At 67.4% G+C, this 112887-nt stretch carries 97 protein-coding genes (1 of these 97 cut by a window edge); 40 read left to right on the forward strand and 57 right to left on the reverse strand.

Annotated features, from left to right (window positions below):
• The first annotated feature begins 200 nt into the window (after window positions 1–200).
• Entirely contained in the window at window positions 201–1151 is a 951-nt protein-coding gene (locus tag AC3A6F_RS18210; protein ID WP_487683166.1) for a serine hydrolase, read from the forward strand.
• Between the two features lie 43 nt (window positions 1152–1194).
• Here the strand turns inward: AC3A6F_RS18210 and AC3A6F_RS18215 are convergent, their stop codons facing one another.
• From AC3A6F_RS18215 to AC3A6F_RS18235, 5 genes are all read right to left on the reverse strand, one after another.
• Window positions 1195–1740 carry a hypothetical protein gene (locus tag AC3A6F_RS18215; RefSeq protein WP_487683168.1) on the reverse strand — a complete coding sequence of 182 codons (546 nt, stop codon included), beginning with the start codon at window positions 1738–1740 and terminating at the stop codon, window positions 1195–1197.
• 9 nt (window positions 1741–1749) lie between these two features.
• Window positions 1750–3672: an exodeoxyribonuclease V subunit alpha gene (gene recD, locus AC3A6F_RS18220; RefSeq protein ID WP_487683170.1), complete on the reverse strand. Its 1923-nt coding sequence runs from the start codon at window positions 3670–3672 to the stop codon at window positions 1750–1752.
• Window positions 3659–7336: an exodeoxyribonuclease V subunit beta gene (recB, locus tag AC3A6F_RS18225; protein ID WP_487683172.1), complete on the reverse strand. Its 3678-nt coding sequence runs from the start codon at window positions 7334–7336 to the stop codon at window positions 3659–3661. The genes recD and recB overlap by 14 nt, the downstream gene beginning before the upstream one ends.
• The gene (gene recC, locus AC3A6F_RS18230; protein WP_487683174.1) at window positions 7333–10719 is read right to left on the reverse strand and encodes an exodeoxyribonuclease V subunit gamma; all 3387 of its coding nucleotides are present in this window, start codon (window positions 10717–10719) and stop codon (window positions 7333–7335) included. The genes recB and recC overlap by 4 nt, the downstream gene beginning before the upstream one ends.
• Window positions 10720–10797: 78 nt before the next feature.
• The gene (locus tag AC3A6F_RS18235; protein WP_487683176.1) at window positions 10798–13866 is read right to left on the reverse strand and encodes a CHASE domain-containing protein; all 3069 of its coding nucleotides are present in this window, start codon (window positions 13864–13866) and stop codon (window positions 10798–10800) included.
• Between the two features lie 44 nt (window positions 13867–13910).
• Between AC3A6F_RS18235 and AC3A6F_RS18240 the strand changes: the two genes are divergently transcribed.
• On the forward strand, window positions 13911–15992 hold the full coding sequence (locus AC3A6F_RS18240) for a prolyl oligopeptidase family serine peptidase (protein ID WP_487683408.1): 2082 nt from the start codon (window positions 13911–13913) through the stop codon (window positions 15990–15992).
• Between the two features lie 13 nt (window positions 15993–16005).
• Here AC3A6F_RS18240 and AC3A6F_RS18245 read toward each other — a convergent pair whose 3' ends face one another.
• A complete protein-coding gene (locus AC3A6F_RS18245; protein WP_487683178.1) occupies window positions 16006–16587 on the reverse strand; it encodes an acyl-homoserine-lactone synthase in 582 nt (193 codons plus the stop codon).
• Between the two features lie 186 nt (window positions 16588–16773).
• Between AC3A6F_RS18245 and AC3A6F_RS18250 the strand changes: the two genes are divergently transcribed.
• The gene (locus AC3A6F_RS18250; protein WP_487683180.1) at window positions 16774–17046 is read left to right on the forward strand and encodes a helix-turn-helix domain-containing protein; all 273 of its coding nucleotides are present in this window, start codon (window positions 16774–16776) and stop codon (window positions 17044–17046) included.
• Here AC3A6F_RS18250 and AC3A6F_RS18255 read toward each other — a convergent pair.
• Window positions 17021–17761, reverse strand: coding sequence for an autoinducer binding domain-containing protein (locus AC3A6F_RS18255; protein WP_487683182.1), 741 nt, complete (start codon window positions 17759–17761; stop codon window positions 17021–17023). The two genes, AC3A6F_RS18250 and AC3A6F_RS18255, sit on opposite strands and share 26 nt — an antisense overlap.
• A gap of 338 nt (window positions 17762–18099) precedes the next feature.
• Here AC3A6F_RS18255 and AC3A6F_RS18260 point away from each other — a divergent pair, with 338 nt between their 5' ends.
• Complete coding sequence (locus AC3A6F_RS18260; protein WP_487683184.1) at window positions 18100–23013, forward strand: response regulator; 4914 nt, start codon at window positions 18100–18102, stop codon at window positions 23011–23013.
• 7 nt (window positions 23014–23020) lie between these two features.
• Window positions 23021–23863 carry a protein-glutamate O-methyltransferase CheR gene (locus AC3A6F_RS18265; protein WP_487683186.1) on the forward strand — a complete coding sequence of 281 codons (843 nt, stop codon included), beginning with the start codon at window positions 23021–23023 and terminating at the stop codon, window positions 23861–23863.
• 3 nt (window positions 23864–23866) lie between these two features.
• On the opposite strand, the gene glpD is transcribed toward AC3A6F_RS18265, so the two are convergent.
• Window positions 23867–25408 (reverse strand): glycerol-3-phosphate dehydrogenase, encoded by a 1542-nt coding sequence (gene glpD, locus AC3A6F_RS18270; RefSeq protein ID WP_487683188.1) that lies wholly within the window; start codon window positions 25406–25408, stop codon window positions 23867–23869.
• A gap of 123 nt (window positions 25409–25531) precedes the next feature.
• On the opposite strand from glpD, the gene AC3A6F_RS18275 reads away from it, so the two are divergent.
• Window positions 25532–26170 (forward strand): phosphohydrolase, encoded by a 639-nt coding sequence (locus AC3A6F_RS18275; RefSeq protein ID WP_487683190.1) that lies wholly within the window; start codon window positions 25532–25534, stop codon window positions 26168–26170.
• Window positions 26163–26978 (forward strand): SIR2 family NAD-dependent protein deacylase, encoded by an 816-nt coding sequence (locus AC3A6F_RS18280; RefSeq protein ID WP_487683192.1) that lies wholly within the window; start codon window positions 26163–26165, stop codon window positions 26976–26978. The genes AC3A6F_RS18275 and AC3A6F_RS18280 overlap by 8 nt, the downstream gene beginning before the upstream one ends.
• 267 nt (window positions 26979–27245) lie before the next feature.
• Here AC3A6F_RS18280 and AC3A6F_RS18285 read toward each other — a convergent pair whose 3' ends face one another.
• Window positions 27246–29339 carry an ATP-dependent helicase gene (locus AC3A6F_RS18285; protein WP_487683194.1) on the reverse strand — a complete coding sequence of 698 codons (2094 nt, stop codon included), beginning with the start codon at window positions 29337–29339 and terminating at the stop codon, window positions 27246–27248.
• Between the two features lie 387 nt (window positions 29340–29726).
• Window positions 29727–29945 carry a hypothetical protein gene (locus AC3A6F_RS18290; protein ID WP_487683196.1) on the reverse strand — a complete coding sequence of 73 codons (219 nt, stop codon included), beginning with the start codon at window positions 29943–29945 and terminating at the stop codon, window positions 29727–29729.
• Between the two features lie 196 nt (window positions 29946–30141).
• Between AC3A6F_RS18290 and AC3A6F_RS18295 the strand changes: the two genes are divergently transcribed.
• The 7 genes from AC3A6F_RS18295 (at window position 30142) to AC3A6F_RS18325 (ending at window position 35971) form a co-directional block, all read left to right on the forward strand.
• Window positions 30142–30312, forward strand: a complete 171-nt coding sequence (locus tag AC3A6F_RS18295) for a hypothetical protein (RefSeq protein ID WP_183407374.1) — start codon at window positions 30142–30144, stop codon at window positions 30310–30312.
• Between the two features lie 61 nt (window positions 30313–30373).
• The gene (locus AC3A6F_RS18300; RefSeq protein ID WP_487683198.1) at window positions 30374–31000 is read left to right on the forward strand and encodes a chromate transporter; all 627 of its coding nucleotides are present in this window, start codon (window positions 30374–30376) and stop codon (window positions 30998–31000) included.
• Window positions 30997–31587: a chromate transporter gene (locus AC3A6F_RS18305; RefSeq protein ID WP_487683200.1), complete on the forward strand. Its 591-nt coding sequence runs from the start codon at window positions 30997–30999 to the stop codon at window positions 31585–31587. Before AC3A6F_RS18300 ends, AC3A6F_RS18305 begins: the two co-directional genes overlap by 4 nt.
• Before the next feature lie 63 nt (window positions 31588–31650).
• Window positions 31651–32493 (forward strand): S-formylglutathione hydrolase, encoded by an 843-nt coding sequence (gene fghA, locus AC3A6F_RS18310; RefSeq protein WP_487683202.1) that lies wholly within the window; start codon window positions 31651–31653, stop codon window positions 32491–32493.
• A gap of 97 nt (window positions 32494–32590) precedes the next feature.
• Window positions 32591–33271, forward strand: coding sequence for a phosphoribosyltransferase (locus AC3A6F_RS18315; protein ID WP_487683204.1), 681 nt, complete (start codon window positions 32591–32593; stop codon window positions 33269–33271).
• A gap of 38 nt (window positions 33272–33309) precedes the next feature.
• Window positions 33310–34632 (forward strand): SRPBCC family protein, encoded by a 1323-nt coding sequence (locus tag AC3A6F_RS18320; RefSeq protein ID WP_487683206.1) that lies wholly within the window; start codon window positions 33310–33312, stop codon window positions 34630–34632.
• Window position 34633: 1 nt separating this feature from the next.
• Window positions 34634–35971, forward strand: coding sequence for an erythromycin esterase family protein (locus AC3A6F_RS18325; RefSeq protein WP_487683208.1), 1338 nt, complete (start codon window positions 34634–34636; stop codon window positions 35969–35971).
• A 230-nt stretch (window positions 35972–36201) separates the two neighbouring features.
• Here the strand turns inward: AC3A6F_RS18325 and AC3A6F_RS18330 are convergent, their stop codons facing one another.
• Complete coding sequence (locus AC3A6F_RS18330; RefSeq protein WP_487683210.1) at window positions 36202–38205, reverse strand: diguanylate cyclase domain-containing protein; 2004 nt, start codon at window positions 38203–38205, stop codon at window positions 36202–36204.
• Between the two features lie 181 nt (window positions 38206–38386).
• Between AC3A6F_RS18330 and AC3A6F_RS18335 the strand changes: the two genes are divergently transcribed.
• Together AC3A6F_RS18335 and AC3A6F_RS18340 are read left to right on the forward strand one after the other, a co-directional pair.
• Complete coding sequence (locus tag AC3A6F_RS18335) at window positions 38387–38866, forward strand: (2Fe-2S)-binding protein (protein ID WP_487683212.1); 480 nt, start codon at window positions 38387–38389, stop codon at window positions 38864–38866.
• Window positions 38863–41106, forward strand: coding sequence for a xanthine dehydrogenase family protein molybdopterin-binding subunit (locus tag AC3A6F_RS18340; protein WP_487683214.1), 2244 nt, complete (start codon window positions 38863–38865; stop codon window positions 41104–41106). The genes AC3A6F_RS18335 and AC3A6F_RS18340 overlap by 4 nt, the downstream gene beginning before the upstream one ends.
• Window positions 41107–41248: 142 nt before the next feature.
• Here the strand turns inward: AC3A6F_RS18340 and AC3A6F_RS18345 are convergent, their stop codons facing one another.
• From AC3A6F_RS18345 to AC3A6F_RS18370, 6 genes are read right to left on the reverse strand one after another with little or no spacing between them, the layout of a single operon-like run.
• Window positions 41249–41587 (reverse strand): hypothetical protein, encoded by a 339-nt coding sequence (locus AC3A6F_RS18345; RefSeq protein WP_487683216.1) that lies wholly within the window; start codon window positions 41585–41587, stop codon window positions 41249–41251.
• Window positions 41588–41605: 18 nt separating this feature from the next.
• On the reverse strand, window positions 41606–42031 hold the full coding sequence (locus AC3A6F_RS18350; RefSeq protein ID WP_487683218.1) for a hypothetical protein: 426 nt from the start codon (window positions 42029–42031) through the stop codon (window positions 41606–41608).
• Window positions 42018–42437 carry a RidA family protein gene (locus tag AC3A6F_RS18355; RefSeq protein ID WP_487683220.1) on the reverse strand — a complete coding sequence of 140 codons (420 nt, stop codon included), beginning with the start codon at window positions 42435–42437 and terminating at the stop codon, window positions 42018–42020. Before AC3A6F_RS18355 ends, AC3A6F_RS18350 begins: the two co-directional genes overlap by 14 nt.
• Window positions 42438–42456: 19 nt before the next feature.
• Window positions 42457–43611 carry an acyl-CoA dehydrogenase family protein gene (locus AC3A6F_RS18360; protein WP_487683221.1) on the reverse strand — a complete coding sequence of 385 codons (1155 nt, stop codon included), beginning with the start codon at window positions 43609–43611 and terminating at the stop codon, window positions 42457–42459.
• The gene (locus AC3A6F_RS18365) at window positions 43611–44465 is read right to left on the reverse strand and encodes an enoyl-CoA hydratase family protein (RefSeq protein ID WP_487683223.1); all 855 of its coding nucleotides are present in this window, start codon (window positions 44463–44465) and stop codon (window positions 43611–43613) included. The genes AC3A6F_RS18360 and AC3A6F_RS18365 overlap by 1 nt, the downstream gene beginning before the upstream one ends.
• A gap of 24 nt (window positions 44466–44489) precedes the next feature.
• Window positions 44490–46871, reverse strand: a complete 2382-nt coding sequence (locus AC3A6F_RS18370; protein ID WP_487683225.1) for a bifunctional salicylyl-CoA 5-hydroxylase/oxidoreductase — start codon at window positions 46869–46871, stop codon at window positions 44490–44492.
• Between the two features lie 186 nt (window positions 46872–47057).
• On the opposite strand from AC3A6F_RS18370, the gene AC3A6F_RS18375 reads away from it, so the two are divergent.
• The 8 genes from AC3A6F_RS18375 to AC3A6F_RS18410 all read left to right on the forward strand — a co-directional run bounded on the left by AC3A6F_RS18375 (window position 47058) and on the right by AC3A6F_RS18410 (window position 58390).
• On the forward strand, window positions 47058–48221 hold the full coding sequence (locus AC3A6F_RS18375) for a pyridoxal phosphate-dependent aminotransferase (protein ID WP_487683227.1): 1164 nt from the start codon (window positions 47058–47060) through the stop codon (window positions 48219–48221).
• Complete coding sequence (locus tag AC3A6F_RS18380) at window positions 48218–50467, forward strand: hybrid sensor histidine kinase/response regulator (RefSeq protein WP_487683229.1); 2250 nt, start codon at window positions 48218–48220, stop codon at window positions 50465–50467. Before AC3A6F_RS18375 ends, AC3A6F_RS18380 begins: the two co-directional genes overlap by 4 nt.
• A gap of 182 nt (window positions 50468–50649) precedes the next feature.
• Window positions 50650–52518, forward strand: a complete 1869-nt coding sequence (locus AC3A6F_RS18385; RefSeq protein WP_487683231.1) for a putative bifunctional diguanylate cyclase/phosphodiesterase — start codon at window positions 50650–50652, stop codon at window positions 52516–52518.
• Window positions 52519–52595: 77 nt separating this feature from the next.
• Complete coding sequence (locus AC3A6F_RS18390) at window positions 52596–53093, forward strand: MarR family winged helix-turn-helix transcriptional regulator (RefSeq protein WP_487683233.1); 498 nt, start codon at window positions 52596–52598, stop codon at window positions 53091–53093.
• A gap of 75 nt (window positions 53094–53168) precedes the next feature.
• Complete coding sequence (locus AC3A6F_RS18395) at window positions 53169–54263, forward strand: S41 family peptidase (protein ID WP_487683235.1); 1095 nt, start codon at window positions 53169–53171, stop codon at window positions 54261–54263.
• A 109-nt stretch (window positions 54264–54372) separates the two neighbouring features.
• On the forward strand, window positions 54373–56019 hold the full coding sequence (locus AC3A6F_RS18400) for a Na+/H+ antiporter (RefSeq protein ID WP_487683237.1): 1647 nt from the start codon (window positions 54373–54375) through the stop codon (window positions 56017–56019).
• A 103-nt stretch (window positions 56020–56122) separates the two neighbouring features.
• Window positions 56123–57313: a DNA topoisomerase IB gene (locus AC3A6F_RS18405; RefSeq protein WP_487683239.1), complete on the forward strand. Its 1191-nt coding sequence runs from the start codon at window positions 56123–56125 to the stop codon at window positions 57311–57313.
• Between the two features lie 21 nt (window positions 57314–57334).
• A complete protein-coding gene (locus AC3A6F_RS18410) occupies window positions 57335–58390 on the forward strand; it encodes an L-dopachrome tautomerase-related protein (protein ID WP_487683241.1) in 1056 nt (351 codons plus the stop codon).
• Here the strand turns inward: AC3A6F_RS18410 and AC3A6F_RS18415 are convergent.
• The 16 genes from AC3A6F_RS18415 to AC3A6F_RS18490 all read right to left on the reverse strand — a co-directional run bounded on the left by AC3A6F_RS18415 (window position 58371) and on the right by AC3A6F_RS18490 (window position 72341).
• Window positions 58371–58793 carry a DUF4019 domain-containing protein gene (locus tag AC3A6F_RS18415; protein WP_487683243.1) on the reverse strand — a complete coding sequence of 141 codons (423 nt, stop codon included), beginning with the start codon at window positions 58791–58793 and terminating at the stop codon, window positions 58371–58373. The genes AC3A6F_RS18410 and AC3A6F_RS18415 overlap by 20 nt on opposite strands.
• 91 nt (window positions 58794–58884) lie before the next feature.
• Entirely contained in the window at window positions 58885–60081 is a 1197-nt protein-coding gene (gene pncB, locus AC3A6F_RS18420; protein ID WP_487683245.1) for a nicotinate phosphoribosyltransferase, read from the reverse strand.
• Between the two features lie 48 nt (window positions 60082–60129).
• Window positions 60130–60624, reverse strand: a complete 495-nt coding sequence (locus tag AC3A6F_RS18425) for an SET domain-containing protein (RefSeq protein ID WP_487683410.1) — start codon at window positions 60622–60624, stop codon at window positions 60130–60132.
• A 73-nt stretch (window positions 60625–60697) separates the two neighbouring features.
• Complete coding sequence (locus tag AC3A6F_RS18430; RefSeq protein ID WP_487683247.1) at window positions 60698–61189, reverse strand: VOC family protein; 492 nt, start codon at window positions 61187–61189, stop codon at window positions 60698–60700.
• Between the two features lie 26 nt (window positions 61190–61215).
• Window positions 61216–62895: an AMP-binding protein gene (locus tag AC3A6F_RS18435; RefSeq protein WP_487683248.1), complete on the reverse strand. Its 1680-nt coding sequence runs from the start codon at window positions 62893–62895 to the stop codon at window positions 61216–61218.
• A 99-nt stretch (window positions 62896–62994) separates the two neighbouring features.
• Window positions 62995–64671 carry a 4Fe-4S binding protein gene (locus tag AC3A6F_RS18440; RefSeq protein WP_487683250.1) on the reverse strand — a complete coding sequence of 559 codons (1677 nt, stop codon included), beginning with the start codon at window positions 64669–64671 and terminating at the stop codon, window positions 62995–62997.
• Entirely contained in the window at window positions 64668–65153 is a 486-nt protein-coding gene (locus tag AC3A6F_RS18445; protein WP_487683252.1) for a DUF3306 domain-containing protein, read from the reverse strand. Before AC3A6F_RS18445 ends, AC3A6F_RS18440 begins: the two co-directional genes overlap by 4 nt.
• A complete protein-coding gene (locus AC3A6F_RS18450) occupies window positions 65150–65593 on the reverse strand; it encodes a DUF3305 domain-containing protein (RefSeq protein ID WP_320472556.1) in 444 nt (147 codons plus the stop codon). The genes AC3A6F_RS18445 and AC3A6F_RS18450 overlap by 4 nt, the downstream gene beginning before the upstream one ends.
• Window positions 65594–65603: 10 nt before the next feature.
• A complete protein-coding gene (locus AC3A6F_RS18455; RefSeq protein WP_487683255.1) occupies window positions 65604–66143 on the reverse strand; it encodes a hypothetical protein in 540 nt (179 codons plus the stop codon).
• Complete coding sequence (locus tag AC3A6F_RS18460) at window positions 66140–66580, reverse strand: hypothetical protein (RefSeq protein ID WP_320472558.1); 441 nt, start codon at window positions 66578–66580, stop codon at window positions 66140–66142. Before AC3A6F_RS18460 ends, AC3A6F_RS18455 begins: the two co-directional genes overlap by 4 nt.
• Before the next feature lie 9 nt (window positions 66581–66589).
• On the reverse strand, window positions 66590–67669 hold the full coding sequence (locus AC3A6F_RS18465) for a formate dehydrogenase subunit gamma (RefSeq protein ID WP_487683257.1): 1080 nt from the start codon (window positions 67667–67669) through the stop codon (window positions 66590–66592).
• Between the two features lie 9 nt (window positions 67670–67678).
• Entirely contained in the window at window positions 67679–67897 is a 219-nt protein-coding gene (locus tag AC3A6F_RS18470) for a hypothetical protein (protein ID WP_487683259.1), read from the reverse strand.
• Window positions 67894–68577, reverse strand: coding sequence for a formate dehydrogenase FDH3 subunit beta (fdh3B, locus tag AC3A6F_RS18475; protein WP_487683261.1), 684 nt, complete (start codon window positions 68575–68577; stop codon window positions 67894–67896). Before fdh3B ends, AC3A6F_RS18470 begins: the two co-directional genes overlap by 4 nt.
• 19 nt (window positions 68578–68596) lie before the next feature.
• Complete coding sequence (locus AC3A6F_RS18480; RefSeq protein WP_487683263.1) at window positions 68597–71416, reverse strand: formate dehydrogenase subunit alpha; 2820 nt, start codon at window positions 71414–71416, stop codon at window positions 68597–68599.
• Between the two features lie 18 nt (window positions 71417–71434).
• Entirely contained in the window at window positions 71435–71668 is a 234-nt protein-coding gene (locus AC3A6F_RS18485) for a formate dehydrogenase (protein WP_487683264.1), read from the reverse strand.
• Window positions 71655–72341: a TorD/DmsD family molecular chaperone gene (locus AC3A6F_RS18490; RefSeq protein WP_487683266.1), complete on the reverse strand. Its 687-nt coding sequence runs from the start codon at window positions 72339–72341 to the stop codon at window positions 71655–71657. Before AC3A6F_RS18490 ends, AC3A6F_RS18485 begins: the two co-directional genes overlap by 14 nt.
• Before the next feature lie 241 nt (window positions 72342–72582).
• Between AC3A6F_RS18490 and fnr the strand changes: the two genes are divergently transcribed.
• From fnr to AC3A6F_RS18505, 3 genes are all read left to right on the forward strand, one after another.
• On the forward strand, window positions 72583–73344 hold the full coding sequence (gene fnr, locus AC3A6F_RS18495) for a fumarate/nitrate reduction transcriptional regulator Fnr (protein WP_487683268.1): 762 nt from the start codon (window positions 72583–72585) through the stop codon (window positions 73342–73344).
• A 4-nt stretch (window positions 73345–73348) separates the two neighbouring features.
• Window positions 73349–74107 carry an AraC family transcriptional regulator gene (locus tag AC3A6F_RS18500; RefSeq protein WP_487683270.1) on the forward strand — a complete coding sequence of 253 codons (759 nt, stop codon included), beginning with the start codon at window positions 73349–73351 and terminating at the stop codon, window positions 74105–74107.
• Between the two features lie 62 nt (window positions 74108–74169).
• Window positions 74170–75108 (forward strand): DMT family transporter, encoded by a 939-nt coding sequence (locus AC3A6F_RS18505; protein ID WP_487683272.1) that lies wholly within the window; start codon window positions 74170–74172, stop codon window positions 75106–75108.
• A 2-nt stretch (window positions 75109–75110) separates the two neighbouring features.
• Here AC3A6F_RS18505 and AC3A6F_RS18510 read toward each other — a convergent pair whose 3' ends face one another.
• Window positions 75111–75578, reverse strand: a complete 468-nt coding sequence (locus AC3A6F_RS18510; RefSeq protein ID WP_487683274.1) for a DUF6714 family protein — start codon at window positions 75576–75578, stop codon at window positions 75111–75113.
• 1 nt (window position 75579) lies between these two features.
• Complete coding sequence (pdxR, locus tag AC3A6F_RS18515; protein WP_487683276.1) at window positions 75580–77013, reverse strand: MocR-like pyridoxine biosynthesis transcription factor PdxR; 1434 nt, start codon at window positions 77011–77013, stop codon at window positions 75580–75582.
• Window positions 77014–77148: 135 nt separating this feature from the next.
• Here pdxR and AC3A6F_RS18520 point away from each other — a divergent pair, with 135 nt between their 5' ends.
• Entirely contained in the window at window positions 77149–77583 is a 435-nt protein-coding gene (locus AC3A6F_RS18520) for a carboxymuconolactone decarboxylase family protein (protein ID WP_487683278.1), read from the forward strand.
• The gene (locus tag AC3A6F_RS18525) at window positions 77580–78194 is read left to right on the forward strand and encodes an FMN-dependent NADH-azoreductase (RefSeq protein WP_487683280.1); all 615 of its coding nucleotides are present in this window, start codon (window positions 77580–77582) and stop codon (window positions 78192–78194) included. Before AC3A6F_RS18520 ends, AC3A6F_RS18525 begins: the two co-directional genes overlap by 4 nt.
• Window positions 78195–78223: 29 nt before the next feature.
• Here AC3A6F_RS18525 and AC3A6F_RS18530 read toward each other — a convergent pair whose 3' ends face one another.
• The gene (locus AC3A6F_RS18530) at window positions 78224–79039 is read right to left on the reverse strand and encodes a transporter (protein WP_487683282.1); all 816 of its coding nucleotides are present in this window, start codon (window positions 79037–79039) and stop codon (window positions 78224–78226) included.
• Window positions 79040–79242: 203 nt separating this feature from the next.
• Here AC3A6F_RS18530 and AC3A6F_RS18535 point away from each other — a divergent pair, with 203 nt between their 5' ends.
• Complete coding sequence (locus tag AC3A6F_RS18535; RefSeq protein WP_487683284.1) at window positions 79243–81513, forward strand: penicillin-binding protein 1A; 2271 nt, start codon at window positions 79243–79245, stop codon at window positions 81511–81513.
• A 6-nt stretch (window positions 81514–81519) separates the two neighbouring features.
• Here the strand turns inward: AC3A6F_RS18535 and AC3A6F_RS18540 are convergent, their stop codons facing one another.
• The 3 genes from AC3A6F_RS18540 to AC3A6F_RS18550 all read right to left on the reverse strand — a co-directional run bounded on the left by AC3A6F_RS18540 (window position 81520) and on the right by AC3A6F_RS18550 (window position 86870).
• Window positions 81520–82353: a metallophosphoesterase gene (locus AC3A6F_RS18540; RefSeq protein WP_487683286.1), complete on the reverse strand. Its 834-nt coding sequence runs from the start codon at window positions 82351–82353 to the stop codon at window positions 81520–81522.
• Window positions 82354–82404: 51 nt separating this feature from the next.
• Window positions 82405–84690 (reverse strand): catecholate siderophore receptor Fiu, encoded by a 2286-nt coding sequence (locus AC3A6F_RS18545; protein WP_487683288.1) that lies wholly within the window; start codon window positions 84688–84690, stop codon window positions 82405–82407.
• Window positions 84691–85037: 347 nt separating this feature from the next.
• The gene (locus AC3A6F_RS18550) at window positions 85038–86870 is read right to left on the reverse strand and encodes a DUF885 domain-containing protein (protein ID WP_487683290.1); all 1833 of its coding nucleotides are present in this window, start codon (window positions 86868–86870) and stop codon (window positions 85038–85040) included.
• Between the two features lie 171 nt (window positions 86871–87041).
• Between AC3A6F_RS18550 and AC3A6F_RS18555 the strand changes: the two genes are divergently transcribed.
• Window positions 87042–87275 carry a hypothetical protein gene (locus tag AC3A6F_RS18555; protein WP_487683292.1) on the forward strand — a complete coding sequence of 78 codons (234 nt, stop codon included), beginning with the start codon at window positions 87042–87044 and terminating at the stop codon, window positions 87273–87275.
• An 18-nt stretch (window positions 87276–87293) separates the two neighbouring features.
• Here the strand turns inward: AC3A6F_RS18555 and AC3A6F_RS18560 are convergent, their stop codons facing one another.
• Window positions 87294–87650 (reverse strand): hypothetical protein, encoded by a 357-nt coding sequence (locus tag AC3A6F_RS18560; protein WP_487683294.1) that lies wholly within the window; start codon window positions 87648–87650, stop codon window positions 87294–87296.
• A 144-nt stretch (window positions 87651–87794) separates the two neighbouring features.
• On the opposite strand from AC3A6F_RS18560, the gene AC3A6F_RS18565 reads away from it, so the two are divergent.
• The gene (locus AC3A6F_RS18565; RefSeq protein WP_487683296.1) at window positions 87795–88757 is read left to right on the forward strand and encodes an arsenic resistance protein; all 963 of its coding nucleotides are present in this window, start codon (window positions 87795–87797) and stop codon (window positions 88755–88757) included.
• Here AC3A6F_RS18565 and AC3A6F_RS18570 read toward each other — a convergent pair.
• From AC3A6F_RS18570 to ccoN, 6 genes are read right to left on the reverse strand one after another with little or no spacing between them, the layout of a single operon-like run.
• Window positions 88754–89281: a FixH family protein gene (locus AC3A6F_RS18570; RefSeq protein WP_487683298.1), complete on the reverse strand. Its 528-nt coding sequence runs from the start codon at window positions 89279–89281 to the stop codon at window positions 88754–88756. The genes AC3A6F_RS18565 and AC3A6F_RS18570 overlap by 4 nt on opposite strands.
• Window positions 89282–89309: 28 nt before the next feature.
• On the reverse strand, window positions 89310–90719 hold the full coding sequence (gene ccoG, locus AC3A6F_RS18575; protein ID WP_487683300.1) for a cytochrome c oxidase accessory protein CcoG: 1410 nt from the start codon (window positions 90717–90719) through the stop codon (window positions 89310–89312).
• Window positions 90716–91672, reverse strand: a complete 957-nt coding sequence (gene ccoP / locus AC3A6F_RS18580) for a cytochrome-c oxidase, cbb3-type subunit III (RefSeq protein ID WP_487683302.1) — start codon at window positions 91670–91672, stop codon at window positions 90716–90718. The genes ccoG and ccoP overlap by 4 nt, the downstream gene beginning before the upstream one ends.
• Window position 91673: 1 nt before the next feature.
• On the reverse strand, window positions 91674–91844 hold the full coding sequence (locus AC3A6F_RS18585; protein ID WP_487683304.1) for a cbb3-type cytochrome oxidase subunit 3: 171 nt from the start codon (window positions 91842–91844) through the stop codon (window positions 91674–91676).
• A gap of 1 nt (window position 91845) precedes the next feature.
• Window positions 91846–92460, reverse strand: a complete 615-nt coding sequence (gene ccoO, locus AC3A6F_RS18590; protein WP_487683306.1) for a cytochrome-c oxidase, cbb3-type subunit II — start codon at window positions 92458–92460, stop codon at window positions 91846–91848.
• 18 nt (window positions 92461–92478) lie between these two features.
• Entirely contained in the window at window positions 92479–93939 is a 1461-nt protein-coding gene (gene ccoN / locus AC3A6F_RS18595; protein WP_487683308.1) for a cytochrome-c oxidase, cbb3-type subunit I, read from the reverse strand.
• Window positions 93940–94195: 256 nt separating this feature from the next.
• Here ccoN and AC3A6F_RS18600 point away from each other — a divergent pair, with 256 nt between their 5' ends.
• The gene (locus AC3A6F_RS18600; RefSeq protein WP_487683310.1) at window positions 94196–94594 is read left to right on the forward strand and encodes a TraR/DksA family transcriptional regulator; all 399 of its coding nucleotides are present in this window, start codon (window positions 94196–94198) and stop codon (window positions 94592–94594) included.
• Between the two features lie 45 nt (window positions 94595–94639).
• On the opposite strand, the gene ccoS is transcribed toward AC3A6F_RS18600, so the two are convergent.
• The 5 genes from ccoS to AC3A6F_RS18625 form a co-directional block, all read right to left on the reverse strand.
• Complete coding sequence (gene ccoS / locus AC3A6F_RS18605; protein WP_147934059.1) at window positions 94640–94783, reverse strand: cbb3-type cytochrome oxidase assembly protein CcoS; 144 nt, start codon at window positions 94781–94783, stop codon at window positions 94640–94642.
• Between the two features lie 2 nt (window positions 94784–94785).
• Window positions 94786–97236: a heavy metal translocating P-type ATPase gene (locus AC3A6F_RS18610; protein ID WP_487683312.1), complete on the reverse strand. Its 2451-nt coding sequence runs from the start codon at window positions 97234–97236 to the stop codon at window positions 94786–94788.
• Window positions 97233–98000 (reverse strand): sulfite exporter TauE/SafE family protein, encoded by a 768-nt coding sequence (locus AC3A6F_RS18615; protein ID WP_487683314.1) that lies wholly within the window; start codon window positions 97998–98000, stop codon window positions 97233–97235. The genes AC3A6F_RS18610 and AC3A6F_RS18615 overlap by 4 nt, the downstream gene beginning before the upstream one ends.
• Window positions 98001–98009: 9 nt before the next feature.
• Entirely contained in the window at window positions 98010–99470 is a 1461-nt protein-coding gene (hemN, locus tag AC3A6F_RS18620; RefSeq protein ID WP_487683316.1) for an oxygen-independent coproporphyrinogen III oxidase, read from the reverse strand.
• Window positions 99471–99589: 119 nt separating this feature from the next.
• Window positions 99590–101152: a methyl-accepting chemotaxis protein gene (locus tag AC3A6F_RS18625; RefSeq protein ID WP_487683318.1), complete on the reverse strand. Its 1563-nt coding sequence runs from the start codon at window positions 101150–101152 to the stop codon at window positions 99590–99592.
• A 165-nt stretch (window positions 101153–101317) separates the two neighbouring features.
• On the opposite strand from AC3A6F_RS18625, the gene AC3A6F_RS18630 reads away from it, so the two are divergent.
• Together AC3A6F_RS18630 and AC3A6F_RS18635 are read left to right on the forward strand one after the other, a co-directional pair.
• Complete coding sequence (locus tag AC3A6F_RS18630; RefSeq protein WP_487683320.1) at window positions 101318–102541, forward strand: metal-dependent hydrolase; 1224 nt, start codon at window positions 101318–101320, stop codon at window positions 102539–102541.
• A 98-nt stretch (window positions 102542–102639) separates the two neighbouring features.
• Window positions 102640–103035 carry an MAPEG family protein gene (locus AC3A6F_RS18635; protein WP_487683322.1) on the forward strand — a complete coding sequence of 132 codons (396 nt, stop codon included), beginning with the start codon at window positions 102640–102642 and terminating at the stop codon, window positions 103033–103035.
• On the opposite strand, the gene AC3A6F_RS18640 is transcribed toward AC3A6F_RS18635, so the two are convergent.
• From AC3A6F_RS18640 to AC3A6F_RS18650, 3 genes are read right to left on the reverse strand one after another with little or no spacing between them, the layout of a single operon-like run.
• Window positions 103032–103835, reverse strand: coding sequence for an N-acetylmuramidase domain-containing protein (locus AC3A6F_RS18640; protein ID WP_487683324.1), 804 nt, complete (start codon window positions 103833–103835; stop codon window positions 103032–103034). The genes AC3A6F_RS18635 and AC3A6F_RS18640 overlap by 4 nt on opposite strands.
• Before the next feature lie 17 nt (window positions 103836–103852).
• On the reverse strand, window positions 103853–105202 hold the full coding sequence (locus AC3A6F_RS18645; protein ID WP_487683326.1) for a hypothetical protein: 1350 nt from the start codon (window positions 105200–105202) through the stop codon (window positions 103853–103855).
• Between the two features lie 59 nt (window positions 105203–105261).
• Window positions 105262–106068 carry a ThuA domain-containing protein gene (locus AC3A6F_RS18650; RefSeq protein ID WP_487683328.1) on the reverse strand — a complete coding sequence of 269 codons (807 nt, stop codon included), beginning with the start codon at window positions 106066–106068 and terminating at the stop codon, window positions 105262–105264.
• Between the two features lie 198 nt (window positions 106069–106266).
• On the opposite strand from AC3A6F_RS18650, the gene AC3A6F_RS18655 reads away from it, so the two are divergent.
• Together AC3A6F_RS18655 and AC3A6F_RS18660 are read left to right on the forward strand one after the other, a co-directional pair.
• Entirely contained in the window at window positions 106267–107106 is an 840-nt protein-coding gene (locus tag AC3A6F_RS18655) for a universal stress protein (protein ID WP_487683330.1), read from the forward strand.
• A gap of 33 nt (window positions 107107–107139) precedes the next feature.
• Window positions 107140–107613: a hypothetical protein gene (locus AC3A6F_RS18660; RefSeq protein WP_487683332.1), complete on the forward strand. Its 474-nt coding sequence runs from the start codon at window positions 107140–107142 to the stop codon at window positions 107611–107613.
• Between the two features lie 3 nt (window positions 107614–107616).
• On the opposite strand, the gene AC3A6F_RS18665 is transcribed toward AC3A6F_RS18660, so the two are convergent.
• Window positions 107617–108159 carry a flavin reductase family protein gene (locus AC3A6F_RS18665; RefSeq protein WP_487683334.1) on the reverse strand — a complete coding sequence of 181 codons (543 nt, stop codon included), beginning with the start codon at window positions 108157–108159 and terminating at the stop codon, window positions 107617–107619.
• 175 nt (window positions 108160–108334) lie between these two features.
• Between AC3A6F_RS18665 and AC3A6F_RS18670 the strand changes: the two genes are divergently transcribed.
• Entirely contained in the window at window positions 108335–108787 is a 453-nt protein-coding gene (locus AC3A6F_RS18670) for a winged helix-turn-helix domain-containing protein (RefSeq protein WP_487683336.1), read from the forward strand.
• On the opposite strand, the gene AC3A6F_RS18675 is transcribed toward AC3A6F_RS18670, so the two are convergent.
• Together AC3A6F_RS18675 and AC3A6F_RS18680 are read right to left on the reverse strand one after the other, a co-directional pair.
• Entirely contained in the window at window positions 108673–110880 is a 2208-nt protein-coding gene (locus AC3A6F_RS18675; RefSeq protein WP_487683338.1) for a hybrid sensor histidine kinase/response regulator, read from the reverse strand. The two genes, AC3A6F_RS18670 and AC3A6F_RS18675, sit on opposite strands and share 115 nt — an antisense overlap.
• A 79-nt stretch (window positions 110881–110959) precedes the next feature.
• Window positions 110960–111445 (reverse strand): Lrp/AsnC ligand binding domain-containing protein, encoded by a 486-nt coding sequence (locus AC3A6F_RS18680; RefSeq protein WP_005667188.1) that lies wholly within the window; start codon window positions 111443–111445, stop codon window positions 110960–110962.
• A gap of 108 nt (window positions 111446–111553) precedes the next feature.
• Between AC3A6F_RS18680 and AC3A6F_RS18685 the strand changes: the two genes are divergently transcribed.
• Both AC3A6F_RS18685 and alr read left to right on the forward strand, forming a co-directional pair.
• The gene (locus AC3A6F_RS18685; protein WP_487683340.1) at window positions 111554–112846 is read left to right on the forward strand and encodes a D-amino acid dehydrogenase; all 1293 of its coding nucleotides are present in this window, start codon (window positions 111554–111556) and stop codon (window positions 112844–112846) included.
• Between the two features lie 4 nt (window positions 112847–112850).
• On the forward strand, window positions 112851–112887 hold the start of the coding sequence (alr, locus tag AC3A6F_RS18690; protein WP_487683342.1) for an alanine racemase. Its footprint extends 1082 nt past the window's final position; 37 of the gene's 1119 nt are visible here — the first part of the coding sequence; the start codon lies at window positions 112851–112853; its stop codon lies off the right edge, out of view.

A 112887-nucleotide genomic window follows, 5' to 3' on the forward strand; every position in this document is an offset into this window, starting at 1 on the left:
ATGAGTTGTTAATCTTGCGCATTACCTGCGTCACATTTCCGACAAAAAATGGCTTCCCATAGGGGAATTTGCTTGTGCGCCATAGACATGCAGCTGGGATGGATGATATTGTCCTTACTCTAGTTGCCCTAGAGATAGATGTTGATCCTGCGCCGCCTGGCGCCCCGACGTTCAACTTCAACCCAGATTTCATACAAATAATGATCAAGAAACTGTTCGCAACGGTCCTGATGACCTTTTCGGCTGCGGCATTCGCCGTGCCGTTCGGTTCGCAATCGGTGCTCGTCGTGGAAGACGAGACCGGCAAGATCCTGCTTGAGAAAAATGCCGATGCGGTCGTGCCGATTGCCTCGCTCACCAAGCTGATGACGGCAATGGTCGTGCTCGACGCCAAGCTCGACATGGACGAGATGATCGAGATCGACCGTGAAGACGTCGATCGCGTCAAGTTCAGCAGCTCGCGCGTGCCGGTCGGCGCCAGCATTGCGCGCCGCGACGTGCTGCACCTGGCCCTGATGTCGTCGGATAACCGCGCCGCCGCCGCCCTCGCCCGCACCTTCCCGGGCGGCAAGGAGGGCTTCAAGGCCGCCGTGCGCCGCAAGATCCGCGCGCTGGGCATGAGCCAGACCGAGATCGAAGAGCCGACCGGCCTGTCGCCGCACAACCGCTCGAACGCGGCCGACCTGGTCAAGATGGCGTCGGCCTCGACCCGCTATCCGGAAATCGTGCGCATGACGACCGAGACCCGCGAAATCATCGACATCAACGGCCGCGGCGTCGAATACCGCAATACCAACCGTCTGGTCGGCGCCAAGGGCTGGGACGTCGGCCTGTCCAAGACCGGCTTCACCAACGAAGCCGGCCGCTGCCTGATCATGAACATCACCGCCGCCGGCAAGAAGGCGACGCTGGTGCTGCTCAATGCTAACGCCTCGTCGGCGCGCGTCATGGATGCGCTGAACATCCGCCGCTTCATCACGGGCGACGAGCCGGTGGCCAGGGTGGCGCGCGCCGCGGGTGGCCCGCGCATCAAGGCCAGCGCCGGCAGCTCTAAGGCCAAGGCCCGCGCCAAGTCGAAGGGCTCGAAAGCCAAGGCGACCAAGAAGCGCGCCTCGGCCAAGGTCAAGGCGACGCGCAAGCGCCGCGACTAAGGTTGCATCGTCCCAATGACAAAGAGGCCGCAAGGCCTCTTTGTCATTGGGGTGGCGCCACCTGGGACCCGGGCGGCCAGACGGTCTTCGCCATGCATTCCGTCCTGAAGTTCTTCCTGTCGGGCACACTTGCGGCCCAGTCACGCAAGTCGAACAGCAGCTCCCGGCCGGCCACCAGCGGCCGGCCGTCGCCCGCGTAGCTGTCGACCCAGCCATACACGCGGCCTTGCGCATCGTACTCATCGGTAAAGGTGTAACGCAGCCTGCTGCCGTCGCGCAGCTGCAGGTAGACGAGATTGCGCAGGTGGTTCGGGAAGCCATCGCCCTCAGGACCGTCCGCCAGGCGCCGGTTCAGGATGCCGGCCAGCGCCACGTGCCGGGCGCTATCCCCGGTCGTCGTGAAAGTGCAGCCTTGCCGCGCCAGCCCCGACTCGGTCAGCGGCGCGCGCGGATAGATCCCGGATGGATACAGGACGACCGTCGCGGATACGATCCGCTCGCCATCGAGCGGCGCGCGCGACGACGCCGGCGCGACCGGCGCTCCGACCGATCCGAGGCAGAACAACAGCAAGGATGCGGCAAGGCGCATGGCGTTCTCCTAGGCCACCAGCTCGCGCAAGCCGCTGGTGCGGTGGGTACGGCTGGCGATCGCCTCGCGCAGCACGTCGGCGCTCGGGGTCACCAGCGTAAATTCACGGCTGGCGCGCGTGATGCCGGTGTAGACCAGCTCGCGCGTCAGGATGGCGTTGCTCTCGCGCGGCAGCGCCAGCACCGTGTGGCGGAACTCCGAGCCTTGCGATTTATGCACCGTCATCGCGAACGCCGTCTCCACATTGCGCAGGCGCGTGGCCAGCACGCTGCGCACCTTGTCGCCTTCTAAAAAATAGACCCGCTGCGCACCAGGACGCGCCGGGTCGGCCAGGGTCACGCCGATGTCGCCGTTGAACACGCCGGTCGAATAGTCGTTGCGGGTCACCATCACCGGCCGGCCCGCATACCATTCGGCGCCGCGGCGCAGCAGGCCGCCGGCCTCCAGGCGCTTCTCGATCGCCTCGTTCAGGCCCGACACGCCCCACTCGCCATCGCGCACCGCGCACAGGATGCGGAAGGTCTCGAAGCTCTGCAGCACCTGGCGTACCCAGTCCTCGTCGCCCGCCGTGCCGCCCTTGAGCAATTCGAGGTAAGGGGCGTAGCCGGCATGCGCCAGTTGCAGCAACTGGGACGGTTGCGCGTGCTCGATCCAGCGCACGCCCTCCGGGCTGGAGCGCAGGACTTCCCCGGCGCGCGCCATGTCGCCGGCATTGACGGCCAGCGCCAGCTGGCCGATCGGACCGCCGAAGCGGCGGCTGTGGCGCAGCATCACGGTCTGCTGGGCCAGCGGCCCGCCCTCGCCCGCGTACTCGGCGGGAATCGTCTCGCCGCTGGCCGCCCCCACATAGCCGATGGTGTCCGCGTCGTAGTTGCCGGCCTGCGCGTCGTGGCACAGGTCGCCCAGCACCGCGCCCGCCTCCACCGAGGCCAGCTGGTCCTTGTCCCCCAGCAGGATCAGGGTGGCGCCGGCCGGCAGCGCGTCGAGCAGGCTGGCCATCATCTCCAGGTGCACCATCGAGGCTTCGTCGACGATCAACACATCGACGTCGAGCGGATTGCCGCGGTGGTGGGCAAAGGCGCGGGTGTCGGGCCGCGCCCCGAGGAGGCTGTGCAGGGTGCGCGCGGCGCCCATGCGCGCGGTCAGGTCGCGCAGCGGCAGCTCGGCGCCCACGCGGTCGGCCAGTTCGCCAAGGGCCTTGTCGATCGACTGCTTCAGGCGCGCGGCCGCCTTGCCGGTCGGCGCGGCCAGGGCCACCCGCTGGCGCCCGGCATCCGGCGCGGTCGCGAACAGCAGCGCCAGCAGGCGCGCCACCGTATAGGTCTTGCCGGTGCCAGGGCCGCCCGTGATGATCGCGACCGACCCGCGCAGGGCCACGGCGCAGGCCAGCTTTTGCCAGTCTGGCTGCGCGGCGCCCGGCGCCGCCACGAACAGCTTGTCGAGCCAGGCGCGCACCAGGTTTGTGTCCACCGGGTGGGTCGCCTCGGCGCGTTCGCGCACGGCGCGCGCGACCTGCGTCTCGTCGCGCCAATAGCGGCGCAGGTACAGGCGCTCGCCGTCCAGCACCAGCGGCTGGTCGTAGTCGAATTCCTCGCGCACCCATACCTGCTCACAGCTGGCCAGGAGCTTCCTCCAGCCCGCCACGCCCCGCGGCAGCGGCGCCGCGGCGCTCGCCAGCTGCACCCATTGCTCCTCGCTCCAGCCCAGCAGGGTCGCGGCGCTCGTCGCCAGGTCGGTCAGCTGGACGCAGCTGTGGCCATGGCCTTCGAGCTCGGACAGGATGGCCGCGGCCAGCACCAGCGGTGGCGGCGCAGCCCCCAACTCGGCGATGAAGCGCGCGAAAGCGCTCGACAGGCGGCGCAGCTCGCCCGCCTCGGTCAGCGTGCCGATCTCGTGCCACAAGGCTGCGCTATCGAAGTCAGTCTTGCCCATGCTTTTCCTTGTCCAGCAATTTTTCGAGTCCGTCCAGCAGCTCCAGGTCGGGCGCCAGCACGCAGCAGCCGCGCGTGTCCGGATTGGCGATCCCGCGCAGGAACATGAAGATCGCGCCGCCCAGCTGGTATTCGGGCTCGTAATCCTCGCCCAGGCGCGCGCGCAGCAGGCGGTGCAGCGCCAGCAGGTAGATGCTGCCCTGGATCTCGTAGCGGTGTTCGGCCATGCCGGCCTCCATCGCCGCCTGGCTGTAGGCGGCATCGCCCGTCCCCAGCGCATTGGTCTTGTAGTCGAGCACCCAGTAGCGCCCTTCGTGCTCGAACACCAGGTCGGCGAAGCCCTTGAGCATGCCGTGCAGCTCGCGCTCGGGCAAGACCGGCCGCTCGATACCGTTAAGCAGGTGCGTGCGGCACAACTGGTCCAGCGCGGGCAGTTCGAGGCGCTCGCTGGGGAACCAGAATTCCATCTCGGGCAGCACGCCCTGCAGATCGCGCAGCGCGGCGCCCAGCGGCGGCAGCGGCGTGTCGACGATCGCGCGCAGCCAGGTCAGCGCGTCGTCGAGCCGGTTACCCCAGCCGGCGCGCTCGATGCGCTGCACCAGCCGCGTCTCGCAATGGGGCTGGTCGAGGCAGTCGAAGCCCTCGCGCGCCAGCCATTCGAGTTGTTCGTGCATGAAGTTGCCCGGCACCGAGCCGCGCGGGAAGCGGTGCCAGGCGACGTCTTCGATGCGCGGCGGCTGCGGCACCTGCGGCGCTTCTTCCAGCAAGGTCTGTTCCTGGGCCCGCATCGGCGTCGGCGGCGGTGCCACCGCATGCCGGGTCAATGAGGTGAACGAGCCGATCGACCAGTCCTTCTCGAAGTCGGCGCGGTACACCGGCGCCTCAAGCAGTTCGGGACGCACATCCTGGCGCGCCAGCATGGTGATGCCTTCTTCCGGCTCGAGCTCGTTCAAGACAATGCCGCCGCCAGTGCCGGCGACCGCGGCGAAATGGTCGCGCAATCGGTCGGCCGGGATCGGCGCGCCGCCGGCCAGCAGGTAGCCGAGCGCCGATTCGTGCAGCCGGTTCTCGCCCTTGCGCGTGCCGGCCACCGCCGCCGCGCCCAGCCACAGGAAGTAGCGCGCCCGGGTCAGGGCCACGTACAGCAGGCGCAGGTCTTCCTCGATGCGGGCGCGGTCGACCGCTTCCAGCGCTTCGTCGGACAGCGCCAGGTCGAGGTGGCGGCTGCCTTCGTCGTCCACGTATTCGAAGAAGGCGCGGTTGCGGCGGTTGGTCGCGCGCGCGGTCACCGCGAACGGCAGATACACCAGCGGATACTCGAGGCCTTTCGACTTGTGCACCGTCACCACCTTGACCAGCTCGGCGTCGCTTTCCAGGCGCAGCACGCGCTCGTCGCCACTGGCGCCCAGCCCCTCGATCTGCTCGGCGAACCAGCGGATCAGGGCCTGCTCGCCCTCGAGCTGGGCGCTGGCCTCTTGCAGCAGTTCGGCCAGGTGCAGCAGATTGGTCAGGCGCCGTTCGCCGCCCGCTTCGGCCAAGAGGCGCGCCGGCAACTCGAGTTCGTGGATGAAGGTGCGCAGCATGGCCAGCACGCCGCGGCGCTGCCAGGCGCCGTGCAGGGTTTTCAGTTGCTCTACCCGCCGCTCCCACGCCAGCTCGTCGCTCGACAGCCGGGCCAGTTCGCCCATCGGCAGCCCCGCGGTGCGGGTGGCGAAGGCGGCGCGCGCCAAGGCGCCGTCCAGCGGATTGGCGACCGCGTACAGCCAGCGCAGCACGTCGGCCGCCTCCTCGCTCTCGACGACCGAATCCTTGTCGGACAGGTAGACGCTGGCCACCTTGCGCCGCACCAGCGCCTGGCGCACCGCGGCAGCCTCGCGCCGGTCGCGCACCAGGATCGCGATATCGGCCGGCATCAACCGACGGAAACTGCCGTCTTCCTCATCCTGGAATCCGACCCGCTCGTCGTTCAGCAGGCGCACGATGTGCTCGGCGCAGTGGTGGGCGAAGAAGCTGCGATAGTCCTCGGCATTGAGGTCGTCGCGGCCGGTGGTGCACACGGCCAGCGCCTCGATTTCGCCGTCGCCGTCCGCATCTCCTCCGATTCCGATCAGGCGCTTGCTGTGGCCGCGCGCCCGGACCGCGTCGAACGGCAAGGGATTGTCGTGGCCGCGCCGGAAGCGAAAGGCCGCCGCCGCATGGCCGGGCCGACCGTCGCCGCCCTCGGCGTGCAGGAACAGTGCATTGACCGCCCCCACCAGCGCCGCCGTCGAACGGTAATTGGTGTCGAGCTGGTAGTGACGGCCGCTGGTGGCGCGCCGCGCGGACAGGTAGCTGTGGATGTCGGCGCCACGAAAGCCATAGATCGACTGCTTGGGGTCGCCGATCAGGAACAGCCCTTGCTGCGGATCGTTGTCGCCTACCCGGTACAACTGGTCGAAGATGCGGTACTGGTCGGGCGAGGTGTCCTGGAATTCGTCGACCATGGCCACCGGATACTGACCCACGATGCGTTCGCGCAGCGCCGCGCCGTTTTCGCCTTCCAGCGCCAGCTTGAGGCGCTCGAGCATGTCGGCAAAGCCGAACTGGCGGTTGCGGCGCTTGAGTTCCTGCATGCGCGCGCCGATGTGGCCGGCCCCATGGCGCAGCAGCGCATGGGCGATCGGATCGATCGCCGCCAGCGCCTGTTGCAGCGCGGCGGTGCCGTCGAAGCAGGCCGGGACGTCGGCGCTGAAGTCCTTGCTGAAGGCGTCCACGATGCCGTCCGGGGTCAGGCGCCGCCAGGCGGTGTCGCTCAGGTCGGGCATATGCCGCGCCGGGTCCGCGGCCCAGGCGCGCAGCGCCTCGAACCACTTGACCAGCGAATCGGCGCGCATCTTGTTGCCGTTGAAGCATTTGGGCGCGCGTTCGCGGTGGCCGGCGATCCAGCGCTCCATGGCGTCGGCGCGCTCGATCCAGCCGTGCTTCAGGCGTGCCAGCTCGTCGCGCTGGACCTGGGCCAGGCGCGTCACCAGCTGGCCCAGCGGCGCGCGCTCCACCTCGCCCAAGAGCGGCCCGCGGTGCACCAGCTCGCGCACGCTGGCCTTGAGCGCCTCGACGTCGCTCCAGGTATCCAGCACGACAGCCAGGTTCTGCGCATTGAGCGGATAAACGTGCTGGCGCCAGTAATCGTGGGCGGCGTCCTCGAACAGCATGCGCTCGTCGCTCACCAGTTCTTCGTCGAACAGGCTGCCGCTGTCGAAGGCGTGCTCGCGCAGCATGCGCTGGCACCAGGCGTCGATGGTGAAGATCGCCGCCTCGTCCATCGTCTCGGCGGCCAGCATCAGGCGGTGGGCGGCGACGCTGCGCTCGCTGCCCGGCGCATAGGACTCGGCCAGCTCGTCGAGATAAGGATCGTCGGCGTCAAGCTCGCCACGAAAATAGGCCGCCGCCTGCACCAACCGTTCGCGCACGCGATTGGACAGCTCGCGCGTGGCGGCCCGGGTGAAGGTCATCACCAGGATTTCAGACGGCAATAACGGCCGCACGAAGGCGTCTTGGCCGCCATGGCCCAGCACCAGGCGCACGTAGAGGGCGGCGATGGTCCAGGTCTTGCCGGTGCCGGCCGACGCCTCGATCAGGCGCGAACCGTGCAGCGGGAACCGGATCGCTTCGAGTTTGCTGCTCATGCGGACAACTCCTTGATCGTGACGGCGCCATCCATCCAGCGCGCCAGCGGTCCATACAATTCTTCGGCCAGGTCGGGCCAGCCGCCGGCGGCGCGCAGCGCCTCAAAATCGGGCCACAAGCGCGCCAGGCACAGGTCGTCCACTTCTCCACTGAGCTCGAAGCCGCCGTCATAGGTGGCGCGCGGGTCGCCGTCTGCCAGCTGCGCCAGCGCGGTGCGGCAGGCCACCGGCAGCGGGGCGTTCAGGTTGGCGCGCCACAGGCGCACCAGGTCGCCCAGGATCTGCAGCGACTCCTCCTCGGCCAGCGGCGCCATCTCGAGCACCGCGTCGCGCGCGACCAGGTAGCCGGCCACCGGATGGCCGGCCGCGGCGCTGCCCAACTGGCGCAGCCACGGCGCGATCAGCTTGTCGCCACGTGGGCGCCCGTTGCGGTCCAGCACCTTCGAGGACAGCTGCATCAGCCAGGCGGTGTGTTCGCCATTGCTGTTCTTGCTCCTGAGGCGGTCGATCCAGTCGTCGAGCGGGATGCCGTGCAGTTCCAGGCTGAGCGCCTGCTTGGGCGCCGTCTCGGGAAAGCGCGCACCCAGGCGCAGCCACTCGGTGCGCACCGGCGCCAGGCTCTCGACCAGCTGCTCCTGCCACATGCGGCCCATCAGCCCGATCGGCAGCACGCCCTCTCGCGCCAGCCGCCCGGCGCGCGTGGCCAGCGTGGCGCGCACCTCGTGCAGCTCCTCGGGCTCGCCGCTGTCGTCGAGCAGGTGGTCCTCGATCTGGTAGCGCTCGAGCGCGTCGAGCGCGAACGGTTCCTCGTCTTCTCCGACCTGGGCAGCGTCGGCGAATACCACGCCCAGGCGGCGGCGGAAGAAGTAGCGCGCGGGCTGGCGCAAGAAGCTGGCCAGCTCGCCCAGCTTGAGCACGAAGTCGGACTCCAGCTCGTAGGCCGGCAAGGCGTCGCCCGCTTCCAGCCGCTCGGCGCCGTGGGCCAGGCGCCATTCGCCGGCATAGGTCAGCAAGCCGCCCTGCTGGAAATAGACGCGGCTGAAAGGCTGCAGCGCGTGTTCGGTCGTCAGCGCATGCAAGTCCAGGTCCCAGCCCTCTTTCAGATAGTCGCGCAGCTGCGACACCAGCACCGATGGCGGCTGCTCGCTGTTGTCGCGCACATTGCGGCCCACCCAGCTCACATAGAACTTGTCGCGCGCCGCCAGCAGGGCTTCGAGCATCAGGTAGCGGTCGTCGTCGCGGCGCGAACGGTCGCCGGGGCGCGCCATGCCCGGCAGCGCCAGCAGGTCGAAATCGGCCTGGCGCGCGCGGCGCGGGAAGTCGCCGTCGTTCATGCCCAGCAGGCACACCACGCGGAACGGCACCGCGCGCATCGGCATCAGGGTGCAGAACGTTACGCCGCCCGAGACGAACTGGTGGTTCAGGGTCGGCTGGTCAAGCTCGCTCATCCAGGCTTCGCGCAGCACCGCCAGCGGCACCGGTTCATCGAAGCCGGCGGAGTCGCAGGTCTCGAGCCAGCACTGCAAGCCTTCGTTCAGGCTTTGCAGGGTGAGGCGGTCGGCTTCGTCGCTGGCGGCGTAGAAGCATGACAGCATCTCACGCGCCGCCTCGCCCCACGCCGCCGGCGTGCGCGGCGTGTCGAGCCGGGCGCGCCACGTGAGCAGGCAATCGACCAGCTGCGCCAGCGCGCCGGCCAGCGCCGCATCCAGCCCGCCGACTTCTGCATAGGGCTCGATGTCGGCGAAGCTGGCGCCGGCGCCGCTGGCGTAGCCGAGCAGCATTCGCCGCACGCCGAAGATCCAGGCATTCTGTTCGCCGGCCATGCCCAGGCCCAGGCCTGCGCGGTGTTCATGGTCGAGGCCCCAGCGCACGCCGGCGCCTTCGATCCAGCGGCCGAGGGTGGCCAGGTCGTCGTCGCCCAGGCCGAAGCGGCGCGCCACGGCCGGCACGTCCAGCAGGTCGCGCACCTCGCTCTGACGGCAGCGCTGCTGCGGAAGGCGCAACAGCCATTCGAGCGACACCAGCAGCGGATTGACGCTGCGGTCGCGCATATCGCCGATCTCGAACGGGATGCGGCGCAAGTCGCGCTGGCGATGCTGGTCGAACACGGCGTGGATCGCCGGCGAGAAGGCGTCGATGTCGGGCACCATCACCACCACGTCGCGCGGCCGCAGGCTCGGGTCTTGCTCGAACCACGACAGCAATTGGTCGTGCAGGACTTCGACCTCGCGCTGCACGCTGTGGGTGACGTGGAATTCGATCGAGCGCTCGCCCGGCGCCGGCGGCACTCGCGGATGTTCGGACAGCGGCAGCAGGTCACGCACCGCGGCCTGGACTTGGCCCAGCAGGGTCGCGCCATCCTCGTCGGCGAACAGGTCGACCCGCAGCGGCGCATCCGTATCTTCGCCCCGATCCTGGTTGTCGAATTCGTCCAGCATGCGCACGAAGTCGCGGCCCTGGCGCCCCCAGCTCGCCAGCAGCGGGTGGCTGTGCGCGTGCAGTTCCTCGATCGGGATGGCGCCCAGGTCGACGCCGTTGCGCTGCGGCTGGCGGCGGCGCGCGGCCTTGAGCAGGTCGCGGCCGTCGATGATGTCGCCCCAATAGAAGCGGCACGGGTTCGGCACCGCGAACAGCACTTGCGTGTGGCGCGCGAGCGCGGCGATCGCCTGCAGGGTCTGGTAAGGCAGGGTCGACATCCCGAACAGCACTACCCGGCGCGGCAGGCGGCCGGCAGGCGCCTGGCCGGCCTCGATCGCGGCAAGGAATTGCTGATGAATGGTGGCGCGACCGCTATCGCGCTGCGACTCGTCCAGGCTGGCGTGCACGGCGCGCCACAGGCAGGCTTGCCAGCGCTGGTCCGGCGCCAGCGGCACTGGGTCGCCGGCGGCGCGGCGCAGCTGGTCGCGGCCCGCGGCCCAGTCGTCCAGCCAGTCGGCGCGGTAGACCTGGTACTGGTCGTACAGGTCGGCCACCCGTTCGGCCAGCTGCAGGCGGCGCTCGGCATCGCCATCGGCCAGGAAACGCGCCAGCGGCTCGTAGCCATCCTCTTGCAGCAAGGTGGGCAACAGGCGCATCAGGCGCCAGGTGAGCGGATCCTTGTCGAACGGCGCGCGGCTGGGCACCCGCTCGCGGCCCAGCATGCCGCGATAGGCTTCCCACATGAAGCGCGCCGGCAGCGCCACCTTGGTGGCGGCGCACACGCCGTTCTCCTCGGCCAGCGCGATCTTGAGCCATTCGGCCACGCCGTTGGACTGCACCAGGAAGATCTCTTCTTCCAGGGGGCCCAGCGGACGGTTGCGCAGCCAGTCGAACACGGCGCTGCGCAGCAGCTCCATCTGGTTGCCATGGAGGATCAGGAGGCCGGGAGTGATGGGGGAAGGCATGCGTGAAGCTCGAACGTTCGGGTCCACAGCATACCGTGTTTGGGCCGCCCGCGGTAGGGCGGCAGGATGCTCCTGCGCTCAGCGCATCTCGCCGTCCCTGCTGCCGAATTGGGTCGACACTTCGCGTTCGATCCGGATCAATAGTGCGCGCAGGCGCGCCGCCAGCGCCCGGGCCTGGGCGGTGCCGGCCGCGCCCAGGCGCGGCGCCCGCTTCGGTTGCGCCTCGAGGTCTTCGCAGATGGCGCCGAAGCTGACGGCGCCGATCGCGCGCGCGGCCGACTTCAGTTGATGCGCCAGGCTCGCGGTATGGGTCAGGTCGCCGCCGGCCAGGGCGCTGTCGATCCCCGCCAGGTTGTCGCGTGCGGTATCTAGGAACAGGAAGACATATTTACGCATCCGCTCGGTGTCGCCGCCGGCCGTGCTGGCCAGGCTGGCCAGGTCGAGCACCTCTGCCTGCCCACCCTGCCCGCCCTGGCCTTCCGCGGCGGCGGATCCCGGCGCCCGCTGCCCGGGCCCCGCCATCGCGATGTCGGCCACCGGGGCCGTGGTCCGGCCCAGGCAGCGCGCGATGGTGGCGGCCAGCAGTTCCGGCACCACCGGCTTGGTCAGGAATTCGTTCATGCCGGCGGCCAGGCAGCGCGCGCGGTCGTCGACGCCGGCATTGGCCGTCATCGCCACCACCAAGGTGTCGCGCAAGGCCGGATCGCGGCGGATGCGGCGGGTCGCTTCCAGCCCGTCCATGACCGGCATCTGCACGTCCATCAGCACGCAGTCGAAACGTTTATCCGCCATCGCCGCCAGCGCTTCCTGGCCGTTGTTGGCTACCTCGACCGCGGCGCCGGACTGTTCCAGCAACTCGCGCGCAACCTGCTGGTTGAAGGCATTGTCCTCGACCAGCAGCACCGCGCAGTCGTCCAGGCGCGCCTGGGCCGGGGCCGGCGCGGCGCCGAGGCCCGCGCCGAGCATGCCTCCCGAACGCCCGCCGCCGGCATCGTCCAGGGCCAGGCGCGCCGTGAACCAGAAGGTGCTGCCCTCGCCCAGCGTGCTGACCACCCCGACCTCGCCGCCCATCAGCTCGGCCAGCTGGCGGCTGATGGCCAGGCCCAGGCCGGTGCCGCCGTGGCGCCGCGTGGCCGACTGGTCGGCCTGCTGGAACGGCGTGAACAGGTGGGGCTGCGCGGCCGCCTCGATGCCGATGCCGCGGTCTTGAACCTCGAAGCGCACCAGCACTTCGGGACCGAAGGCGCGCGCCAGGCGCGCACGCAGCGTGATCCGGCCGCGCTCGGAGAATTTGACGGCATTGCCGGCGAAATTGAGCAGCACCTGTTCCAGCCGCAGCGAGTCGCCGCACAGGGGCCGCATCAGGACCGGATCGATCTCGATGTCGAAGCCCAGGCCCTTGGCCACCGCCGCCGTGCCCAACTGCGCCTCGACGTTGCGCATCAGGGCGTCGAGCATGAAGCACACCCGCGACAGTTCCAGCATGCCGGCCTCGATCTTGGAGAAATCGAGGATGTCGTTGATGATGCCCAGCAGGTGCTGGCCCGAGTGGTAGATCTTCTCGAGGTAGTCGCGCTGGCGCGCGTCGGGTGCGGCCTGCAGCGCCAGGTGGGTCATGCCGATGATGCTGTTCATCGGGGTGCGGATCTCGTGGCTCATATTCGACAGGAAGTCGCTCTTGGCCTTGCTGGCGGCGTCGGCGCGTGCCTTCAGGCGGTGCAGCTCGGTGACGTCGGTCGCCACGCACAGCACGGCCGCTTCCTCGTCGACCTGCATCGGCACCCGCACCGTCCACAACTGGCGCGGCGCGCCGCCCGGCGCCGACTGCGCCACCTGGGCGCTGCTGCGGCGGCCGTCGTGCAACACCGCGCGATCGAGCTCCCAGGCGGCATCGGCCAGGGCGCGGCCCATGGCCTCGACGTCGCGCCGGCCGATCAGCTCCGCCGCCGGTCGCCCGAGGCTCGTGGCGCCCTTGGCATTGAGGTAGCGGATGCGGCGCAACCCATCCTTCAGGTAGACCTCGGCGTCCAGGTTGTCCAGCACCGTGTCGAGCAGCAGGCGCTGCTCGTCGGCGGCGCGCCGCGAGCGGTACTGGGCCAGGAACAGGCCATACACCAGCAGGGTCGCGGCAAAGCCGAAGGCCAGCCCCGCCATCGGCAGCCAGGGATCGAGCCCGGCCAGCATGGCGGCCCGGGGCGCCGAGAAATGCGCCAGCCACCGGCTGCCGGCGAAGTTCACGTCCAGCGCCAGGGCGAAGTGCTCCCCGGGCGCCGGCGGCGTGCGCCGCACGTCCGGGCCGTGCAGCAGGAGGTCCCCCGGCTGGGTCGCGCCATAGATGCTGACCGCGAGCGGCTGGGCGCCAGGCGCGGCCAGTGCGTTTTCCACCAGGTCCGGCACCGAGAAGGCGATCCCGAACGAGCCGAGATAGGCGGCGCGGCGCGCCTCGACGCCCAGCGGCGTCACGCCGCCGCGATAGACCGGCACGCGCATCCCGAGCGCGTAATGGGGCTTGGGCTCGCGCAGGAATACCGGCTGGCCGGAGGCGCTCATGCCGCCGCTGTCGCGCGCCTGCTCCAGGGCGCGGGCGACGACCGGCCTGGCGGCCATGTCGAAGCCGAGCCGGCGGCTCGGCTGGTCGATCGGGAACTGGTAGGCGATCACCTCGTACCAGGGACGGCGGCCGGCCGGGAAGATCGTGAAGTCGGGGTAGCCGCGCGCATCGACGCTGCGGTCGGCGCGCATGGCGGCGATGAAGGTTTCGCGCTCGTCTTCGCGCACGTGGGCGGCATAGCTCACGCCCTCGATCGCCGGGAAGTTGGACGGCAGGTCGAGCGCGGCGACGTAGCGGTGGAAAGACGCACGGTCGGGCACGGTGTCGCCGCCGCCGGCCGCATGCAGCGCGGCCAGGGAACGCGCCGCGCTGCCATACGAGGCAAGCGCAGCGTCGATCCGTTCGCGCGCCGCCTGCGCCGCGTGTTCGAAGCGGCCCTTGGCCGCGTCCTCGATGGCGGCGCCGGCCACCGCGTGCAGCAGCAGGCCGATCGCCAGCGACAGCGCGATGCCGCCGCCCCACAGCACGAAGGGCCGGCCCAGGCGCGCGCAAGCGGCTTCGATGGCGTCAATTCCTGGCATGCTCAAGCGCTTCATGCTTTCCCTGGCGGACGGTGGCCGCTACACAAAATTGCTAGTATATCGGCGCGCCGCGCCGGCGTGATACTGATGAGGACAGCATGCAACACCACGACGATCCCTGGCTGTGGCTGGAACAGATCGACACCGCAGAATCCCGCGCCTGGGTCGCCGCGCGCAACGCGGCCACCGAAACCGAACTGGAAGCCGATCCGCGCTTCGCGCCGCTGCGCGAACGCCTGAAGGGCATCCTCGATTCGAGCGACAAGATTCCCTACGTCGGCGTGCATGGCGGCTGGTGCTACAACTTCTGGCGCGACGCGAGCCACGTGCGCGGCATCTGGCGCCGCACCACACTGGCCGAGTACCGCAAGCCGGCGCCGAACTGGGAGACGGTGCTCGACCTCGATGCGCTGGCGCGCGCGGAGAATGAAAACTGGGTCTGGGCCGGCGTCTCCTGGCTCGAGCCCGATGCCACGCGCTGCCTGCGCTGTTTGATACTGCTGTCGCGTGGCGGCGGCGACGCCAAGGTGGTGCGCGAATTCGACCTGGCGCTGCCGGGCTTCGTGGCCGACGGCTTCACGCTGCCGGAAGCGAAGAGCGACGTATCGTGGATCGACCGCGACACCCTGTTCGTCGGCACCGACTTCGGCCCCGGCAGCCTGAGCGAATCGGGCTATCCGCGCATCGTCAAGGAGTGGAAGCGCGGCACGCCGCTGGCGGCGGCCACCACCGTGTACGAGGCGGCGCCGGGCGACATGGCGGCGTCCGGCTATCAGGACAACAGCCCCGGCTGGGAACGCGCCTTCGTGCTGCGCCAGATCGATTTCTATACCAGTGAACTGTTCTGGCGCCGCGGCGACGGGTTGCTCAGGATCGACAAGCCGGTCGACGCCAGCGCCTTCGCCCTGCGCGACCAGCTCGTGATCGAGCTGCGCTCGGACTGGACGGTCGACGGCGTGACCTATCCCCAGGGCGCCCTGCTCGCGACCGGCTTCGACGCCTTCGTGGCGGGCAGCCGCGCCTTCGAGGTGCTGTTCGCGACGACCCCATCGACCTCGCTGGACGGCGTGGCGGCCACCAACAGCCGCCTGCTGCTGACGGTGCTCGACAACGTCAAGAACCGCATCGTCGAATTGCGCCATGAGGATGGGGGATGGGTCCGGCGCGAGGTCGCCGTGCCCGGCATCGGTTCGCTGGGCGTATCTGCCCTGGACTCGGACCACTCGGACGACTACTTCCTGACCGTGACCGATTTCCTGCATCCGACCACGCTGTACCTGATGCATGCCGGCCGCGACGATCGCGAGCCGCTCAAGGCAATGCCGGCCTACTTCGAGGCCGAACCCTACGACGTGAGCCAGCACACGGCGACCTCCGGCGACGGCACGCTCGTGCCCTACTTCGTCGTCACCCGTCGCGGCGTCAAAAATGGCGCATCCAATCCGACCCTGCTGTACGGCTACGGCGGCTTCGAGGTGTCGCTCAAACCCTTCTACAGCGGCATGACCGGCGCCGCCTGGCTCGAACAAGGCGGCACCTATGTGCTGGCCAATATCCGCGGCGGCGGCGAGTTCGGCCCGCGCTGGCACCAGGCGGCCCTGCGCCAGCACCGCCAGCGCGCATTCGATGACTTCATCGCCGTCGGCCAGGACCTGATTGCGCGCGGCGTCACCACGCCGCAACAGCTGGGCATCATGGGCGGCAGCAATGGCGGCCTGCTGGTCGGCGCGGCGCTGACCCAGCGTCCCGACCTGTTCGGCGCCGTGGTGTGCCAGGTGCCGCTGCTGGACATGCGGCGCTACCACCTGCTGCTGGCCGGCGCCTCGTGGATGGGCGAATACGGCGACCCGGACGATGCCGACGACTGGTCTTACCTGGCCCGCTACTCGCCGTACCACAACGTCCGGCCCGGCGAGCGCTACCCGCGCGTGCTGTTCACCACCTCGACCCGCGACGACCGCGTCCATCCCGCGCATGCGCGCAAGATGGCGGCGCGCATGCTGGACCAGGGACACGACGTGCTGTACTGGGAAAACACCGAGGGCGGCCATGCCGGCGCCGCCGACAACGCCCAGACCGCGCGGATGGTGGCGCTGACCTACACCTTCCTGCTGCGGCAACTGGGCGCGCACCCCGTGTAATTCCTTACCCGGGTCAGGACGCGAGCCGCCTGGCGAACAGCGCTTCCCAGGTCGGCTCGATTTCCACATAGAGGGCGATTGCGGTCTCGATCCCGACCGCCTGCGGCGCCCCGATGCGGGTGGTGACCACGCCGGCCCGGCGCAGCATGCGCTCGATCGCGGTGGTGGTGACGGTGACGTAGCGCGACAGGCCGCGCTCATGGGCGTGGCCGATGATGGCCGCGATCGACTCCATCGTCATCTCCGAGAAACCGTAGCTGCCGGCCCCTTCGGTCTCGATCGCGAAGCGCGACAGCTCCCAGATATGCGGGTCGCTCGGCGCCTCCTGGCCGTCGAGTAGCTGGGGGAAGGAATCCTTGAGCATATACGGTCCCTCGGTTGGCAGCAGGCGCCAGCAGCCGCGCAGCGTCTCGCCGTCGCGCATGAGCATATAGCGCGGCTCGAGCGCGTCGTAGCCATCGATCTCCATGCCGGACAGCACCGGCACTTCCCATCCCAGCCGCCCGCGGAACACCTTCGCGCGCAGCGTATGCATTTCCCACAGCTCTTTCGATGCGAATGCGCGTCGTGGCGCGATCGTGATTTGCATGCTCATTGCCAACCCCCTCCTCGTTGAGAAAATCGGTTCAAGTAATATGCACTACGCATGAAAGCGTCATGCAAATCGGGTAAGCTGGGTACTATCAGCATTGATAGGTGGCGAGCAATATCGGCGGTGCAATACTTTTGGAAACGACGCAGTTTCTGAATTATTTGATTCATCACCCCGAAAGGAACCACCATGGCAAACGATCTGATGTGCGATGCACTGGCAGCCGAACTGCAGGCCAACCAGCTGGTCCAGGCCGCGGGCGCGGCACGCCTGGCGCCGCACGAACTGCGTCGGCTGCGCATCACCAAGCGCGAAAGCCAGGAGAAATTCTGGGGCCGCTTCGGCGTCACCCAATCCAGCGGCAGCCGCTTTGAAACCGGCCTCGCGATCCCGACGCCCGTGTCGATTCTTTTGCGCATGTACATGAACGGTAAGCTCAGCGATGGTGATCTTCAGGGGTGATGAGCCCCAGGGCGATGGCCTTGACCACCGCCTGCTGGCGAGTGTTGACGTCAAATTTTTGACGCACATTCGCCAGGTGAAAATTAACCGTGGCCTCGGAGCAGCCCGTAATGCGCGCGACCTCCCATGAGGACTTGCCGGCCATTACCCACTGCAGCACTTCCAGCTCGCGCCGCGTCAGGCGCGGCGCCTCGTCCGGCCGCGCCGCCTCTTCGCGGAATCGCCCGGAAGACGCGAACGCATAGTCGCGCACCAGCGACAGCATCGGCAGCGCCTCGTTCATCGCGCGCTGTGCGGCGGCATCCGGCCGCGCGTCGGACGCGAAACTGATCACCCCGAATTCGCCGTGCGGCCCGTGGATCGGCAGGGTCGCACCGCTGCGAATGCCGTGGGCGCTCGCTTCTTCGTACAGCTCGGCCTGCTGCGAGCTGGAAGCGAAGGTACGCGGCTGCCACACGATGGGCGTCGTGCTCGACAGGCAATGGGCGACGGTCGGATCGACGTAGGCGAAGCCGTTGCGGTCGTAGCGTTCGCGCCAGTTTTCGGAATAATTACTGCGCAAGAAGGCCGACTCGAAGCGGGTATGGCGCGAATTGACGACGCCAAACAGTACTTGGTCGAAGCCCAGCCCCCGCGCAATGGTGAACAAGGACGCGCTCCAGTGGGAAGCATCCTTGGCCTGCATCAGATCAAGTAATAAGGCGGTATCAATCATGGGGGCAAAGTTTGATGTAACACCCCTATGCTAGATGGTTCACCCCGTTCACAAATTCACAGAAATTAACAATCAAGATATTTACTTCTATCTAGTTTGCATGTTGTCGTGCATAAACCACAACAATTTGCAATCGTGCGCCCTCCCATAGGGGAATCGGCTACCCTCCGCCGAATTACCTGTAACAAATTTCAGAATTGCAAGTATTTGCTAACCGAGATACTGTTTCGCAGCTTGACTTAGATCTATAGAACTGTATCTTGCGTGTGTGTAAAAACGACATTTTTGCCGTCACTATCGGCTAACCACAGACTTCCTTCAGGACGAGGATCCAGGCGATGAATACCATGACCGATATGGGCGAACAGTTGGACGTCAAGCTGCTGCTCACCACATTGATGGCCTTGAAAAAAGGCGATTTCTCGGTACGCATGCCTGACGACTGGACCGGCGTGTCCGGCAAGATCGCCGATACCCTGAACGACATCATCGAGACCAAGCAGAAGATGGTCGAGACCGTCACGGAAGTCTCGCGGGTGGTGGGCCGTGAAGGCCACCTGACCCAGCGCGCCGACCTGCCCGGCGTGGTGGGCGGCTGGAGCACCATGATCAGCTCGGTCAACACCCTGATCGACGACCTGGTGCGCCCTACCACCGAAATGGCGCGCGTCATTGGCGCGGTGGCGAAAGGCGACCTGTCCCAGACCATGGCCCTCGAAGTCGACGGCCATCCGCTCAAGGGCCAGTACCTGCGCGCGGCGATGACGGCCAACACCATGGTCGAGCAGCTGTCGTCCTTCTCGTCCGAAGTCACGCGCGTGGCGCGCGAGGTCGGCACTGAAGGCAAGCTGGGCGGCCAGGCGCAAGTCAAGGGCGTGGCCGGCACCTGGAAGGACTTGACCGACTCGGTCAACTCGATGGCGGGCAACCTGACCTCGCAGGTGCGTAATATCGCCGAGGTGACCACCGCAGTGGCCAACGGCGACTTGTCCAAGAAGATCACGGTCGACGTGCGCGGCGAGATCCTGCAACTGAAGGACACCATCAACGTCATGGTGGACCAGCTGCGTTCCTTCGCCTCGGAGGTGACGCGGGTGGCGCGCGAGGTCGGCACCGAGGGTAAACTCGGCGGCCAGGCCTATGTGCCGGGCGTGGCCGGCACCTGGAAGGACTTGACCGACAACGTCAACTTCATGGCGTCGAACCTGACGGGCCAGGTGCGTAATATCGCGGCGGTGACCACCGCGGTGGCGAACGGCGACCTGTCCAAGAAGATCACGGTGGACGTCAAAGGTGAAATTCTCGAGCTGAAGAACACCATCAACGTGATGGTCGACCAGCTGTCCTCGTTCGCATCGGAGGTGACGCGGGTCGCGCGCGAGGTCGGCACCGAAGGTAAACTCGGTGGCCAGGCGGTGGTGAAAGGCGTGGCCGGCACCTGGAAGGACTTGACCGACTCGGTCAACTCGATGGCGGGCAACCTGACCGGCCAGGTGCGCAACATCGCCGACGTGACCACCGCGGTGGCGAACGGCGACCTGTCCAAGAAGATCACGGTGGACGTGAAAGGCGAGATTCTCGAGCTGAAGAACACCATCAACGTGATGGTCGACCAGCTGAACTCCTTCGCCTCGGAAGTCACGCGGGTGGCGCGCGAGGTCGGCACCGAAGGTAAACTCGGCGGCCAGGCCAACGTGCCGGGCGTGGCCGGCACCTGGAAGGACTTGACCGACGGCGTGAACTCGATGGCGGGCAACCTGACCGCCCAGGTGCGTAATATCGCGGAAGTGACCACCGCGGTGGCCAACGGCGACCTGTCCAAGAAGATCACGGTGGACGTCAAGGGCGAGATCCAGGAACTGAAGAACACGATTAACGTGATGGTCGACCAGCTTTCGTCGTTCGCGTCGGAAGTGACGCGCGTGGCGCGCGAGGTCGGCACCGAAGGCAAGCTCGGCGGCCAGGCCTATGTGCCGGGCGTGGGCGGCACCTGGAAGGACTTGACCGACAACGTCAACTTCATGGCATCCAACCTGACGGGCCAGGTGCGTAATATCGCGGCGGTGACCACCGCCGTTGCGCGCGGCGACCTGTCCAAGAAGATTACCGTGGACGTCAAGGGCGAGATCCTCGAACTGAAGGACACCATCAACGTCATGGTGGACCAGCTGTCCTCGTTCGCCTCGGAGGTGACCCGCGTGGCGCGCGAGGTCGGCACCGAAGGCAAACTCGGTGGCCAGGCGAACGTGTCGGGCGTGGCCGGCACCTGGAAGGACTTGACGGAAAACGTCAACCAGCTGGCGGCCAACCTCACCAACCAGATGCGCGCGATCGGCGAAGTGGCGACCGCGGTGACGCGCGGCGACTTGTCGCGCTCCATTCAAGTGGAAGCGCGCGGCGAGGTGTCCTACCTGAAGGACAATATCAATGAGATGATCCGCAACCTGAAGGAAACCACGCAGAAGAACGCGCAGCAAGACTGGTTGAAAACCAATCTGGCGCGCTTCACGCGATTGCTGCAGGGCCAGCGCGACTTGCAGGCGGTGACCAAGCTGATCCTGTCGGAACTGGCGCCGCTGGTCTCGGCTCACCACGGCGTGTTCTATATGATGGACTCGCAAGAGACCGATGCCCGCCTGCGCATGATCGCGTCCTACGGCTACCGCTCGAGCCGCAAGCTGCCGACTTCCTTCCTGCCGGGCGAAGGCCTGGTGGGCCAGTGCGCGCTGGAGAAGACCCGCATCTGGCTGACCGACGTGCCGCGCGACTACATCGTGGTGTCGTCGGGCCTGGGCTCGGCGCCGCCGAACAATATCGTGGTGCTGCCGATCCTGTTCGAGCAGCAGGTCAAGGCCGTCATCGAGATCGCCTCGCTCGACCGCTTTACCGAAACCCACCTGTCCTTCCTCGACCAGCTGATGGAATCGATCGGCGTGGTCCTGAACACAATCGAGGCCAACAGCCGCACCGAGTCGCTGCTGACCCAGTCGCAGTCGCTGGCGCAGGAACTGCAGCAGACCAACCAGGAGCTGGGCGAGAAGGCGCGCCTGCTGTCCGAGCAGAATATCGAGGTGGAGCGCAAGAACCGCGAGGTGGAGCAAGCCAAGCTGGCGCTGGAAGAAAAAGCGACCCAGCTGGCGCTGTCCTCGAAGTACAAGTCCGAATTCCTGGCCAATATGTCGCACGAGCTGCGCACCCCATTGAATTCGCTGCTGATCCTGGCCCAGCAGCTGTCCGACAACCCGGAAGGCAATCTGTCGGGCAAGCAGGTGGAATTCGCGAAAACCATCTACGGCTCGGGTTCGGACTTGCTGACCCTGATTAACGACATTCTCGACCTGTCCAAGATCGAGTCGGGCACCGTCACCCTGGACGTGTCGGAATACCGCTTCTCGAACCTGCGCAACTACGTCGACCGCACCTTCAGGCACATGGCCGAGGCCAAGCACCTGGGCTTCCAGGTCGACCTGGCCGAGAACCTGCCGACCGCCGTGATGACCGACACCACGCGCCTGCAGCAGGTCTTGAAAAACCTGTTGTCGAATGCCTTCAAGTTCACCAGCCATGGCCAGGTGTCGCTCGGCATCAGCCTGGTGACCAGCGGCTGGACCGCCGACCACCCGAACCTGGAACACGCCGACGCGGTGCTGGCGTTCTCGGTGTACGACACCGGCGTGGGCATCCCGGCCGACAAGCTGCAGCTGATCTTCGAAGCCTTCCAGCAGGCCGACGGCTCGACCGCCCGCAAGTATGGCGGCACGGGTCTCGGCCTGTCGATCTCGCGCGAACTGGCGCGCCTGCTGGGCGGCGAGATCCGCGTCGAGTCGACCGTCAACGTCGGCTCGGTGTTTACGCTCTACCTGCCGTACAACCGCGCCGGCTTCATCAATTATGAACAGGCGCGCCAGCCGCAGCCGGCACGCCTGCTGCCGCCGCAGATGGTCCCGGCCCCGCTGGTGCCGGTGCTGCAGGAAAACAGCGAAACGGCGTCGCTCGACCTGACGACCGACCTGCTCGACCCGAGCGGCGCGGTGGTCGAATACGCCAGCGTGCTGGATGACCGCGGGCTGGTGACGCCGGGCGACCCGTCGGTGCTGATCGTCGAGGACGACGAGCGCTTCGCCAAGGTGGTGCTCGAATTCGCCCGCGAGAAAAACTTCAAGGCGATCGTGACCCACCGCGGCGATTCCACGTTGTCGCTGGCGCGCGACTACCTGCCGTCGGCGATCCTGCTCGACATCGACCTGCCCGACATCGACGGCTTTACGGTGCTCGACCGCCTGAAGCGCGACCCGAGCACGCGCCACATCCCGGTGCACGTGATGTCCTCCCTGCGCGAACGCGAGCGCGCGCTGCGCCAGGGCGCGATCTCGTACATCAACAAGCCGGTCGAACGCGAACAGCTGAAGGAAGAATTCAAGCGCATCCAGAAATTCCTGATGGGCGGCAAGCGCAGCCTGCTGGTGGTCGAGGACGATCCGGCCCAGCGCGATTCGATCGTCTCCCTGATCGGCAATAACGACATCCACATGGTCACCGTCGACAATGGCGCCGCCGCGCTCGACGCCCTGCAATCGTCGCATTTCGACTGCATGGTGCTGGACCTGACCCTGCCCGACATCTCGGGCTTCGACCTGCTCGACCAGATCGGCCGCAACGAACGCCTGCGCGACCTGCCGATCGTGATCTACACTGCCCAGGAGCTGAACCGCAAGGAAGTCACGAAGCTCAAGCGCTTTGCCAAGACCATCGTGATCAAGGATGCGCGCTCGCCCGAACGCCTGCTGGATGAGACGGCGCTGTTCCTGCACCGTTCGCAGGCCAGCCTGCCCGAGACCCAGCGGCGCATGCTGGAAGAGATCCACGCCCTCGACTCGGGCCTGGCCGGCCGCAAGGTGCTGATCGTCGACGATGACCTGCGCAACATCTTCGCCCTCTCCACGCTGCTGGAGCGCCAGCAGATGCAGGTGCTGTTCGCCGAGAACGGCCGCGACGGCATCGAGGTGCTGGAGAAGGATCCCGGCATCGAGATCGTCCTGATGGACATCATGATGCCCGAGATGGACGGCTACGACACGATGCGGGCCATCCGCCGCATCCCCAAATTCCGCTCGCTGCCGATCATCACCCTGACCGCGAAGGCGATGAAGGGCGACCGCGACAAGTGCATCGCGGCCGGCGCCTCGGACTACATCACCAAGCCGGTCGACGTGGCGCAGCTGCTGTCGATGATGCGTGTTTGGCTGCACTGAGGCACCAGTGAATGCCTTGACTGGTGTGCCGGTCGATACCGGCCTGGCGGAGCTCGAGATCGAGCTGCTGCTCGAAGCGCTGTACCAGCGCTTTGGTTTCGACTACCGCAGCCACGAGCGCGCCATCCTGCGCCGCCGGCTGCAGGAGCTGGCGCGGCTGCACGCCCTGCCGAACCTGTCCCGGCTGCAGGAACAGGTGCTGCATGCGCCCGGCGCGGCGCTGGGCGTGGTACGCGCACTGGCGGTGCAGCCGGCGTCCCTGTTCGACCGGCCCGACTGGGCGCGGCGCCAGCGCAGGGCGCTGGCCGACAGCCTGCGTCCGACCGCGCTGCCCAAGGTCTGGCTGCCCGAGGTGGCCGGCGTGGGCGAGGCCTGGACCCTGGCCGTGCTGCTGGCCGAGGAAAAGCTGTACGGACGCACCGAGGTGTTCGCGACCCTGTCCAGCGACGAACTGCTGTTCGAGGCGCGCGAGGCGACGCTGCCGGCAACGATGCTGGCCGAGGCCCAGGACGGCTACGAGGCGAGCGGCGGCACGGGCCGGCTGGCCGATTACTTCGAGGTCAGCGACGGCCGCGCGCGCCTCTTGCCGCGGCTGCGCGAGCGCATCACCTGGCTGCAGTACTGCCTGGTGACGGACGGCTCGTTCAACGAGTTCCACGCGATCGTCTGCTCCCGCGCCCTGCCCGACTTCGGCCCGGTGCTGCGCCAGCGGGTGCTGCGCCTGTTCAGGGACAGCCTGGCCTTGTTCGGGGTGCTCGGGATCGACCGCGAGCTGGTGGCGGGCGATGCGGCGGCGGCCGATTACCAACCCTTGTTCGAGGATGGGGCCTGGTACAAGCGGGTGCGCTGAGTTTCACACGATGGCCGTGGCCGAACGTTCGGCGGCCATCCATGCATCGATCCCACTCGCCACGCCCGGCCGCAGGTGCAGGCCCAGCTTGGTGCGGCGCCACAGCACGTCGGCTGCGCTGCGGGCCCACTCGTGCCGCATCAGGTAGCGCAGCTCGGCCTCGTAAAGCCCCGGGGCCACCTCCGTGCCCAGGTCGGCCAGCGCCTGGCAGTCTCCCAGCAGGACGTCCACCCGCGTGCCATAGGCGCGCGCATAGCGCAGCGCCAGCGGCTTGGGCAGCCAGGCAACACGCCGCTGCAGCGTCGCCACCCATCGGTCGAATTCCAGCACGCCGCGGCTGTCGGGCTGCGGCCCGAACAGGTCGCCGCCCGGCAGCACGGCCTGCGCCGTCCAGGCCCCCGTCGGCGCCTTGCCCAGCAGCGGCGCGATCCAGTCGACGGCTTCCTCGGCCAGCTTGCGGTAGGTGGTGATCTTGCCGCCGAAGACGGACAGCAGCGGCGGGCCGCCAGCGTCGCGTTCCAGAAAATAGTCGCGGGTGATCGCCGCCGGGTTGCCGGCATCGTCTTCCAGCAGCGGACGCACGCCCGAATAACTCCACACCACGTCGCCGGGCGCCAGCTGGCGCTTGAAGTAGCGGTTGGCCAGCGCGCACAGGTAGCGCGTCTCGCCCTCGCCGATCGCCACCGCGCCGGGGTCGCCCGCGAAGTCGACGTCGGTGGTGCCGACCAGGGTGAACGCTCCTTCATAGGGGATCGCGAACACGACCCGCCCGTCCGCATGCTGGAACAGGTAGGCGCAGCTGTGCTCGAACAGGCGCGGCACGACGATATGGCTGCCCTTGATCAGGCGCAGCGCGCGGTGCGGCGCCTCCTGGTTGGCGCGTCCGGCGAAGCGGGCCGCCCAGGGGCCGGCGGCGTTGACCAGGCCACGCGCGCGCACGGTCAGCGACGCACCATCCTGGTCGATGCGCGCCTCCCAGTGCGCGCCGCGCCGCACCACGTCTTCGCAGACCGCATGGGTCAGCACCCGCGCACCGTGCTCGTGCGCATCGAGGGCGTTGAGCACCACCAGCCGTGCGTCGTCGACCCAGCCGTCGGAATAGGCAAAGGCGCGCGTAAACTCGGGCTTGAGCGGCGCGCCGGCGCGGTGGCCGGCCAGCTCGATCGCGCTGGACGCGGGCAGAAAGGCGCGGGGCGCCAGGCGGTCGTAGAGGAACAGGCCGGCGCGGATCAGCCAGGCCGGCCGCTGCCCTGCTACCTGTGGCATCACGAAGCGCAGCGGACGCATGATGTGTGGCGCGCTCCTAAGCAGGGTCTCGCGCTCGGCCAGCGCCTTGCGCACCAGGCCGAATTCGCGGTATTCGAGATAGCGCAAGCCGCCATGGATCAGCTTGCTGGAGGCGGACGAGGTATGCGCGCCAAGGTCGTCCTTTTCGCAAAGCACCACCGACAGGCCGCGCCCGGCCGCGTCGCGCGCGATGCCGGCGCCATTGATGCCGCCGCCGACCACCAGCAGGTCGCAATCGATCGTCGTGTCCGCTCCCATCGCTTCCCCTTCATCGCCACATGGTCCCTGCGCATCCGATCCACTTTACGCGGGCGCGCAGGCCCTGCGTACGCCTGGGTCAATTATGCGGAGAATGGACGGGTCGGTGTGTAAAATCGCCACATGTCCATCCCGTCCACGCCAGACCGGACCCGCGCCTGGGTCCGCATGCCATCCGGCCGCCGCCTCGACCTGCTCGACCCCACACCCTTCGACTGGGACGACGCCGACCTGGCGCTCGGCCTGGCCCGCACCTACCGCTGGGGCGGCCACTCGGCCTGGCCGCTGCCGCTGTCGGTGGCCCAGCACTCGATCGCGGTGATGCTGCTGCGCCGCGCCGCGGCGCCGGCCATCACGCCGCTGGAAGAATTGCGCGAACTGCTGCACGACGCTGAGGAAGGCCTGCTCGGCTTCGATGCGATCTCCGTCATCAAGCCGTTCCTGGGCGACGCCTTCCGCGCGCTGACCAGGCGCCTGGAACATATGGTCTTCCTGCGCTACGGCCTGCCGGCCTGGGATGCGCGCGGCCACGCGGCGCACAAGCGCGCAGATCGCCTGGCCGCGGCCACCGAGGCCGTGCATGTGGCCGGCTGGTCGCGCGAGGAAGTGCGGCGCACCCTCAAGATCCGGGCCGAGGTGCTGGCCGAGGACCCGCTTGCCGCCCATTACGATTGCCGGCCGTGGGAGCCGTGGGCGCCAGGCGTGGCCTGCGAGCGCTTCCTGGCCGAGCTCGAGCGGCTGAAAGCGAGCGACCATGGATGAGATTGCCCGCGCCTGCAAACTGCTGAGGGAAGCCGACGGCCTGTTGATCGCTGCCGGCGCCGGCATCGGCGTCGATTCGGGTCTGCCCGATTTTCGCGGCAATGCCGGCTTCTGGAAAGCCTATCCGCCACTGGGCGAACGCGGCCTGCCGTTTCGCGAGATGGCCAATTCGGCCAGTTTCGAACGCGATCCGCAGCTGGCCTGGGGCTTCTATGGCCACCGGCTCGACCTGTACCGGCGCACGCGTCCGCATGCGGGCTTCGCGATCCTGCGCGCACTGGGCGAACGCATGCGGCATGGCAGCTTCGTCTTCACGAGCAATGTCGACGGCCAGTTCCAGCGCGCCGGTTTTGCGGATGACCGGATCGCCGAATACCATGGCACGATCCACCAGCTGCAATGCACCCGTCCCTGTCGCGACCTCACCTGGCCAGCGGACGACGTCGAACCCGAGGTCGACCTGGCCCGCTGCGCGCTGCTGTCGCCACTGCCGGCCTGCCCGCACTGCGGCGCCCTGGCCCGTCCCAACATCCTGATGTTCAACGACGTCGCCTGGGTCGACCTCACCAGCGAGGCCCAGCTCGAGCGGCTCGCGCAGTGGCGCGCTGGAGTCACGCGCCTGGCCGTGATCGAACTCGGCGCCGGCACCGACCTGCCTTCGGTGCGCCGCTTCACCGAGTCGCAGCGGGTGCACGCGATCCGCATCAATCCGCGCGAACACCGGATCGTGCGCGGGGTCGGAATTTCCATGAGAGCGCTCGCCGCTCTGCAGGCGATCGCTCGGGAAATGGAAATTGTGATGAAGTAATATTGAACACTAAGTGGCTGATTTTATTCAGCCTTTTGGACTATCCACAAGAAATGTGGATAAGTGTGTGGAAAAGCGCCACTTGACAAGCCGCAAGCGCAGTATCGATGCGGGTTTCAACAAAATGCCCGTTCTGAAGGCAAAAAAAACCTCCCATAAAATCAGTCACTTGCACGTGCACTACTTCTACGCATCCATGTCACATGCGGCAAACTCCTACAAATGTGGGGCACGGGGGATAAGTCGCCAACGTGCGTCCATCTGTCGTCATTTCCACGCGTTTCGGGCCCGGTCGCGCACCATCATGCGGATACTGTCGGGCATCGGCGTGCGCAGCTCGCGCTTGTCGGCGCTGAGCCAGGCGCATTCTTCGAAATGCTTGAGCATGACCGGGGTGATAAAGCGCGATCGCGCCGCATACACGTGTCGATCGCCCATGCTCGACTGCTGCTTGATGAAGAAGCGGTTCGGCACCACCAGGTGGAGGTTTTCACGCGCGCGCGTCATGGCCACGTAGAGCAGGCGCCGCTCTTCCTCGATGTCTTCCTGGCTGCCGGTCGCCATGTCCGACGGAATGCAGCCGTCGACGACGTTCAGAACGTGCACCGAATTCCATTCTTGCCCCTTGCTCGAGTGGATGGTGGACAGGATCACGTAGTCTTCGTCGAGCAGCGGCGCGCCGGCGCGGTCGCTGGTGGCCTCCGGCGGGTCGAGCGTGATCTCGGCCAGGAAGCTCTCGCGGTTGCCATAGCCGCCGGACAGCGCCACCAGCTGGTCGAGGTCGGCCGCACGCACCTGCGCATCGTCGCGCAGGCGCTCCAGGTGCGGCTGGTACCACGCGCGCGCCAGCTCGAGGTCCATCGGCCAGGAGAGGCCCGGCGTGCGCAGGCGTCGGTACAACGCGCAGAACGCTTGCCAGTCGGCCTTGCAGCGCGCCGGCACCGCGAAGGCCTCCAGCGCCGCCGCCGCGTCGTTACTCGTACCGGCCGCATCGACCAGGCGGGTGGCGGTTGCCTGGCCGATGCCGGGAATCAGCTGCAGCGCGCGATACCCCGCCAGGCGTCCGCTCGGATTCTGGGCGAAGCGCAACACGGCCAGCACGTCCTTGATGTGGGCCGCTTCCAGGAATTTCAGGCCGCCGAACTTGACGAAGGGGATGTTGCGGCGCATGAGCTCGAGCTCGAGCGCGGCGCTGTGGCTGGCGGCGCGAAACAGCACCGCCTGGCTCTTGAGCGGCGTGCCGGTTTCGCGCTGTTCGAGGATGCGGTTGCAGACCCAGCGCGCCTGCTCGGCTTCGTCGGGGATCAGCACCAGCTGCGGCTTGATGCTCGAGACCTTGTCGGTCCACAGGGTCTTGGCGTGGCGCTCGAGCGCGGCGCCGATCACGGCGTTCGACGCGTCCAGGATCGGCTGCGTGGAGCGGTAGTTGCGCTCGAGCGTGATCAGCTGCGCCGGCTGCGAGAACTGGCCGGCGAAGTCGAGGATATTGCGCACGGTGGCGCCGCGAAAGCCATAGATCGATTGCGCATCGTCGCCCACCACCATCACGCCGCGGCCATCGGGCTTCATGCCGGTGACGATGGCCGCCTGCAGGCGGTTGGTGTCCTGGTATTCGTCGACCAGCACGTGGTCGAACAGTGCGCCGAGCTCCATCCCCAGCACCGGGTCGGCAGCCATCTCGGCCCAGAACAGCAGCAGGTCGTCGTAGTCGAGCACGTTCTGCTCCTGCTTGGCGTCGACGTAGGCGCCGAACAGGGTCTTGAGCTGGGCTTCCCACTCGCTGCACCAGGGGAAGAACGCCTGCAGCACGTCGTCCAGCGGCTCACGGCCGTTGACCACGCGCGAATAGATCGACAGGCAGGTGCCTTTCAGCGGAAAGCGTTTTTCCAGCTGGCTCAGGCCGATCTCGTGACGCACCATGCCCATCAGGTCTTCGGAGTCGCCGCGGTCGTGGATCGTGAACTGATCGTCCAGCCCGATGCGGCCGGCGAACTCGCGCAGCAGGCGCGCGCCAATGCTGTGGAACGTGCCGGCCCAGGGCAGCGTGACCTGCGCCTGGCTCCCCTTGAGCCCGAACAGGCGGTGCAGCACGCCGCCGGCGCGCTGCGTCATTTCGGTGGCGGCGCGACGCGAAAACGTGAGCAGCAGGATGCGCTGCGGATCGGCGCCCGACTGGATCAGGCGCGCCACCCGGTGGGCCAGTGTATTGGTCTTGCCGGAACCGGCGCCGGCCACCACCAATAATGGGCGAGGCGCGTCAAGCCCGACATCGTGCTCGACCGCCGCCCGCTGCTCGGGGTTCAGGCTGGCGAACGGGTCGTCGGTAGACGAGGTGGCAATCGGATCGGCGACGGCGGACATGGGCGGATTCTGGAAATGCCATACTGTACATTTATCCAGTCCCGGGCCGCAAGCAGAAAATGCGGCCGCCGCAGGGTGCGATCAATGCGCTGTCAACGAGTTGTCAAGAATGACATCAGCTATGACCTGAGCAATCGCCGCCAAGTCTCGGAAATTCAAGGCGTTTTTTGGATATCCACAAAGTCTGTGAATAAGTATGTGGAAAAGCGGGGGCTTGACACGCTGGACGCGGCCTCCCGTGCGGGTTTCAACAATTTGCCTATTGGGAAGGCAATCTCGTTTCCGCCGAAAATCAAGGGTTTACAAGATTTATCCCCGACCGACACAGTATGCACCACAAATAAATCTTGCGGCAACATTGTGGGCAACCGGGAGCACCGGTCCCGCTCAGGCAAGCACACGGCGGCGTTCCGGGTCGAGCAGTACGCGCTCGATCACGTGCGGGCGCACGCCATGTGCCTTGAGATACTCGAGCGCCGGCATGGTGCCGCATTCGCCCAGGGTGGCGATGCCGCGCGCCACGATGTCGCGCTGGCCGGTGTTATGCCTGAGCTCGGAAGATCCGGAGAGGCGTTGATTGATATCCTGGGCACGGTAAGGGCTCATGGCGCTGGTCTCCGGTGGGTTATGTCACTGACGCACCACGAGTATTGACGATTGCAGTATGAAGTCAATGTCAAATCTGTATCAATACGCGAAAACCTTTTCCATGGCAGATGTCGGCGTCCTTCCGCCTGCGCTGCGCCACCCGGCCGCCATCCTGCCTACAATCGGTCCCAACACACCAATCATCAGGATTTCCATGAGCACCCAACCCGACCTGAATCCCGGCGACGACGCCGCTCCCGGCACCCCTGGCGCCGGCGAGGACATCTGCGACGCCTGCGCCGGCCGCGGCACACTGGCCGACGGCAAGCCGTGCCCGCAGTGCGGCGGCACCGGCCGCGTGATGGAAGGCATCGGCGGCGGCTGAGCGCCTATCCAGCGCGGGTAGTGCGTGGACACGGCGCGGGCCATGCGGCGATAATTGCCGGATGAGCGCCTCACCCCTGCCTTTGCCCCCTTCCCCGCCGCAGTCCGTACCTTTTGCGGCGCCGGTCGAACCCGATCGTCCCCGGCCGAGTTCGCTGACCGACCTGTTCGTCTCATTCACACTGATCGCCCTGCAGGGCTTCGGCGGTGTGCTGGCCGTGATCCAGCAGCAAGTCGTCGAGCGCAAGCGCTGGATGAGCAATGAGGAATTCATCGAAGAGTGGTCAGTGGCCCAGATCATGCCGGGCCCCAACGTCTGCAACCTGGCCATGATGATCGGCACACGCCACTTCGGCCTGGCCGGCGCCATGAGCGCCCTGGCCGGCATCCTCACCGTGCCGCTGATCCTGGTGCTGTGCCTGGCCCTGGTGTATGCGCAGTTCGCCACCCAACCCCAGCTGCAGGGCGCCCTGCGCGGCATGGCCGCCGTCGCCGCCGGCCTGATCGCCGCCACCGGCCTGCGCATGTCGGTCGCGCTGTCCAATAACGTGATCCCGCTCGCGGCCTGCATCGCGATCGCCGCCACCGGCTTCGTGCTGCTGGCCTGGATCCGCGTGCCGCTGGCGGCCGTGATCGGCCTGCTCGGCGGCCTCGGCTGCGTGCTGGCCTGGCGCCGGCTCAAGCCATGAACGCGCCAGCCCTGGTGTTCGGCTGGCACGACTGGCTGAACCTGTTCGTCCATTTCCTGATGCTGTCCATGATGTCGCTCGGCGGCGCGATCTCGACCACCTCCGAGATGCAGCGCTACCTGGTCGAGCGCCAGGGCTGGCTCAGCCAGACCCAGTTCGCCGACTCGGTGGCCCTGGCCCAATCGTCGCCCGGGCCGAATGTGCTGTTCGTGGCACTGCTGGGCTGGAACGTGGGACTCAATTCCGGCAGCGTGACGGCCGCGCTCTACGGCGTCGCGATCTCCATGATCGGCATCATGCTGCCCTCCACCGTATTCACTTATCAGGTGGCGCAGTGGGCGCAGCGCAACCGCGAACTGCGCGCCGTGCGCGCTTTCAAGCAAGGCATGGCGCCGCTGGTGATCGCCATGCTGCTGTCGACCGCCTGGCTGCTGGCTACCGGCGGCGGCAAGGGCGGCGAACACATGGACAACTGGCCCCTGTGGCTGCTGACGGCGGCCACCGCCATCGTCATCTGGCGCACCCGCCTGCACCTGCTGTGGATGCTGGCGCTCGGCGCGCTGCTGGGAGCGCTGGGCGTGGTCTAGTTGGCAAGCCGGGGCGGGACGCGGCATACTGACGCCATCCCCTTAACTGCAACCGACACCAAGATGCCCCAACTCCTCAATGAACACGCCTGCTTCGGCGGCGTGCAGCGCTTCTACCAGCACGACTCGGCCGCCATCGGGCTGCCGATGAAATTCTCGGTTTACCTGCCGCCGGCGGCGGGCGAGAAGAAGTTGCCGGTGCTGTTCTACCTGGCCGGCCTGACCTGCACCGAAGAAACCTTCATGACCAAGGCCGGCGCCCAGCGCCTGGCCAGCGAACTGGGCATCATCCTGGTTGCGCCCGACACCAGCCCGCGCGGCGCCAATGTGCCGGGCGAAAGCGACAGCTGGGACTTCGGCGCCGGCGCTGGCTTCTACCTCGACGCCACCGAGGAACCGTGGGCGCGCCACTACCGCATGCACAGCTACCTGCTGGAACTGCACGCGCTGGTGCTGGCCACCTTCCATGCCGATCCCGGCAAGGTAGGCATCTTCGGCCACTCGATGGGCGGCCATGGCGCGCTGACCATGGCGCTCAAGCACCCCGACCTGTTCCGCTCGGTCTCGGCCTTCGCGCCAATTGCCGCGCCAAGCCGCTGCCCGTGGGGCAAGAAAGCCTTCGGCGGCTACCTCGGCGCCGACGAAAGCGCCTGGCAGCAATATGACGCCAGCGCCCTGATGGGCTCGCACACGAGCGCGCCCCTCCCTGGCGGCATCCTGATCGACCAGGGCCTGGGCGACAAATTCATGGTCGAGCAGCTCTTGCCCGAGGCGTTCGAGGACGCCTGCGCCAAGGCCGGGCAGCCGCTCACCCTGCGCCGCCATGCCGGCTACGACCACGGCTATTACTTCATCTCGACCTTCGTCGAAGACCACCTGCGTTTCCACAGCAGCCAGCTCGGCTAAGCTGTCAGCAACCCACGCGCAGCCCCGTCCGGGGCCGCCGTTCTCCATTGCATCATTCCGCGCGGCAAACGAACGGCGGCTATGCTCGTCCATGTGTATGCTGGAAGTTAACAACTTCTTCATCATGCAAGAGCTCGAACCATACATCGACCGCCTCGACGCCGGCAGGCATTTGGCCGGGGCGCTGCGTCATTACGCCGGCCGCGACGATGTGCTTGTACTTGCTCTGCCGCGCGGGGGCGTGCCGGTTGCCTTCCCCATCGCACAGGCGCTGCGTGCTGAGCTCGACTTGATGCTGGTGCGCAAGCTCGGCTTGCCCAGCCAGCCGGAGTTCGCCATGGGCGCCATCGGCAGCGGCGGCGTGTGCGTGCTGCAGCCCGGCGTGCCGGGCCTGATGGGCGTGACCCAGGCCGAAGTCGATGCCGTCTGCGCGGCGGAACAAGGCGAGCTGGCGCGGCGCGAGCGGCGCTACCGCGGCGAGCGTCCGCCGGCCCGGCTCGAGGGACGCTGCGTGATCCTGGTCGACGATGGCGTCGCCACCGGATCGACGATGCTGGCGGCGGTCGAAGTCGCGCGCCGCCAGCAGCCGTCCAGGCTGGTGCTGGCGGTGCCGGTGGCGGCCCAGGATGCGCTGCAGGTCCTGCGTGGCGTTGCCGACGAGGTGGTCTGCCCCCTCGCCCCGCTGCGTTTTCGCGCCGTGGGGCAGTGGTACCGGCGCTTCGAGCAGACCGACGATGAAGAAGTGCAATCCCTGCTGGCGCAGGCGTGGGCGCGCTAAGGCCACGGCGCCAGTCAACCCTACCTCAAGGAGCCGAGATGAACGATACGAACAATGAACAAGCAACGAACGTGGGCAAGTGGATCGGCGCAGCGGTCGCAGGCGCATTGCTGATGTACGCATTCGACCCGGATCGCGGCGCCAAGCGCCGCGCCAACGCCCGCGGCGCGCTGCGCGACGCGCGCGAACGCACTGGCAACCGCCTCGGGCACGCCTGGCACGACGCCGGCGACCGCCTCGACTCGGCGCGCCTGCGCGCCACCGGCGCCGCCGCCATTGCCGGCGAACGCCTGGCTGGCGCCGCCCATGCGGCGGGCGACCGCCTGGCCGAGGTCTCGCACCGCACGCGCGACCGCCTCGAACATGCGCGCGAGCGCCTGGCCGATGCGTCGTATGATGCGAAGGATCGCGCCAGCTACGCCGCGCACGAAGCGCGCGATCGCGTGAAACACGCCGCCTACGAGGCGCGCGACCGCGCCAGCCATGCCGCCCATGAAACGCGCGAACATGCCGAGTATGCCGCCGACCAGGCGCGCGACCGTGCCGAATATGCCGCCGAACGTGCCCGCGAACGCGCCGACCACGCGCGCGAACGCCTCGAACAGACCGCGCACAGCGTGAAAGCAGACGCCCGCTCGCGCGCCCACGCCGCCGGCAATCAGGTGCGCGCATGGACCGACCACCTGAGCCAGGTGTTCGGTGCGCGCAGCCCGACGCTCACCAATTCCGCCCTGCTGGGTACCGGCGCCCTGAGCGTGGTGGGCCTGGCGCGCCGTTCGCCGCTAGCTGCCGTGCTCGGCCTGGGCGCGCTGGCAGTGCTGCTGCGCAGCGACCGCGGCCGCCATCTGGTCGATTCGCTGCGTCACCGTGGCGCCGCCAGCCAGGTCGAGGTGGAGAACTCAGTCCACATCGACGCCTCGCCGAAAGAAGTGTTCGACGCCTGGTCCGAAGTCGAGAACTTCCCGCGCTTCATGTCGCACGTAACCGAGGTGCGCGATCTCGGCCACCGCCGCTCGCACTGGGTGGTGCGCGGCCCCGGCGGCATGGAATACGCCTGGAACGCCGTCATGACCGAGCAGTCGCGTCCCGAGCGCCTGTCGTGGCGCAGCGAACCGGGTTCGGAGATCGAGCAGGAAGGCACGGTGACCTTCGAGCCGTCCGGCAACGGCACCCGCGTCACGGTACACATGACCTATTCGCCGCCGGCTGGCGCGCTGGGCCACGGCATTGCGCGCATGCTGGGCGCCGATCCGCAGCGCCAGATGGACGACGACCTGGCGCGCATGAAGGAGTTCATCGAGCGCGGCGGCGCCCACTACGCCGGCCATCAGGCGCCGCCGAGCCACAGCGTCCTGCACTGATGTGGCCATCCTCACCAATGCCACCCTCGACGCGGTGCGCGCGTCGGCCCGCCCCCTCACCGGGGGCGCGGACGACTACGACGCCCTGCTCGACATGGTCGGCAACGCCCGCTTCGTGCTGCTCGGGGAGGCCACCCACGGCAGCCACGAGTTCTATGCCGAGCGGGCGCGCATCACCCGGCGCCTGATCGAAGAGAAGGGCTTCACCGCGGTAGCGGTCGAAGCCGACTGGCCCGATGCCTGGCGCGTCAACCGGTATGTGCGTGGCGAAGGGGCGGATGCGGACGGCCGCGCCGCCCTGGCGGGCTTCGAACGCTTCCCTGCCTGGATGTGGCGCAACACGGCGGTGCTCGACTTCGTCGAGTGGCTGCGCACGCACAACGGCGGACTGGCCGCCGGCGCCGCAAAGACGGGCTTCTACGGCCTGGACCTGTACAGCATGTACTCCTCGATCCACGAGGTGCTGGGCTACCTCGAACGGGTCGACCCGAACGCCGCGCGCGAGGCGCGCAAGGGCTACGCCTGCTTCGACCACTATGACCGCGACAGCCAGCAATACGGCTACGAGGCCAGCTTCGGCATGTCGCCTTCCTGCCAGGAAGGCGTGCTCGCGACCCTGCGCACCCTGCAGCAGCGCGCATTCGACTACGTGCAGGCCGATGGCTCCGACGACGCGTTCTTTTACGCCCAGCAGAACGCGCGCCTGGTCAAGAACGCGGAGGAGTATTACCGCACCATGTTCAAGGGCAGCATCTCATCCTGGAACCTGCGCGACAGCCACATGGCCGAGACCCTGGACGCGGTAGCGCGCCACCTGTCGCAGGGCGGCAAGCCGGCGCGCATCGTAGTGTGGGAACACAATTCGCACATCGGCGACGCGCGCGCGACCGAGAGCGGACGTCAGGGCGAATGGACGCTGGGCGAGCTGGCGCGCAAGGCGCACGGCGCCAACACGGTCCTGGTCGGCTTCACCACCTATGAAGGCAGGGTCACGGCGGCCTCCGAATGGGATGGCGAGGGTCGGCACAAGCACGTGCGCCCGGCCCTGCAGAACAGCTACGAGCACCTGCTGCACAGCACCGGCATCGAGCGCTTCTTCCTGCCGCTGCGCGAGCCGTCGCCGGCGCGCGACGCGCTGATGGAAGAGCGGCTTGAGCGCGCCATCGGCGTGCTGTACCTGCCGCGCAGCGAGCGCCAGAGCCACTACTTCATGGCCCAGCTGCCGCGCCAGTTCGACGCCGTGATCCACATCGACCGCACGACGGCGGTAGAGCCGCTCGACGCGACCAGCGGCTGGCATTCGGGCGAGCCGCCGGAGACGTATCCGGGCGGGTTGTGATGCACGTGCGTCGTTAGCACGTACGTTGTTAGCACGTACGTTGTTAGCACGCACGTTGTTAGCACGCGTGCATCGCTAGCGCGCATACCGCGTTAGCGCGCAAACCTCGTTAGAATGCACGTCGTTAGCGCGTGCACGTCGTTCCCGCGAAGGCGGGAGCCCAAGTTCTGCGTGCAATACCGCGACGCTGGCAAACTTGGGTCCCCGCCTGCGCGGGGACGACGTTCAGCTTAGGTGGTGCAGTCGCGCTCACCTACGGCATAACCATCCCGCCCATTCGCCTTGGCCACGTACAAGGCTCCATCCGCCGCCGCCAGCAAAGCGTCTTCATCCTGCCCCGGCCGCCACAAGGCGATGCCGATACTGGCCGACACCGCCAGCATCCCGGCGCCGGTAGCGAACGGCGCGCGCATCGCGGCCACGATCTTGGCGGCGATTTGGGCCACGATATGTTCGGCCTCTCCACCGCTTCCGATATCTTCCAGGATCACCACGAACTCGTCGCCCGACAGCCTCGCCGGCAGGTCGCTGGCGCGCACGCAGGTGCGCAGGCGTTCGCCGAATTCCTTCAGCACTTCGTCGCCCACGCCGTGGCCGTGGCTGTCGTTGATGCGCTTGAAGTGATCGACGTCCAGGTAGGCCAGCGCAAGCGCCCGGCCGTGGCGGGAGGCGCGTACCAGCGCCTGCTGCAGGGTCTCGCTGAAGCTGCGCCGGTTGGCCAGGCCGGTCAGGATATCGACACGCGCGAGGCGGCTCAGCTGCTCCTCGACCTCTTTCACGTGCGTCATGTCGTGCTTGAGCGCGTACACGCCGGCCACGCTGCCGTCTGGCTGCAGGTCGGGGATGTAGACGCCTTCCAGCACCCGCGGCGCGCCCCCGATCAGCAGCCGCATCTGGCAGGTGGTGGCGCGGCCGGCGAACGCGCCTTCCAGGCCGTCCGCGCCCTGGCGCGCGGCATCCTCGCCCATCAGCTGGGCGATCGACATGCCGACCAGCCGCTCGGGCGTGACCCCGAACCAGCGCTCGAAGGTCGCGTTGCCGAACCTGAAGCGGCGGTCCCGGTCGACGTAGGCGATCAGCACCGGCAGGTTGTCGGTGATCAGGCGCAGGCGCTTCTCGCTGGCCGCGCGCAGGCCTTCGGCGTTCTCGCGCTCGGCCATCAGCTGGTAGAAAGCATTGCCCAATTCCCCGATCTCGTCGCGCCGGGTGTCGTGCAGCACCGCGATGTCGGCGCCGTCGTGGCGGATCGCGCGGATGCGGTCGCGCAGGCGCTGCAGCGGCGCCAGCAGCCGGAACACCAGCGCCCAGGCCAGCACGCCCGAGGCCAGCGCCAGGCCGCTCGCGCCGTAGATGGCGTTACGGCGCATCTGCGCCAGCGGCGCGAAGGCTTCCTCGGTGGGGTAGCGTGCCCCGAGAATCCAGCCCGTCGTACGCAGGCGCTTGTAAGCGTAGATATACGTCCTGCCATCCCGGTCCCGGCCTTCCAGCCAGCCTTCGAAGCCGTTGAGCGCGGGATCCGTTTTCGCGTTGACATAAGGCGCCTGCGCAGCCGTCTGCAACAACCGTTTGCGATCGGGATGATCGATCATGGTCCCGTCGCCGGTCATGAGGAATAGATAGCCCGACCCGCCCGGCCTTAACGCCGATATCTGGCGCAGGAATCCCGAAGACTGCAGGTCCATGCTGGCGGTAAGTACGCCAATGGGCTTACCCGCCGTATCGCGTACCGGTGCACTCACGATGACAACTTCTCGTTCGGAAACACGGCTGACGAACGGCTGCGACATATAGCCCCGCAGTGTCGCCATGGGTCGCTCGAAATAGTCGCGACCCGCGGCATCGAGCCGCTTATCACCGCCGACTGGACGCATCGACACAGTTTGCCGGCCCGCGGCATCGAGCAGGATCAAGTTGAGGTATTCGTGTTCCCAGGTCGGCGCCTGAGCCTCGAGATAAAGTCGCGCGTTCTCGTCCCTGCCCGTCAATGGCGGTATGCGGGAAGCCAGCGATTCGACCTGGTTGATACGCGTCACAATGCGGTCATCCATGAATGAGGCGGCATTCGAGAGCATTGCGTACTGCTGGTCGCCGATCACCGACTTCACGCCGCGCTCGGCCACCGCCAGGGTCGACAGAGTCACCAGCAAGGTCGTCACGAATACCAGGAAGGCCGCGACGCAGGCCATGCGCAGCTTCAGATTCGCCGGCAGCAGGCGCAGACCGCGTTTAAGCATAAAAAATAGTGTCGTCCCCAATGCAACAAAGTATTACATACTAAGCCGTAGCATCCAAGGCGCCCGTACGAATGTCGTATTTGCTGGTTGAAAGGCGACAAAATGCAAACTGCAATACTGTTGAAGTAATGAAATTTCAGCTAGGATTGTCAGCTTGTTCGGACTGTCTTGAAGGAGCGTCATGAGTACATACACCCTGAATATCAACGGCAAGGCGCAGGCCGTCGACGTCGAAGCCGACACCCCGCTGCTGTGGGCCCTGCGCGATACCCTGGGCCTGGTCGGGACCAAGTACGGCTGCGGCCTGGGCCAGTGCGGCGCCTGCACCATCCACCTCGACGGAGTGGCCACCCGTGCCTGCGTGCTGCCGGTGTCCGCCATCGGCAACGCCAGGATCACCACGATCGAGGGCCTGGACGTCAACTCCCGCCATCCGCTGCAGGTGGCCTGGCAAGAGCTCGACGTGCCGCAATGCGGCTACTGTCAATCCGGGCAGATCATGAGCGCCTGCGCCCTGCTCAAGCAGCATCCGAAGCCGACCGACGCCCAGATCGACGACGCCATGGCCGGCAACCTGTGCCGCTGCGCCACCTATATGCGGATCCGCAAGGGCATCCACCGCGCCGCCGAGATCGCATCGACCGAAGGGACCAAGGCATGACGCTCGCATCCACTTCCCGCCGCGGGTTCCTGCGCGCCGGCGCCGCCGGCGGCGCCTTCCTGATCGGCATGTCGGCGCAAGGCGTACTGGCCGCCGTCACCGATACCAAGGCCGGCGCCGCCAGCCCCGACTTCGTGCCGAACGCCTTCATCCGCATCGCGCGCGACGGCAGCGTGACCCTGATTTCCAAGCAGCCCGAGATCGGCCAGGGCATCAAGACCTCGCTGCCGATGGTGATCGCCGAGGAACTCGACGTCGCCTGGGAAAGCGTGCGCGTGGTCCAGGGCGACCTGAACCTGGAAGCCTATGGCAGCCAGGGTGCGGGCGGCTCGAATTCGACCCCGAACAATTACGAAAACTTCCGCCGCCTGGGCGCCACCGCGCGCGCGGTGCTGGTGCTGGCTGCGGCCCAGTCCTGGAAAGTACCGGCCGCCGAATGCACGACCGACGGCGGCCATGTCCTGCATGCAGCCAGTAAAAGGCGCCTGGCGTACGGCGACCTGGTCGAGGCGGCGGCAAAACTGCCGCTGCCGGATGCCGCGAGCGTGGCGGTCAAGGATCCGGCCACCTTCAAACTGCTGGGCAAGCGCATCGGCGGCGTCGACAACCCCGCTATCGTCAGCGGCAAGCCGCTGTTCGGCATCGACGTCCAGCTGCCCGGCATGCTGCACGCGCAATACGTCAAGTGCCCGGTGTTCGGCGGCAAGCCGCTGCGCGCCAACCTGGACACGGTACGCGCGCTGCCCGGCGTCAAGGACGCCTTCATCATCGAAGGGACTGGTAACCTGAACGGCCTGCGTCCCGGCGTGGCGATCGTCGCCACCTCGACCTGGGCCGCGATCCGCGCCCGCCGCGCGCTCGAAGTGACGTGGGACGAAGGCGGCGCCGCGAAGCACAGCTGGGCCGACTTCATGGCCCAGGCCAAAGCGGCCGCCAAACAGCCCGGCGCCACCGTGCTGCGCAAGGATGGCGATGTCGCCAGCGCCCTCAAGGGCGCCGCCAAGACCGTGGAAGCGGCCTATAGCTACCCCTTCATCTCACATGCCAGCATGGAGCCGCAGAACTGCACCGCCTGGATCAAGCCCGACGGCGCGCTCGAACTGTGGGCCCCGACCCAGAACCCGAACGCGGGCCAGGCGCTCGTCTCGACGACCTGCGGCATCCCCAGCGAGAAGATCACGATGCACATCATCCGCAGCGGCGGCGGCTTCGGCCGGCGCCTGAGCTCGGACTTCATCGTCGAAGCCACCGCGATCGCCCAGCGCATGAAGGACAAGGCGCCGGTCAAGCTGACCTGGACGCGCGAGGACGACCTGCAGCACGACCACTTCCGTCCGGGCGGCTTCCACTTCCTGCGCGGCGGCGTCGACAAGGCCGGCAAGGTCGTGGGATGGCACAATCACTTCGTCACCTTCGCCAACCGGGTGGAGCAGGATGGCAAGAGCATCCTGCGTCCCGGCAGCGGCGGCAGCCTGTCGCCCGACGAATTCCCGGGCCGCTGGCTGGCCAACTGCCAGCTGGAGCAGACCGCGCTGGAATGCAGCGTGCCGATGGGGCCGTGGCGCGCGCCGGGCAGCTGCGTGTTCGCCTGGGCCTTCCACAGCTTCATCGACGAGCTGGCGCATGCGGGCGGGCGCGATCCGCTGGCCTTCCGCCTCGAACTGCTGGGCGACAAGGACGTCATGCCGCCGAGCGTCGAGCGCGGCCAGCCTTATAACGTGGCGCGCATGCGCGCGGTGCTGCAGACCGCCGCCGACAAGGCCGGCTGGGGCAAGAAGAAGTTCGCGCGCGGCCAGGGGCAAGGCATCGCCTTCCACTTCAGCCACCGCGGCTACGTGGCGCAAGTGGCCGAGGTCACCGTCTCGAAGGACGGCAAGGTGAAGGTCGACCGCGTGGTGGTGGCAAGCGACGTTGGCCCGACCATCATCAACCTGTCGGGCGCCGAGAACCAGGTCGAGGGGTCGGTGATCGATGGCCTGTCGACGTTGATGTTCCCTGAGCTGAACCTCGAGAATGGCCGCATCGTGCAGAGCAACTTCCACGATTACCAGTTGCTGCGCATCGGCGACGCGCCGGCGAAGATCGAGATGCACTTCGTGAAATCGGACCATCCGGTGACGGGCCTGGGCGAGCCGCCCCTGCCGCCGCTGGCGCCGGCGGTGTGCAATGCGATCTTCGCCGCCACCGGCAAGCGGGTGCGCGAGCTGCCGCTCAGCAAGGTCGACTTGAGCTGGAGCTAGCAGACCAACTCGTCATTCCCGCGTAGGCGGGAATCCAAGTTTGCCCGCGCTATCGCTGGTGTTTGAGCCGTCGATGATGCACAGGACTTAGATTCCCGCCTTCGCGGGAAGTCATTTCTGCCAGTGGCAGAAATGACGACCGTTACGGCACGCGCTGCTCGCTCAGCGCGTGCGGATTCGCGGCGCGATGGCGTTCGACGATCGCCCGCGCCAGCTCTTCCTCGCGTGGATTTTGCGCCAACACCCTGAGGATGCAGGCGCCATGAATATCGCCTTCCGGGCGATAGACGTCATCGTAGTCGGTGCCGCCCTTTGCCGACGGCGAGTCGCCGACCGTGAAGTTGGATTGGCCCGGGCCCGCTTCGTCTCCGATGGGCGACAGCGCGACGCTGTCCTGGGAAAGGCCTGCGGCCAGCAGGTCGGCCCGCAATTGCTCGGCGATGGAAAAATCCTGGATGACGTGCACGATGGGATTGCTCATGTGTTGCTCCTCGGTTCGCTATTGAACCAACTTACCAGAATGGCCGGAGTGGTGGCGCTCGGACACTTCGACCAGCTCGAAATGCAGTGTGACGAACTCGAAGTCATCATGAAGTTCGTATTGCGGTAGACAGCGAACGTGAACTTCCTGAAACTCCCGCGCGCTGGCGAATCCCTCGCCTCGCCACACCGCTTCCGGGATGTCGCCGAAACGGATGATCTGGACATCGACGGCACGGATGAGGCAGCGCAGGCGCTGCTTCAGGTCGTACACTTCGATCAGGTCACCAACTTCATAGCTGCCGTCGCCGTACTCGCCGTAAGGCTTGTAGTAGTCCTCGACCGTATCGGCGGTGACCGTCTTGCGTCCAGCGATTACGGCGCGAGGCAAGCTATCGTCATTCTCGTCGGCGCCCCAGAAGGTCAGGCGTTTACGTCGCTGCATCGCTTCTCCCTGGTGAATCGGGCATGACCGCGGTCACCTCGATCTCTACCCGCGCCCGATCCTCCATCAGCCCCGCCACCTGCACCGCGCTCATGGCCGGATAGTGACGCCCCAGGACCTCGCGGTAAGCGGCGCCCAATGCCCGTCCGGCGTCGAGATACTCGCGCTTGTCGACCACATACCAGGTCATGCGCACGATGTGCTCCGGTCCGGCGCCGCCTTCGCGCAGCACGGCGACGATGTTTTCCAGGGCCTGGCGCGCCTGCCCGACGAAGTCGTCGGTGTGGAAGCGCCCTTCGGCGTCCCAGCCGATCATGCCGCTGACGTAAATCTGCCGTCCGCCGCAGGCCACGCCATTGGCATAACCCTTGGGACGCGGCCAGCCCGGCGGTTGAAGAATGTCCATCCCTGCTCCAGAAGTCGGATTAAGCCTTCGGCGCGAGCAGCTCGCGCGCGATGATCAGGAGCTGCACCTCGCTGGCTCCCTCGTAGATGCGCAGCGCGCGGATTTCGCGGTACAGGCTTTCGACCACCTGCCCGCTCTGCACGCCCTGGCCGCCGAACAGCTGCACCGCGGCGTCGATGACGCGCTGCGCCGATTCGGTGGCCGCCAGCTTGGCCATCGCCGCTTCCTTCGTCACCCGTTTTCCGCTGTCGCGCAGCCAGGCGGCGCGGTAGGTCAGCAGCGCCGCGGCGTCGATCTCCAGCGCCATCTGGGCCAGCTTCGCCTGGGTGAGCTGGAAGTCGGAAAGTAGCTTGCCGAACATGGGCCGCGCCTGGGCCCGCGCCAATGCTGCTTCCATGGCGCGCCGCGCGAAGCCCAGCGCGGCAGCGGCCACCGAGGTGCGGAACACGTCCAGCGTCGCCATCGCCACCTTGAAGCCCTGGCCTTCCGCGCCCACCAGGCAGCCGGCCGGCACCCGGCATCCGGCAAACCGCAGGCGCGCCAGGGGATGCGGCGCGATCACATCGATGCGCTCGGCGATCTCCAGGCCGGGCGTCGTGGCGTCGACGATGAAGGCCGAGATGCCTTTCGAGCCCCTTCCCTCCTCGCCGCCGCCGTCGCCGCTGCGGGCGAAGACGACGTAGAAATCGGCGATCCCGCCGTTCGAGATCCAGGTCTTCTCGCCATCGAGCACCCAGTCGTCGCCATCGCGCCGCGCAGCGCAGCGCATGGCGGCGACGTCGGAGCCGGCCTCCGGCTCCGACAGGGCGAAGGCGGCGATCGCTTCCCCATTGGCGACCGGCGGCAGCCAGCGCCGCTTCTGGTCCTGCGTGCCGAACAGCGAAATCGCCCCGCTGCCCAGGCCCTGCATCGCGAAGGCGAAGTCGGCCAGTCCGGCGTGGCGCGCCAGGGTTTCGCGGATCAGGCAGATGGCGCGGGTGTCGATGGCCCCATTTCCACTGCCGACGGCGTGCCGCAGCCAGCCGTCGCGGCCCAGGCGCGCGACCAGCGCGCGGCAGATCGCATCGACGTCGCCGCCATGCGCATCAGTCAGGTTATCCGCCGCCCAAGCATCGAGTTCGCGGACCAGCGCGCCATGCCGCTCTTCAAAAAAAGGCCAGTTCAGGTAGTCCATCAATCCCCCTCGAAGCGCGGCCGTTCCTTGGCCACGAAGGCGTGGTAGGCCCGATGAAAATCATTGGTCGCCATGCAGATCGCCTGGGCCTGGGCCTCGGCTTCGATCGCCTCGTCCACGCCCATATTCCACTCTTGCTGCAGCATCTTCTTGGTCATGCCATGGGCGAAGGTCGGGCCATTAGCCAGCGTGGCGGCGAAAGCGGTGGCCTCGCCCAGCAGTTCCTCGGGCGCGCACAGGCGGTTGAAAAAGCCCCAGCGCTCGCCCTGTGCGCCATCCATCGAGCGGCCCGTGTACAGCAGCTCGGCCGCGCGGCCCTGGCCGATCACGCGCGGCAGCAGCGCGCAGGCGCCCATGTCGCAGCCGGCCAGACCGACCCGGGTGAACAGGAAGGCGGTGCGGCTGCGCGCGGTGCCGTAGCGGATGTCGGAGGCCAGCGCCAGGATGGCCCCGGCGCCGGCGCACACGCCGTCGACCGCCGCCACGAGCGGTTGCGGGCAGGCGCGCATCGCCTTGACCAGGTCGCCCGTCATGCGGGTGAAGGCCAAGAGGCCGGGCATGTCCAGCTTCGTCAGTGGGCCAATAATCTCGTGCACGTCACCGCCGGAACAGAAGTTCTCGCCGGCGCCAATGATCACGACCGCCTTCACGTCGTCGGCATACGCCAGCGCGCGGAACAGGTCGCGCAGCTCGGCATAGGATTCGAAGGTCAGCGGATTCTTGCGCTCGGGCCGGTTCAGGGTGAGGGTAGCGACACCGGCATCGAGCGCGAAGCCGAAGTGCTGCGCCACGTAGCCGGCAAGGCTGTTATGCCCGCCCGGCAGTCGGTGCGACTGCCCCGATAGATAATGCATGTGTAACTCCTGATGATTGACTGGTCAGCCTTCGAGCAGGCGCGCGGCCACCTGCTGCGGCGACAGTCCGTTGGATGCCGCCTGCAACTGGCGTTCGCGCTCCAGGTTGCGCTCCAGCTGCTGTTTGCCGGGCCCGTACTGGCGCGGCCAGGCAGCGCCAGTGTAGCCGATGCGCGCCGCTTCCATCAGCGTCCAGGCCGGGTTGGCCAGGTGCGGTCGCGCCACCGCGCACAGGTCGGCGCGGCCGGCGGCGATGATGCCGTTGACGTGGTCGGCCTCATAAATGCCCCCGACGGCGATGGTGGGGATCCCGGCCTCGTTGCGGATCCGGTCCGAGAACGGGGTCTGGAACATGCGGCCGAACACGGGCCGCTCCTGCTTGCTGACCTGGCCCGAGGAACAGTCGATCATGTCGGCGCCCGCCGCGCGGAACAGGCGCGCGATCTGCACCGCCTCCTGCGGCGTGATGCCGCCCTCGACCCAGTCGTGGCTCGAGATGCGCACACTGATCGGCAGCTCGGCCGGCCACGCCGCGCGCACCGCCGCGAACACCGCGAGCGGATAGCGGCAGCGGTTTTCGAGACTACCGCCGTAGGCATCCTGGCGCCGGTTGGTCAGGGGAGAAATAAAACTCGACAGCAAGTAGCCATGGGCGCAATGCAGTTCGAGCCAGTCGAAGCCGGCGTCAAAGGCAGCCCGGGCGGCGCGCACGAAGTCGTCCTTGATGCGCTCCAGGTCGCCCTGCGTCGCCTCGACGGCGATTTGCGAGACGCCGTCGATGTACTGCTGGCGGGAGGCCGATAGCAGCGGCCAGTTGCCGCTCTCCAGAGGCAGGTCGATGCCGTCCCACATCGGCCGGGTCGAACCCTTGGCGCCCGCATGACCGAGCTGGATGCCGATCCTGGCGTCGCTCGCCGTATGCACGAAGTCGACGATGCGTTTCCAGGCCAGCATCTGCTCCTGCGTGTACAGGCCCGGGCAGCCGGGCGTGATGCGGGCGTCGGCCGAGACGCAGGTCATCTCGGCCATTACCAGCGCCGCCCCGCCCAGCGCGCGGGCGCCGAGGTGGGCCAGGTGGAAGTCGCCGACCACACCGTCCACGGCGGAGTATTGCGCCATCGGCGAGACCACCACCCGGTTCTTGAGCAGCACGCCACGCACCTTGTAGGGCGTGAACATGGGCGGCACGGGCCCCGAGGGCGGCGCCAGCCCGGCCTGGCGCGCCGCCGCATCCGCGAAACGGCGCTCGAAACCGTCGACATAGGCGGCGTCGCGCAGGCGCAGGTTTTCATGCGACAGCCGCTGGCTGCGCGTGAGCAGCGAATAGGCGAACTGTTCGGCCTCCATGGCCGTGTAGCGCGCCACGTTCTCGAACCACTCCATCGAGTTGCGGGCGGCGCTTTGCAGCTTCAATACCTCGACCAGGCGCGCCTCCTGGTAGCGCGCCAGGGCGGCAAACACGTCGCTGCCTTTCCCGAGTTCGTCGGCCAGCCCGATCGCGTCTTCCAGCGCCAGCCTGGTGCCGGAGCCGATCGAGAAGTGCGCCGTATGGGCGGCGTCTCCCATCAGCACCAGTGGCACGCGCCGCCCTTCGACCTCGACCGGATGCACCCACTGGCGGCAGGCCAGGCGCGGGAAGCGGATCCACATGCCGGATCCGCGCAGGTGGGCGGCATTCGCCATCAGCGGCTGGCCGTCCAGGTGGCGCGCGAACAGGCGCTCGCAAAAGGCCAGCGTCTCTGGCTGGCTCATCTCGGCCAGGCCGCTCGCACGCCAGGTGGCGTCTGGCGTCTCGATGATGAAGGTCGAGGTCTCGCCGTCGTACTGGTAGGCGTGGGCCTGGAACCAGCCATGTTCGGTTTCCTCGAAGGCGAAGGTGAAGGCATCGAAGCGCTTCTTCGTGCCCAGCCATACGAAGCGGCACAGGCGCTCCTCGACCTCGGGCTGGAACGCCTCGCGGTACTGCTGGCGCAGTGCGCTGTTCACGCCGTCGGCGGCCACCACCAGGTCGGCGCGGTAGCGGCGCGCGAGCTCGGGCACGTCCTCGACCCGGGTCTCGAACACCAGGTCCACGCCCAGCGCGCGGCAGCGCTCTTGCAGGATGTCGAGCAGGCGCTTGCGCCCGATGCCGCAAAAGCCATGGCCGTACGAGGTCACGGTGGCGCCCTTGAAGTGGACATCGATGGCGTCCCAGTGATTGAACGATTGCAGGATGGCGCGCGCGCTCGGTTCGTCGGCCCGGGCCAGATGGCCCAGCGTCTGGTCCGAGAACACCACGCCCCAGCCGAAGGTGTCCCCTGGCCGGTTGCGCTCGATGACGGTCACTGCATGCGTCGGATGGCGCAGTTTCATGAGCAGGCCGAAGTAGAGACCGGCAGGGCCGCCGCCCACGCAAACGATGTTCATTTTCCCTCCCGGTGCTGGTATGGAAGGTAGTTTACCCGCCCCAATGCTTGAGATGTCAATTACTTGCTGCATCCGTAAGAATCCTCCTATGGAAATCGCCAGTTTTTAGTACAATCGAGAAAGAACGTACCGAGAGCCCGGATGATGCGCAGCCGGCCACCCAACTTGGATAAACGCCACCGACAGATGAAGATCTCAGACCGAATCGCGCACTCCCGCCCACTTGCCACCACCGCCATGCATGGCCGCGCCGAAGCGCTGCGCAATGCGGGGGAACGCGTCATCGATTTTTCGATCGCGATTTCGCACTTCCCGGCCCCGGCCACCGTGCTGGACGCGGTCTCCGGCGCCATCGAGCGCGAGCGCACGCTGCCGTATACCGAGGTGGGCGGCGCGCTGAAGGTGCGCGAGGCGCTGCGCGCCAAGCTGGCGGCCGAGAACCGGATCGAGGCGCAGGCCGATGAGATCATCGTGACCAACGGTTGCAAGCAGGCGTATTATCAGGCCTTGTACGCGATGACCGATCCGGGCGACCGCATCGCCGTGTTCCGTCCGCACTGGCCGGCCTATCTCGCCACCGCCGAACTGCTGGGACTCGAGGTGGTGCTGGCCGACCTGCCGGAAACGCTTACCGAAGCCTGCCTCGCGGCCCTCGGCCGCGTCAAGGTGCTGGTGCTGAACAATCCGCACAACCCGACCGGCAAGGTATTCACCCGGCGCGAACTGGAACTGGTGCGCGACTGGGCGACGGCCGGCGGCGTGCACGTGATCGTCGACGAGAGCTACGAACACTTGATCTATGACGGCGAGCACGTCACGCTGGCGGCGCTGTGCGACTGGCGCACGGTGGGCGTGGTCACCCTGTTCTCGGCCTCGCAGAGCTATGCCATGATGGGCTGGCGGGTCGGTTTCGCGCTCGCCCCCGCCGCCCTGGTGAATGCGATGCAGACCCTGCAGGGGCCGATCACGGCCGCGGCGCCGCACCTGTCGCAGGTGGCGGCGGTGGCCGCCTTCGCCACCGGCACCCCGCACGCACTGCTGCGCGACTATCGCGCGCGGCGCGACCTGGTGGTGGGCCGCTTCGCCGACGTGCCCTGGATTACCATGCATGCGCCGGCTTCCGGCCCCTATCTGTGGGGCGACGTGCGCGGGCTCACCATGGACACGGTCGGCTTCGCCGAGCGCCTGCTGGACGAGGAACGGGTGGCGCTGATGCCGGGCGACGCGCTCGGCGAGCCCGGCTTCATCCGCATCGGCTACATCTCGGACGATGAAGACACCCTAATGGAAGGCGTGCGCCGCATCATTGCATTCGGCACGCGGTTGGCGCAGGCGCCGGAGCTTCGATGAGCGGTTTGCTGGGACGCTTTCGCCTGAATAGCCTGCGCAGCCGCCTGATGCTGCTGGTGCTGCTGGCGATCACACCGATCGCCATCGTCACCGTATTGGGCGGCCTGCGCGAGCGCGAGGCCGCGATCCGCGCCTCGGAAGAAAACCTCAAGCGCCTCACCGCCCTGGCGGCGGCCAACGAGGCGCAATCGATCGACCGCGCGCGCCAGATCCTGGTCGACCTGGTCAGCGTGCCCGACCTGATGGGCGACACCGCCGGCTGCAATGCCCTGCTGGCCAATGTCCTCGACCGCAACGAGGGCTACGTCAACTTCGGCCTGATCCAGCTGAACGGCGACGTCACCTGCAGCGCGGTGCCGATGCTGCACCCGGTGAACCTGGGCGACCGCAGCCACTTCAAGCGCGCCATCGCCGAGCGCCGCTTCATCGCCAGCGACTATGTGTTCGGGCGCGTGATCCGCAAGCACACGATCAATCTCACCTATCCCGTCATCGACCGCTCGGGCGACGTGGTGGCGGTTGTGTTCGCGGCCATGGACCTGGCCGGCCTGGACACCTTCGTCAACGACATCAGCATGCCGCCCGGTTCGATCCTGGAGACGGCCGACGCCTCGGGCAACCTGATCTCGCGCCGCCCCGACCCCGAGCGCTGGTTCGGCAAGCGCGTCACCGGCCCGCTGCTGGACGCCATGCGCGGACCGCACGAACGCGCGCTGGTGGTGCGCAGCGAGGACGGGATCGAGCGCCTGCATGCCTTCGCCCGCGTCGGCTCGCCGACCCTCACCGACTACACCATCACCATCGGCGTGCCGACCGACCTGATCACCCAGGTCGCGCGCGACGCCCAGTTCATGTCCCTGCTTGGCCTCGGCGCCACCACCCTGCTGGCGCTGCTGGCGGCCTGGCTGGCGGGCGAAAAACTGATCGTGCAGCGGGTGCGCGGCCTGACCACGGTCGCGCGCCGCATCGCCGCCGGCGAGCTCGATGCGCGCACAAGGATCGAATACGGCAACGAGGAGATCGGGCGGCTGGCGGCGGCGCTGGACGAGATGGCCGAGACCCTGCAGAAGAAGGAAGCCGCGCGCGGCCAGGCCGAGCGCGAACTGCGCGCCGCCGACCAGCGCAAGGACGAATTCCTGGCAATGCTGGCGCACGAGCTGAGAAATCCGCTGGCGCCGATCAGCACCGGCGCCCACCTGCTCAAGCTGCTGCACTCGGATAACGCCCAGATCACCCAGACCTGCGCCATCATCGCGCGCCAGGTCGAGCACATGACCAGCCTGGTCGACGACCTGCTGGACGTGTCGCGCGTGACGCGCGGCCTGGTGTCGCTGTCGACCCAGGTGCTGGACCTGCGCAACGTGATCGACGACGCCGCCGAGCAGATCCGCCCACTGATCGGCGCGCGGCGCCACAAGGTGGTGCTCGACCTGCCGGCCGGCCCGGCCCACGTCAAAGGCGACCACAAGCGCCTGGTGCAGGTCGTAGCCAACCTGCTCGGCAACGCCACCAAGTACACGCCGGAGGGCGGCCACATCCAGCTCCAGCTGCTGGAAGTTGGCGGCGACTGGGAACTGAGCGTGAGCGACGACGGCATCGGCATGGAAGCGCGCCTGGTCGAGCGCGTGTTCGACCTGTTCACCCAGGCCGAGCGCACCCCGGACCGCTCGCAGGGCGGCCTGGGACTGGGACTGGCGCTGGCCAAGAGCCTGGTCGAACTGCATGGCGGCAGCGTCGGCGCGCGCAGCCCCGGCCTGGGCCACGGCAGCACCTTCACCGTGCGCCTGCCGCACCACCGGCAGGAGAGCATGCCCGTGCCCGCGCACTTGCCGGTCCAGCTTCCCACAGGCAGCCCCACCCTCGATGTGGCGGCGCCGAACGGGCTGCGCATCCTGGTGGTGGACGACAACCTCGACGCCGCGCACACGCTCAACCTGTTCCTGCGCGCCACCGGCTACGACGTCGAGATCGCCTATTGCGGCGTCGATGCGATCGAGATCGCCAAGGTGTTCTCGCCCCAGGTCTGCATCCTCGACATCGGCCTGCCCGACATGGATGGCAATGAACTGGCGCGCCGCCTGCGTCGCCTGCCGCAGACCAGCGGCGCGACCCTGGTCGCCGCCACCGGCTACGGGCGCCAGCAAGACCGCGACGCGGCCAGCCAGGCCGGCTTCGACCATTACCTGGTCAAGCCGGTCAATACGCTGCAACTGGGCGAGCTGCTGGCCATGGCCGCCGCCCGTTAACCATCAGTCGGTCAGCATCGTGTCGAGGCGGGCCTGTTGCCATTTCACCTTCGGTCGTTCCGGAACAACAAGGCGGTAAATATCGCGTGACAGCGCACATCCTGCGTGCATAGAATTTGCCAACGAGCAAATTTATGCACTCCGGAGAAATTCTGTGGGCATGCTGACATGGATGCTGCCTGATGGTTCCCACTAACGATATCGCGCAATGGCGCGTGCGTGTTTTCTCGACTTTACTGCCGATCGTGCTGGTGCTGGGCATCAGCGCCGCCCTGCCGAGCATCGCCGTGGCGCTGCTCCAGGGCCTGTGGCAGATCGCGCTGATGGATGCGGTGGCGCTGGCCTGGATCTTTGCCATCTGGCGCCTCGATCGCCTGCCTCACACCTTCCGCGTGCTGAACTTCCTCGCCGTGCTGTTCATGGTCGCCATCGGACTGATGCTGGCGGTGGGGCCGGTGAGCCTGAACTACCTGATGGCGCCGCCCATCATGGCAGTGATCCTGCTCGGCAACCGGCCCGGCATCCTCACGCTGGCCTTCGGCGCGCTCTGCATCGTCTCGTTCGGCATGAACGGCTACGCGAAGCTGTACGTGCCGGGGCTGGAGATCGATCCACTGTTGTCATCGCTGGTCGTGGCGATCAACTTCAGCTGCGTCGGCGCCCTCGTCACCTTTGCCGCCGGCACCCTGTTCAAGGGGCTGGCAAGCTCGGTGCAGGAGGCGCGCACCGCCGTCGACGCCGTCAACCGCCTGGCCTTCTACGACGTGCTCACCGGCCTGCCGAACCGGCGCCTGCTGATGGAGCGCCTGGCCGAACTGGCCGGGCGCGCACGCAGCGGCAGCACCGTGGGCGCCGTACTGTACGTCGACCTCGACAACTTCAAGAACGTCAACGATGCGCGCGGCCATGCCGTCGGCGACGAACTGCTGCGCCAGGCGGCCGAACGCCTGGCCGCGGTGGCCGGAGAGCAGGCCTGCGTGGCGCGCCTGGGCGGCGACGAGTTCGTGGTGCTGCTGGACGACCTGGGCCCGGACGCCGGCGCCGCCACCGCGCGCGCGTTGGATCTGGCCGAAGAGATCCGCGGCGCGCTGTGCGAAAAGATGATCATCGAAGGCCAGCGCTACTACGCCACCACCAGCATTGGCGTCGCGCTGACCGCGGCGGTGGGCGCGCCGGCCCCGCTGCACGACCTGCTGCGCGAGGCCGATACCGCCATGTACCACGCCAAGGCGCGCGGCCGCAACGGCGTCGCCCTGTTCGAGGCCGGCATGCTGCGCGACGCCGAGCGCCGCCTCACCCTCGAGCGCGACCTGGGTCTGGCGCTGGACCACGGTGAGCTGTCGCTGCACCTGCAGTTGCAGGTCGACGGCGCGCGGCGCCCGAGCGGGGCCGAGCTCCTGATGCGCTGGCGCCGCAAGGACGGCAGCAGCGTGCCGCCCGACCAGTTCATCCCGGTCGCCGAGTCGAGCGGCCTGATCGTGCCGCTGGGCGAGTGGGCGCTGCGCGAAGCCTGCCTGGCCTGGCATGCGCTGGCGCGCGCCGGCCATCCGCTGCCGCTGTCGGTCAACGTCAGCCCGATGCAGTTCCGCCAGCCCGACTTCGTGGCGCGGGTGGAAAGCATCCTGCAGGACACCGGGGTGCCGCCCGGACAGCTGGTGTTCGAGATCACCGAAGGATTGCTGGTCGATCGCCGCGACCGCACCATCGAGCGCATGCACGAGCTGGCCGCGCTCGGCATCCGGATCTCGGTCGACGATTTCGGCACCGGTTATTCAAGCCTGGCCTACCTGACCCGCATGCCGCTGTACGAACTCAAGATCGACAAGAGTTTTATCCGCGACACCCCGCACGACAAGGACGGCACCGCGATCGTGCAGTCGATCCTGTCGATGGCCGGCCACCTGGGCCTGCGCGTGGTTGCCGAGGGCGTCGAGACCGAGGCCCAGGCCGGATATCTCGCGCGCCACGGCAATGCCAGCATGCAGGGTTATCTATTCCACCGGCCGATGCCGCTGGAAGATCTGCTGGAGCATCTGCGCGTATCGGCATGAATCCACGGTGTGGGGAAAGCTCATCAAATCCATCATATTTATATAAGCACTTATATAAAGCGTGATACGATGCTTCCATGAAACCTGGACTGGGCACACAATTACGACATCTCATTGAACTGCTCGACGGCGCGGTCGAGCAGGCCTACGTGGACGCGGGGCTGGATTACCGGCCGCGCTACACGCCGGTGATGCGGGTGCTGGCCGAGCGGCCGAGCGCCACGATCGGAGAGTTGGCGACCCTTGGCAAGATCACGCAGCCCGCCGCCACCCAGACGGTCGCCTTGATGGTCAAAAAGGGCCTGCTGACGGTGGCCGCGGGCGGCGAAGACGGCAGGCAGCGCGTGGTGCGTCTCAGCGCCGCTGGCAAAGCGCTTGTGCCGCAACTCCGGGCCTGCTGGCAGGCGACCAAATCCGCGGCCGACAGCCTGGATGCGGAACTGGCGTTTCCCTTGTCCGCCTGCCTCGAACAGGCAACCGCCGCACTCGAAAAGCGTTCTTTCGGTGCGCGTATCCGCGACGCCAACCTGCGCCTGCGCGACGGCGCGCTATCCCTGCCCAATCCGATTCAGTGACGCCGGCAAGGTGCCCTCCCCGTACACGATTCCACACGACTTTCAACCACTGAGTAATACAACCTGGAGGCAAATATGTCAGTCAAAAAGAAGTTTGTTGCAGGCGTCGTATCGGGAGCCCTGTTGTCGCTTTCCGCTTTTGCCGGCGAGGACACCGTATTGAAGGCGTCCGATCGCGCCGCGATCGTGCAGACGCTGACGACGAAACTGAATGCGAACTACATCGATCCGGCCGTGGCCGAACGCGTCGGCCGTGCGATCGCGGCGAAACATGCCGCTGGCGGCTATGCGTCGGCCGCCAGCGCGAAGGCGTTCAGCACGGTGCTCGCGACGGACTTGCGTGAACTGAGCGGCGACAAGCATTTCGGCAGCCACGTCAACGACGCATTTATCGAGCCAGGCAGCAGCAAACAGGCCCCTACCCGCGCCGAGATGGAAGAGGTGCGCGACTGGACCACGCGCCGGGGCTATGGCATAGAGAAGGTCGAACGCCTCCCCGGCAACGTCGGCTACATCGATTTGCGCGGTTTCGGCCCCACCGAATTCTCCGGCCCGGCATACACGGCTGCAATGGGGCTCATGGAAGGAACGGATGCGCTGATCCTCGACCTGCGCCGCAACGGCGGCGGCAGTCCGGCCAGCGTTGCTTACCTGATGAGCCATTTCTTCCCGCTCGGCGACCAGCGTCACCTGCTCGACATCTACAATCGCCCCACCAATACGACGACGCAGTTCTGGACCGTGCCGACCGTCCCACTGCGTTACGACAAGCCGGTCTACGTGCTGACCTCCGCCCGCACGTTCTCCGGCGGCGAGCATTGCGCTTACGATTTCCAGACGCAGAAGCGCGGGACGCTGGTTGGCGAAACCACCGGCGGCGGCTCCAATCCCGTCACCTGGTTGAGCGCCGGACACGGCATCGTGGTCGCTGTCCCGACCGCGCGAGCGACCAACCCCGTCACCAAGACCAACTGGGAGCACGTCGGCGTGAAACCCGACATCGCCGTACCGGCCGCGCAAGCGCTGCAGACGGCGCATGTCGCCATCCTGCGCAGCCTGGTCTCGTCGGCCAAGGACGACAAGGAGCGCACGAAACTGCAGCGCGAGCTCGCAATGGTGGAAAAAGGGGAAGTCGAGAAGCCGGTCTACACCCTCAGGGGGCAGAGCTGAGCGACGCCGAGCGCGCTCATCGGGCGCGCCAGGCCCGGCGCATGTAAAGACCGTACAACGCGATCGTCCGGTATCCCTTATCATGTTTTTTTGAACGGGAGGGACGTCGATGGATGAGGTAGGAATCGTACTGGCAATGCTGCTGGCGGTGGTGGCGAGCGGCTACCTGGTGCGGATACTGCCGTTCGCCGTCCCCCTGCCGCTGGTCCAGATCGCGCTCGGCGCCGCCATCTCCGGCACCACCAGCCACGGCGTGCGGCTCGAGCCGCACATCTTCTTCCTCGTGTTCTTGCCGCCGTTGCTGTTCCTGGACGGCTGGCGCATCCCCAAGGTCGGCCTGTTCCGCGACCGCTCGACCATCCTCGAACTGGCGCTCGGCCTGGTGCTGTTCACCGTGATCGGGGCCGGTTTCCTGATCCACTGGCTGATCCCGTCGCTGCCGCTGGCCGTGTCGTTCGCGCTGGCCGCGATCCTGGCGCCCACCGATCCGGTCGCGGTGTCGTCGATCGCGGCGCGCGTACCGATTCCGCCCCGCCTGATGCACATCCTCGAGGGCGAGTCGCTGCTCAACGACGCCAGTGGCCTGGTGTGCTTCCGCTTCGCGGTGGCGGCCGCGCTCACCGGCACCTTTTCGCTGGGCGACGCCACCCTCACCTTCCTGTGGGTGGCCCTGGCCGGGATCGCGATCGGCGTCGGCCTCACGGTGGCCGTCAGCGCCGCCCAGCGCGTCCTGGCGGCGCGCATCGGCGAAGAAAGCGGCTCGCCGATCCTGATCAACCTGCTGCTGCCCTTCGGCGCCTACCTGGCGGCCGAGCACCTGCAGGCCTCGGGCATCCTGGCGGCGGTGGCGGCCGGCGTCACCATGAGCTACGTCGAGCTGAGCGGCCGCGCGCTGGCTACCACCCGGGTGCGCCGCGCCGTGGTCTGGGATACCGTGCAGTTCGCGCTGAACGGCGTGATGTTCGTGCTGCTGGGCGAGCAGTTGCCGAATATCGTGAAAGCGGCGCTGGTCGCGCCGGAGCTGCCGGCGGCCCACGACGTCTGGTGGCTGCTAGGCAATGCGCTGGCCATCAGCGTCGGCCTGATCCTGCTGCGCTTCATCTGGGTCTGGATCTCGCTGCGCCTGACCCTGCTGGCCGCGCGGCGCCAGCAGCAAGCCGTCTACCGTCCGAATCCACGCCTGATCCTGGCCACCTCGCTGGCCGGCGTACGCGGCGCGATTACCCTGGCCGGCGTGCTGACCTTGCCGCTGGCGATGCCGAACGGGACGCCGTTCCCGGGCCGCGACCTGGTGATCTTCCTGGCCAGCGCCGTGATCGTGGTGTCGCTGGTGCTGGCCAGCGTCGGCCTGCCGCGCGTGCTGCGCGGGCTGGAACTGCCAGCCGAGGCGGCCCACGAAAGCGAGGAAGACCAGGCGCGCCATGCCGCCGCGCTGGCCGCGCTGGAAGCGATCGCGACCGCCCCGCCGCCGCCGCCGATCTCGGGCTGCGATGCCGAAGGCGCGGCCGAGATGCATGCCAGCGCGGCCGACCAGGTGCGCAGCCTTTACCAGTACCGTCTTGACGGAGGCACTGGCGCCGGCATCGAACCGGTGCGCGCGCGCGCCGCCGAGAATGCCGAGCGCCACTATCGCCTGGCCGCACTCGAGCAGGAACGCGCGGTGTTGCTGCGCATGGCGCGCCACAACCAGCTGTCGGACGAGATCGCGCGCAAGCTGCTGCGCGAGATCGACCTGGTCGAGGCACGCTACCGCTGAGCACGCAGCCGGCGCCGGGCTGCGCCTACGTTACTTCGCGTACAGTGAGCGTAGGAATGCAGGGGTAGGATCGGCTGGAAGATCACCTTCCAGCGAACCTGCCATGCCCAGTAAAAAACCGGACGCCGACGCCGTCCCCAGCGATCCACCCGCCGCCGCGCGCGCAGCCGGCCTGCGCTACGTCCATGACGACCGGCCCGGCATCCGGCGCGAAGCCGTCAAGGATGGCTTTCGCTATCTCGACGCCCGCGGCGAACCGGTAACGGACGAAACGGCGCTGGCACGCATCAAGAGCCTGGTCGTGCCACCCGCCTGGACCGAAGTCTGGATCTGCCCCCAGGCCAACGGCCACCTGCAAGCCACCGGACGCGACGCCCGCGGCCGCAAGCAATACCGCTATCACCCTAAATGGCGCACGGCGCGCGATGAGGTCAAGTACGAACGCATGCTCAAGTTCGGCCAGGCCCTGCCGGCCATCCGCGCCGAAGTCGACCGCGCCCTGAAACTGCCCGGCCTGCCGCGCGAAAAAGTGCTGGCCACCATCGTCTACCTGCTCGAAGCCACCATGATGCGGGTCGGTAACGAGGAATATGCGCGCACCAATAAATCCTTCGGGCTGACGACGCTGCGCAACCGCCACGCCAAAGTCGACGGCAGCGACGTCGAATTCAGTTTCCGCGGCAAGAGCGGTGTCTATCACAAGGTCAAGGTGCACGACCGGCGCCTGGCGCGCATCGTCGCGCGCTCGCGCGACCTGCCGGGCCAGGAACTGTTCCAGTACGTGGGCGAGGGTGGCGAGACCCACGCCATCGATTCGAGCGACGTCAACGACTACCTGCGCGCCATCACCGGCGAAGAATACACGGCCAAGGATTTCCGCACCTGGTCGGGCACCGTGCTGGCCGCGCTGGCCTTGCAGGAGTTCGAGAAATTCGATTCCGAGGCCCAGGCCAAGAAGAACATCGTGCGCGCGATCGAGTCGGTGGCCGAAAAGCTCGGCAATACGCCGTCGATCTGCCGCAAGTGCTATGTGCACCCGGCGGTGCTGGACGCCTATCTCGACGGCGCCGCGCTCGAGGTGCTGCGCGAGCGCACCGAGGAGACGCTGCAGGAAGACCTGCACGCCCTGCAGCCCGAGGAAGCGGCGGTGCTGGCCATGCTGCAGCAGCGCCTGCGCCACGAGCAGGCTCAGTTACAAAATCATCCGCGGCCCCGGGCTTCACGCAAGAAGCCTGCGCCGACGAAGGCCGCGACCCGCAAACCATCGCGCCCGGCCGCCCGCGCGGCGGCATGAGCGCATCACGAAAGGATAGGAATGACCGCATACAAGATCGAACTCGTCGCCCGTTTCGAACACCAGGTCACCGGCGTCTCGGTGTCCGAGGACAACCGCATTTTCGTCAATTTCCCGCGCTGGACCGAGGATAACGCGGTCTCGGTGGCCGAGCTGCAGGACGACGGCACACTGCGCCCCTACCCCGACCAGGAATGGAATGCCTGGCGCAATGCGCGCAAGGACGAGGTCACGCCAAACGACCACTGGGTCTGCGTGCAGAGCGTGGTGGCCGATGGCCGGGGCAGCCTGTGGGTGCTCGACCCGGCGGCGCCGGCCCAGGCCCACCTGGTATCCGGCGGCGCCAAGCTGGTGCAGGTCGACCTGGCGGGCGACAAGGTCGTGCGCACGATCGCATTCGACGAGGACGCGGCGCCGCAAGGCTCGTACCTCAACGACGTCCGTCTTTCCGACGACGGCAAATACGCCTACATCACCGACTCGGGCGTGGTCGGCGCCATCCTGGTGGTCGACCTCGAGAATGACAAGACGGTGCGCCTGCTCGACGGTCATCCGTCGACCCAGATGAAGAAGGGGCTGAACGTGAAAGCCGACGGCAAGGTGCTGCGCCGCCCGGACGGGCGCGGCGTCGAGTTCTCGGCCGACGGCATCGAACTGTCGGGCGACGGCGCCTGGCTGTACTGGCAGGCGATCAAGGGCGATACGCTGTACCGCATCTCCACGCAAGTGCTGATCGAACGCGGCTTGAAAGGCGAGGACGTTGGCGACGCAGTCGAGGAGTACGGCCACAACGGCGTCAACGACGGCCTGCTGTTCGACCGCGGCAGCAACCGCATGTACCTGACCTCGGTGCAGGACGACGCGATCAAGATGCGTGACCTCGACGGGGGCCCCCAGGCCGAGGCGCGGGTAGTGGTGCAGGACGAACGCCTGCGCTGGCCGGACACCTTCACCCAGGGGCCGGACGGCACGGTCTACGTGACGACCTCGCACATCCAGGATTCGAGCTTCTTCAAGCCGGACGCGCCGGCCGCGCTGCCGACCGAGTTGTGGAAGCTTATTGAATCAGGTAAGTGATGACCTTCCAGCCGCCCTCGGCTTCGCGCGACGTGACCACGGTTTCGGTCACGCCCGAACGGTTGGCGTACACGGCGCCGTACTGGATCACCACATAGTCGGCTTCCGGTGCGCCGGGCAGTGTGCGGGTATAGCGCGCGTTGGCCAGGGTGCGCGATTTCAGTTCGCCCAGCGGCGCACGGGCGCCCGCCAGCATGCCGTTCCACTGCTCGGCGGTGACTGCGCTGCGAAAGACCGTGCCGGCGCTGCGCCAGCTTTCGCCACCATTGCCCGCATCGGCGAGCTTGAGCCACTCTTCGGCGGCCGCCACCCCGGCCTTGGTGTGCTCGGTCTCCTGCGCATGCACGGCGGCGACGGGAATGGCGAACATCATGGCGAGGGCGATCGGTGCGAGCTGCTTCATGGCTGTCTCCAAGGGGTTGGAAAATCGGGAACCCACAGCATAGCGCGTCGGGCGGCGCACAGTCTCACAGATTCTTGCAGCCTGGCCGGGCTCAGTCGCCTGCGTCGTACTTGTTGAACACCTGGCGCAGATAGGCGATGAAGGTCTCGTCCGTGCTCTGCGACTTGCCCTTGGTGTCGGACAGCTTGGCCACCGGCTGGCCGTTGCAGCGCACCAGCTTCATGACGATGTTCAGCGGTTTATGGGGCGTGTCGTTGGTGAGCTTGGTGCCGATGCCGAAGCCGGTCATCACGCGGTCGGCGAAGTGACGGTACAGCTCGAGCGCCCTGGGCACCGTGAGCGAATCGGAAAACACCAGGCGCTTGGTGCGCGCGTCGATGCGCAGCTTGGCGTAGTGCGCCAGCGCCTTCTCTCCCCACACGACCGGGTCGCCCGAATCCTGGCGCAGGCCGTCGAACAGCTTGGCGAAATACAGGTCGAAGTCGGCCAGGAAGGCGTCCATGCCCACCACGTCGGTCAGGGCGGTGCCCAGGTCGCCACGGTATTCCTGCACCCAGTTCTCGAGCGCGGCTTTCTGGAAGTCGCGCAGGCGGGTGCCGAAGGACTGGTGGGCCTGCAGGTATTCGTGGGCCATGGTGCCGATCGGCGTGAGCCTGAGTTTATACGCCAGGTAGACGTTCGAGGTGCCCTTGAAGTACTGGGGCAGCTCGCGCGCCATGGTCGCCACCACCTCGTCGTGCCATTCGCCGGAATAGCGGCGGCGCACGCCGAAGTCGAAGAACTCGAAGGGATTGGCGCGCGGCGCCTCGTTGCCGAAGGCGCGCAGCTCGTCGATCTTCTGCTGCAGGCGGCGCCGCGCCTCGGCCAGCGCCTCTGCCTGGTCGAAGCGGCGGAAGTACAGCTCGTTGACGATGTAGAGCACGAAGATCTCGAAGCCCATCACGTGCACCAGCGGACCGCTGGCGCGGATCGTCAGGTGCGGGCCGTCGGTGTCGACGCGGATGAACTTGCGCTGGAAGCGAAACAGGGTGAGGAAGTCGGCGAAATCGCTCTTGATGAAGCGCAGGCTACGCAGGTAGGCCACCTCGCCCTCGGTGAACATCATGCCGCACAGGTAGTCGAGCTCGCGCTCGACGTCGTCCTTGAGTTCGGCCAGCGGATAGGCCGGCTCGTTACGACAGCGGAATTCGTAGTCGCCGATGGCGCCGGGATGGCTGTGCAGGAGGGCCTGCCACATCGTGAACTTGTAAAGATCGGATTCCAGCAGGCTGCGGACTACGGGTTTCATCAAGGCTCCAGGCATCTGCGCAACGGGCGCGGCAGGCTGTATTGTCGCCTACTTCTTTGCGCGGCGCTTTGGAGCCAGCATGGTGCCGGTGCAATCGGGGGTGCCGCAGCGGCAGGCGAACAGCTTTTTGAGCGCGGGTGTGTGGCGCTCGTCGTAGATCAGCGCGTAATTGTAGTTCAACTCTTCGCCGGCTTCGATGTCTTGCATCGCGTGGATATAGACCTTGCCTTCGTCCTCGAACGCTTCGCAGTTGGGCGTACAGGCGTGGTTGATCCAGCGCGCGTCGTTGCCGTCGCGGCCACCGTCGATTACGCGGCCGTCGGCCAGGCTGAAATAAAACGTATGGTTGATCGGCCCGCCCGCTTTCTCGGCGCGCCGGGTCGCCTTGTCCCAGCTGATGCGCTGGCCCTTGTACTCGATGATACGCTCGCCGGCAGCGATCGCGCGGCGCGCAAAGACGCCATTGCCGTGAACGGGCGACTGGCGCACTTCATGCACCGGATCCTTGGCGCCGTCTTTTTTGGAGCTTTTTTTGCTGGTCATCTGATGCCGAATGGACGATTGAAGGAATGCACCCATTATGGCGGCAATCGGCACGCCTTGTCCGCACTCTTCGTCAAGAAAGTCCGGCCGCGACGCGCAAGGCGGCGACGTCGATCTTCTTCATCGGCAGCAGCGCCGTCATGACGGCATCGGCTTGCGGGCTCGCCATCAGCGACATGATCTCGGTCGGCGTCACCTGCCACGACAGCCCGAACCGGTCCTTCAGCCAGCCGCACTGGCGCGCCGCTTCATCCCCGCCCTCGCCCAGGCGTTCCCAGTAATAGTCGATCTGCTCCTGGCTGTCGCACATCACCATGAACGAGACGGCTTCGGTGAAGTGAAACAGCGGCCCGCCATTCATCGCGATGCAGGGCTGGCCGTCGACCTCGAACTGCACCGCCATCACGCTGCCCGGCGTCATGCGGTGCACGTCCTGGCCGGCGGCGCTGTAGTGCGACACGTGCGTGATGCGCGAGTCGGGAAAGATCGAAATATAGTGCTTGACCGCTTCTTCGGCCTGGGTATCGAACCACAGGCAGGGCTGGATCGGCGCGTGCAGTTGCATGGTGGTTCTCCTGTCAGGTCTGGCTGCTAGCCCGGAAAATCCTCTGCCCGGTACTCGACGGAGTCCGCGGCCCCGGCCTCGCGCCCCGCTTCCTCGCGGCGCAGCTCGACGCGCCGGATCTTGCCCGAGATCGTCTTGGGCAGCTCGCGGAAGGCGATGCGCCGGATCCGCTTGTAGGGCGCCAAGCGTTCGCGACTAAAGGCGAACAGCGCGGCGGCTATCTCACGGCTCGGCTCCACCCCGGCGCGCAGGGTCACGAAGGCCTTCGGCACGGCCAGGCGCAGCGGGTCGGGACTGGGCACGATGGCCGCCTCCAGCACGCTCTCGTGTTCGATCAGCACGCTCTCGAGCTCGAACGGGCTGATACGGTAATCGGACGACTTGAACACGTCGTCGTTGCGGCCGACATAGAAGTAATAACCGTCGTCGTCCACGCTCGCCGTGTCGCCCGTGTGGTAGTGGCCGGCCCGCATCGCTTCCACCGTCTTGTCCTCGTTGCCTTCATAGCCGACCATGAGACCGATCGGATTCGACGCAAGTTCCACCGAGATTTCGCCCTCCGACGCCGGCCGGTCGTCGAGGTCGAGCAACGCGATGCGGTAGCCCGGCAGCGGACGGCCCATCGAGCCCGGCTTGACAGGCTGGCCCGGCGGGTTCCCGATCTGGCAGCTCGATTCGGTCTGGCCGAAGCCGTCGCGGATGCGGATGCCCCAGGCGCGCTCGACCTGCTCGATTACTTCGGGGTTGAGCGGTTCTCCGGCGCCGACCAGTTCGCGGATCACCGGCTTCCAGGCGGCCAGGTCTTCCTTGATCAGCATGCGCCAGGCGGTCGGCGGCGCGCACAGCGAGGTCACGCTGCAGCGCACGAGCGTGTCGAGCACGGCGCGGCTGCTGAAGCGTTCGAAGTTGAACACGAATACGGTGGCGCCCGCGTTCCACGGCGCGAAGAAGCAGCTCCAGGCATGCTTGGCCCAGCCTGGCGCGCTGATATTCCAGTGGATGTCGCCCGGCTGCAGGCCGATCCAGTACATGGTCGACAGGTGCCCGACCGGATAGCTCTGGTGGGTATGCAGCACCAGCTTCGGTTTCGCGGTCGTGCCTGAGGTGAAGTACAGCAGCAGCGGATCGGTGGCGCGGGTTTCGCCTTCGGGGACGAACACGCTGGCCACATTGTCGCTGTCCGCATAGTCGTGCCAGCCGGCGGGCGCGCCGCCGACGGCGATCCGGGTATAGCTGCCGGCCAGCGCCGCGAATTTATGGGCTTCGCTGGCCTGGGCGATCACGTGCTTCACCTGTCCACGCCCCAGGCGGTCGGCCAGGTCGTCGCCCGCCAGCGCCATCGTGGTCGGCACCAGCACCGCGCCCAGCTTGATCCCGGCCAGCATGATTTCCCACAGCTCGACCCGGTTCGGCAGCATCAGGAGCACCCGCTCGCCGCGCCGCACGCCGAGATTGCGCAGGTATTCGGCCACCTGGCTCGAGCGCGCCGCCATGTCGGCGAAGGAGATCTTGCGTTCGCTGCCGTCTTCCTCGACCACCCACAGGGCGGGAGCGTGGTTGTCCCGGGCCTGGTAGTCGAAGAAGTCGAGCGCCCAGTTGAAGCGATCGAGCTCGGGGTGTTCGAAATCGCGGTAGGCGGTGTCGTAGTCGAGCCGATGCCGCTGGAGGAAGTCGCGCGCCTGCACGAAGCGCTGGGTTGGCGTCATGGGGGTCTCCTGGTCGCTATGCCATGTGGATGGCGGGATGCCTGACGCTCCCGCCTTGCAACCATTCTGCCACCGATTCGAAAGGCGGTGACGCCTGACCTAGTTACGACGCAGCGCCGTCACCTGCATCTCGTCGGCAGGCGCCATCATGTCGATCACGCGGCAGTCGCCGCACATGCGCAGGCGATCCAGGTTGGCCGCGAACGCCGGGTGAGCCCCCAGGCGCCCGAGCATGTTCTCGACCATCTGCAGCGTGCCGAACGGCTTGCTGCAACGGATACAGTGGAAGGGCTGCGATTCGTTCAGCACCACCGCCGCCATGCGCTCGGGCGCGAACGAGATGCGCGGCTGCAGCGTGATCGCGTCCTCCGGGCAGGTATTGGCGCACAGGCCGCACTGGACGCAGTTCTTTTCGATGAAGCGCAGCTGCGGCGCGCCCTGCCCGTCCTGCAGCGCATTGGCCGGGCATACGCCGACGCAGGACATGCACAGGCTGCAGGCCTGGCGGTCGACCGCCAGCGCGCCGAACGGCGCCTTGACGGGCAAGTCGATGTGCAGCGGCTGCTGCGGAGCGTGGCGGTGCAGGTGGTCGAGCGCGTAGTCGAGGGTGTTGCGCTTTTCGACCGACAGGTGGAACACGGCCGGCGTGGCCGGCGCATCGCCGCGCGGCGCATGGCGCAGGGCCAGCGCCAGTTCCTGGGCCGCCTCCAGTGGAGAATTCCCCAGCTGGAGCAGCTGGAAGTGCGGTCCGGCATAGCCCAGGCCACCGAGCACCGCCTGGGCTATTTGCATCTGCTCACCCAGCGCCTGCACGTATTGCGGCGCCTCGTCACCCGTCGTCAGCACGGCGATGCCGGCCGCGCCGTAGGCCAGCGCCGCCAGCCAGACGTCGATGCCGGTCGAGGCGACGTGGTGCAGCGAAAATGGCAGGATGCGCCCCGGGACGCTGTCGCCCAGGCGGGCCATAAGGTCCTGGCCCTGCGCATCGTGCAGCAGCAGCACCGGCTGCGCGCCGCCCGCCTCGCGGAAGGCGCGCAGGGCAGCCTGGATGCGTTTGCCGGTGAGCGGCACCGGCGGATAGGCGTAGCTCATGGCCCCGGTCGGGCACACGGTGCCGCAGGCGCCGCAGCCGGCGCACAGGTAGGGGTTGACTTTCACCCGGTCGCCGTCGCTGGCGATCGCCTGCGCCGAGCAGATATCGACGCAGGCGGTGCAGGCCTCTATGCCGTTGCGGCCGTGGGCGCAGATGCGTTCCTTGTAGCTGAAGTATTTCGGCTTCTCGAAATCGCCGACCATGTCCTGCAGGGCCTCGACCGCAGCCAGGCGCGCCGCCTCGTCCTGGCCGGGCGCGTAATAGCCGTGCGGGCGCTGGTGGCTGGCGATCAGGCGCGCCGGGCACAGGTCGAGCACCAGGTCGAACCTGCCCTCGCCCACCGGCTCGCCCGCCGCGCGCCAGCGCGCCTCGAAGGCGCCCAGCCAGCCAGCCACGGCCACCGTCTGCGCCGTGTGCACCGGATACAGGCGCGGTTGCCCGTCCGGCTCGTCCAGCAGCAGGACGGTGACCGGCAGCGTGCCGGCCAGCCGGTCGGCCAGCGGCAGCGCGTCAACCGCGCTGCCCACCACCAGCGTGCGCCCGTGCGAGCGGTAATCGACGGTGACGGCCGCCTCGAAGTCGGGAAAGTCCTGCGCCGCCTGCAGCGCGGCCGGGCGGGCGGCCCGGTCGCGGCCGTCCTGGGCGGGGTCGGAAGCCGCCCCATCGTTGAATCGAATATTCATGGGGTCCCTTGTGTCGGCATGCCCGGCTCGCTTTCGGCTGCCGGATCGTGTTCGCCTTCGTCTTCGTGTTTGTTTTTGTCCTCGTCCTCGTCCCCGCCCAGCAGGCGGTCCAGTACGCTAGGCGCGTGCTTGAGCGCAGCCAGCATGGCGTCGGTGAGCGGCGCGGCCTTGTTGTAGTCGGCGATATAGATGTCCAGGCCGTCCATCACCGCGAAGTTCGGATCGGCGAACAGTTTTTTGAGCGCCATGCGCTGCACGGCCTTGTCGACGCCCTTGGCGACGAAGGCCGAATAGTCGGACTCCGGCGTCAGGCGCGCCACGTCGTCCAGGGTCGGCAGCGGCCGCGCTTCTTCCACCGGCGGCGGCTGGACGGCGGGAACCGGCGCCTCGGCGGCCAGGGCCTCTTCCACCGGCTCCGGCGACGATTTCAGTCGCGCCCAGCGGCGCAGGAATCCTTCCTCGGCCATGACGTCAGCGCTCATCCGTGCTGCCTTCCCTTGCGTGGGCGCGGCGTGAAATGCTCGCGTAGGTAGCCCGCGACCCAGCTGTAGATCTCGGCCGGCATGGTCACGCCGTCGGCCGCTTCGCCCGAATCGAACATGCGCGTTCCCTCGACATAGCTCACCGAGGCGCGCGCCGGCATCGCGCGATCGTCTTCCATCCGCCACAGCACGAACACCTTCGATTCCGGTGCCATGATGTTCTCGTAATAGCCCTCGTTCTCGTCGGTGTACAGTTCGAGCTCGAGGCCGGAGACCATGTAGTAGTCGCGTTCCGCGCTTTCGCTCAGCACCGACAGGCGCGGCAGCTCGCCGCGGTCCGGCACGATGCCCACCGCGGCCCAGCTGTCCATGTCGCCCCAGCGGTGCTGCACCGCGCGCCGCTGCATGATGATGGCGACCGGCATGCTTCCCATTTTCATCGTCGTGCCTTCACTGTTTGGGGGCGTTCCTGGGCACGCCTTGCCTGTTTACCGTCGGCGAAGCCCCGGCCGGCTCGGCGCGGGTCGGTCCCTGCTTGACGTCCTCGCTCGGCCGCGCCGTGCCCAGCTTCTCGCTCTTGACTGGCACAGTGGCCGCATGCAACGCACGCGCCCCGAGCGGCGCGGCCGCCGTGGCCGGCGCGGCGCCCGAGGTGCCCGGCGCGCCGCCGGGAGGGGCAGGCGCCGGCACGCCCGCGCTCGCCGGGGTCGGGTCGGATGCGGCGACACCCACCGGCCCGGTCACGGGCGGCGGCGGCTTGATGGTCCAGCCCTCCTGCGCGGCGCGCTGGCGCCATTGACCGCTGATCCGGTCCATCGCCACGTTCAGCGCTTCCTTTTCCTTGGCTGCCTTGGCCTCGGCCTCGGCCTTCTTCGCCGCCGCGGCCTGGGCCTGGGCCGGCGACGACGGCGGCAGGGCCGCCCGGGATGCGCCGGCCAGGCTCAGGCCCAGCGCCAGCGCCGACAAGGCGCGCAATCGTTTGACCGTCATCGTGTTCCTCCTGACTGCCCCTGCGGCGCGGCATTACTGGCCGCCGGGGCTTCGGTAGTTCCCCGCGCCGGCGCGGCGGGACGATTCTCGCCCGACGGCAGATTGCCGCCCTCACGCCCGGCGCTCGACGGCTGGGTGACGCCGCTCGACGGTCCCTGGCCGGTTTCCAGGGTGGCGCCGGCGGTCTCGGCGCCGCTGGTATTGCCGCCCGAACCGCCGGCGATGCCCGGCGTGCCGCCGGCATAGGTGGCGTCGGTCTCCGGCCGCGCCGTGCGCGCCATGATCTGGCCGCTGGTCAGTCCGCCGGACGAGACCTGTCCGGGGTACTTCGTCTGGATCACGCCGTTGGCGGCGGGAGACTGGCCGCGGTCGCAGGCGGCCAGCAGGATGGCCGCCAGGGCCATGCCGCCGATCGTCGGTGCAGTGTGTCGTTTCATCGCCATTCCTCAGTGCGCCGGACCTGGGCGCGGCTGGCCGCCCTGGCCAGGCACCATCTTGCCGTCCTTGTCCATCCCGGGCGGAACGCCCGTCTTCATCTGTTCGTACCACAGCTGGTGGTGGGCCTTGGCCCAGTTCTCGTCCACCGTGCCGTAGCGCATCGCCTCGTAGGCGCCGGGCGTGCCCCAGGTGCCGATATAGGCGTGGCCCATGGCGGCCGCCATGTACAGCGCCGCGGCCCCCACGTGCAGCACGTTCGCCACCTGCATCACGTAGCGGGTCTGGCCGACGGCGAAGTCGAGCACCAGGCCGGTGACGGACATGATCAGGCCCAAGAGCGCGACCCCGCCCCAGAACCAGGTCTTTTCGCCCGCATTGAAGAAGCCGGCCGGGACGTGCTTGTGGCTGACGATGCCTCCGCCCTGCTTGACCCACTGCCAGTCGGCGCGGTTGTAGAAATTACGCTTCAAGAAGGTGAAGAACATCAGGATCGAGCACAGGATGAACAGCGGCCCGACGAAGTTGTGCAGGTATTTCGAAATGATCGCCACCCAGGAAAACAGGTCGTGTCCCATCCACGGCAGCATGATCTTCTTGCCGTACATGATGATGATGCCGGTGATGCCGAGCGCGATGAAGCTGAAGGCGGTGGCCCAGTGCACCTGACGCTCCCAGCGGTTGAAGCGCTGCATCTTGCGGCCGGCCTCGGCCACCTGGTTGGCCGGGCCGATGGTCCGGTAGAACACGAAGATCGCCAGCGGCACCGCCAGCAGGATGAAGCCGGCAATCGTCGCCAGCGGTCCGTTGCGCAGGTGGCGCCAGGTGTTGCCGCCGCGCTGGACGATGACGTTGCCTTCCTTGCTGCCGTACTGGCCCAGGTAGTGGCGGTCCATGTGCACCCGGCCCGATGCCGAGCTGGTCATGCCGGGATCGGGCACCACCGAGTCGGCCTCGATTTGCAGCATGGTCTGTTCTTCGGCATAGGCCGGCGTGGCGTTCTGGTTCTTGACGCCGGCCCAGCTAGCGGAGAACACCAGGGCCGCCGCCAGGAACAGCATGGCGCGCAGCGTATTCAGGGTCGCTCGCATAGTGCCTCCTCAGGGGTTGGCCCGGTTGTATTCGTTCTGCTTGCCGTTGCGGTTCTCGACCGTGGCCCACCAGGCGAGGCGGTCATCGTGGAACCGGCGGTGATAATGGCGGTCGTCCTTCTTGCCGGCGTACTCGCCATGAAGCCATGGCGGATGCTGGTCCACTTCGAGGCAGCCGGCCAGCAGCAGCGCCGGCAGCAGCAATGCGCAGATCTTGATGAGCTTCATGTCGGGAACCTCCCTGCGTGGTTCTGCGAATCGCGCAAGTCCTGGTTGACCCTCGGCGAGTCGCCCGTGGCCTTCATCTGGCCGCCGCGTTTCGGCTTGCCGTAGGCGATCTTCCAGCCCCACAGCTGCGGGCCGTAGCCGCGCGTCTCGACCCGCTGGCGATAGATGTCGGCGATAATGTTGGCGTCGCCGCCCAGCAGCGCCTTCGTGCCGCACTGCTCGGCGCAGGCCGGGAGCTTGCCTTCGGCGATGCGGTTGCGGCCATACTTCTTGAACTCGGCTTCCGAGGTGTCCGGTTCCGGGCCGCCGGCGCAGAAGGTGCACTTGTCCATCTTGCCGCGGTGGTTGAACAGGCCCGTCTCGGGGAATTGCGGAGCGCCGAACGGACAGGCGTAATAGCAGTAGCCGCAGCCAATGCACTGGTCCTTGCTGTGCAGGACGATGCCGTCCTCGGTGTGGTAGATGCAGTTGGTCGGGCACACGGCCAGGCACGGCGCGTCGGTGCAGTGCATGCAGGCGACCGACACCGAGCGCTCGCCCGGAATGCCGTCGTTGATCGTCACCACCCGGCGCCGGTTGATGCCCCAGGCCAGTTCGTGCTCGTTCTTGCAGGCGGTCACGCAGCCGTTGCAGTCGATGCAGCGCTCCGTGTCGCAGATAAATTTCATTCTTGCGGGCATATCGGTCTCCTCCGTCGGCTCAGGCGCGTACCACGCGGCACAGCGACACCTTGGTTTCCTGCATCATGGTCACGGCATCATAGCCATAGGTCCAGCCGGTATTGATGGCTTCGCCGCGCACGATCGGCGCCCCATCTTCGGGATAATGTTGTTCCAGGTCTTCGCCCATCCACCAGCCGCCGAAGTGGAACGGCGCCCACACCAGGCCCACCGGCACCCGCTCGGTGACCATCGCCATCATCTTCAGGCGTGCGCCGGTCGGGGTCTCGAGCCACACGTACTCGCCCAGCTTGGCGCCGATCTGGACCGCGTCGCGCGGGTTGATCTCGACGAACATGTTTTGCTGCAGCTCGGCCAGCCAGGGATTGGACCGGGTTTCCTCGCCGCCGCCCTCGTACTCGACCAGGCGGCCGGAGGTCATGATCAGCGGGAAGTCCTTCGAATAGTCGACCGCCTGCACCGATTTGAACAGCGTCGGCAGGCGCCAGTGATTGGCCTTGTCGTCATAGGTCGGGTACTGGGCCACCAGGTCGCGCCGTGGCGTGGCCAGCGGCTCGCGGTGGACCGGCACCGGATCGGGGAAGTTCCACACGTTGCAGCGCGCCCTGGCATTGCCGAACGGCGCGCAACCGTGGGCGATTGCGACCCGGATGATGCCGCCCGACAGGTCGGTCTTCCAGTTCTTGCCCTCGGCCATGGCCTGCTCGGCCGGGGTCAGCTCGGCCCACCAGCCCAGTTTTTTCAGGAACACATGGTCGAACTCGGGATAGCCGAAGTCCAGCTCGCTGTGCTTGTTGGTCGAGCCGTCGGCCGCCAGCAGGCTCGAACCGTTGTGCTCGACGCCCCAGTTGGCGCGGAACGGCAAGCCGCCCTCGGCCACGCTCTTGCTCAGGTCGTACAAGATCGGCGTGCCCGGATGCTTCATCTCCGGCGTGCCCCAGCATGGCCACGGCAAGCCATAATAGTCGCCCTTGCACGGGCCGGAATCGGCGCGCAGCGTCGTCGGGTTGAACGTATGCTTGTTTTCCATATGCAGCTTGAGCCGCTCGGGCGAGCAACCCGTGTAGCCGATGGTCCAGCACGAACGGTTGATCTCGCGCAGGATGTCCTCGACCACCGGCTCGTTCTGCACCACCTTGATGTTCTTGCACAGTTCGTCGGCGAAACCCAGCTTGCGCGCGAACAAGTACATGATCTCGTGGTCGGTCTTGCATTCGAACAGCGGCTGGATCACCCGCTCGCGCCACTGGATCGAGCGGTTCGAGGCCGTGCACGAACCCTGGGTCTCGAACTGCGAGGCGGCCGGCAGCAGGTAGACGCCGTCGCTGCGGCCGTGCATCGATGCCGTCATGCTCGGATAGGGGTCGATCACCACCATCATGTCGAGCTTCTGCATCGCCGCCTTCATGTCCGGCAGGCGGGTCTGGCTGTTCGGCGCATGCCCCCAGTAGAGCACGGCGCGCAGATTGCTCGGCTGGTCGACGAACTGGTTTTCTTCGTTCACCGCGTCGAACCAGCGCGATACCGTGATGCCGGACTTTTCCATCAGCTCCTTGGAACCGAAGCGCGACTTGATCCATTCGTAGTCGACGCCCCAGACCGCAGCGAAGTGTTTCCAGGCGCCTTCTGCCAGGCCGTAGTAGCCGGGCAGCGAATCGCCGTTGGGGCCGACGTCGGTGGCGCCCTGCACATTGTCGTGGCCGCGGTAGATGTTGGCGCCGCCGCCGGGAATCCCGATATTGCCCAGCGCCAGCTGCAGGATCGACAGCGCACGCACATTGGCGGTGCCGACGTGGTGCTGGGTGATGCCCATGCACCAGACCACGGACGAGGGTCGGTTGGTGGCCAGCATCTCGGCCGCCATGCGGACCGCCGATTCCGGCACGCCGGTGACGTCCGACACCTTATCGGGCGTCCATTTCATGACTTCGGCGCGCACGTCCTCCATGCCCCAGGTGCGCTCTTCGATGAACTTCTTGTCTTCCCAGCCGTTATTGAAGATGTGCCACAGGATGCCCCACACCAGCGGAATGTCGGTGCCGGGCCGCACGCGCACATAGTGGTCCGCGAAGCGCGCCGTGCGGGTAAAGCGCGGATCGATGACGATCATCTTGGCGCCCAGTTCCTTGGCGTGCAGGAAGTGCAGCATCGAGATCGGGTGCGCCTCGGCCGGATTGGAGCCGATGAACAGCACCGCCTTACTGTGGTGCAGGTCATTGAACGAGTTGGTCATCGCACCGTAACCGAAGGTCTGGGCCACGCCGGCAACGGTGGTCGAGTGACAGATGCGGGCCTGGTGGTCGCAGTTGTTGGTGCCGAAAAACGACACCCATTTGCGCAGCAGGTAGGCTTGCTCGTTATTGTGCTTGGAGCTGCCGATCACCATCAGCGCATCGGGCCCGGCTTCCTTGCGCAGCTGCAGCAACTTGTCGCCGATCTCCCCGATTGCCTGGTCCCAGGAGATGCGCTGGTACTTGCCATTGACCAGCTTCATCGGATAGCGCAGGCGGTGCTCGCCGAAGGCGTGCTCGCGCACCGACGCGCCCTTGGCGCAGTGGGCGCCCATATTGATCGGCGAATCGAAGGCGGCCTCTTGCCGCACCCAGACGCCGTTGGCGACGACCGCATCGACCGAGCAGCCGACCGAGCAGTGGCTGCAGACGGTGCGCTTGACCACGGTCGGCACCGGGGTATCGGGTACCGGGTCGGCCTGGGCCGGTTCGATCACGTTCAACGGCAGGTGGCGCGCCAGGGCGCCGGCGCCGGCGGCAACGCCAGCCCCGACCAGGAAGCGGCGCCGTTTCAACGCGCTGTCGCGCGTGGACTTGACCAGTGACATATCGATTCCTCTGCTTGCCTACCAGTAGGCGGCGGTCTCGTAATAGCGGCGGATGTGATCCGTCTCGTGGTAGCCGCGCTTGACCTTGGGGTCGGGCGCGGCCGGGGCGGCCTGTGGCGCCGCGGTCGCCGGGGCGGCGGCAGCGGCCACCACCAGCGCGCCCAGCGGGGCGGCTTTCAGGAAGCCGCGCCGCGCCGGGTCGGGCCGGTCCTGGCCGGGATCCTGCTGGACTCGTGGATCATGCTTGTTCATCGGTGTCCTCTCCTACTCCAAAGCTTTCCGCCTCGATTGCCAGGAACGCCTGTGCGAAGCGGGCGACCAGGCGGTAATAGTTGGCGTCGTCGGCATTGGCGATGTCGTCCAGCGCGCGCATGCACCAGGAGCCGATGTGGGCCTCGAAGAAGCGGCGCTGCACGTCCAGCGGCTGGCGCCGGATGCCGGGCGCGCCGGCCACCAGCACGCGCATGGTCTCGCACAGCGCGCCGAGGTGGTCTTCGAACTCGCCCCGCCCCTGTATGCGCGCCAGGCCAAGCCGGGCCAGGTCTTCGCGCAGGTGCGCCAGCGGCGTGTCGTTCATGTAGCCGGCCAGGTAGCGCGAGCCATACGGGTCGACCGGCGGGGTGCCGACGCTGACGAACAGCGCGCTGAATTCATCGTGGACGAGCCGGGGGTCCATCACGCCGGACGCCACGGTCAGTTGATCCCAGGCGCGTTCGAGCGCCGGGTCGCCGCCCTCAGCCAGGATGGGATCGCTGGATGCGAGCGCATCGAGCAGCGCCGCGTCGGGCGCGGCCAGCAGCAGGCGGGAGAGCAAGGCATACAGATCCGCCCTGGCCTGGTCTTCGCCGCCCGGCGGCAGGTCCGGGCGCGCGATTGCGGTGGCAAAGGCGCTGCGATCGGACACGGTCTCAGTAGTTGATGACACTGGGGATCACTCCAGTTGTTCAATTTATATGGCAGTGTAGGCCTCGATTGATATTGAGTGCGCACAGTTGCGTTTAAGGCTAAATGAACCCGGTATGGGTGAGCAGGGGCGCCGAACGACCGGAACGCAACGGAACGCAACGGAGTTGTTTCTCAATTGCAAATAAATGGCATGTGTTTGTCGAGATTGACGCTTCAACACGTCTATAATCGCGGTGTACCGAACCAAGCGACCATCCCTCATGAGCCAGACCCTGTCCCGGCAAGCCGAGCCGCCACTCAATATCCACGCCCTCAAATCCTGCGCCCAGTGCAGCATGCACCAGCTGTGCCTGCCGATGGGCCTCGAAGACGCCGACATCGACCGCCTGGACAAGATCATCGGCCGCCGTCGCCGCCTGGAGCGCGACGAGCGCCTGTACAGCGTCGGCGAATCGTTCCGCAACCTGTACGCGGTGCGCTTCGGCCACTTCAAGACCTATCAGGTGAATGCCGCCGGTGAAGCCCAGATCACTGGCTTCCAGATGGCCGGCGAGCTGCTGGGCATGGATGCGATCAGTGGCACCCACCATTGCGACGCGGTGGCGCTGGAAGATTCCGAGGTGTGCGAGATCCCGTTCGCGCGCCTGGAAGACCTGTTCGGCGAAGTGCCGACCCTGCTGCGCCACTTCCACCGCATCATGAGCCAGGAAATCACGCGCGAGCAGAACGTCATGCTCCTGCTCGGCAATATGCGCGCCGAGCAGCGCTTCGCCGTGTTCCTGGTCAACCTGTCGGCGCGCTATGCCACCCGAGGCTATTCGGCCAACCGCTTCCAGCTGCGCATGTCGCGCGAAGACATCGGCAACTACCTGGGCCTGACGATCGAAAGCATCAGCCGCCTGCTGTCGCGCTTTAAAAAGCAGGGCTGGCTCGAGGTCGACAAGCGCGAAGTCACCCTGCTCGATCCGGTCAAGCTGAAGGCGCTGGCGGCCGGCACCGACGTGTGCAGCCCGATGGCCTGACAGCATGACGCCGCTGCCGTCGTGCGACCTGCACCTGCGCAGCTACGACCGCGTGCACTGGGGCGACCGCCACGACTTCGCCCAGCTGGTGCTGCCGGTGCACGGCGAAGTCGTGCTCGACATCGAAGAGCGGCGCGGCCGCCTCGATCCCCTGCATGGCGCGCTGGTGGCGCCCGGCGCCTGGCATGCGCAGTCGAGCCCGGGCGCGAATGATTCCCTGATCGTCGACGTCGACGGCGCCGCCTTCGGCGACGGTCCCTGGCAGCGCCTGCTCGAGCGGCCCTTCGTCACGCTCGGCCCTGCGGCGCGCAAGCTGGTCGAGTTCATGGGACTGATGGCCCGTGAATCCGCGCCGGCCCGATCGCTGGTGCACGGCTGGGTGCCGCTGCTGCTCGACACCCTGAGCCTGGACGCGCCGCGCGCCACCTCGCGCCTGGCGGCCCTGCTGGCGCGCATCGAGGCCGCGCCCGGCCTGGCCTGGAGCACCGAATCGATGGCGCGCGCCGCCAACCTGAGCGTCAGCCGCCTGCACGCGCTGTTTCGCGAAGAGATGGACAGCACCCCACATGCCTGGCTGCTGGGCTGCCGCCTGGATTGCGCACGCGGCCTGTTGACCCACAGCGCGCGCAGCGTGGCCGACATCGCCCTGGCCTGCGGCTTCTCGGACCAGGCCAGCCTGACGCGGGCGATGCGCCGCGTGTTCGACACCACGCCCGCCGCCTATCGGCGTGCGGGTCAGGAGAAGTCGCCAAAACCGCAGTAGTCCCGGCCAAGACCAGGGGCAGGTCCAGGCCAGAGAATCTCCACTCAAAGGAGATTCTCATCATGTACACAGCTACTGGCGCGGGCGGACTGTCCCGCTCCACCCTGCTCGGCATCGGCGCCGGGATCGCCGCCGGCGCACTCTGGGGCCTGGTCTTCCTGGCCCCGGAACTGGCGCCCGAATTCCTGCCGATCCAGCTCTCGGCCGGACGCTACCTGGCCTATGGCCTGGTCGCCGCCATCCTCATCTACCCTGCCTGGGGACGGTTGCGCCGCCACCTCGGCTGGCCGGCCTGGCGCACCTTGATCGGGCTCAGCCTCACCGGCAATATCGTCTATTACCTGTTTCTCGCCAATGCCGTGCAACTGGGCGGCGTGGCCATGGCCTCGATCGTGATCGGGTTGCTGCCGATCGCGGTCACCTTGGTCGGTTCGCGCGACGGCGACGCGGTGCCACTGCGCCGTCTGCTGCCTTCGCTGCTGCTGAGTGGCGCCGGCCTGGCCTGCATCGGCTGGGAGTCGCTGTCGGCGTCTGCCCCGGGATCGCTGGCCGGCCTGGCCTGCGCCTTCGGTGCGCTGGTGTCGTGGACCATCTTCGCGGTACATAACAGCCGCTGGCTGGCGCGCATCGAGGGGGTTTCGTCGCATGAATGGAATCTGCTGGTGGGCGTGGTGACGGGCGTCATGGCGCTGGCGTTGGCGGTGCCCGCCTTCGTACTGGCGTCGGGCGAACACACCCTGCCGGCCTGGCTGCGGTTCGGCGCGCTGGTCAGTGCGGTTGCCATCCTGTGCTCGGTGGTCGGCAACGCCCTGTGGAACCACGCCAGCCGCGCGCTGCCCTTGAGCCTGATGGGTCAGATGATCGTGTTCGAAACCATCTTCGCGGCCTTGTATGGCTTTCTGTGGGAAGCGCGCTGGCCGAGCGGGTTCGAGACGGCCGCGCTGGCGCTGCTGGTGTCGGGCGTGATCTCGTGCGCCTCGGCGCACCGGGGCGCGCACTAGGATCAGGCATCCGCTTCATCGAGATGCCTGCCGATCTTCTCCCAAAGCTCATCGTGAAACCCTCGCTCCCGACGCTCGATGAACAGGATGTACTGCCTCAGCGCCGAGCGCTGCGGCGCCGTCAGCCTGTCGATGACCGCCGGCCCTTGCTCATCCAGATCACGAACCTTATCCCGGTCGAGCCAGAAGACGGCCCTTTCCATATTTGTGTCGGAGGTTTTCGGGTCTTCGATATCCGCGATCAGGTAGGCCGGCAAATAGTAGGCGAACGCTTCCTGGGTAAGGATGCACGGTGCGAAATCCAGTCGCCGAAGCTGCCGCGCCGTATGGCCGTCCCAGGTCTTACCGGAAAAATAGGCAGACACGCCCTCGTCGTCGTAGGTCGGGCGCGAGATATTTTCACCGGCTGGGGGCTGGGCGCCGTCCCAGGCAGAGCGGATCATGGCGACCAGTTCTTGGGTAGTTTGCATATCAGATGCTCCAGGTTTCGTTCAGTAAGGCGCGGAGGCGGCGCACTGCTTCGGTTGCCGCCTCCGGCGTCGCAAAATTGGCAAACCCCATCAACAAGCCGCCGCGGCGCGACCTGCCCATCCGCCAGTCGCCGAGGGCTTGCAATCCCATTCCACGCGCCCGCGCCGCCGCGGCCAGCGCCCGGTCGTCATGCCCGGCGGCGAGCCGCGCCAGCACGTGGATGCCGCCGGCCTGCGGCTGCACCGTCAGCGCGTCTCCCATCTCTCGCGCCAGCGCCTCGACCAGGTAGCCGCGCCGCTCGGCGTACAGCGTGCGCATCCTGCGCAGGTGGCGCGCAAAGTGGCCCTGTTCCATGAACTCGGCCACCGTCGCCTGCGGCAGGATCGAACCCGGGCCGGGAAGATGGTCGACCATGTCGCGCACGCGCGCCACTTGCGCTTCAGGGACGACCAGGTAGGCCAGCCGCAGGCCGGGTAGCAGCACCTTGCTGAAGGTGCCGGTGTACAGCACCCGGCCGTGGCGGTCGATGCTTTTCAGGGCCGGCAACGGACGGCCGTGATAGCGGAACTCGCTGTCGTAGTCGTCCTCGATGATCCAGGCGCGGGCGGCGTCGGCCCATGCCAGCAGTTCCAGCCGGCGCGGCAGCGACATCGCCACGCCCGTAGGGCTCTGGTGGGTGGGCGTCACCACGGCGAACCGCGCATCCGGCGTTCGCTCCAGGCCGCGCGCCACGTCCAGTCCTTCGTCGTCGACCGGCACCGGCGCCAGGCGCAGCCCGGACTGCACCAGGAAACGCCGCGCGAGCACATAGCCCGGATCCTCGTACCACCCGATGTCGCCATCGCGCAGCAGGACGCGCCGCGCCAATTCCAGCGCGCCGTGGTAGCCAGGCGTGACGAAGACCTGCTCGGGCGAACAGTCGATGCCGCGCGCGATCCCGAGATAGGTGGCGATGGTGCGTCGCAGGGGGGCGTAGCCGGCCGGATCGGGATAGGTCATCGCCATCGTCTCGAGGGCGCGCGAAGTGCGTCCGGCCAGGCGCGTCCAGGTCTTGCGCGGGAAGGCGTCGAGCGCCGGCAAACCGAGCTGGAACGGCATGGCTTCGCCCGGGACGCCTTGCTGCGAAGCGGCATCCGGCGCGCTGCGCGCCGCACTCCGCGGCCGCGCCGGCTCGGCCAGTTTCGGCAGACGCGGCGAGACGATCGTCCCGGCCGCGCCGCGCGCCACGAAATAGCCTTCGCCGACCAGCAGCTGGTAGGCCGCTTCGACGGTGCCGCGCGCCAGGTTCAATTCGCTGGCCAGGCTGCGCACCGACGGCACCCGGTCGCCGGCCTTGAGCTTGCCCGCGGCGATCGCCTCGCAATAGCGGCGGTACAGCTGCAGGTAGATCGGCTCGCCGCGCCCACGGCTTGGCGCCAGGTTGTGCAGGTCCATCGCGATGTCCTATTCGTTTCTTCAATTCTTGCACCTACTGCGTAGGCCATGATCCGCCTATAGTATCCGTATTGAATGACGATGACCATGCGCCATGTACGCAATCGACCAACTGCCCCCTACCGGAGATTTTTGATGAGTGTCCCGCAACGCCTGCCCTACTATTCCCTGTCCCCCGCCGCCTACCAGGGCTTCGGCGCCACCAAGAAGGCGCTCGAGAGCAGCCCGCTCGGCAAGGAGCTGATCGAGCTGGTGTGGCTGCGCATGTCGCAGATCAACGGCTGCGCCTACTGCCTGGAGATGCATGCCAAGGCCCTGCGCGCCGACGGCGTGTCGAACGCAAAGCTCGACAGCCTGGCCGGCTGGCGCGTCAGCGAACGTTTCAGCGAACGCGAACGCGCGGCCCTGGCCTGGACCGAGGCGCTGACCCACGTCGACCGCACCGGCGCGCCGGACGCCGACTACGAGCCGCTCAGGGAATATTTCAGTGACGTCGAAGTTTCCGACCTGACCTTCGCCATCGCCCTGATGAGCGCCTTCAACCGCCTCGCGATCGGGATGCGCCAGTGAATATCCTGCACATCGACTGCAGTCCGCGCACCGGGTCGCACAGCCGCGCGTTATCAAGCGCGATGGTCCAGAAACTGCTGGCGCGGCATCCTCACGCCGAGGTGCTGCGGCGCGACCTGGGCCTGGAGCCCATTCCACACGCGGAGGGCGCCTACGCGGCCGCCCTGGCCACGCCCGCCGCGATGGCCGTCGGCATCGCCAACGGGGACGTGCAGTTGTCCGAATGGCTGATCCAGGAAGTCGAAGCCGCCGACGTGCTGGTGATCGGCACCCCGATGAACAATTTCACGCTGCCGTCCGTATTCAAGGCCTGGATCGACCAGCTGCTGCGGGTCGGCCGCACGATCGGCATGTCGGCAGGCGGCGAAAAGGTCGGGCTGCTGGCCGACCGTCCGGTGTATGTCGGCATCGCCTCGGGCGGCGTGTTCAGTGGAGAACAGGCCAGGCAGCCCGATTTCCTGACGCCCTACCTGAAGGCGGCCTTCGGCTGCATCGGCTTGACCTCGCTGCAGTTCCTGCCGCTGCAGGCCACGGCCTTCCTCGATTCCGGCCAGCTGGCGGCGGACCGGGAAGCGCTGCTCGCGACCATGGACCTGGCGCGCACCGCCTGAGCGAGACAGGGCGGCGCACGGCCATTGACTCAGCGCCGCACCGACAGCCCGAACGCCAGGCCCAGATCGGGCGTATTTCTATTCAGCCCACGCACCACCATCGCATCGACCTGGCAGTTTCTGTTCAGTCGCCAGCTCACGCCGGCGTCTACCTGCATCCGATCGCCGCCATGCGATGCAGAGGCGATCTGCGGCGCCGCCACTTCAAGGAATCCCTGAAGGCGTTCAGTGAATTTCTTTCCCAGCGAGGCCGCCAGGATACCGTAGCGGTAGCGCGCACCGTCATCGTCCACGTCGGCCCCGGCGCCCGGCGTCACGGCCAACGACCAGCCTTGTGGCAGATCCCATTCAGCCGCCAGCACCAGCTGCGGCAGAACACCCGCGACCCGCAGCGCCGAGCTACCGCTTGGCAGCGCCATCGTGCCGATCAGCCCCAGGGCGGGATGCGCGCCCTCCCCATCGGCAAAATGCCATTTGACGCCGATCGACGTGGCATTCCAGCCCGCACTCGTGGTGCGCTCGCGAGTGACAGGATCGAAACCGTGTTCGATACTGCGGCCGTCGGTCTCGACGCGCAGTTCGGTCGTGTCGCCCAGGCCGATACGCAGCAGCGTCGGCGTGCTCAAGGTGCGCACGTGCAGGTCGTCATCGCGCTGGCGATCCCAGTCGACCCCAATCTCGAGCTGGACACGGCCATGACCGACCACCTGGCTGGAGTTGGCGACGTTAGGGCGGTCAGGATTGATGGCGTCGCCGTCGTCGGCATGAGCGAATTGGGCGCTGCAAGCCAGGATCAGGAGAACTGCCTGACGTCGCAGGCGCGTAAGGTTTGGCGAAAAAATCATACGGTCGGATAAATAAGGAGAGACATGGCGTGCAAAGGTCGAACCAGCTATTCTACGCCCCCCGGTGTGTGGTAAAGCGGCTTCAAGGTAGCGCCAGCCGCGCCGCGCCGGGGCATGTCGCTCTACCTCGGCCTTTTCGCATGACCCGGCAGCCGCGCGCCAGTAAGATCGGCCGCGTTTGCCCAACCGTCCACGAAACCGCCATGAAACCACGTCGCTCCCTCGTCATCCTGCTCTGTGCCCTGCTGTTCGCGACCGCCCCGCACGTGGCCGGCGCCTCGATCCTTCCGGACGTCCCCGACATCAAGGCCGTCACCGACTACCGCCCGAAGATCCCGCTGCGCGTGTACACCGCCGACAAGGTCCTGATCGGCGAATTCGGCGCCGAGCGGCGCGAGTTCGTCCCGGTAGCCAAGGTGCCGGCGCTGCTCAAGTCGGCCGTGCTGGCGATCGAGGACACCCGCTTCTACGAGCACGGCGGGGTCGACTGGATCCGCGCGCTCGGCGCGGCCAAGGCCAATATCGGCGACTTCGGCAGCCAGGGCGCGTCCACCATCACGATGCAGGTCGCGCGCAACTTCTTCCTGTCGCGCGACAAGACCCTCCCGCGCAAGCTGACCGAGGTTGCCCTCGCCTACAAGATCGAGAAGGCGCTGTCCAAGGACCAGATCCTCGAGGTCTACCTGAACCAGATCTATCTCGGCCAGCGTGCCTACGGCTTCGCCAGCGCGGCGCGCACCTATTTCGGCAAGCCGCTGCCCGAACTCTCCCTGGCCGAGATCGCGATGCTGGCCGGCCTGCCGCAAAACCCTTCCAGCAGCAATCCGGTGTCCAATCCCCAGGCGGCCAAGAAGCGCCAGCAGGTCGTGCTCAGGCGCATGCGCGAACTGGCGATGATCACCGAACCCCAGTACCGCCGCGCCCAGGCCGAACGCCTGCAAGTGCGCAGCTATGGGGCCACCCTGAACCCGCGCGCAGCCTGGGTTGCCGAGATCGCACGCCAGGCCGTCCACGCCCGCTTCGGCCAGGCAGCCTACGAGCGCGGCATCACGGTCACCACCACCATCGTGGCCGCCGAACAGGATGCGGCCTACGAATCGGTGCGGCGCAACGTGCTCGCCTACGACCGCCGCCACGGCTACCGCGGCCCGGAAGCGCGCATTGCGCTGCCGGCCGGCGCCGACGAAAAAATGGACGCGATCGCCGCCGCCCTGCAGAAGCGCCCCTTTGTCGACGGCTTGAGTCCGGCGGTAGTGGTCGCCGCGTCGCCCAAACGGGTGCGCGCCCTGCTCGCCAACGGCGACGCCGTCGAGATCACCGGCCCGGGCCTGGCCTTCGCCGCCAGCGCCCTCTCGAGCAAGGCCAAGCCAGCGGCGAAGCTGGCGCCCGGCGCCGTCATCCGGCTGACAAAGGCCGCCGACGGCGCCCTGTCGATCGCCCAACTGCCCGAGGTGGCCGCAGCCTTCGTCGCGCTCGACACCGAGACCGGCGCCTACCGCGCGCTGGTCGGCGGCTTCGATTATTCGGTCCACAAGTTCAACCACGTGACCCAGGCCTGGCGCCAGCCGGGATCGAGCATCAAGCCCTTCGTCTATTCCGCCGGCCTGGAACGCGGCTTCTTCCCCGGCACGCAAATCCTCGACGAGCCGCTCGACTTCAGCGCCGAAAAGGCCTATGCCAACTGGTCGCCGCGCAACGACGACAGTGTGTTCGAGGGCCCGGTCACGGTGCGCCACGCGCTGTCGCGTTCACGCAATGTGCCCACCGTGCGCATGCTGCGCGCGCTGGACGTCGACTACGCCCGAGAGCATCTGGCGCGCTTCGGCTTCGACGCCGCGCGCCAGCCGCGCAACCTGACGCTCGGCCTGGGCACGGGCGCCGTCACGCCGCTGCAGATGGCCGGCGCCTATGCGGTGCTGGCCAACGGCGGCTACCGCGTCGAACCGTGGCTGATCGCGCGCATCCAGGACGGTGACGGCAAGGTCCTGCTCGAGCAGGCGGCCCCGCCGCCACGCCAGGCAAGCGCGCGGGTGCTGGACGAGCGCAACGCCTTCATCGTCGACAGCATGCTGCGCGACGTCACCCGGGTCGGCACCGCAGCGGCGGCCTCGCGCCAGTTGCAAAGGGCCGACCTGGCCGGCAAGACCGGCACCACCAGCAATGCGGTCGACGGCTGGTTCGCCGGCTATGGCGGACAAGTGGCGGCGGTGGCCTGGATGGGTTATGACGAGCCGCGCTCGCTCGGCGGCCGCGAATTCGGCTCGACGCTGGCGCTGCCGATGTGGGTCGACTTCATGCGCGTCGCGCTGGCCAAGACCCCGCAGCACGAGCCGCTGCCGCCCGAGGGTGTGGCGCGCGCCGGCGGCGACTGGGTGTATGCCGAATATGCGGAACAGGAACACCCGCCCGAGGCGGCGGATGGACTCGAGGCCTTGATGGGCACCTTCTCGTCGGGCGACGAGGCGACGCAGTAGTCTGGCTTACAGCTCGATCGCGAGCTCAGGGCGGAAGCCTTCCTGCTCGCCCTTGCTCAGGTAGCCCAGCGGATTGGCCACCACGCGACACGACCAGGAATGGGCGCCGTCGCGGCCCTCGACCGTGTAGTCGTTCAGGCAGTGCAGGTGGCCGTGCATCCACAGCTGCGCGTGCTTGAACAGGCCGTCGAGCGCATTGCAAAAGCCCGCCGTGCCGGGCGTGAGGCCGTAGCGCGGATCGGCGCTCATCAGGCTGGGCGCGAAATGGGTGACCACGGCCGTCTTGCCGTCGAAGGGCGTGGCCAGCGCCGCGCGCAGCCAGGCCTGGCAGTCGAGCGACATGGCGCGGATGCCCTCGGCCAGCACCTTCTCGCCATCCTTCAGGGTCGTGTTCTTGCTCAGGTAGTAGTTCGCCGCGCGGAATGCCTTGTTACGCTGCTGCATCTGCTTGGTGAGGTCGGCGTCGCGCAGCGCCACGGCGTCGAAGTCGCTCCACAAGGTGGTGCCGATGAAGCGCACGTGATCGATGACGACGATCTCGCGGTCGAGCCAGACGATGCCGAGCCGCTCGCAGGTGGCGCGTAGCCGTGCATAGGTGGCGTCGTAGTCGAGCGAATCGAACTCGTGGTTGCCGGGAATGAACAGCACCCGCTTGCCGGCCAGCGCCGGCAATGCGGGAGAGAAGCGCTCGAGTCCGAAATCCTGGGTTTCCAGGCGCGAGCCGTCCTGGTAGGAGCCGATGTCGCCGGCCAGCACCACGACGTCGGCGCCAGGCAGGATCAGCGGCTGGAAGCCGGGATAGCGTTCGAGGTGCAGGTCGGAGAAAAGCTGTATGCGCATGGGCTCCGAGTATACAGCAGGCGCCGCCCGATTTCAGGCGGCGCCGGCGTATCAGAAGCGCACGTTCGCCGTCAGGCTGGCCGAGCGCGGCGTGCCCGGCGTGTAGCGGTAGCCGCTCTTGTTGATGGCCGCGACATACTTCTCGTCGCCGATGTTGTACACGTTCAGGCGCAGGTCGACGTTCTTGCTGACCTTGTAGCCGACCATGGCGTCGAACACCCAGTACGACTCGGTGTAGGCCGGGGTGCCGATCGCGCCGTCGGTGCCGCGCGCCAGCTTGTCGCTAAAGCGCGCGCCGCCGCCGATACGCAGGCCCCATGGCAGATCGTACGAGGTCCAGGCGGTGAACGACTGCTTCGGCGTATAGGTCAGGCTGTTCTCGCCGGCGGCGGTGACGTTGCGGCCACGCTCGACGCTGGTGTCCATGTACAGGTAGCCGGCGCTGAGCAGCCAGTGCGGCGCCAGTTCGCCGGTCGCGCCCAGCTCCACGCCCTGCACCCGCTTCTCGCCGGTCTGGTAGTACTGCAGGTCGACCGGATCCTGCTCGACCTCGTTCTCGACCTCGGTGCGGAACAGCGCGGCCGACAGCGACAGCTTCGATTTCAGCAGGTCGAGCTTGCCGCCGACCTCGGTGGTGACCGTCTTCTGCGGATCGTAGATCGGATTCTGGGCGCTGTTGGCGCTGCCCGACACGGTGAAGCTGCCGCCCGGCGGCTGCTTGGAACTGGCCACCATCGCATAGACGCTGCTGTTGGCGGTCGGCTTGTACAGCGCCGACAGCTTGCCGTTGACGAGGTTTTCGCCGACCTTGAAGCGGGTCGCGGTCAGCACGTTATTGGTCAGCGCCACCACCGAATAGTCGCCGCGGAAGTGGTCGAGGCGCACACCGCCGTTGAAGATCCAGCGTTCGCCGACCTTGACGGTGTCGAACACATAGACGCTCTGGGTGTCGACCTCGCCCTCGTTGTAGGCGCCGGTGCGGCGCACGTTGACCGGCGTGGTCGGGGCGTCGTTCGGGTTCGGACGGTAGATGTTCGCGGCCGGCAGCGTGCCCAGGCCGGTCAGGCCCCAGGTGGTCTGGCGTTCGCTGGTGATTTCCAGGCCCGTCACCAGGGTGTGCGACACGGCGCCGGTATTGAACTGGCTGGTCAGGGTGGTGACGTTGGTGAGGATCTTGTTTTCCTGGTCCTTGCCGGTGCGGATGCTGCGCGCCAGGGTCCAGGTGCTGGGGTCAGCCTGGACCGGCGTCGCCAGGTTGGCGGCGCTGGTGAGGAAGGCGGTCAGCAGGTAGTCCTGGCTGGTCTTGCCGTAGCGGCTCGTGTTCTGCAGCTTCATGGTCGGCGAGAAGTCGTGCTCGATGCGCACGGTGGCCATGTCGGCCTTCACATCGTCGTAGTCATCGACCGAGCCGTAGAAGTTCTTGGGGTCGACCTTGGGGCCATCGGCGATCCAGGGCCGGGCGCGGTCCGGGCTGGTGTAGCCGGGCAGGCCGATCACGAAGACGCCGCCGTCGGGGATGTTGTTCTGGTCGACGTGCAGGTAGTCCAGGTGCACGCGGGTCGGGCCGTTCAGGCCGAAGCCGATGCTCGGCGCCACCGCCCAGCGCTTGTTCTCGACCACGTCGCGCGCCGCGCTGCCAGAATCCTGGGCCAGCACGTTCAGGCGCACGGCGATGCCGCGCTGTTCATCCAGCACCTTGTTGGCATCAAGCGTGATGCGTTTCTGGTCGCCGCTGCCGCCGGTGATCGCGGTGGTCACCAGGTCGGTGAGATTGGCCTTCTTGGTCACCAGGTTAACCGAGCCGGTGGGAGCGCTGCGGCCGTTGTCGGTGCCGGCCGGGCCTTTCAGCACGTCGATCTGCTCCAGGTTGAACACGTCGCGCGAGATCGAGCCGATGTCGCGCACGCCATCGACGTAGATGCTGCTGGAAGTATCGAATCCGCGCATGAAGATCGCATCGCCGGTATTCGTGTTGCCGTTCTCGCCCAGGAAGAAGGCGCCGACGCCGGGGGTGTTGCGCAGCGCCTCGGTCAAGGTCAGTGCGCCCTGCTGCTCGAACAGCTCCTTCTTGATCACCTGGATCGTCTGGGCGGTATCGACCAGGCGCTCGGTGTACTTGGGCGACGAGGCATTCTCGGCGCGGAAATGGTTCTCATAGTTGCCGACGACTTCGACGGTCGACTGTGGGGCGACGGTGGCAGTAGCTGCAGCGGCAGCGGTGGCTGCGGGTGCATCGTCGGCGGCGTGCGCGCCGAGCGGCAGCAGGGCCGCAGCCAGTGCGGTGCCCGCAAGCTGGCTACGGGTGATGGGGTGCTTGCGGCTTTTTATTGCTTTCATGGCGAGGCGGTCTCTCTCAGGTGATTAGTGCGTGTTGAAACACTGCAAGTAAAACAATGATTCTACCGAGAACGTCAATACATGTAAACGATAATCATTATCATTCTCGTTCTCGCTACACTTGGTCAAAAAAGACCACTCACCCTCGACAGCCCTCGAAAAATGACAACAGTGTTGGCCCCAAAACGTCATCCCCGCGCAGGCGGGGATCCAGTTCCGTCGAATAGCCACTGCGATATGCGCTTGTGGTAATGCGTCGAACTTGGATCCCCGCCTGCGCGGGGATGACGGTTTTAAGGCTAACGAAACAAATTCGCATGCGGCGCATCGCCGCACGTGGAAACTTATTAGAACTTCTTCTGCTGCGCAATCCAGTTATCGACCAGCTCGCCCAGCACGTCGAGCGGTACCGAGCCGGCGCCCAGCACCAGGTCGTGGAAGGCCGGCAGCGAGTATTTGTCGCCCAGCTCCTTCTGTGCTTTCTCGCGCAGTTCCAGGATACGCAGCATGCCGATCATGTAGGCATTGGCCTGGCCCGGCCACACGACGTAGCGCTCGGTCTCCTGCGCGCCGATGCCGTAGTCGATCGCCTGCTGGCGGGTCCAGCCCTTGGTGTGCAGGCCGGTGTCGACCACCAGGCGGCGGGCCCGGAACAGTTCCGAACCCAGGGCGCCCAAGAGGCCCGGGACGTCGTCCTTGTACCAGCCCTGCTCCACCGCCAGGCGTTCGGTGTACAGCGCCCAGCCTTCCGAGTGCGCGCTGCCGCCGCTGAAGATGCGCTGGCTTCGGAACTTCGGCAGGCCGGTCATCTCTTGCTGGATCGCGAGCTGGAAGTGGTGGCCCGGCACGGCTTCATGGTAGGCCAGGCTGCGCATGCGGATCATGTCGAAGGTCGGGCCGCGCAGCGGCACCCAGAAGATGCCAGGACGGCTGCCGTCCGGCGCCGGCAAGGTGTAGTGGGCGGCGGCCGACGGCTCGGTCAGCGGCGGCACGCGGCGCACGTCGACCGGCGCGCGCGGCTTGAGGTTGAACAGCGTGCTGCTCCTGCGCTCGGCGTCGCGCACCATCTCGTTGTAGCTGGCGATGATCGCCGGACGTGGATCGCCCTCGCCCTTCGGCTGGAAGCGCGCATCGAGCTGCTTCATGCGGGTTTCGATGTTCCCGTCGGTCAGGCCCAGCGAGCGCAGGTGCTTGTCCATCTCGGCCTCGATGCGCGCCACTTCGCGCAGGCCGATGGTGTGGATCTCGTCGGCGGTCAACTGGGTGCTGGTGAAGTTCTCGATCGCGCGCTTGTAGGCGGCCGCGCCATTCGGCAGGCGCGAGATGCCGGCCACATCGCCGGTCTTCGGATGAATCTCGGCCATGAAGGCCTGCACGCGGGAATAGGAAGGACGGATCTTCTGCTCGACGATGCCGGTCGCGCGCGCGATGGCGGCCGTGCGCGCCTCCGGCGACAGGTCCTTGATCTCGGCGATGCGCTGGGCCAGCGTGGTCACCAGCACGTTCTCCGCGGCGCTCGGCTTGAGGAAGTGATCGACCTGGAACTGGGAGCGCTCGAGGATGAAGCGCGGAGGGATCATCTGCTTGGCCGCCGCGCCCTTGGCGCGCACCAGCGCCTCATCGAGGCGGGAGCTGACCTGGTCGAGGCGGGCCAGGTAGCTGTCCACGTCGGCCGCCGTGCGCATCGGGTGGGTGTTGGTCATGAAGTTGACCAGGCCGATCTGCGGACCGCTGAACTGCGAGAACACGAAGGAATGGTCCTCGAACTGCTCGTTGGCGATCACGTTCTGCAGCGACCAGCGCATCACCGCGGCCGAGATCTTCTGGGTCTCGTTCAGGGGCTGCGACTTGAAGCCGTCGAGGCGCTTGATGCCTTCGCGCGCCATGGCGACCGACTTCTGGCGGTGCGCCGCGGTCAGCGGGGTCAGTTCGCGGTCCAGCCTGGCCTGCTCGGCGCCGCCGAAGTATTGGGTCGTCGTCGCCAACTGCGGGCTCAGGCGCACCCAGTCCTCGGCAAACTTGTCGCTCCAGGCGTCGAAGGCCTTGTAGGGGGCGACTGCGGCGGCCTGGGTGGCGGTAGCAGGTGCAGCAGCCGCCGGCAGCGACACGCCTGCGAGCATGGCGGGGATGAACAGGGCGGCGATGGTGGCGCGCAGGCTGCGCTGGCGGGTCGATGGCATCTTGGGTGTCTTCCTTGTGGTTGATTATCTGCGGCGGGTAGCAATTGCCGCCAAGGAATCTAACATGGAAGTAAACAGATCGACAACGCCGGTGTTGTCGGGCGGCGTACGTACGGCGCCGCAAGTCTGGTCGACCCGAGCTTCGTCGGCCAGCGCCTGGCTGCGGCCCGCATGGAGCCGCAGCGCATCCAGGTCGATATCGAGCACGCACGCAAGCGCGAACTCACGCGGGTGGAATTCCGGCTCGAAGACGGGGCATGGATCCATGCGTCGACAGAGAGCGTCGTTCCCATCGAGGTGCAAAAGGCGGCGTTCACGGCCGCCCTGCAAAAGATGAACGGGTCACCGGCGTGGACGCCGTTGCCGACCGATGGCACGATTGGCGTCAATCTGCCCAAACACTAATGCAATAGCGGGCCGACGTCAGCCTGACACGTGATCGACGTACGCGCGCGCCTCGGAAAGCATCCGGTCCTTGAGCTCGGTCTCGCCGCAGTAATACAGCACGGCCGCGCCAAGGCAGGTCAGCACCATCCACCCCAACAGCAGGCTGCCGACGCACACCACCGCGGCGCCGATCGCCAGCCTGATGGCAAAGGTGCGGCGCGTCATGCCGAACACCATGCGGCTGTATGGACGCTGGTGAAAGAACACCACGAACAGCAGCCAGTAGGGAATCGCATAGACGAAGTACAGCAGCGCGCCGATGCCGAGCGCAAAGCCGATGAAGGGCACGCGAAACGCCAGCATCCCGAGTACGCCGATCGTCAGCCAGTACAACAACAAGTTCCGGTACCGCACTTCCTCTCCCGCTGAATCGCATTGGACGGCATCTTACCTCACGACTACCTCGGGATACGCACGCTCCGTATAATGCCCGCTTGGCACCGCCGCCATCCTCCACGAAGAAAGCGACGACACCGCATGCAGCACATCAGGGACAAACTGGAAACCAATCAGATCGGGATCTATTTCGCGACAGTGGCGTTGGCAGCGCTGGCGGCCCTCGCGCTGCCGGGAACCACGGCACTGGAGTTCGCGGTCAACCCCGCCCTGGCCTTCATGCTGTTCGTGACGTTCCTGCAGGTGCCGCTGGCAGAACTGGGACGCGCCTTTACGCACACGCGCTTCCTGGGCGCGCTCCTGGTGACCAACTTCGCCGTGATCCCGCTGCTGGTCGCCGGCCTGCTGCCCTTCGTGCCAGGCGATCCGCTCATCCGCCTGGGTGTCTTGCTGGTGCTGCTGGCACCCTGCATCGACTACGTGGTCACGTTTTCCCACCTCGGCCGCGCCGATGCCCGCCTGCTGCTGGCGGCGACACCCGTCCTGCTGGTCGCGCAGATGCTGATGCTGCCGGTCTACCTGCGCATCCTGCTCGGCGACGATGCCGCCGGCCTTGTGCAGCCGGGCCCCTTCCTCGACGCCTTCGTGTGGCTGATCGCCGTGCCGCTGCTGCTGGCTGTCGGTGCGCAGATCTGGGCCGCACGCAATCCGGCCGGCGAGCGGGCGTCAACCGTGCTTGGCCTGCTGCCGGTGCCCGCCACGGCGCTGGTGCTGTTCATCGTGGTGGCCTCGGTGCTGCCGCAGCTCGGCCAGGCGCTCGATGCGGCGCTGCAGGTGGCGCCGGTCTATATCGCCTTCGCGCTGCTGGCCCCACTCGCCGGCTGGCTGGTGGCGCGCCTGTTCCGCCTGGCGCCGCCCGCAGGGCGTGCGGTCGCCTTCAGCGGCGCCACCCGCAACTCGCTGGTGGTGCTGCCGCTGGCGCTGGCAGTCCCGGGCGCGGTGCCGCTGCTGCCGGCGATCATCGTCATGCAGACGCTGGTCGAGCTGGTCGCGGAACTGGTCTATGTGCGCGCCATCGCGCGCCTGGGATCGCAGGCGGCCTAGCGGGCGTCGGCCTCGATCACGAGCTGCGCCTGCTTCGCCGGACTCCAGCTGCGCGCCAGCCGCCAGTCGCGCGCCGCGCCCTCCACCACCACCTGCCAGTGGGTCGGCTCGAGGATCGGCAGCGCGGCCGAAAAGCGCCCCTGGGCGTCGGGCAGCGCCTCCAGCTCCAGGTCGCGCTCCGGCAGGGTCGGATGCGCCAGGCGGATGTGGAAAGGCGCCACCACCGGCTGGCCGCCGCTGGCCAGGCGCCCGTTCAGGCGCCCCGCCTGCGCATCGTGGCTGGCCTCGAAATTGAGCGCCAGCTCGGCGGCGACGCGGTCGCGCCGCAGGTCCTGGTTGATGGCCTTTCCCTGCTTGTAATAGTCGGCCACCACCATCGCATCGGGCTGCTGCGCGCCGAGCCAGGCCGAGACGCCGGTGCCGATCATCACGGCCACCGGGCCGATCATCAGGAACCATGGCCAGCGGTGCTTGTACCAGGGCGCCGCGGCGTTTTGCGGGAAGTTGGGGTTGGTCGCTTGCATATCCTTCTCCTTGCTCATATCAGCTTGCTCACTTCGGCACGATGAAGGCCGCGCCCTCGTTCACGCCCAGGTCCGGATCGCTCAGCGAGCGCACCGTGAATTCGATCTTGTTCGATCCCGGCTTGCCGGCGCCCTGGTCGATGCGCACCCGCACCGGCACCGCGCGCGTGCTGGCGCCGTCCATCGCGATGGCGCCGTCGTCCACCACCACGGCCGAGGGAATGCCGCTCACACTCACCTGCAGCGTCTGGGGCGCTTCGCTCGTGTTCATCACCTGCAGCCGGTACACGTTCTCGATGCGGCCATCCTCGACTTCGCGCCCCATCGAGCCGCGGTCGCGGATCACGTCGAGCTTGAGCGGGTTGCGCAGCGCCAGCGAGGTGCCCATCGCCGCCACCAGCATCGCCAGCACCGCGCTGTAGACCAGCACGCGCGGGCGGAGCATGCGGCGCCGGATCTCGAGCGCGCCCAGCTTCTGCGCCAGCCCGTTCTCGGTCGCATAGCGGATCAGGCCGCGCGGTCGCTGGACCTTGTCCATCACGATATTGCAGGCGTCGACGCAGGCGGCGCAGCCGATGCACTCGTACTGCAGGCCCTGGCGGATGTCGATCCCGGTCGGGCATACCTGCACGCACAGGCTGCAGTCGATGCAGTCGCCGCTCTTGCCGGCGAGCGCCTGGGCTTCGCCCTTGCGCCGGCCGTTGCGCGGCTCGCCGCGTTCGACGTCGTAGGTGACGATCAGCGTATCCTTGTCGAACATCGCACTCTGGAAGCGCGCATACGGGCACATATACTTGCACACCTGCTCGCGCAGCCAGCCGGCGTTGCCGTAGGTGGCAAAGGCATAGAACAGGATCCAGAAGGTTTCCCACGGCCCCAGGCCGAAGGCCGCGATCTCGCCGCCCAGCGAACGGATCGGGGCGAAGTAGCCGACAAAAGTAAAGCCGGTCCACAATGCGACCGCGCCCCACGACAGGTGCTTGGCGCCGCGCTTGGCGACCTTCTCGGCATTCCACGGCTGGCGTGCAAGCCGTATCTGGCTGCTGCGCGAGCCCTCGATCTTGCGTTCGATCCAGAGGAAGATCTCGGTATAGACCGTCTGCGGGCAGGCGAAGCCGCACCACACGCGGCCCGCTACCGCCGTCACCAGGAACAGCCCATAGGCGCACACGATCAGCAGCGCCGCCAGGTAGATGAAGTCCTGCGGCCAGAACACCATGCCTGCCAGGTAAAACTTGCGGCTGGCCAGGTCGAACAGGACGGCCTGGCGGCCGTTCATGTTCAGCCATGGCAGGCCGTAGAACAGGATCTGCGTCAGCCAGACGCAGGCCCAGCGCAGCGTCGCATAGCGTCCCTTGATCTCGCGCGGAAAGATGTCTTCGCGCGCGGCGTACATGCGGACGACCGCTTCGCGCGGCGCTCCAGCGGGGTCTGTCATTTTGCCGCCGTCGCTTGCGTCGCATTAGCGGGCGCCGGCGCGCTCGGATTCGACAGGCTCCATACATAGGCCGCCAGCACATGGACCTTCTCTTCACCCAAAAAATCGCCGAAGGCCGGCATGGTGTTGGTGCGGCCCTTGCGGATCGTCTCCATCACGGTCTCGACGCTGCCGCCGTAGAGCCAGGTCTTGTCGGCCAGGTTCGGCGCGCCCAGCATCGTGTTGCCCTTGCCCTCGGCGCCGTGGCAGGCCACGCAGGTGGCGAACTTCGGCTTGCCGAAGGCGACCTTGATCGGATCGGCCGACAGGCTAGAGAGCGAGCGCACGTAGTGGGCCACGCTCTCGACATCCTTGTCCGAGCCCAGCGCCGCGCCCATCGGCGGCATCATGCCGGTGCGGCCGTTCATGATCGTGGTCTTGATGACGTCCGGCTCGCCGCCATGCAGCCAGTCGTTGTCGGCCAGGTTCGGGAAGCCCTTGGCCCCGCGCGCGTCCGAGCCGTGGCATTGCGAGCAGTAGGTCAGGAACAGGCGCTCGCCGATCGCGTGGGCCTGCGGGTCGGCCGCCACCGCCTTCAGGTCGAGCTTCTTGTACTGCTCGAACAGCGGACCGTATTCGGCCTTCGCCTGTTTCAGCTCGGCCTGGTACTCGCTGACCTGGTCCCATTTCAATGTGCCGCGCCAGGCACCCAGGCCCGGATACAGCACCAGGTAGCCGGCGGCGAACAGGATCGACAGCCAGAACAGGATGATCCACCAGCGCGGCATCGGCGTGTTCAGTTCCGTGAGGTCTTCGTCCCATACGTGGCCGGTGGTCTGCTGCGGCTTGCCGTCGGCATCGAGCTTGACCTTGAACTTGGACTGCGACCAGAGCAGGATGCCGCAGCCGGCGATCGACAGGATCGTGATCACCGCGACGTAGTAATGCCAGAAATCGTTGAAGAAGTCGGCCATATCAGTTCTCTCCGTCTTCAATGGCGCCGTCGGCGAACGGCAGCCGCGCCGCCGCGTCGAAGTCGCTGCCCTTGTGCAGCAGGTAGGTCCAGCCCACGATGCCCATGAAGGTCGCGAAGCTGATGACGGTCATGACGCTGCTGGCGTCGTCGAATATCTGTTGGAGTGCCATCTCAGTTCCTTGTCTTGATCTGGGTGCCCAGCCCCTGCAGGTAGGCGACCAGCGCGTCCTGCTCGGTCTTGTCGACCAGGTCTTGCGGCGCGAGCGCGATCTCTTCGTCGGTGTAGGGCACGCCGACGCGCTTCAACGCGCGCATCTTCGGCATGATCTCGCCCGGGATCAGCTTCGTTCTGGCCAGCCATGGATAACCCGGCATGTTCGACTCGGGCACCACGTCGCGCGGATTGTCGAGGTGGGTGCGGTGCCATTCGTCGCTGTAGCGGCCACCGACGCGCGCCAGGTCGGGGCCGGTGCGCTTGGAGCCCCACTGGAACGGGTGTTCGTAGGCCGATTCGCCGGCCACCGAGTAGTGGCCATAGCGCTCGGTCTCGGCGCGGAACGGCCGGATCATCTGCGAGTGGCAGCCGTAGCAGCCCTCGCGGATGTAGACGTCGCGGCCGGCCAGGCGCAGCGGCGAGTAGGGTTTCAGGCCGGCGACCGGTTCGGTGGTCGACTTCTGGAAGAACAGCGGCACGATCTCGACCAGGCCGCCGAAGGAGATGACCAGCAGGACGAGGCCGATCAGCAGCCAGACATTCTTCTCGATCCACTCATGGGTGAATTTCATTGCAAACTCCTGGTTTCTTTAGGCTGGGACGACGTGCTCGGCGTCAATCACGCCGCGCGGATTCTTCGGCCCGACCGGGATCGGGACGTCGACGCTCCTGGTGCCGCGCATCGTCATCCAGGTATTCCATGCCATCAGCACCATGCCGGTGAGGTACAGCGCGCCGCCGGTGACGCGAATCACGTAGTAGGGATACGTCGCCTTGACGCTCTCGGCGAAGGTATAGGTCAGGGTGCCGTCGGCATTCACCGCGCGCCACATCAGGCCCTGCATCACGCCGGCGATCCACATCGAGGCGATGTAGAGGACGACGCCGATGGTCGCCACCCAAAAGTGGGTCTCGACCATGGCGACGCTGTGCATCTGTTTTTTACCGGCGACGCGCGGGATGATGTAGTAGATCGAGCCCATCGTGATGAAGCCGACCCAGCCCAGGGCGCCGGCGTGGACGTGTGCGACGGTCCAGTCGGTGTAGTGCGACAGCGCGTTGATGGTCTTGATCGACATCATCGGGCCCTCGAAGGTGGCCATGCCGTAGAACGACAGCGAGACGATCATGAATTTGAGCAGCGGGTCGGAGCGCAGCTTGTGCCAGGCGCCCGACAGGGTCATGATCCCGTTGATCATGCCGCCCCACGATGGCGCCAGCAGGATGATCGAGAACACCATGCCCAGCGATTGCGTCCAGTCGGGCAGCGCGGTGTAGTGCAGGTGGTGCGGACCGGCCCACATATAGGTGAAGATCAGCGCCCAGAAGTGCACGATCGACAGGCGGTATGAGTACACCGGACGCTCGGCCTGCTTCGGAATGAAGTAATAGACCATGCCCAGGTAGCCGGCGGTGAGGATGAAGCCGACCGCGTTATGGCCGTACCACCACTGGATCATGGCGTCCTGCACGCCCGAGTACACCGAGTACGATTTCATCAGCGAGGCCGGCGAGGTCATGCCGTTGACGATGTGCAGGATGGCGACCGCCAGGATGAAGGCGCCGAAGAACCAGTTGGCGACGTAGATGTGCTTGACCTTGCGCTTGACGATGGTGCCGAAGAACACCACGGCGTAGGCGACCCACACGATGGCGATCAGGATCGAGATCGGCCATTCGAGTTCGGCGTACTCCTTGCCGCGCGTGAAGCCCATCGGCAGCGTGACCGCGGCGCACAGCAGGACCGCCTGCCAGCCCCAGAAGGTGAACGCGGCCAGCGTGTCCGAGAACAGGCGGACCTGGCAGGTGCGCTGCACCACGTAGTACGAAGTGGCGAACAGGCCGCAGATGCCGAAGGCGAAAATGACCGCGTTGGTGTGCAGCGGACGCAGGCGTCCGTAGCTGAGCCATGGGATATCGAAGTTAAGCGCGGGCCAGGCCAGCTGGGCCGCGATGAACACCCCTGCCGCCATGCCGATCACGCCCCATACCACGGTCGCAATGGCAAACTGGCGCACGATCTTGTAGTTATAGTTTAGACTGCTGTCCAAGATGCTCTCCTGAAATGACACGATTGAGTGACAGTCAGGAGTGTGCTTTTAGGGACTTTAAAAATCCTTGATGTGTATCAAAATGTTCCTTGATGGATAGAGTATGAGGAACGTATGTTGTGGCGCTATTGCGCCCTCAGCTGCGACGCTTTCTTCCACGATTCCACGGGCATCGTTTTGAGATGAATCAAGTCCAAAACTAGACGGCCCGCCATAGTCCGGGGGGCTTTTCCTCACTCACCAATAAGGAATCGCTATGCCGCCTCTTTCCCAATCCGTTCACGAAGAAATGTCCAAGCGCCTGAACGCGGCGCGTGAAGACCTGCTCGGCGCCGTCCGTGCGCGCACCACGGCCGACGAGGGCGATGCCCCGCCGATCGGCCCGCTCGCGCATGAAGCGCAGGGCGATGACCGCAATACCGCCGAAATGATCGGCCACGACGAAGTCCACCTGGCCGAACACGATGCCAACACGCTGCACGAGATCGACGTCGCCCTCGGCAAGCTGGAGGCCGGCGGCGCCGGCATCTGCGAATCGTGCGGCCGCGAGATCCCCGACGCGCGCCTGCTGGCCACGCCGACGGTACGCACCTGCATCGAATGCCAGGACCGCATCGAGAAGGAAACCCACACCGGACGCGGACCGACGATGTAATCCATCGTCGTGGCGCTCGTGGGGTCGGCGGCTTCGCCGCCGACCCTATCTGTCATCGTCCTGCAAGACGCGATACGCCGGCCCTTCCAGATCGTCGAACTGCCCGCTCTCGGCCGCCCCGAAGAATACCCACAAGGCCACGCCCACCACCACTACGCTGAGCGGCACCAGCAAATACAAGGCTTCCATCGCTAATCCTTTCGCAAGCGCAGCGCATTGAGCACGACCACGGCCGAACTGGCCGCCATGCCGATCCCCGCAAGCCACGGATTCAACAAGCCCGTCGCCGCCGCCGGAATCGCCGCCACGTTGTAGACCGTGGCCCAGGTCAGGTTCTGGCGGATCACCGCCAGGGTGCGGCGCGCCGTGTCGAGCGTGTCGGCCAGCGGCGACAGGCTGTCACCCATCAGCACGCCGTCGGCGTGCAACTGCGCCAGCTCGGCCCCGCGGCCCATCGCGAACGAGACGTCGGCCCCGCGCAGCACCGCCGCGTCGTTGATGCCGTCGCCGACCATCGCCACGATCGCGCCGTCCTGCTGCAGGCGCCGCACATAGGCCAGCTTTTCCTGCGGCAGCTTGCCGCCGATGGCAGTCGAGATGCCAAGGCTGGCCGCCACGGCCTGCGCCGCGTGCTGCTCGTCGCCGCTGAGCAGGATCACGGTCTTGCCGCTGTCGCGGATGCGGCGCACCACGTCCGCGGCATCGGCCCGCAGGCCGTCGGCCAGGTCGAAGCGCGCCAGCCAGCCTTCGCTGTTGCCGAGCCAGACCGAGGTGGTGCCCACCGGCGCCGCCGCGCGCGCCACGCCGCCGGCCACGCCGGCGACCCAGGCGGCGCTGCCCAGGCGGTAGTAACGTCCATCGAGCCAGCCCTCGACGCCCTGCCCGACCGTGAACTGCGTGCGTTCGGCGCGGGCCGATTCGCCCGGCGATCCGATGATTGCCTCACGGATCCCCAGCGCCAGCGGATGCGGATTGTCGGCCTCCAGCGCGGCGGCGATACGCAAGCAGTCGAAGCCGGGCAGGCTGCCCACCGCCAGGGTCTGGCGCAGCACCGGGCGGCCATGGGTGAGCGTGCCGGTCTTGTCGAACACCACGTGGGTGGCGCGGTCGAAGGTTTCCAGCGTGTGCGGCTGCACCGACAGCACGCCGCGCCGCAACAGGCGGTCGGTGGCGGCGGCCAGCGCGGTCGGCGTGGCCAGCGACAGCGCGCACGGACACGATACCACCAGCACCGCGATCGCCACCTGCCAGGCCCGGCTCGGGTCGACCTGCAGCCAGGCGAAATAGGCCAGCACGGTCAGCACCAGCAGGCCGAACACGAACCAGGCGGCCACCCGATCGGCCCACAAGGCCAGCGCCGGTTTGCCCTGTCCCGCGCGTTCGACCAGCCGCACCAGCATCGAAAGCAGGCTGTCGTTGGCGGTCGAGGTCACGCGCAATACGATGGCGTCGGCCACATTGACCGCGCCGCCCGGCACCAGGTCGCCCACGCCGCGGCGCTGGGTGCGGCTTTCGCCGGTCAGGAGCGCCAGGTCGACGTCGGTCTCGCCTTCGACGATCATGCCGTCGGCCGGCGCTGCCTGGCCGGCGCGCACCATCACCAGGTCTCCTACCCGCAGGCTGCCGGCCGTCACCAGCTCAGTGTCGCGCAAGCGCGGGTCGCCGCGCAGGCGCAGCGCCGACGGCGGCAAGCCCTGCTGCAGGCGCTCTAGTGCGCCGGCCGCCTTGCGGCGCGCGCCCAGTTCGAGGTAGCGGCTGCCCAGCAGCAGGAATACGAACATGGTCACCGAATCGAAGTACACGTCGCCCTGCCCGGACACCAGCGCCTGCAGGCTGCCGGCAAAAGCGGCGCCGATCCCGAGCGCGACCGGCACGTCCATGCCCGGCACGCCGCGCCGCAGGTCGCGCATGGCGCCTTTGATGAACGGCTGGGCCGAATACAGCACCGCCGGCAGGGTCAGGAAGAACGAGGCCCAGTGCATCAGCGCCGTCATCGTGGCGTCCATCGTGCCCTCGTCGGCCATGTACACCGGCACCGCATACATCATCACCTGCATCATCGACAGGCCGGCCACGAACAGCTGGCGGAACAGCTTCTTGCGCGCGCGCTCTAGCTGCTCGCCGTGACGCCGCGCATCGTAGGGATAGGCGGTGTAGCCGATCGCGCGCAGGGTGCGCAAAATGCTGCTCGGACGACAGCCGGACGGATCCCAGCGCACGAACAGGCGCTCGGTGGCCACGTTCAGGCTGACGTCGAGCACCCCGGGCAGGCCTTGCAGGCGGCGCTCGATCAGCCACACGCAGGCAGCGCAGCGGATGCCCTCCACCGTGAAGCTGGCCGAGCCATCGAAATCGCCGTCGTCGACCAGGTCGAGCTCGGGCGCAGTGGCGGCCTCGAGGTCGGCCTGCGCGGCATAGGCGGTGCGGGTCGCGTAGTAGTCGGCGAAGCCGCCATCGACGATGGCCTGGGCCGCCGCCGCGCAGCCGGGACAGCACATGCGCTGCACGTTGCCGTCGATCGTGGCCTGCCAGGCGCTGTCGTGCGGCACCGGCAGGCCACAGTGGAAGCACCCGGCCAAGACCGTGCGCGCCGCAGTCGCGCCGGCCGCGTCGCGTACCGCTTCCTTGAGGACGGCGCTCATGCCGGGCCCCCAAGGCACAGCTCGTGCATCCAGCCGGCCGGCAGGCCCCCGGCGGCGCGCGCCAGGCCGAGGATGCCGAAGGCCAGGATCGCCAGAGCGCAGCACAGGCGCACCGTCCGCCGCGCCATCAACGCGCGCAGCCGCCCGCCCGCCAGGCCGAGGGCGGCGAGCATCGGCAGCGTGCCCAGGCCGAACGCCAGCATCACGCCGGCGCCTCCCAGCGCCGAGCCGCTCAGCATGGCCGTCACCAGCACGCTGTACACCATCCCGCACGGCAGCCAGCCCCACAGGGCGCCGAGCGCGAACATGCGAGCGCCGCCAGCCCTGGCGCCGTTCGCCCTCCGCAGCAGCGGCGCGAGATGGCGCCACAATGCCTGGCCGGCCTGCTCGACGCGGGCCAGGCCGCGCCAGGCGTCCATCAGGAACAGCCCCAGCGCCACCAGCATCAGGTTCGCGGCCCAATAAAAGCCGGCCTGCAGGGCCGGCAATGAGGCCAGCGAAGCCGCGCTGCCGGCCAATCCCCCGGCCAGTGCGCCGGCCGTCATATAGCTGGCGATGCGCCCGGCGTTATAGGCGCCGATCCAGGTAAGCGACGCGCTCGCGGTGCTGCTGCGCACCGGCACCGGGAAGGCCGGCTCCCGCAAGGCCGCCGCACGCGGGCGCGGCAGCGACAGCGCGCCGACGATTCCGCCGCACATGCCGGCGCAATGCACGCTGCCGGCCAGGCCGACCAGAAACACCGGAAACAGGCTGACGCCGCTCATGGATCGCCCCTAGACGGTTTGCGAGTGGCGCGGTCCCTCGCCCGGCCGGGCGAGATAGCGATCGAACACCATGCACACGTTGCGGATCAACAGGCGGCCCTTCATCGTGACGGTCAGCCATTCCGGCCCCACCCGCACCAGGCCGTCGTCCTGCATCTTGCTAAGCAGCGCCAGCTCGGCGGCGAAGTGCTGGTCGAAGGCGATCGGGAAAGCCTGCTCGATGGCCGGGATCGATAGTTCGAACTGGCACATCAGCTTCTGGATGATGGCGCGGCGCAGCGCGTCGTCCATCGACAGGCGGATGCCGCGCTGCACCGGCAATTCGTTCTGATCGATCAGGTCGTAGTATTCGTCGAGCGTCTTGACGTTCTGGCTGTAGGTGGCGCCGACCGCGCCGATGCTCGACACCCCGCAGGCCACCAGGTCGGCATCGGCATGGGTCGAATAGCCCTGGAAGTTGCGGTGCAGGCGGCCCTGGCGCTGGGCCACGGCCAGGTCGTCGTCCGGCTTGGCGAAATGGTCCATACCGATGTACACATAGCCGGCCGCGCCGAGGCGCTCGATGCACAGCTGGAGCATCTTGAGCTTGGTGTCGCTGTCCGGCATGTCCGCATTCAGGATGCGCCGCTGCGGCTTGAACAGGTGCGGCATGTGGGCGTAGTGGTAGACCGAGATGCGGTCCGGGCTGGCCTTGATCACCTTGTCCAGGGTTTGCGTCATGCTGTCCAGCGTCTGCTTCGGCAGGCCGTAGATCAGGTCGATGCTCACCGAACGAAAGCCCGCGGCGCGCGCGGCGTCGATGATGGCCACCGTCTCGGCCTCGGGCTGGACCCGGTTGACCGCCTTCTGCACGTCGGGATCGAAATCCTGTACGCCCAGGCTGATCCGGTTGAAACCCTGACGCCGCAGGCTGTGCACCCGTTCGGTCGAGACGGTGCGCGGGTCGACCTCGATCGAATATTCACCGCGTTCGTCGGGTGCGAAGCGAAAGCACCGTGCCAGGTGCGCCATCAGCTCGCCCATCTGCTCGTCCGACAGGTAAGTGGGGGTGCCGCCGCCGAAGTGCAGCTGTTCGACCTCGTTCATGCCGGCGAACAGCAGTCCCTGCATCTCGACTTCGCGCTTCAGGTAGGACAGGTAAGTCGCCGCCTTGTCGCGGCGCTTGGTGACGATCTTGTTGCAGGCGCAGTAATAGCAGACGCTCTCGCAGAACGGGATGTGCAGGTACAGCGACAGCGGACGCTTGCCGCGGGTGCGCACGCTGGCCACCGCGTGCAGGTAGTCGCGGTAGCCGAAGTCGGGGCTGAAGCGATCGGCCGTCGGGTAGGAAGTATAACGGGGGCCTGACTTGCCGAGCCGGGCCAGCAGGTCGCCATCGAATTCGACGACCGGATGGAGCACGATGGCGGATTGGGACGGGGATTGGGTGGGGGCCGGCGCGGGGGACGCCGCTTGCACTTCTGCGAACATGACTGAGGTACTCCAGCTGCTGGCCACTTTGCGGAAATGCAAAGTGGCACGATTAGCTGTCAGTTTATTGATCTGCTTCACGCAAATCCTTGACATGCATCAAATATGGACGAGTTGCCCTAGCCGCGCTGCGTGAACTTGAACACCGACAAAGCCAGCGACAGGCGTGCCGCCTCATCGGCCACGCTGCCCGACGACACGGCCGATTCCTCGACCTGGGCGGCGTTCTGCCGCGTGATCGCGTCCAGTTCGTTCATGGCCGCGTTGACGCCCAGGATGTCCTGGGCCTGTTCGCGGCTGGCGGCAGTGATCGCGCTCATGATCGCTGCCGCCTCGGCCACCTGGTCGACCACCGCGCGCATGGTCTGGCCGGCCTGGCCGACCAGTTCGGCCCCCTCGCCCACGTGGCCGCTGGAGACATCGATCAGTCCCTTGATCTCCTTGGCGGCGCCGGCGGTGCGCTGGGCCAGGCTGCGCACCTCGCCGGCCACGACGGCGAAGCCGCGTCCCTGCTCGCCGGCCCTGGCGGCCTCCACCGCCGCGTTCAGCGCCAGCAGATTGGTCTGGAAGGCGATGCCGTCGATCAGGCCGATGATGTCGCCGATGCGATTGGCCGAACCGCTGATCCGGTCCATGGTCTGGCCGACACGTTCGACGGCCTGGCCACCCTGGCCGGCCACCGTGGTAGCGGCCAGCACCATGCCGTCGGCCCGCACCGCGCTGTCGGTATTACGGCCAGCCGCACGCGCGATATTACCCAGGCTGCTCGCGGTCTGCTCCAGGCTGGCGGCCTGGGCTTCGGTACGGCTGGCCAGGTCGGCATTGCCGGCGGCGATCGCGCGGGTGGCGAGTTCAATCGAGCTGACGTTGTCGCGCACGTCGCCCATGATGGCGGTGAGATTGATGTTCAGCTGGCGCAGCGCCAGCTGCAGTCGGCCGATTTCCCCGCCGCCAGGCGCCGGCACAGGGCGCGCCAGGTCGCCGCCGGCCAGCGCGTAGACGGTCGCGACGGCATCCTGCAACGGCCGCGCGATGCTGCGGTTCAGATCATACCAGACCGCCAGCGTAGCCAGCACGCCGGCGCCGGCCAGCATGCGCCAGCCCAGGCCATCGGCGGCGGCCCCGAGCGCGGCCAGCAGCAGGGCCTGCGCACCCATCATCCAGCCCAGGCGCTGGCGCAGCGGCAGCTCGCGCAGGGCGGCCAGGGCATTCAGGCGCCGGCGCCAGCCGGTGCGCACCACCTGGCCGCGCACGATGCCCAGGCCACGCGCCTGGCCTGCGCGGATCTGGCGGTAAAGCCGGTCGGCCTGCTCGACCTGGGCGCGGGTGGGCGCGGTGCGCACCGACATATAGCCGGTCACGCGGCCACGCTCCTGGATCGGCACCACGTTGGCCACCACCCAGTAAAAGTCGCCGTTCTTGCGGCGGTTCTTGACCAGGCCGGTCCAGGGTTCGCCCGCCTGCAGGGTCGTCCACAGGTCGGCGAAGGCTTCAGGCGGCATGTCGGGATGGCGCACCATATTGTGGGCCTTGCCCAGCAGCTCGCCCTCGCTGAAACCGCTGACGTCGACGAAGCTCGGATTGACGTAGGTGATACGGCCCTTGGTATCGGTCTTCGAGACGATCGATTGTCCCGGCTGCATGACGTATTCGGTTCCGGTGACTGGCTGGTTATTGCGCACTCTGCTCGCTCCTTATTGCTTTTGAGAAATATAGTTTCTTGCATTCTAGCGACGAGCAAATGCGAAAAATATGACCTGCATCAAAAATGCGATGGTCCACCGTGTTATGTAACCAAGAGATTCTTGATTTGGTTCAATGTCTTGCTTTCACGGTAAACTTGTGGGATGGACAATCTCACTCACTCCCTGGTGGGCCTGGCGCTGGGCGAACTCGCCAACCGCGCCCTGCCCGCCCATCCCGATCCCCTTAAAGCGCGCACGCGCCGCCGCGTCCTGCTCGCCACCGGCGCGCTGGCCAGCAACTTCCCCGACCTGGACCTGGTGCTCACGCCCTTGCTGGCGCCACCGCTCGGCTATCTGCTGCACCACCGCGGCCATACGCACACGCTGCTGTATGCCCTGCCCCAGATCGCGCTGCTGCTCGGCCTGCTCTGGCTGTTGTGGCCGGGGGCGCGGCGCCTGATGCGCGAGGACCGCCCGGCGCGCCGCGCGGTGCTGGCCACTGCCGCCGTCGGCATGGTGCTGCACCTGTCGCTCGACTTCCTGAACGTGTATGGCGTGCACCCATTCCACCCGCTCGATTCGCGCTGGCTGTATGGCGACATGGTGTTCATCATCGAGCCCGTGTTCTGGACCGCGCTCGGGGTCGCGCTGGCATTGCTGGTGCCGAACCGGATTTTGCGCTGGCTGTTCGCGGCCCTGATCCTGGGCGCGCCTGTCGCGTTTACCTGTCTGGGCTTACTGCAGTGGGGTTCGCTGGCCGGGCTGCTGATCGTGGCTTGTGTCGTGGCGGTGATGGCGCGCCGTGGCGGATCGGCCGGCCTGGTGACCGCGATCGTGGCCTGCCTGGGCTTCATCGCGGTGCAGGGCGCGGCCGGCCACCTCGCACGCGAGCAGATCCGCTCGGCCCTGGCCCAGCTCGAGCCGGGCAGCCGTATCCTCGACATGCCGCTGTCGGCCTTCCCCTCGAATCCCCTGTGCTGGTCGTTCGCGGCCATCACCGACAATGGCGGCGCCGGCAGCTATGCGGTGCGCATCGGCGCGCTGAGTCTGGCGCCCGGCGTGAGCGACGTCGCCGCCTGCCCGGCGCGCTTCGGCGGCGAGCCGGGGGCCGCCGGGCCTGCCAGCACGCTGTCGTGGAAGTACAAGGAAGACGGCAGCCTGGCCGGCCTGCGCGCGCTACAGCGGGACAACTGCCACTTCGACGGCTGGCTGCGCTTCGCGCGCGTGCCTTCTCTCATCGACGGCAAGGCCACCGACATCCGCTTCAGCGCGCCGGGGGTCGATAATTTCTCGACCCTGCCGTATGCGGAGATGGCGGACCGGCCCTGCCCGGCGCCCGTGCCGCAGTGGGAGCGGCCGCGCCAGGATCTGCTGGATGGGCGATGAACAGCATGCGCCAGAAGTAGATCCTAAAGCAGAGCCGGATTTCACGCCCGGTAACGTATGATCGAACGCAACCGTCCCCAGACCGAACAGGAGGATTGATGACTACCGAACGTACCCTGCTGGCCTGGACCCTGGTGCTGGCCCTGGTCCAGATCCTGCTGCCTTCCACGCTACGTACCCAGGAGACGGGCGCGCAATACAATATGAGCGCACGCGATGGCGCCGCGCCGCCGCCGCGCCCGGTGACGGCGCGCCTGCAGCGGGCGCAGGCCAATCTGTTCGAGACCCTCCCGCTGTTCGCGGCGGCGGTGCTGATCGCCCATGTCTCGGGCACGCACGGCGCCTTGCCCTTGTGGGGTTGCTGGCTCTACCTGCTGGCGCGCATCGTCTACGTGCCGCTGTACGCGGCCGGCATCCCGGTGCTGCGCACGCTGGTGTGGTTGGTGTCGGTGGCCGGCCTGGTGCTGATCCTGATTGCGCTGCTGGCGGGCTAGCCAGGTCGGGTGGCATTGGCGCCGCCGTTGGCGACGGCCAGGCGCAGCTGCTCCAGCGTGGCGTCGTCCGGCTCGGCCGTGACTGCCAGCCCCCGCGCCTTCTGGAAGTCGATCACGGCCATCTCGGTACCCTGCCCCAGGATGCCGTCGATGCCGCGTGGCCGGTAGCCGAGATAGGTCAGCCAGGCTTGCGCCATGCGCACCGTGATGCTCGGTGTCCCCTTGAGCTCATACAGGTCGTGGAAGTGCGCGAGCCTGCGGTCGTAGCCATGCCTGGCATAGGCCGCACCGTTATAGAAAAAAGCCACGCGGTTCCATTTCTTTTGCGCGAACGCCTGGCGCAAGGGGGGATTGGCGTTAATGAAGCGCTGCGCGGCCGCCAGCTGTTCGTCTTCGTCCTCGCAGAAGCGCGCCACCATCTCCTCGGTGCTGGGGTAACCGAGATGGGTCGCGTGGTAGCCCATGACCTGTCCGAGCCCCCACGAGGCGCTGTCGAACGCGGCCAGGCGGTCCATCCGCATGGCCCGCTCCAGGCGTGCATATTCGGCGCCGCCGCCGAGGTGGCCGCCCACCGTCGTTGCGCTGATCTCGGCATGCGCATCGTGCCTGCCGCCGGTGCGCCGGTGGAACACATGGCGTTCGAACAGGATCTTCGGCCGCCGGTCCGGCAGGAAGCCGAAGCCGCTGGTCTCCACCGCAATCAGGGCCCAGAGCGACGCGGCGTCGGCCTCGAGCGACTGCTTCGCCCGTTCGAACCCGGTGCTCGACAGCGGCGCCGCGCCGCCTTGAAATGCGGTCATGATCGTCTCCCAGGACACTAGGCCAGAACCAGCTGCAGGGGGCGGGCCTCATCGTCGGCATCCACCACGAGCGTCTGCCCACCGTGGACCTCGCGGCCGGCGCGCCGGCCGTGCGCCTCGACCCGGTACGGCCGGCCCGGCGCCAGCGCGAGCTCCACGCAGCCGTCGCCCGGAACGCCCACCCGGATGCCGTCCACGCTCAGGGCCGCCGACCCTGCTTCCAGGTCGTCGTCGACGCACAGGCGGATGTGGACCGGCTCGGCGGACGAAACGTCCCCGGACTGGAGCCCCAGGCGCAGGGGCTGGACACCGGCGTCACTCGCGCCTGGCGCCAGGGCTGCCAGCGCCAGTGCGCCACCACCCTGGCCGGCAAGCGCGGCCGGCGCAGCGGCCGTACTGTTCAGTGGCGCGTTACGGGGATGCAGACCGTTGGCGACGCCGCGGATCATCAGGAGGATGGTTTCCGAGCCAAAGCCGGCCAGGAAGGCGAGCGCCACGGCGCCGGCCTGGCTCGCGGGGTCGAGCACCTGGTAAGCCGTGATCGCGATTAGCGGGGCCGACGCGAACTGCATGATCTGGAACACCAGCTCCTCGCGCCCCTGGCGCGCATCGATCGCCGGTTCGAACGCGGTTCCCACGAACCCCCGTTCGGAACGCTTCTGGATCTCGGGCACGCGCCGCGACAGGCTGACGGCCCCGCCGAACAAGGCCACGATCACGAAAGGCAACGGCACCACCACGCCGCCCGTGATGTCGACCCGGTTGCCCGGGGAGCCGAGCAGGCATGCCTCGGGCGAACGCGACGTGCAAGGCAGTTCGGACTGGGCACGCAGGGCGCCGCCGATGTTGACGAGCCATTGGTTATGGGCGGGCCGGGGAGCGGTCGCGGTGTCGGCCGCGCTCGCGGCGGCGGCCGGGCGGCCCTCTTCCACCTGCGCGCCCGTCCTGGGGACGGGCCGCCCCTCGGGATCGCAGCGCAGCTGGGCCGCGGCGTCGGCATCCGCGACGCAACCCGACACGATCCCGATCGGCTCGCTGCCGAGCGCCTGGCTCTTCACAAAAGGCGGAATCATCAGGACCGCGAACGAAGCGATCACGAAGAAATAGGCGAACCTGACCTGTTCGCGGCGCCGCGCGAGCGGATCGCCGGTGAAGGCGTGGATGAACCAGCCGGCGGCGCAGGTAACAGTGACCAGCAGCAGGAGCTTATAGGCGTGCGGCGCAGGCGATTCGCGCAACGCGACGTCATCGGCGGTGCCGGTAAAGTGCGCGACGAGATGGGGTTCGACGAGGTAGGCGATGGCCGTGGCCAGACACATCAGCAGGAGCAGGACGGAAAAGGTCAGGCTCCAGTTTCCTCTGTACATGATCGCCTCCAAGGACCATCCGTGCTTCTTAGGATCGTCCGAACCGGATTTGGTTCGCGCTAGCGCGCCGGGCCCGGCCCGCCCTGGCCGGCGCCGATGCCGCGCCCGGTCGCCGCCCAGTAGATCCCGCCATACAGGTGATGCAGGAAAACCGGATCGCGATAGGTCGCCGCCATATGCCCCATCCCGGTGTAGAAGGCGCGGCCGCCGTCGTAGTACTGGTACCAGCTGACCGGGTGGAATGCACCCATGCCCTTGCCCACGCGATCGGGCCAGGTCGTTTGCGGGCGGTAGGTACTCTCGTCCACGCTCAGCAGGTAGACCAGGTCGTTCGAGCGCGCCGGCCCGTATTCATACCACTCGTCGGTGAACAGATTGCGCGGCGCGAAGCGTTCCATGCCGGGAAAGTTCGTCTGCTCGACCTTCACGATCGCGGTCTGGATCGCGGGGTGGATGCGGAACATATGTCCCACCATCCTGGTGTACCACGGCCAGTCGTACTCGGTGTCGGCCGCGCTGTGCACGCCGACGTAGCCGCCGCCGCGCCGGATGAAGCGCTCGAAGGCCGCCTGCTGGGCCGCGTCGAGCACGTCGCCGGTGGTGAGCAGGAAAATCACCGCCTGGTACTTCGCCAGCTCGGCGTCGTTCATCACGCGCCCGGCATCGGCAGTCCAGAACACGTCGAAGTCATGCAGCTTGCCGAGTTCCTGCACCGCCGTCACGCCGGCATGCACCGCATCGTGGTGCCAAGCGGTGGACTTGGTAAACAGCAGCACATTGAACTGGGCAGACCGTGCCGGGGATGCGAAAGCGAAGGCAAGCGTGCAGGCAAGGATGAGGGCGGCAAGCGGACGATTCATCGGCATGGGCTGTCGAGGTGGCGAAGCGGTCAACGCTAATCCTTCACTTCTTGCTTGTCAACAAAACCATTCCAGCACAGGACGCCGCGATATTTCATTCCTGTTTGATCGCGATCAACCGTGCGCCTGACACGGTCCCTTGCGCGGCGTATAGTGAAATGCCGTGCGCCACGCTCCCGATGCATTTCAGAACGGAGTCAGCATATGCTCAAGACCATACTCGTCCATGTCGACGGCGGTCCCTGCCAGGAGAGCCGCCTGCGCGCGGCCGCGCTGCTCGCCGACGCGCACGGCGCCCACCTGGTGGGCAGCGCCGCCACCGGGCTGTCGATGGCCAGTTATGCGGTGCTCAACGGCTCGATGGCCATGCCGGTCTCCAACCGCGAATTCCAGGAATTGCGCGATTCCGTCACGGTCGTGCTCGACGATTTCGTGACCCAGGCCGAGCGCCTCGGCATCCACGGCGCCGAGCCGCGCATGGTCGAGGACGCCGACCACGACGGCCTGCTGCTGCAGGCGCGCTATGCCGACCTGATCGTGGTCAGCCAGGACAATGGCCGCGGCCGCACCCGCGCCACGACCGAGCGGGGCCTGCCCCACTATCTCGCCCTGCACGGCGCCCGTCCGGTGCTGGTGGTACCCGACACCTACCACGGCAAGCCGATCCCCGGCGATGCGCTGGTCGGCTGGGACGGCAGCATGCCGGCCCAGCGCGCGATCGCCGCCGCCCTGCCCCTGCTGGCGCACGCCGGCACCGTGCACCTGGCGCTGGTCAACCCCGACCTGCAAGCCGGCCTGCACGGCGACGAACCTGGCGCCGACATGGCGCACTACCTGGCGCGCCACGGCCTGAAGGTCGACGTTGCCGTCGCGCACACCCGCGCCAACGAGGGCGAGGCCCTGATCGACATGGCGCGCGACTGCCACGCCGGGCTGATGGTCACCGGCGCCTTCGGCCACAGCCGCTACCGCGAATGGATCCTCGGCGGCGTCACGCGCGACGTGCTCGACCACGCCCCGGCGCCGCTGCTCATCGCCCATTGAATCCCACTTGATCTACTTCTCCCTATTTCCGCCATGACTTTCCACCACTATCCAGGAGGCAGCGCCGGCGCCATCGGCGCCGCGATCCGCCATGCCCGCCGCCACCTGTGCGCCCGCCTGGCCGCCACGGCCGACACCACCTGCACGCCGGACGACCGCTTCGTGCACGCCTTCCCGGCCGTTGTCACGGCGGTCGAGGTCGGGTTCCGGCACGAGGAAAGAGTCATGGAAGCGCTCGACTACGAACGCCTGCACGAGCACCGCGCCGAGAACGCCACTATCCTGGCCGCCCTGCACCGCGCCATGCCGCTGGTCGAGGATGGCGACGTCACGCTCGGCCGCCAGCTGGTGGCGGCGCTGCTCGACCTGCTGTCGCTGCACCGGATCAGCACCGACCTGGCGCTGGCCACGGCGCCGCGCGCGCCGGCCGGCCGCCCCGGCGGGCGGGTGCCGCGCATCCTGCTGCATGGCGCCGCGCACGCGCTCTGGCGCTCGCGCCACCATTGAACGTCACTTCAGGCCCGCGCGCTGGCGCCGGATCACCTTGCCCGACACCATGAAGGTGCCGTCGCCCTTGTAATGCAGGGTCTCGGGATGACGCGGCCGCGGCGCCACGCGCGCCGCCACCACTTCCCAGATGAAGAAATCGTAGCGCTCCACCAGGCTGTCGTCGTGCAGCCGGCACTCGAACTGGGCGTGACACTCGCGGATCGACGGCGCCGCCACCCGCTCGCTGGCCTCCGGCGTGAGGCCGAAGGCGGCGAACTTGTCGATCTCGGCGCCAGTGGTGGAACCGACGCCCAGCACCGCCTCGAGCTGCCGCGTCGTCGGCAGGTTGATCACACACTCGCCGCTGGCGCGGATCAGGCCGTGGCTGTGGTTGGCGGACGAAATCACGCAGCCAACCAGCGATGGACTCGATTCCATCACCGTGTGCCACCCCATCACCATGACGTCGCGCTCATCGGCGTGGCATGAGGTCACCAGCACCACCGGTCCCGGTTCCAGGTAACGCCGCACCTCATGCAGCGGCAGGTCGTGCTTGCGTGCCATCCTTCCTCCGTCTTGAGCCCGTCCGTATTATCGCCCCGCCCCGACACACCCGGCGTACGCTTGCCGGCGCCGCACGCGACAGCAGAAAAATTCTAGCGCTGCCGCGCGCTCGGGGCGGACAATCGGACAAGATACGACCCGGCCGCTGCCGCCACCAACAGACACGAGGCTTGCCATGGATTCCGGCCCCCCCGCCCCCACCAGGATCGCCTTTCTCGACTTCGAACTGCTGCTCGCCCAGCGCCTGCTGCTGCGCGCCGGCCAGCCGCTGCCGATCGGCGCACGCGCCTACGACCTGCTGGTGCTGCTGGCCTCCCAACCCGGCGACATAGTGAGCAACCGCGCGCTGATGGCCGGGGTGTGGCCGCATACGGTGGTGGTCGAGGCCAACCTGCGGGTGCAGATCGCGGCCCTGCGCAAGCTGCTGGGCGACGCCGGCAGCGCGATCGTGAACGTGGCCGGACGCGGTTATGCTTTCACCGCGCTGCCAGCTCCGCAGATTGCCCCGGATGCTCAGCCGCCGGCCGCCGCCACCGCCTCCTGCAGCGCCTCGATGGTCGCCGGCTTGGTCAGGTGCACGTCGAAGCCAGCCGCCAGCGCGCGCGCGACGTCGGCCTGCTGCCCGTAGCCGGTGAGCGCCACCAGCCGCAGCGCGGCCGGGGCGCCCGCAGCCGGTGCGCCCGCAGCCGGTACGCCCGCATCGGCGCGCAAGGCTGCGGCCAGCGCGTAGCCGTCCATATCGGGCAGGCCGATGTCGAGGATCGCCACTTCGGGCGGTTCGGCCAGGGCCAGCGCGCGCGCCTGGACCGCGCTGTGGGCGACCCGCACCGCATGGCCCAGATGGCGTAGCAGCAGTGCGCTGGCCGCGGCCGCATCTTCGTTGTCGTCGACCAGCAGGATGCGGCGTCCCGGCGCCGCCGGCGCCAGCGGGACCGGCTCGCTCGCCGCGCTCGGCGCGCCGAGCGGCAGGATCACCTCGAAGCGGCTGCCGGCGCCCGGGCCGGCGCTGTGGGCCGCGACCCGGCCGCCATGCAGCTGGGCGATCTCGCGCACGATCGCCAGGCCGAGTCCAAGTCCGCCGGTGCGCCGCGCCAGCGGCTGCGGCGCCTGGTAGAACGGCTCGAACACGCGCGCCAGCAGTTCCGGCGCCATGCCGGCGCCGTTGTCGCTCACGCCCAGCACCGCCTCGCCATTGCCCGCCGCCAGCGTGACGCGGGTGTCGCTGCTGCCGAAGCGGGCCGCGTTCGACAGCAGGTTGCCCAGCACCTGCACCAGGCGCGTCTCGTCACCAATGACCCAGACCTCCGGCGGCGCCTCCAGGGCGATGGGTTCGCCCGGCAGGGCCGCCACCGCGTGACGCGCCAGTTCGGCCAGGTTCAGCGGGCGGGTCTCGATCGCCAGCTTGCCGGAGGCGATGCGCGAGACGTCCAGCAAGTCGTCGACCAGGCGCCGCAGGTGGGTCACCTGGCGCCGCATGACGCCGCGCTCGCGCTGGCTGCCCGGTTCGCCCCGCAGATCCATCAGGTCGAGCGAGGTCAGGATGGGACTGAGCGGATTGCGCAGTTCGTGGCCCAGCATGGCCAGGAAGGCGTCCTTGGCCTGGCCGGCCTGGCGCGCCTGGGCCAGCGCTTCCTCGAGCGACGCCAGCAGGCGCGAACGCTCCTCTTCCTGTGCCGCGCGGCGGCTGGCGGCGGCCTCCAGCGCCTGGCCCATCTCGCGGATTTCCTTGATCCGCGACGGCGCCACCCGCACCGTGCGCGCGCTGCCCAGGGCGGCGGCGCCGGCCTGCACGCTCTCGATGCGGCGCACGATGCGGCCCGAGAGCCACGAGGCCAGCGCGATGCAGGCGCTCAGCACCACCCACGCGCCCAGCACGTAGACCGCGAAGCGCTGGAAGAAGCCCACCCCGAAGCCGGCGCTGGGGGCGCCCACCGCCACCACCCAGCCATAACGCGGCGAGGTGGTGTAGGCGCTGATCACGTCGTCGCCCTCGAGCGCGGTGGTGGCGCCCACGCCTTCCGGGCCGCCGCCGCGCATCAGCGCCGTGAGCGAAGCGCTCGGGGCGCCGACCACGGTGCGTTCCTGGTCGCGCGAGCGCGCGACCAGCGCGCCGCCGCCGTCCATCACCGCGATCACGGACTCGGGCGGGATCTTCTGGCGCGCGATCACGTCCAGGAAGCGGTCCGGCTGGACCACGGCGCTCAAGACCCAGGGCTGACCGTCAGGACCGGTGACCGGGATCCGCACCGGCACCGCCGGGCGCCCGCCCTGCCCGCGGGCGACGCGGCCGGCCATCGGGCGGCGCTGCTCCATCGCCTGGTGCAAGCTGGCCGGGTCGGCGACGCGCGCCGGCGGTGCGCCATATGGCGCCATGGTGCGAAACAGCGAACGGCCGGAGGCGTCGGAGAGCACCACCCCCAGCCAGTCGGCGCGCGAGAGGCGGCTGGCGGTGTCGTGAAAGCCGCGCAAGTCGCCGCTGGCGAGCTGGGGACTCTTGGCGATGCCGCTCAGGGCGGACACGGTGGCGTCCAGCTCCGCGTCGACGGCGCTCGACAGCGCGCGTGCGTGGCCGATCATCATCCTTTCCTGTTCCTGCTCCAGATAGAGGCCGGCGCCGTGGATGGTCCAGACGCCCAGCAGGACGAGCGGCAGCAGGCCGATCGCCGTGAGCAGGATCAGGAGGTGTCGAAGGGACAGGACGGGTCCGGCAACGGCGCGCATGGGTGTTCCAGAGGGGAAACGTTCATTATAGGATGAGCCAACGTCATCCTTGCGGTTTTTGCGGGATCGACGATGAGCTTCAGCGTGGAATCGACAGCGCCAGCGTCTCCTTCAGCTCTTCCATCACCACATAGCTCTTCGACTGGCCGGCGTCGGCCACATGCAGGATCTCGCCCAACAGGCGCCGGTATTCGGACATCTCGGGGATGCGCGCCTTGATCAGGTAGTCGAAGTCGCCCGACACCAGATGGCATTCCATCACCTCGGGAATGGCCAGCATCGCGCGCCGGAAGCGTTCGAAGGCCTTGTCGGATTTCTGGTGCAGGTTGATCTCGACGAACACCAGGATCTGCATGCCCAGCGCCTGCGGATTGATGCGCGCGTAATAACCCTGGATGACGCCGTCGCGCTCCATGCGCTTGACCCGCTCGATGCAGGGCGTGAGCGACAGTCCAACCTGCTCGGCCAGGTCTTTCATCACGATCCGCGCATCCTGCTGCAGGATGGAGAGGATGTGCAGGTCGATCCGGTCCAGGATGCGGTTCGAGGCTTTTTGTACGCGCATGGCTCAAATCCAGAATATTTGCTGAAAAATGACGTATTAACAGAAACAATTATCTCCCCACCCGCGATACGATGGCAACCTTTTCTGGATTCAGCTTTCGAGGGATATATGCGAGTCATCGTATTGGGCAGCGGTGTGGTCGGCGTCACCACCGCGTATTACCTGGCGCAGGCCGGCCACGAGGTCACGGTCATCGACCGCCAGCCCGGCCCCGCCCTCGAGACCAGTTTCGCCAATGCCGGCCAGATCTCGCCCGGCTATGCCTCGCCCTGGGCCGCGCCCGGCATTCCGCTCAAGGCCGCCAAGTGGCTGTTCCAGCGCCACGCGCCGCTGGCGATCCGTCCCGACGGCTCGCTGTTCCAGCTGCAGTGGATGTGGGAGATGTACCGCAATTGCGACCCGTCCCGCTACGCCGTCAACAAGGAACGCATGGTGCGCCTGGCCGAATATAGCCGCGACTGCATGCGCGCACTGCGGCGCGACACCGGCATCGCCTACGAAGGCCGCCAGCAGGGCACGGTGCAGCTGTTCCGCACCCGCCAGCAGTTCGACGGCGCGGCCAAGGACATCGAGGTGCTGCGCGACGCCGGCGTGGCCTATGAAGTGCTGGAGGGCGCGCAACTGGCCACGGCCGAGCCGGCGCTGGCCAATGTGGCCGACAAGCTGGTCGGCGGCCTGCGCCTGCCGAACGACGAAACCGGCGACTGCCAGCTGTTCACCATCCGCCTCACGGCCATGGCGCGCGAACTGGGCGTGCGCTTCGAGTTCGACACGGCCATCCGCCACCTCAACGAAGCGGGCGGCGAAATCGTCTCCGTTGACACCGACAAGGGCGTATTCGCCGCCGACCGATTCGTGCTGGCCCTGGGCAGCTACTCGCGCCTGCTGCTGCAACGCTGGTTCCCGCTGCCGGTCTATCCGATGAAAGGCTATTCGCTGACGGTGCCGATCACGGACGCTTCGCGCGCCCCCGTATCGACCATCCTCGACGAAACCTACAAGATCGCCGTGACCCGCTTCGACGACCGCATCCGCGTCGGCGGCATGGCCGAACTCTCCGGCTACAACCTCGATCTCAACCCGCGCCGCCGTGAAACCCTGGAGCTGGTCGTCAACGACCTGTTCCCGGGCGCGGGCGACACGGCCCAGGCCAGCTTCTGGACCGGCCTGCGTCCAATGACGCCGGACAGCACCCCGGTGGTGGGCGCCACACCGCTGCGCAACCTGCTCCTCAATACTGGCCATGGGACCCTGGGCTGGACCATGGCGGCCGGCTCGGCCAGCGTGATCGCCGACCTGGTGGGCGGCAAGGCGCCGTCGATCCGGGCCGACGACCTGGCCGTGTTCCGCTACGCGGGCAGCAACGGCGCCGCCGCCGGCGGCAAGCTGGCGCAGGCTTGACGCCATGAGCGAGCAGGCAAGCTGCGCCCGCGCCGGGGCTA

Source organism: Massilia sp. Soil_C_3 (assembly GCF_057657035.1).

What these genes read in the sequence shown, in the direction of transcription:
- AC3A6F_RS18210 (WP_487683166.1), top strand. Translation starts at nt 201, where the DNA reads ATGATCAAGAAACTGTTCGCAACGGTCCTGATGACCTTTTCGGCTGCG.
- AC3A6F_RS18215 (WP_487683168.1), bottom strand. Translation starts at nt 1,740, where the DNA reads ATGCGCCTTGCCGCATCCTTGCTGTTGTTCTGCCTCGGATCGGTCGGA.
- recD (WP_487683170.1), bottom strand. Translation starts at nt 3,672, where the DNA reads ATGGGCAAGACTGACTTCGATAGCGCAGCCTTGTGGCACGAGATCGGC.
- recB (WP_487683172.1), bottom strand. Translation starts at nt 7,336, where the DNA reads ATGAGCAGCAAACTCGAAGCGATCCGGTTCCCGCTGCACGGTTCGCGC.
- recC (WP_487683174.1), bottom strand. Translation starts at nt 10,719, where the DNA reads ATGCCTTCCCCCATCACTCCCGGCCTCCTGATCCTCCATGGCAACCAG.
- AC3A6F_RS18235 (WP_487683176.1), bottom strand. Translation starts at nt 13,866, where the DNA reads ATGAAGCGCTTGAGCATGCCAGGAATTGACGCCATCGAAGCCGCTTGC.
- AC3A6F_RS18245 (WP_487683178.1), bottom strand. Translation starts at nt 16,587, where the DNA reads ATGAGCATGCAAATCACGATCGCGCCACGACGCGCATTCGCATCGAAA.
- AC3A6F_RS18250 (WP_487683180.1), top strand. Translation starts at nt 16,774, where the DNA reads ATGGCAAACGATCTGATGTGCGATGCACTGGCAGCCGAACTGCAGGCC.
- AC3A6F_RS18255 (WP_487683182.1), bottom strand. Translation starts at nt 17,761, where the DNA reads ATGATTGATACCGCCTTATTACTTGATCTGATGCAGGCCAAGGATGCT.
- AC3A6F_RS18260 (WP_487683184.1), top strand. Translation starts at nt 18,100, where the DNA reads ATGAATACCATGACCGATATGGGCGAACAGTTGGACGTCAAGCTGCTG.
- glpD (WP_487683188.1), bottom strand. Translation starts at nt 25,408, where the DNA reads ATGGGAGCGGACACGACGATCGATTGCGACCTGCTGGTGGTCGGCGGC.
- AC3A6F_RS18275 (WP_487683190.1), top strand. Translation starts at nt 25,532, where the DNA reads ATGTCCATCCCGTCCACGCCAGACCGGACCCGCGCCTGGGTCCGCATG.
- AC3A6F_RS18280 (WP_487683192.1), top strand. Translation starts at nt 26,163, where the DNA reads ATGGATGAGATTGCCCGCGCCTGCAAACTGCTGAGGGAAGCCGACGGC.
- AC3A6F_RS18285 (WP_487683194.1), bottom strand. Translation starts at nt 29,339, where the DNA reads ATGTCCGCCGTCGCCGATCCGATTGCCACCTCGTCTACCGACGACCCG.
- AC3A6F_RS18290 (WP_487683196.1), bottom strand. Translation starts at nt 29,945, where the DNA reads ATGAGCCCTTACCGTGCCCAGGATATCAATCAACGCCTCTCCGGATCT.
- AC3A6F_RS18295 (WP_183407374.1), top strand. Translation starts at nt 30,142, where the DNA reads ATGAGCACCCAACCCGACCTGAATCCCGGCGACGACGCCGCTCCCGGC.
- AC3A6F_RS18300 (WP_487683198.1), top strand. Translation starts at nt 30,374, where the DNA reads ATGAGCGCCTCACCCCTGCCTTTGCCCCCTTCCCCGCCGCAGTCCGTA.
- AC3A6F_RS18305 (WP_487683200.1), top strand. Translation starts at nt 30,997, where the DNA reads ATGAACGCGCCAGCCCTGGTGTTCGGCTGGCACGACTGGCTGAACCTG.
- fghA (WP_487683202.1), top strand. Translation starts at nt 31,651, where the DNA reads ATGCCCCAACTCCTCAATGAACACGCCTGCTTCGGCGGCGTGCAGCGC.
- AC3A6F_RS18315 (WP_487683204.1), top strand. Translation starts at nt 32,591, where the DNA reads ATGCTGGAAGTTAACAACTTCTTCATCATGCAAGAGCTCGAACCATAC.
- AC3A6F_RS18320 (WP_487683206.1), top strand. Translation starts at nt 33,310, where the DNA reads ATGAACGATACGAACAATGAACAAGCAACGAACGTGGGCAAGTGGATC.
- AC3A6F_RS18330 (WP_487683210.1), bottom strand. Translation starts at nt 38,205, where the DNA reads ATGCTTAAACGCGGTCTGCGCCTGCTGCCGGCGAATCTGAAGCTGCGC.
- AC3A6F_RS18335 (WP_487683212.1), top strand. Translation starts at nt 38,387, where the DNA reads ATGAGTACATACACCCTGAATATCAACGGCAAGGCGCAGGCCGTCGAC.
- AC3A6F_RS18340 (WP_487683214.1), top strand. Translation starts at nt 38,863, where the DNA reads ATGACGCTCGCATCCACTTCCCGCCGCGGGTTCCTGCGCGCCGGCGCC.
- AC3A6F_RS18345 (WP_487683216.1), bottom strand. Translation starts at nt 41,587, where the DNA reads ATGAGCAATCCCATCGTGCACGTCATCCAGGATTTTTCCATCGCCGAG.
- AC3A6F_RS18350 (WP_487683218.1), bottom strand. Translation starts at nt 42,031, where the DNA reads ATGCAGCGACGTAAACGCCTGACCTTCTGGGGCGCCGACGAGAATGAC.
- AC3A6F_RS18355 (WP_487683220.1), bottom strand. Translation starts at nt 42,437, where the DNA reads ATGGACATTCTTCAACCGCCGGGCTGGCCGCGTCCCAAGGGTTATGCC.
- AC3A6F_RS18360 (WP_487683221.1), bottom strand. Translation starts at nt 43,611, where the DNA reads ATGGACTACCTGAACTGGCCTTTTTTTGAAGAGCGGCATGGCGCGCTG.
- AC3A6F_RS18365 (WP_487683223.1), bottom strand. Translation starts at nt 44,465, where the DNA reads ATGCATTATCTATCGGGGCAGTCGCACCGACTGCCGGGCGGGCATAAC.
- AC3A6F_RS18370 (WP_487683225.1), bottom strand. Translation starts at nt 46,871, where the DNA reads ATGAACATCGTTTGCGTGGGCGGCGGCCCTGCCGGTCTCTACTTCGGC.
- AC3A6F_RS18375 (WP_487683227.1), top strand. Translation starts at nt 47,058, where the DNA reads ATGAAGATCTCAGACCGAATCGCGCACTCCCGCCCACTTGCCACCACC.
- AC3A6F_RS18380 (WP_487683229.1), top strand. Translation starts at nt 48,218, where the DNA reads ATGAGCGGTTTGCTGGGACGCTTTCGCCTGAATAGCCTGCGCAGCCGC.
- AC3A6F_RS18385 (WP_487683231.1), top strand. Translation starts at nt 50,650, where the DNA reads ATGGTTCCCACTAACGATATCGCGCAATGGCGCGTGCGTGTTTTCTCG.
- AC3A6F_RS18390 (WP_487683233.1), top strand. Translation starts at nt 52,596, where the DNA reads ATGAAACCTGGACTGGGCACACAATTACGACATCTCATTGAACTGCTC.
- AC3A6F_RS18395 (WP_487683235.1), top strand. Translation starts at nt 53,169, where the DNA reads ATGTCAGTCAAAAAGAAGTTTGTTGCAGGCGTCGTATCGGGAGCCCTG.
- AC3A6F_RS18400 (WP_487683237.1), top strand. Translation starts at nt 54,373, where the DNA reads ATGGATGAGGTAGGAATCGTACTGGCAATGCTGCTGGCGGTGGTGGCG.
- AC3A6F_RS18405 (WP_487683239.1), top strand. Translation starts at nt 56,123, where the DNA reads ATGCCCAGTAAAAAACCGGACGCCGACGCCGTCCCCAGCGATCCACCC.
- AC3A6F_RS18410 (WP_487683241.1), top strand. Translation starts at nt 57,335, where the DNA reads ATGACCGCATACAAGATCGAACTCGTCGCCCGTTTCGAACACCAGGTC.
- AC3A6F_RS18415 (WP_487683243.1), bottom strand. Translation starts at nt 58,793, where the DNA reads ATGAAGCAGCTCGCACCGATCGCCCTCGCCATGATGTTCGCCATTCCC.
- pncB (WP_487683245.1), bottom strand. Translation starts at nt 60,081, where the DNA reads ATGAAACCCGTAGTCCGCAGCCTGCTGGAATCCGATCTTTACAAGTTC.
- AC3A6F_RS18425 (WP_487683410.1), bottom strand. Translation starts at nt 60,624, where the DNA reads ATGACCAGCAAAAAAAGCTCCAAAAAAGACGGCGCCAAGGATCCGGTG.
- AC3A6F_RS18430 (WP_487683247.1), bottom strand. Translation starts at nt 61,189, where the DNA reads ATGCAACTGCACGCGCCGATCCAGCCCTGCCTGTGGTTCGATACCCAG.
- AC3A6F_RS18435 (WP_487683248.1), bottom strand. Translation starts at nt 62,895, where the DNA reads ATGACGCCAACCCAGCGCTTCGTGCAGGCGCGCGACTTCCTCCAGCGG.
- AC3A6F_RS18440 (WP_487683250.1), bottom strand. Translation starts at nt 64,671, where the DNA reads ATGAATATTCGATTCAACGATGGGGCGGCTTCCGACCCCGCCCAGGAC.
- AC3A6F_RS18445 (WP_487683252.1), bottom strand. Translation starts at nt 65,153, where the DNA reads ATGAGCGCTGACGTCATGGCCGAGGAAGGATTCCTGCGCCGCTGGGCG.
- AC3A6F_RS18450 (WP_320472556.1), bottom strand. Translation starts at nt 65,593, where the DNA reads ATGAAAATGGGAAGCATGCCGGTCGCCATCATCATGCAGCGGCGCGCG.
- AC3A6F_RS18455 (WP_487683255.1), bottom strand. Translation starts at nt 66,143, where the DNA reads ATGACGGTCAAACGATTGCGCGCCTTGTCGGCGCTGGCGCTGGGCCTG.
- AC3A6F_RS18460 (WP_320472558.1), bottom strand. Translation starts at nt 66,580, where the DNA reads ATGAAACGACACACTGCACCGACGATCGGCGGCATGGCCCTGGCGGCC.
- AC3A6F_RS18465 (WP_487683257.1), bottom strand. Translation starts at nt 67,669, where the DNA reads ATGCGAGCGACCCTGAATACGCTGCGCGCCATGCTGTTCCTGGCGGCG.
- AC3A6F_RS18470 (WP_487683259.1), bottom strand. Translation starts at nt 67,897, where the DNA reads ATGAAGCTCATCAAGATCTGCGCATTGCTGCTGCCGGCGCTGCTGCTG.
- fdh3B (WP_487683261.1), bottom strand. Translation starts at nt 68,577, where the DNA reads ATGCCCGCAAGAATGAAATTTATCTGCGACACGGAGCGCTGCATCGAC.
- AC3A6F_RS18480 (WP_487683263.1), bottom strand. Translation starts at nt 71,416, where the DNA reads ATGTCACTGGTCAAGTCCACGCGCGACAGCGCGTTGAAACGGCGCCGC.
- AC3A6F_RS18485 (WP_487683264.1), bottom strand. Translation starts at nt 71,668, where the DNA reads ATGAACAAGCATGATCCACGAGTCCAGCAGGATCCCGGCCAGGACCGG.
- fnr (WP_487683268.1), top strand. Translation starts at nt 72,583, where the DNA reads ATGAGCCAGACCCTGTCCCGGCAAGCCGAGCCGCCACTCAATATCCAC.
- AC3A6F_RS18500 (WP_487683270.1), top strand. Translation starts at nt 73,349, where the DNA reads ATGACGCCGCTGCCGTCGTGCGACCTGCACCTGCGCAGCTACGACCGC.
- AC3A6F_RS18505 (WP_487683272.1), top strand. Translation starts at nt 74,170, where the DNA reads ATGTACACAGCTACTGGCGCGGGCGGACTGTCCCGCTCCACCCTGCTC.
- AC3A6F_RS18510 (WP_487683274.1), bottom strand. Translation starts at nt 75,578, where the DNA reads ATGCAAACTACCCAAGAACTGGTCGCCATGATCCGCTCTGCCTGGGAC.
- pdxR (WP_487683276.1), bottom strand. Translation starts at nt 77,013, where the DNA reads ATGGACCTGCACAACCTGGCGCCAAGCCGTGGGCGCGGCGAGCCGATC.
- AC3A6F_RS18520 (WP_487683278.1), top strand. Translation starts at nt 77,149, where the DNA reads ATGAGTGTCCCGCAACGCCTGCCCTACTATTCCCTGTCCCCCGCCGCC.
- AC3A6F_RS18530 (WP_487683282.1), bottom strand. Translation starts at nt 79,039, where the DNA reads ATGATTTTTTCGCCAAACCTTACGCGCCTGCGACGTCAGGCAGTTCTC.
- AC3A6F_RS18535 (WP_487683284.1), top strand. Translation starts at nt 79,243, where the DNA reads ATGAAACCACGTCGCTCCCTCGTCATCCTGCTCTGTGCCCTGCTGTTC.
- AC3A6F_RS18540 (WP_487683286.1), bottom strand. Translation starts at nt 82,353, where the DNA reads ATGCGCATACAGCTTTTCTCCGACCTGCACCTCGAACGCTATCCCGGC.
- AC3A6F_RS18545 (WP_487683288.1), bottom strand. Translation starts at nt 84,690, where the DNA reads ATGAAAGCAATAAAAAGCCGCAAGCACCCCATCACCCGTAGCCAGCTT.
- AC3A6F_RS18550 (WP_487683290.1), bottom strand. Translation starts at nt 86,870, where the DNA reads ATGCCATCGACCCGCCAGCGCAGCCTGCGCGCCACCATCGCCGCCCTG.
- AC3A6F_RS18555 (WP_487683292.1), top strand. Translation starts at nt 87,042, where the DNA reads ATGGAGCCGCAGCGCATCCAGGTCGATATCGAGCACGCACGCAAGCGC.
- AC3A6F_RS18565 (WP_487683296.1), top strand. Translation starts at nt 87,795, where the DNA reads ATGCAGCACATCAGGGACAAACTGGAAACCAATCAGATCGGGATCTAT.
- AC3A6F_RS18570 (WP_487683298.1), bottom strand. Translation starts at nt 89,281, where the DNA reads ATGCAAGCGACCAACCCCAACTTCCCGCAAAACGCCGCGGCGCCCTGG.
- ccoG (WP_487683300.1), bottom strand. Translation starts at nt 90,719, where the DNA reads ATGACAGACCCCGCTGGAGCGCCGCGCGAAGCGGTCGTCCGCATGTAC.
- ccoP (WP_487683302.1), bottom strand. Translation starts at nt 91,672, where the DNA reads ATGGCCGACTTCTTCAACGATTTCTGGCATTACTACGTCGCGGTGATC.
- AC3A6F_RS18585 (WP_487683304.1), bottom strand. Translation starts at nt 91,844, where the DNA reads ATGGCACTCCAACAGATATTCGACGACGCCAGCAGCGTCATGACCGTC.
- ccoO (WP_487683306.1), bottom strand. Translation starts at nt 92,460, where the DNA reads ATGAAATTCACCCATGAGTGGATCGAGAAGAATGTCTGGCTGCTGATC.
- AC3A6F_RS18600 (WP_487683310.1), top strand. Translation starts at nt 94,196, where the DNA reads ATGCCGCCTCTTTCCCAATCCGTTCACGAAGAAATGTCCAAGCGCCTG.
- ccoS (WP_147934059.1), bottom strand. Translation starts at nt 94,783, where the DNA reads ATGGAAGCCTTGTATTTGCTGGTGCCGCTCAGCGTAGTGGTGGTGGGC.
- AC3A6F_RS18610 (WP_487683312.1), bottom strand. Translation starts at nt 97,236, where the DNA reads ATGAGCGCCGTCCTCAAGGAAGCGGTACGCGACGCGGCCGGCGCGACT.
- AC3A6F_RS18615 (WP_487683314.1), bottom strand. Translation starts at nt 98,000, where the DNA reads ATGAGCGGCGTCAGCCTGTTTCCGGTGTTTCTGGTCGGCCTGGCCGGC.
- hemN (WP_487683316.1), bottom strand. Translation starts at nt 99,470, where the DNA reads ATGTTCGCAGAAGTGCAAGCGGCGTCCCCCGCGCCGGCCCCCACCCAA.
- AC3A6F_RS18630 (WP_487683320.1), top strand. Translation starts at nt 101,318, where the DNA reads ATGGACAATCTCACTCACTCCCTGGTGGGCCTGGCGCTGGGCGAACTC.
- AC3A6F_RS18635 (WP_487683322.1), top strand. Translation starts at nt 102,640, where the DNA reads ATGACTACCGAACGTACCCTGCTGGCCTGGACCCTGGTGCTGGCCCTG.
- AC3A6F_RS18640 (WP_487683324.1), bottom strand. Translation starts at nt 103,835, where the DNA reads ATGACCGCATTTCAAGGCGGCGCGGCGCCGCTGTCGAGCACCGGGTTC.
- AC3A6F_RS18645 (WP_487683326.1), bottom strand. Translation starts at nt 105,202, where the DNA reads ATGTACAGAGGAAACTGGAGCCTGACCTTTTCCGTCCTGCTCCTGCTG.
- AC3A6F_RS18650 (WP_487683328.1), bottom strand. Translation starts at nt 106,068, where the DNA reads ATGCCGATGAATCGTCCGCTTGCCGCCCTCATCCTTGCCTGCACGCTT.
- AC3A6F_RS18655 (WP_487683330.1), top strand. Translation starts at nt 106,267, where the DNA reads ATGCTCAAGACCATACTCGTCCATGTCGACGGCGGTCCCTGCCAGGAG.
- AC3A6F_RS18660 (WP_487683332.1), top strand. Translation starts at nt 107,140, where the DNA reads ATGACTTTCCACCACTATCCAGGAGGCAGCGCCGGCGCCATCGGCGCC.
- AC3A6F_RS18665 (WP_487683334.1), bottom strand. Translation starts at nt 108,159, where the DNA reads ATGGCACGCAAGCACGACCTGCCGCTGCATGAGGTGCGGCGTTACCTG.
- AC3A6F_RS18670 (WP_487683336.1), top strand. Translation starts at nt 108,335, where the DNA reads ATGGATTCCGGCCCCCCCGCCCCCACCAGGATCGCCTTTCTCGACTTC.
- AC3A6F_RS18675 (WP_487683338.1), bottom strand. Translation starts at nt 110,880, where the DNA reads ATGCGCGCCGTTGCCGGACCCGTCCTGTCCCTTCGACACCTCCTGATC.
- AC3A6F_RS18680 (WP_005667188.1), bottom strand. Translation starts at nt 111,445, where the DNA reads ATGCGCGTACAAAAAGCCTCGAACCGCATCCTGGACCGGATCGACCTG.
- AC3A6F_RS18685 (WP_487683340.1), top strand. Translation starts at nt 111,554, where the DNA reads ATGCGAGTCATCGTATTGGGCAGCGGTGTGGTCGGCGTCACCACCGCG.